General features: G+C 70.5%; 94 protein-coding genes, 5 tRNA genes, 1 other RNA gene and 1 pseudogene (1 of these 101 cut by a window edge). 69 read left to right on the top strand and 32 right to left on the bottom strand.

The annotated features are described in order from the left end of the window. Positions 1-46 precede the first annotated feature (46 nt). On the bottom strand, positions 47-214 hold the full coding sequence (locus tag HMPREF2833_RS12565) for a hypothetical protein (protein WP_168165736.1): 168 nt from the start codon (positions 212-214) through the stop codon (positions 47-49). 46 nt (positions 215-260) lie between these two features. Further along, a complete protein-coding gene (locus tag HMPREF2833_RS12045) occupies positions 261-1,433 on the bottom strand; it encodes a glucose-1-phosphate adenylyltransferase family protein (protein ID WP_047979086.1) in 1,173 nt (390 codons plus the stop codon). A gap of 82 nt (positions 1,434-1,515) precedes the next feature. Here HMPREF2833_RS12045 and prfB point away from each other — a divergent pair, with 82 nt between their 5' ends. Further along, entirely contained in the window at positions 1,516-2,634 is a 1,119-nt protein-coding gene (gene prfB / locus HMPREF2833_RS12040) for a peptide chain release factor 2 (protein ID WP_059281811.1), read from the top strand. Positions 2,635-2,709: 75 nt separating this feature from the next. Beyond that, entirely contained in the window at positions 2,710-3,198 is a 489-nt protein-coding gene (gene smpB, locus HMPREF2833_RS12035; protein WP_019309392.1) for an SsrA-binding protein SmpB, read from the top strand. Between the two features lie 12 nt (positions 3,199-3,210). Here smpB and HMPREF2833_RS12030 read toward each other — a convergent pair whose 3' ends face one another. Then, on the bottom strand, positions 3,211-4,983 hold the full coding sequence (locus HMPREF2833_RS12030) for an ABC-F family ATP-binding cassette domain-containing protein (RefSeq protein WP_180956156.1): 1,773 nt from the start codon (positions 4,981-4,983) through the stop codon (positions 3,211-3,213). A gap of 303 nt (positions 4,984-5,286) precedes the next feature. Here HMPREF2833_RS12030 and ssrA point away from each other — a divergent pair. Both ssrA and HMPREF2833_RS12020 read left to right on the top strand, forming a co-directional pair. Further along, positions 5,287-5,655: a transfer-messenger RNA gene (gene ssrA, locus HMPREF2833_RS12025) on the top strand. Positions 5,656-5,819: 164 nt separating this feature from the next. Then, positions 5,820-6,656, top strand: coding sequence for a DUF4190 domain-containing protein (locus tag HMPREF2833_RS12020; protein ID WP_070638474.1), 837 nt, complete (start codon positions 5,820-5,822; stop codon positions 6,654-6,656). 178 nt (positions 6,657-6,834) lie between these two features. Here the strand turns inward: HMPREF2833_RS12020 and hisN are convergent, their stop codons facing one another. Genes hisN through HMPREF2833_RS12000 form a run of 4 tightly spaced genes read right to left on the bottom strand, consistent with a single transcriptional unit; the run spans position 6,835 to position 10,658 of the window. After that, on the bottom strand, positions 6,835-7,644 hold the full coding sequence (hisN, locus tag HMPREF2833_RS12015; protein WP_070638470.1) for a histidinol-phosphatase: 810 nt from the start codon (positions 7,642-7,644) through the stop codon (positions 6,835-6,837). Between the two features lie 4 nt (positions 7,645-7,648). Continuing rightward, a complete protein-coding gene (rsgA, locus tag HMPREF2833_RS12010) occupies positions 7,649-8,764 on the bottom strand; it encodes a ribosome small subunit-dependent GTPase A (RefSeq protein WP_070638468.1) in 1,116 nt (371 codons plus the stop codon). Between the two features lie 3 nt (positions 8,765-8,767). Then, positions 8,768-10,108, bottom strand: a complete 1,341-nt coding sequence (gene aroA / locus HMPREF2833_RS12005; RefSeq protein ID WP_039101966.1) for a 3-phosphoshikimate 1-carboxyvinyltransferase — start codon at positions 10,106-10,108, stop codon at positions 8,768-8,770. A 13-nt stretch (positions 10,109-10,121) separates the two neighbouring features. Continuing rightward, the gene (locus HMPREF2833_RS12000; protein WP_070638465.1) at positions 10,122-10,658 is read right to left on the bottom strand and encodes a DoxX family protein; all 537 of its coding nucleotides are present in this window, start codon (positions 10,656-10,658) and stop codon (positions 10,122-10,124) included. A 208-nt stretch (positions 10,659-10,866) separates the two neighbouring features. On the opposite strand from HMPREF2833_RS12000, the gene HMPREF2833_RS11995 reads away from it, so the two are divergent. Then, positions 10,867-11,547, top strand: a complete 681-nt coding sequence (locus tag HMPREF2833_RS11995) for a sigma-70 family RNA polymerase sigma factor (protein ID WP_019309386.1) — start codon at positions 10,867-10,869, stop codon at positions 11,545-11,547. 3 nt (positions 11,548-11,550) lie between these two features. Continuing rightward, positions 11,551-11,817 (top strand): mycothiol system anti-sigma-R factor, encoded by a 267-nt coding sequence (gene rsrA, locus HMPREF2833_RS11990; RefSeq protein WP_019309385.1) that lies wholly within the window; start codon positions 11,551-11,553, stop codon positions 11,815-11,817. 69 nt (positions 11,818-11,886) lie between these two features. Here the strand turns inward: rsrA and HMPREF2833_RS12885 are convergent, their stop codons facing one another. From HMPREF2833_RS12885 to HMPREF2833_RS11980, 3 genes are all read right to left on the bottom strand, one after another. Beyond that, positions 11,887-11,961 carry a 50S ribosomal protein bL37 gene (locus HMPREF2833_RS12885; RefSeq protein ID WP_098054049.1) on the bottom strand — a complete coding sequence of 25 codons (75 nt, stop codon included), beginning with the start codon at positions 11,959-11,961 and terminating at the stop codon, positions 11,887-11,889. A gap of 157 nt (positions 11,962-12,118) precedes the next feature. Further along, on the bottom strand, positions 12,119-12,718 hold the full coding sequence (locus HMPREF2833_RS11985) for a GDSL-type esterase/lipase family protein (protein WP_019309384.1): 600 nt from the start codon (positions 12,716-12,718) through the stop codon (positions 12,119-12,121). 134 nt (positions 12,719-12,852) lie between these two features. Then, positions 12,853-16,710, bottom strand: a complete 3,858-nt coding sequence (locus tag HMPREF2833_RS11980) for a multifunctional oxoglutarate decarboxylase/oxoglutarate dehydrogenase thiamine pyrophosphate-binding subunit/dihydrolipoyllysine-residue succinyltransferase subunit (RefSeq protein ID WP_070638461.1) — start codon at positions 16,708-16,710, stop codon at positions 12,853-12,855. Between the two features lie 345 nt (positions 16,711-17,055). Here HMPREF2833_RS11980 and HMPREF2833_RS11975 point away from each other — a divergent pair, with 345 nt between their 5' ends. From HMPREF2833_RS11975 to HMPREF2833_RS11960, 4 genes are all read left to right on the top strand, one after another. Further along, positions 17,056-18,513, top strand: coding sequence for a GuaB1 family IMP dehydrogenase-related protein (locus tag HMPREF2833_RS11975; protein ID WP_019309382.1), 1,458 nt, complete (start codon positions 17,056-17,058; stop codon positions 18,511-18,513). A gap of 122 nt (positions 18,514-18,635) precedes the next feature. After that, positions 18,636-19,616, top strand: coding sequence for a metal ABC transporter solute-binding protein, Zn/Mn family (locus tag HMPREF2833_RS11970; RefSeq protein WP_070638458.1), 981 nt, complete (start codon positions 18,636-18,638; stop codon positions 19,614-19,616). 3 nt (positions 19,617-19,619) lie between these two features. Then, on the top strand, positions 19,620-20,558 hold the full coding sequence (locus HMPREF2833_RS11965; protein WP_083311040.1) for a metal ABC transporter ATP-binding protein: 939 nt from the start codon (positions 19,620-19,622) through the stop codon (positions 20,556-20,558). Positions 20,559-20,569: 11 nt separating this feature from the next. Next, positions 20,570-21,574, top strand: coding sequence for a metal ABC transporter permease (locus HMPREF2833_RS11960; protein ID WP_246829151.1), 1,005 nt, complete (start codon positions 20,570-20,572; stop codon positions 21,572-21,574). On the opposite strand, the gene HMPREF2833_RS11955 is transcribed toward HMPREF2833_RS11960, so the two are convergent. Both HMPREF2833_RS11955 and HMPREF2833_RS11950 read right to left on the bottom strand, forming a co-directional pair. Then, on the bottom strand, positions 21,559-22,524 hold the full coding sequence (locus tag HMPREF2833_RS11955; protein WP_039101962.1) for a diacylglycerol/lipid kinase family protein: 966 nt from the start codon (positions 22,522-22,524) through the stop codon (positions 21,559-21,561). The genes HMPREF2833_RS11960 and HMPREF2833_RS11955 overlap by 16 nt on opposite strands. Before the next feature lie 137 nt (positions 22,525-22,661). Continuing rightward, a pseudogene (locus HMPREF2833_RS11950) lies at positions 22,662-23,072 on the bottom strand (Fur family transcriptional regulator); the annotation flags it as partial. A gap of 209 nt (positions 23,073-23,281) precedes the next feature. Here HMPREF2833_RS11950 and HMPREF2833_RS11945 point away from each other — a divergent pair. Both HMPREF2833_RS11945 and HMPREF2833_RS11940 read left to right on the top strand, forming a co-directional pair. After that, positions 23,282-23,944, top strand: coding sequence for an MBL fold metallo-hydrolase (locus HMPREF2833_RS11945; RefSeq protein ID WP_019309376.1), 663 nt, complete (start codon positions 23,282-23,284; stop codon positions 23,942-23,944). Between the two features lie 46 nt (positions 23,945-23,990). Further along, positions 23,991-24,422, top strand: coding sequence for an HIT family protein (locus tag HMPREF2833_RS11940; RefSeq protein ID WP_019309375.1), 432 nt, complete (start codon positions 23,991-23,993; stop codon positions 24,420-24,422). A gap of 188 nt (positions 24,423-24,610) precedes the next feature. On the opposite strand, the gene hrpA is transcribed toward HMPREF2833_RS11940, so the two are convergent. Continuing rightward, positions 24,611-28,741 (bottom strand): ATP-dependent RNA helicase HrpA, encoded by a 4,131-nt coding sequence (gene hrpA / locus HMPREF2833_RS11935; protein WP_235005043.1) that lies wholly within the window; start codon positions 28,739-28,741, stop codon positions 24,611-24,613. Between the two features lie 162 nt (positions 28,742-28,903). On the opposite strand from hrpA, the gene HMPREF2833_RS11930 reads away from it, so the two are divergent. From HMPREF2833_RS11930 to HMPREF2833_RS11915, 4 genes are read left to right on the top strand one after another with little or no spacing between them, the layout of a single operon-like run. Continuing rightward, complete coding sequence (locus tag HMPREF2833_RS11930) at positions 28,904-29,896, top strand: ABC transporter substrate-binding protein (protein WP_047978484.1); 993 nt, start codon at positions 28,904-28,906, stop codon at positions 29,894-29,896. A 5-nt stretch (positions 29,897-29,901) separates the two neighbouring features. After that, positions 29,902-30,870, top strand: a complete 969-nt coding sequence (locus HMPREF2833_RS11925) for an ABC transporter permease (RefSeq protein WP_019309372.1) — start codon at positions 29,902-29,904, stop codon at positions 30,868-30,870. Positions 30,871-30,874: 4 nt separating this feature from the next. Beyond that, complete coding sequence (locus HMPREF2833_RS11920) at positions 30,875-31,783, top strand: ABC transporter ATP-binding protein (RefSeq protein WP_019309371.1); 909 nt, start codon at positions 30,875-30,877, stop codon at positions 31,781-31,783. A 5-nt stretch (positions 31,784-31,788) separates the two neighbouring features. After that, complete coding sequence (locus HMPREF2833_RS11915) at positions 31,789-32,160, top strand: hypothetical protein (protein ID WP_083311058.1); 372 nt, start codon at positions 31,789-31,791, stop codon at positions 32,158-32,160. Between the two features lie 93 nt (positions 32,161-32,253). Here HMPREF2833_RS11915 and HMPREF2833_RS11910 read toward each other — a convergent pair. Next, a tRNA-Arg gene (locus tag HMPREF2833_RS11910) sits at positions 32,254-32,326 on the bottom strand. Positions 32,327-32,447: 121 nt separating this feature from the next. Between HMPREF2833_RS11910 and argS the strand changes: the two genes are divergently transcribed. The 9 genes from argS (at position 32,448) to HMPREF2833_RS11865 (ending at position 44,922) form a co-directional block, all read left to right on the top strand. Next, positions 32,448-34,118 (top strand): arginine--tRNA ligase, encoded by a 1,671-nt coding sequence (argS, locus tag HMPREF2833_RS11905; protein WP_047978494.1) that lies wholly within the window; start codon positions 32,448-32,450, stop codon positions 34,116-34,118. 4 nt (positions 34,119-34,122) lie between these two features. Continuing rightward, positions 34,123-35,556 (top strand): diaminopimelate decarboxylase, encoded by a 1,434-nt coding sequence (gene lysA, locus HMPREF2833_RS11900; protein WP_070638438.1) that lies wholly within the window; start codon positions 34,123-34,125, stop codon positions 35,554-35,556. Between the two features lie 242 nt (positions 35,557-35,798). After that, positions 35,799-37,115, top strand: coding sequence for a homoserine dehydrogenase (locus tag HMPREF2833_RS11895; RefSeq protein ID WP_070638435.1), 1,317 nt, complete (start codon positions 35,799-35,801; stop codon positions 37,113-37,115). Between the two features lie 105 nt (positions 37,116-37,220). Next, positions 37,221-38,330 carry a threonine synthase gene (thrC, locus tag HMPREF2833_RS11890; RefSeq protein WP_070638432.1) on the top strand — a complete coding sequence of 370 codons (1,110 nt, stop codon included), beginning with the start codon at positions 37,221-37,223 and terminating at the stop codon, positions 38,328-38,330. Between the two features lie 56 nt (positions 38,331-38,386). Next, positions 38,387-39,349, top strand: coding sequence for a homoserine kinase (gene thrB, locus HMPREF2833_RS11885; RefSeq protein WP_083311057.1), 963 nt, complete (start codon positions 38,387-38,389; stop codon positions 39,347-39,349). 294 nt (positions 39,350-39,643) lie between these two features. Further along, positions 39,644-41,764 (top strand): transcription termination factor Rho, encoded by a 2,121-nt coding sequence (gene rho / locus HMPREF2833_RS11880; RefSeq protein ID WP_059281182.1) that lies wholly within the window; start codon positions 39,644-39,646, stop codon positions 41,762-41,764. 52 nt (positions 41,765-41,816) lie between these two features. Further along, complete coding sequence (prfA, locus tag HMPREF2833_RS11875; RefSeq protein WP_019309363.1) at positions 41,817-42,926, top strand: peptide chain release factor 1; 1,110 nt, start codon at positions 41,817-41,819, stop codon at positions 42,924-42,926. A 5-nt stretch (positions 42,927-42,931) separates the two neighbouring features. Beyond that, the gene (prmC, locus tag HMPREF2833_RS11870; protein WP_070638428.1) at positions 42,932-43,822 is read left to right on the top strand and encodes a peptide chain release factor N(5)-glutamine methyltransferase; all 891 of its coding nucleotides are present in this window, start codon (positions 42,932-42,934) and stop codon (positions 43,820-43,822) included. Next, on the top strand, positions 43,819-44,922 hold the full coding sequence (locus HMPREF2833_RS11865; protein ID WP_070638425.1) for an L-threonylcarbamoyladenylate synthase: 1,104 nt from the start codon (positions 43,819-43,821) through the stop codon (positions 44,920-44,922). The genes prmC and HMPREF2833_RS11865 overlap by 4 nt, the downstream gene beginning before the upstream one ends. 132 nt (positions 44,923-45,054) lie before the next feature. Here the strand turns inward: HMPREF2833_RS11865 and HMPREF2833_RS11860 are convergent, their stop codons facing one another. Continuing rightward, the gene (locus HMPREF2833_RS11860; protein ID WP_070638423.1) at positions 45,055-46,023 is read right to left on the bottom strand and encodes an NAD-dependent epimerase/dehydratase family protein; all 969 of its coding nucleotides are present in this window, start codon (positions 46,021-46,023) and stop codon (positions 45,055-45,057) included. A gap of 225 nt (positions 46,024-46,248) precedes the next feature. On the opposite strand from HMPREF2833_RS11860, the gene HMPREF2833_RS11855 reads away from it, so the two are divergent. The 15 genes from HMPREF2833_RS11855 to murA all read left to right on the top strand — a co-directional run bounded on the left by HMPREF2833_RS11855 (position 46,249) and on the right by murA (position 60,839). Next, positions 46,249-47,181, top strand: coding sequence for a glycosyltransferase family protein (locus HMPREF2833_RS11855; RefSeq protein WP_019309359.1), 933 nt, complete (start codon positions 46,249-46,251; stop codon positions 47,179-47,181). Beyond that, on the top strand, positions 47,168-48,028 hold the full coding sequence (locus tag HMPREF2833_RS11850; RefSeq protein ID WP_019309358.1) for a glycosyltransferase: 861 nt from the start codon (positions 47,168-47,170) through the stop codon (positions 48,026-48,028). The genes HMPREF2833_RS11855 and HMPREF2833_RS11850 overlap by 14 nt, the downstream gene beginning before the upstream one ends. Before the next feature lie 30 nt (positions 48,029-48,058). Next, complete coding sequence (locus tag HMPREF2833_RS11845; protein ID WP_070638422.1) at positions 48,059-50,110, top strand: polysaccharide biosynthesis protein; 2,052 nt, start codon at positions 48,059-48,061, stop codon at positions 50,108-50,110. Next, a complete protein-coding gene (locus HMPREF2833_RS11840; RefSeq protein WP_082019320.1) occupies positions 50,107-51,225 on the top strand; it encodes an MraY family glycosyltransferase in 1,119 nt (372 codons plus the stop codon). Before HMPREF2833_RS11845 ends, HMPREF2833_RS11840 begins: the two co-directional genes overlap by 4 nt. After that, positions 51,222-51,851 (top strand): hypothetical protein, encoded by a 630-nt coding sequence (locus tag HMPREF2833_RS11835; RefSeq protein WP_059281179.1) that lies wholly within the window; start codon positions 51,222-51,224, stop codon positions 51,849-51,851. The genes HMPREF2833_RS11840 and HMPREF2833_RS11835 overlap by 4 nt, the downstream gene beginning before the upstream one ends. Continuing rightward, positions 51,848-52,228 (top strand): AtpZ/AtpI family protein, encoded by a 381-nt coding sequence (locus HMPREF2833_RS11830; RefSeq protein WP_019309354.1) that lies wholly within the window; start codon positions 51,848-51,850, stop codon positions 52,226-52,228. Before HMPREF2833_RS11835 ends, HMPREF2833_RS11830 begins: the two co-directional genes overlap by 4 nt. 30 nt (positions 52,229-52,258) lie before the next feature. After that, entirely contained in the window at positions 52,259-53,050 is a 792-nt protein-coding gene (atpB, locus tag HMPREF2833_RS11825) for a F0F1 ATP synthase subunit A (protein ID WP_083311039.1), read from the top strand. A 114-nt stretch (positions 53,051-53,164) separates the two neighbouring features. Beyond that, on the top strand, positions 53,165-53,368 hold the full coding sequence (gene atpE / locus HMPREF2833_RS11820) for an ATP synthase F0 subunit C (RefSeq protein ID WP_019309352.1): 204 nt from the start codon (positions 53,165-53,167) through the stop codon (positions 53,366-53,368). A 48-nt stretch (positions 53,369-53,416) separates the two neighbouring features. Beyond that, positions 53,417-53,968 (top strand): F0F1 ATP synthase subunit B, encoded by a 552-nt coding sequence (locus HMPREF2833_RS11815; protein ID WP_019309351.1) that lies wholly within the window; start codon positions 53,417-53,419, stop codon positions 53,966-53,968. Further along, positions 53,968-54,780, top strand: a complete 813-nt coding sequence (locus HMPREF2833_RS11810; protein ID WP_047978492.1) for a F0F1 ATP synthase subunit delta — start codon at positions 53,968-53,970, stop codon at positions 54,778-54,780. The genes HMPREF2833_RS11815 and HMPREF2833_RS11810 overlap by 1 nt, the downstream gene beginning before the upstream one ends. A 171-nt stretch (positions 54,781-54,951) precedes the next feature. After that, positions 54,952-56,577 carry a F0F1 ATP synthase subunit alpha gene (gene atpA, locus HMPREF2833_RS11805; RefSeq protein WP_019309349.1) on the top strand — a complete coding sequence of 542 codons (1,626 nt, stop codon included), beginning with the start codon at positions 54,952-54,954 and terminating at the stop codon, positions 56,575-56,577. Between the two features lie 58 nt (positions 56,578-56,635). Continuing rightward, positions 56,636-57,547 (top strand): F0F1 ATP synthase subunit gamma, encoded by a 912-nt coding sequence (locus HMPREF2833_RS11800; RefSeq protein WP_070638421.1) that lies wholly within the window; start codon positions 56,636-56,638, stop codon positions 57,545-57,547. 42 nt (positions 57,548-57,589) lie between these two features. Then, a complete protein-coding gene (gene atpD, locus HMPREF2833_RS11795; RefSeq protein WP_070638420.1) occupies positions 57,590-59,056 on the top strand; it encodes a F0F1 ATP synthase subunit beta in 1,467 nt (488 codons plus the stop codon). Positions 59,057-59,059: 3 nt separating this feature from the next. Continuing rightward, on the top strand, positions 59,060-59,338 hold the full coding sequence (locus tag HMPREF2833_RS11790) for a F0F1 ATP synthase subunit epsilon (RefSeq protein ID WP_019309346.1): 279 nt from the start codon (positions 59,060-59,062) through the stop codon (positions 59,336-59,338). A gap of 217 nt (positions 59,339-59,555) precedes the next feature. Then, a complete protein-coding gene (murA, locus tag HMPREF2833_RS11785) occupies positions 59,556-60,839 on the top strand; it encodes a UDP-N-acetylglucosamine 1-carboxyvinyltransferase (RefSeq protein ID WP_047978498.1) in 1,284 nt (427 codons plus the stop codon). Between the two features lie 292 nt (positions 60,840-61,131). Here the strand turns inward: murA and HMPREF2833_RS11780 are convergent, their stop codons facing one another. The 3 genes from HMPREF2833_RS11780 to HMPREF2833_RS11770 all read right to left on the bottom strand — a co-directional run bounded on the left by HMPREF2833_RS11780 (position 61,132) and on the right by HMPREF2833_RS11770 (position 63,672). Then, positions 61,132-61,335, bottom strand: coding sequence for a cold-shock protein (locus tag HMPREF2833_RS11780; protein ID WP_012398055.1), 204 nt, complete (start codon positions 61,333-61,335; stop codon positions 61,132-61,134). Between the two features lie 299 nt (positions 61,336-61,634). After that, positions 61,635-62,330: an endonuclease NucS gene (nucS, locus tag HMPREF2833_RS11775; RefSeq protein ID WP_019309344.1), complete on the bottom strand. Its 696-nt coding sequence runs from the start codon at positions 62,328-62,330 to the stop codon at positions 61,635-61,637. A gap of 157 nt (positions 62,331-62,487) precedes the next feature. Then, entirely contained in the window at positions 62,488-63,672 is a 1,185-nt protein-coding gene (locus HMPREF2833_RS11770; RefSeq protein ID WP_223246093.1) for an AI-2E family transporter, read from the bottom strand. Between the two features lie 144 nt (positions 63,673-63,816). Here HMPREF2833_RS11770 and HMPREF2833_RS11765 point away from each other — a divergent pair, with 144 nt between their 5' ends. The 5 genes from HMPREF2833_RS11765 to HMPREF2833_RS11745 all read left to right on the top strand — a co-directional run bounded on the left by HMPREF2833_RS11765 (position 63,817) and on the right by HMPREF2833_RS11745 (position 70,744). Further along, the gene (locus tag HMPREF2833_RS11765) at positions 63,817-64,827 is read left to right on the top strand and encodes a tetratricopeptide repeat protein (RefSeq protein ID WP_039101941.1); all 1,011 of its coding nucleotides are present in this window, start codon (positions 63,817-63,819) and stop codon (positions 64,825-64,827) included. Between the two features lie 713 nt (positions 64,828-65,540). Then, the gene (locus HMPREF2833_RS11760) at positions 65,541-66,335 is read left to right on the top strand and encodes an ABC transporter ATP-binding protein (protein WP_223246094.1); all 795 of its coding nucleotides are present in this window, start codon (positions 65,541-65,543) and stop codon (positions 66,333-66,335) included. After that, a complete protein-coding gene (locus HMPREF2833_RS11755) occupies positions 66,332-68,161 on the top strand; it encodes a hypothetical protein (RefSeq protein ID WP_083311038.1) in 1,830 nt (609 codons plus the stop codon). Before HMPREF2833_RS11760 ends, HMPREF2833_RS11755 begins: the two co-directional genes overlap by 4 nt. Positions 68,162-68,193: 32 nt before the next feature. Next, positions 68,194-68,538, top strand: coding sequence for a DUF3039 domain-containing protein (locus HMPREF2833_RS11750; protein ID WP_180956174.1), 345 nt, complete (start codon positions 68,194-68,196; stop codon positions 68,536-68,538). A gap of 424 nt (positions 68,539-68,962) precedes the next feature. Next, positions 68,963-70,744 (top strand): DEAD/DEAH box helicase, encoded by a 1,782-nt coding sequence (locus HMPREF2833_RS11745; protein WP_070638413.1) that lies wholly within the window; start codon positions 68,963-68,965, stop codon positions 70,742-70,744. A gap of 171 nt (positions 70,745-70,915) precedes the next feature. Here the strand turns inward: HMPREF2833_RS11745 and HMPREF2833_RS11740 are convergent, their stop codons facing one another. Both HMPREF2833_RS11740 and HMPREF2833_RS11735 read right to left on the bottom strand, forming a co-directional pair. Then, a complete protein-coding gene (locus tag HMPREF2833_RS11740) occupies positions 70,916-71,533 on the bottom strand; it encodes an isochorismatase family protein (protein WP_070638410.1) in 618 nt (205 codons plus the stop codon). Between the two features lie 14 nt (positions 71,534-71,547). Beyond that, the gene (locus HMPREF2833_RS11735; RefSeq protein ID WP_083311037.1) at positions 71,548-72,888 is read right to left on the bottom strand and encodes a nicotinate phosphoribosyltransferase; all 1,341 of its coding nucleotides are present in this window, start codon (positions 72,886-72,888) and stop codon (positions 71,548-71,550) included. Positions 72,889-73,000: 112 nt separating this feature from the next. Here HMPREF2833_RS11735 and clpS point away from each other — a divergent pair, with 112 nt between their 5' ends. The 8 genes from clpS (at position 73,001) to HMPREF2833_RS11695 (ending at position 78,676) form a co-directional block, all read left to right on the top strand. After that, a complete protein-coding gene (clpS, locus tag HMPREF2833_RS11730; protein ID WP_246829150.1) occupies positions 73,001-73,303 on the top strand; it encodes an ATP-dependent Clp protease adapter ClpS in 303 nt (100 codons plus the stop codon). Next, entirely contained in the window at positions 73,303-73,863 is a 561-nt protein-coding gene (locus HMPREF2833_RS11725) for a DUF2017 domain-containing protein (protein WP_039101936.1), read from the top strand. The genes clpS and HMPREF2833_RS11725 overlap by 1 nt, the downstream gene beginning before the upstream one ends. Positions 73,864-73,931: 68 nt before the next feature. Beyond that, positions 73,932-74,825, top strand: coding sequence for a glutamate racemase (gene murI / locus HMPREF2833_RS11720; protein ID WP_039101935.1), 894 nt, complete (start codon positions 73,932-73,934; stop codon positions 74,823-74,825). Positions 74,826-74,851: 26 nt separating this feature from the next. Beyond that, positions 74,852-75,691 (top strand): MBL fold metallo-hydrolase, encoded by an 840-nt coding sequence (locus HMPREF2833_RS11715; RefSeq protein ID WP_070638407.1) that lies wholly within the window; start codon positions 74,852-74,854, stop codon positions 75,689-75,691. A 10-nt stretch (positions 75,692-75,701) separates the two neighbouring features. Then, a complete protein-coding gene (rph, locus tag HMPREF2833_RS11710; RefSeq protein WP_223110310.1) occupies positions 75,702-76,511 on the top strand; it encodes a ribonuclease PH in 810 nt (269 codons plus the stop codon). Further along, entirely contained in the window at positions 76,501-77,190 is a 690-nt protein-coding gene (rdgB, locus tag HMPREF2833_RS11705; protein WP_070638404.1) for an RdgB/HAM1 family non-canonical purine NTP pyrophosphatase, read from the top strand. The genes rph and rdgB overlap by 11 nt, the downstream gene beginning before the upstream one ends. Positions 77,191-77,192: 2 nt before the next feature. After that, the gene (locus tag HMPREF2833_RS11700) at positions 77,193-78,053 is read left to right on the top strand and encodes a phosphotransferase family protein (RefSeq protein WP_059281169.1); all 861 of its coding nucleotides are present in this window, start codon (positions 77,193-77,195) and stop codon (positions 78,051-78,053) included. A gap of 41 nt (positions 78,054-78,094) precedes the next feature. After that, positions 78,095-78,676 carry an exonuclease domain-containing protein gene (locus HMPREF2833_RS11695; RefSeq protein WP_065118191.1) on the top strand — a complete coding sequence of 194 codons (582 nt, stop codon included), beginning with the start codon at positions 78,095-78,097 and terminating at the stop codon, positions 78,674-78,676. Between the two features lie 109 nt (positions 78,677-78,785). Here the strand turns inward: HMPREF2833_RS11695 and HMPREF2833_RS11690 are convergent, their stop codons facing one another. The 3 genes from HMPREF2833_RS11690 to HMPREF2833_RS11680 form a co-directional block, all read right to left on the bottom strand. Next, a complete protein-coding gene (locus HMPREF2833_RS11690) occupies positions 78,786-79,847 on the bottom strand; it encodes an ADP-ribosylglycohydrolase family protein (RefSeq protein ID WP_070638401.1) in 1,062 nt (353 codons plus the stop codon). A gap of 148 nt (positions 79,848-79,995) precedes the next feature. Continuing rightward, on the bottom strand, positions 79,996-80,775 hold the full coding sequence (locus HMPREF2833_RS11685; RefSeq protein ID WP_070638398.1) for a PKD domain-containing protein: 780 nt from the start codon (positions 80,773-80,775) through the stop codon (positions 79,996-79,998). 320 nt (positions 80,776-81,095) lie between these two features. Beyond that, positions 81,096-81,809 (bottom strand): DUF6318 family protein, encoded by a 714-nt coding sequence (locus HMPREF2833_RS11680; protein WP_070638395.1) that lies wholly within the window; start codon positions 81,807-81,809, stop codon positions 81,096-81,098. A gap of 396 nt (positions 81,810-82,205) precedes the next feature. Here HMPREF2833_RS11680 and HMPREF2833_RS11675 point away from each other — a divergent pair, with 396 nt between their 5' ends. Genes HMPREF2833_RS11675 through HMPREF2833_RS11665 form a run of 3 tightly spaced genes read left to right on the top strand, consistent with a single transcriptional unit; the run spans position 82,206 to position 87,958 of the window. Further along, positions 82,206-83,426 carry an exonuclease SbcCD subunit D gene (locus HMPREF2833_RS11675; RefSeq protein ID WP_070638392.1) on the top strand — a complete coding sequence of 407 codons (1,221 nt, stop codon included), beginning with the start codon at positions 82,206-82,208 and terminating at the stop codon, positions 83,424-83,426. Next, complete coding sequence (locus HMPREF2833_RS11670; protein ID WP_246829141.1) at positions 83,423-86,659, top strand: AAA family ATPase; 3,237 nt, start codon at positions 83,423-83,425, stop codon at positions 86,657-86,659. Before HMPREF2833_RS11675 ends, HMPREF2833_RS11670 begins: the two co-directional genes overlap by 4 nt. Positions 86,660-86,668: 9 nt before the next feature. Further along, complete coding sequence (locus HMPREF2833_RS11665) at positions 86,669-87,958, top strand: MFS transporter (RefSeq protein ID WP_246829140.1); 1,290 nt, start codon at positions 86,669-86,671, stop codon at positions 87,956-87,958. A gap of 204 nt (positions 87,959-88,162) precedes the next feature. On the opposite strand, the gene HMPREF2833_RS11660 is transcribed toward HMPREF2833_RS11665, so the two are convergent. The 8 genes from HMPREF2833_RS11660 to bcp form a co-directional block, all read right to left on the bottom strand. Continuing rightward, the gene (locus tag HMPREF2833_RS11660; RefSeq protein WP_019309322.1) at positions 88,163-88,846 is read right to left on the bottom strand and encodes an MBL fold metallo-hydrolase; all 684 of its coding nucleotides are present in this window, start codon (positions 88,844-88,846) and stop codon (positions 88,163-88,165) included. Beyond that, entirely contained in the window at positions 88,843-89,940 is a 1,098-nt protein-coding gene (locus HMPREF2833_RS11655; RefSeq protein WP_019309321.1) for an S-(hydroxymethyl)mycothiol dehydrogenase, read from the bottom strand. The genes HMPREF2833_RS11660 and HMPREF2833_RS11655 overlap by 4 nt, the downstream gene beginning before the upstream one ends. Positions 89,941-90,193: 253 nt before the next feature. Further along, a complete protein-coding gene (locus tag HMPREF2833_RS11650) occupies positions 90,194-91,273 on the bottom strand; it encodes a YihY/virulence factor BrkB family protein (protein WP_070638386.1) in 1,080 nt (359 codons plus the stop codon). 175 nt (positions 91,274-91,448) lie between these two features. Then, on the bottom strand, positions 91,449-91,838 hold the full coding sequence (locus tag HMPREF2833_RS11645; RefSeq protein WP_019309319.1) for a MarR family winged helix-turn-helix transcriptional regulator: 390 nt from the start codon (positions 91,836-91,838) through the stop codon (positions 91,449-91,451). A gap of 254 nt (positions 91,839-92,092) precedes the next feature. Beyond that, on the bottom strand, positions 92,093-93,577 hold the full coding sequence (locus tag HMPREF2833_RS11640) for a malate:quinone oxidoreductase (protein WP_019309318.1): 1,485 nt from the start codon (positions 93,575-93,577) through the stop codon (positions 92,093-92,095). Between the two features lie 110 nt (positions 93,578-93,687). Continuing rightward, on the bottom strand, positions 93,688-95,301 hold the full coding sequence (locus HMPREF2833_RS11635) for an ABC transporter substrate-binding protein (RefSeq protein ID WP_019309317.1): 1,614 nt from the start codon (positions 95,299-95,301) through the stop codon (positions 93,688-93,690). Between the two features lie 57 nt (positions 95,302-95,358). Then, positions 95,359-95,440 (bottom strand) — tRNA-Leu (locus HMPREF2833_RS11630). Positions 95,441-95,748: 308 nt separating this feature from the next. Then, entirely contained in the window at positions 95,749-96,222 is a 474-nt protein-coding gene (gene bcp, locus HMPREF2833_RS11625) for a thioredoxin-dependent thiol peroxidase (protein WP_019309316.1), read from the bottom strand. A gap of 266 nt (positions 96,223-96,488) precedes the next feature. Between bcp and HMPREF2833_RS11620 the strand changes: the two genes are divergently transcribed. Beyond that, positions 96,489-96,977 carry a MarR family winged helix-turn-helix transcriptional regulator gene (locus tag HMPREF2833_RS11620; protein ID WP_019308928.1) on the top strand — a complete coding sequence of 163 codons (489 nt, stop codon included), beginning with the start codon at positions 96,489-96,491 and terminating at the stop codon, positions 96,975-96,977. Positions 96,978-97,156: 179 nt separating this feature from the next. Here HMPREF2833_RS11620 and HMPREF2833_RS11615 read toward each other — a convergent pair. Then, a tRNA-Lys gene (locus HMPREF2833_RS11615) sits at positions 97,157-97,232 on the bottom strand. 164 nt (positions 97,233-97,396) lie between these two features. Between HMPREF2833_RS11615 and HMPREF2833_RS11610 the strand changes: the two genes are divergently transcribed. The 12 genes from HMPREF2833_RS11610 to HMPREF2833_RS11555 form a co-directional block, all read left to right on the top strand. Continuing rightward, on the top strand, positions 97,397-98,368 hold the full coding sequence (locus HMPREF2833_RS11610) for an NAD(P)-dependent oxidoreductase (protein ID WP_019308929.1): 972 nt from the start codon (positions 97,397-97,399) through the stop codon (positions 98,366-98,368). Between the two features lie 271 nt (positions 98,369-98,639). Further along, positions 98,640-100,517 (top strand): acetolactate synthase large subunit, encoded by a 1,878-nt coding sequence (locus tag HMPREF2833_RS11605; protein WP_047978538.1) that lies wholly within the window; start codon positions 98,640-98,642, stop codon positions 100,515-100,517. 3 nt (positions 100,518-100,520) lie between these two features. Beyond that, positions 100,521-101,030: an acetolactate synthase small subunit gene (ilvN, locus tag HMPREF2833_RS11600; protein WP_019308931.1), complete on the top strand. Its 510-nt coding sequence runs from the start codon at positions 100,521-100,523 to the stop codon at positions 101,028-101,030. Positions 101,031-101,145: 115 nt separating this feature from the next. Further along, positions 101,146-102,171: a ketol-acid reductoisomerase gene (ilvC, locus tag HMPREF2833_RS11595; RefSeq protein WP_070638384.1), complete on the top strand. Its 1,026-nt coding sequence runs from the start codon at positions 101,146-101,148 to the stop codon at positions 102,169-102,171. Positions 102,172-102,382: 211 nt separating this feature from the next. After that, on the top strand, positions 102,383-103,936 hold the full coding sequence (gene metG / locus HMPREF2833_RS11590; RefSeq protein ID WP_070638381.1) for a methionine--tRNA ligase: 1,554 nt from the start codon (positions 102,383-102,385) through the stop codon (positions 103,934-103,936). A gap of 252 nt (positions 103,937-104,188) precedes the next feature. Beyond that, positions 104,189-105,277 (top strand): 3-isopropylmalate dehydrogenase, encoded by a 1,089-nt coding sequence (locus tag HMPREF2833_RS11585; protein WP_039101917.1) that lies wholly within the window; start codon positions 104,189-104,191, stop codon positions 105,275-105,277. 104 nt (positions 105,278-105,381) lie between these two features. Then, complete coding sequence (locus HMPREF2833_RS11580; RefSeq protein ID WP_039101916.1) at positions 105,382-106,479, top strand: branched-chain amino acid aminotransferase; 1,098 nt, start codon at positions 105,382-105,384, stop codon at positions 106,477-106,479. 104 nt (positions 106,480-106,583) lie between these two features. Continuing rightward, the gene (locus tag HMPREF2833_RS11575) at positions 106,584-107,357 is read left to right on the top strand and encodes a fumarylacetoacetate hydrolase family protein (protein WP_070638621.1); all 774 of its coding nucleotides are present in this window, start codon (positions 106,584-106,586) and stop codon (positions 107,355-107,357) included. A gap of 105 nt (positions 107,358-107,462) precedes the next feature. After that, positions 107,463-108,983 carry a glutamate--tRNA ligase gene (gltX, locus tag HMPREF2833_RS11570; protein WP_070638378.1) on the top strand — a complete coding sequence of 507 codons (1,521 nt, stop codon included), beginning with the start codon at positions 107,463-107,465 and terminating at the stop codon, positions 108,981-108,983. A gap of 196 nt (positions 108,984-109,179) precedes the next feature. Next, positions 109,180-109,251: transfer RNA gene (locus tag HMPREF2833_RS11565), tRNA-Gln, on the top strand. A gap of 160 nt (positions 109,252-109,411) precedes the next feature. Beyond that, positions 109,412-109,484 (top strand) — tRNA-Glu (locus HMPREF2833_RS11560). A 138-nt stretch (positions 109,485-109,622) separates the two neighbouring features. Continuing rightward, positions 109,623-111,032 carry the 5' portion of a dynamin family protein gene (locus tag HMPREF2833_RS11555; protein ID WP_070638618.1) on the top strand. The gene runs 345 nt beyond the window's last position, so the window shows 1,410 of its 1,755 coding nt (coding positions 1-1,410); its start codon is at positions 109,623-109,625; the stop codon falls past the right edge of the window.

The raw sequence follows: 111,032 nt of genomic DNA, 5'->3' as shown, positions 1-111,032 counted from the left end.
GTCGTGGATCCACGACGCCGCCCCCGGCCTTCTCACGTGGCGCGGATCAGTGCCCGCGCACCAGCCGCAGTGCACGGAGCGCCCGGTTGGCCCACCGGAACGGTGGGAACAGCAGCAGGAGGCGGAACGCCCTGCGGGCTCCCACGTGGCGCACAGCGCGCCACAGTTCGGCGCGGAGCACGGGGCCCAGGGTCTTGCGGGACGTGCGGGACATGGTGGATCGGTCCTTTCGGAGGGGGTGGGTTCCAGGTGGAGCCAGGTCAGTACTGTTCCCAGTCTCGGGGCAGCACGGCGGAGGTGTCGAACGGCTCCCGTTCGCTCACCACGCCGTGGCGGTCGATCACGGTGACGTGCTGAGGCGATCCCCGCCGGGAGCCGCCCGTGATGCGGGCGTCCGAGTCCGCGACCACGTTGAGCAGCTCCACCCCGGAGCCCACGTGCACGCCGTCGAGCAGCACGCAGTTGCGCACCACCGCGCCGGCCTCGATGGTCACGTTTTCGCCGATCACGGAGTGCTCCACGGTGCCGGCCACGCGCGAACCGGGGGCCACCAGGGAACGGGACACGGCGGCGTCGTCCGCGATGAACGCGGGCAGCAGGGGTGCCTGGCCGCTCCAGATGGGCCACGCGGGGTCGTCCAGCGTGGCGCCGTCCCCGTCCAGCAGCTGCTGCTGCGCGGTCCAGTAGGACTGGATGGTGCCGAGGTCCATCCAGTACCCCAGGTGCCGGTGCTCCACCACGGTGTGGTGCTCCAGGACGTGCGGGATGAGGTCCTCGCCGTAGTCGCCCAGCTCACCCAGGGTGTCCTGGAGGTGGTCCAGGGCGTCCAGGAGAACGTCCGTGGAGAACAGGAACATCTCGCCGGCCACCAGGTTGCTGCGCGGTTGCTCGGGCTTGTACTCGAAGCCGGTGACCTCACCGGACTCGCAGGTCTCCACCACGCTGTACCGGGAGGGGTCCTCGGAGACCTCGGTGGTGACCATGGTGAGGTCCGCGCGCTTGGTGAGGTGGGTGTCGATCACGCTGCGGAAGTCGATGGTGTAGAGGTGGTCCGCGGAGAGCACGAGCACGAGGTCCGGGTCCGCCTCCCGGATCAGCGCCGCCTGGCGGAAGATGGAGTCCGAGTTGCCGGATGCGAAACCCTCGCCCTCCGCGCCCTGGTACGGGGGCAGGATGTGCAGCCCGCCGTGGGAGCGGTCCAGGTCCCAGGGCCGCCCGTTGGCCATGTAGAAGTTGAGGTCGTGGGGGAGGTACTGCTGCACCATCCACACGTCCGGGATGTGGGAGTGGGCCAGGTTGGACAGGGAGATGTCGATCAGCCGGTAGGTGCCACCCACGGGCAGCGCGGGTTTGACCACGGTGTCGGTGAGGGCTCCCAGGCGCGAGCCCTTGCCCCCTGCCAGGACCAATGCGAGGACGGTGGGGCGCTGCATCGTCAGTCTCCTTGGGGATGGGCGGTTCCCCCAATGTTAGCGGCTCACGGGCCCGGGAGGCCATGACGTAAAGTGGTCTGTCATGGCCACCATTGACTACGCTGCAGAAATCCGTGCTCTCCGCGCCACCTACGACTCCGTGGCCGCGGTCAGTGACGCCGAGACGCTGCTGAAGGAGATCACGGAGCTCGAGCAGCAGGCCGCCGCGCCGGACCTGTGGGACAACCCGGACGAGGCCCAGAAGGTCACGTCCCAGCTCTCCCACAAGCAGTCCAAGGTGGACCGGCTGCGCAAGATCGAGAGCCGCATCGACGACCTCGAGGTCATGGTGGAGCTGGCCGAGGACGAGGACGACCAGGAGACCCGGGACGCCGCCGCGGAGGAGCTCACCTCCATCCAGAAGGCGCTGTCCGAGCTGGAGATCCAGACCCTGCTGGCGGGCGAGTACGACGAGCGCGAGGCCGTGGTCACCATCCGGTCCGGTGCCGGTGGCGTGGACGCCGCGGACTTCGCGGAGATCCTCATGCGCATGTACCTGCGCTGGGCGGAGCGCCACGGGTACCCCACCAAGGTGCTGGACACCTCCTACGCGGAGGAGGCCGGGCTGAAGTCCGCCACGTTCGAGGTCAAGGCCCCGTACGCGTTCGGCACGCTGTCCGTGGAGGCCGGCACGCACCGCCTGGTGCGGATCTCGCCGTTCGACAACCAGGGGCGGCGCCAGACCTCGTTCGCCGCGGTGGAGGTCATCCCGCTCATCGAGTCGGACGACACCGTGGAGATCCCGGAGTCCGAGCTGAAGGTGGACGTGTTCCGCTCCTCCGGTCCCGGTGGCCAGTCCGTGAACACCACGGACTCCGCGGTGCGCATGACCCACATCCCCACGGGCATCGTGGTGTCCATGCAGAACGAGAAGTCGCAGATCCAGAACCGCGCCGCCGCGCTGCGCGTCCTGCAGTCCCGGCTGCTCCTGCAGCGCCAGGAGGAGGCGGACGCCAAGAAGAAGGAGATGGCGGGGGACGTCAAGGCGTCCTGGGGTGACCAGATGCGCTCGTACGTGCTCAACCCGTACCAGATGGTCAAGGACCTGCGCACCAACTACGAGGAGGGCAATCCCAGCTCCGTGTTCGACGGCGGGATCGACTCCTTCATCGACGAAGGCATCCGCTGGCGCGCCGGGGCGCGCCGCGACGACGAGAACTGAGTTTGCACCGCACCATCCGGCCCACCCACCGGGGGCGCCGGGAGCGCGGGGCAGCAGTGAGGGAAGAACAGGCCGATGGCCAAGAAGAACGCTGATGACGGCCGCCAGATCGTGGCCAACAACAAGAAGGCACGGCACGACTACGCCATCCTGGACACCTACGAGGCCGGACTGGCGCTCATGGGCACCGAGGTGAAGTCTCTGCGCATGGGGCGGGCGTCCCTGGTGGACGCGTTCTGCCAGTTCGACAGCCGCGGTGAGCTGTGGCTCGAGCACGCCCACATCCCGGAGTACCTGCAGGGCTCGTGGACCAACCACTCGGCCCGGCGCCGTCGCAAGCTGCTGCTGCACCGCGCGGAGCTGGACAAGATCGCGGGCAAGACCCGCGAGGCCGGCTACACCATCATCCCGCTGTCGCTGTACTTCGTGGACGGCAAGCGCGTGAAGGTGGAGATCGCCGTGGCGCGCGGCAAGCGCGAGTACGACAAGCGCCAGACCCTGCGCGAGAAGCAGGACAACCGCGAGGCCCAGCGTGCCATGCGCTACCGCAACATGCGCGGCTGAGCCCCGAGCGCCTCACACGGCCGGTGCCTCCAGACGGAGGTGCCGGCCGTTCCAGTTCCGCCGCAGCCAGCGGTCGTGGGAGGCGACGACGACGGTCCCCGGGTACTCGGACACGGCCGCCTCGAGCTGCGTGGCCAGCACCAGGGACACGTGGTTGGTGGGTTCGTCCAGCAGCAGCACGTGCGGCGGGTCCGCGAGCAGTGCCGCCAGGGCCAGCCGACGCCGCTGGCCCACGCTGAGCTCGCCCACCGGCCGGTTCTCGTCCCGCCCCGCGAGCAGCCCGAACGTGCCCAGCGGCACCGTCTCCGCGAGTTCCTCGCCCACGAGGTCCCGGTAGACCCTCGCCGCGGTGCGGTCCGGGTCCGCGTGGGATACGGAGTCCTCCTGCCCGAGCAGTCCCACACGCACTCCCGGGGCACGGTGCACGGAGCCGCCCGTGGGCTCCGACCGTCCCGCCAGCAGACTCAGCAGGGTGGACTTGCCCGCACCGTTCGCCCCGGTGAGCAGCCACTTCTCGCCCGCCCCCACGGTGAGGGAGACCGGTGCGAGGCGGTGCTCCACGGTGACCCGCGATGCCGTGAGCACGGGGCCGGAGGCACGGATGCGGCGCGCGGCGTCGTGGTCCGCGGCCGTGAGTCCGCGGAAGAACAACTCCCGCGGGGGCTTGCGCACCTGCTCCTGCTCGAGGGCGGCCAGGCGCGTGCGGGCGTCGTTCAGGCGGCGTGAGACCACGGTGGCGTTGCGGTCCGCGTAGAACTTCCTGGCCGCCCGCGCCTCCGTCCGTGGGGCCCTGCCCGAGTGCCCGACGGCCTGCTGCTCCTGGACCGTGGCCCGCAGCTTCCTCAGCTGGTCCTGCTCGTCCCGGTAGGAACGCTCCCAGCGCTCGCGCTCGTCCAGCCGCGCCAGGACGTACTGCGAGTAGGTCCCGCTGAAGCGGGTCACGCCGATTCCCGTGCCCGTCCCGTCGCCCACGAGGTCCACGGTCACGGCGTGGGGACGCGGGGCCGGGTCGAGGTCCACGAGGGAACCGACCGTGGCGTCCAGGAACGCGCGGTCGTGGCTCGCGAGCAGCACCGGGCCGTGCCACGAACGGAGCGTGGCGGACACGAAGTCGAGGGCGGAGTCGTCCAGGTGGTTCGTGGGCTCGTCCAGCAGGAGCACGTCCGGGGCGCGGAGCAGGGTCCACGCGAGGGACAGCCGGGCGCGCTGCCCGCCGGAGAGCTCCCCGGTGCGCCGCTCGCGGGCGACGCCGCCCAGGCCGAGTCCGTCCAGCGTGGCACCGATCGTGGAGTCCACGTCCCACGCGCCGGTGCGTTCCGCGGTCTCCAGGGCCTCGGCGTAGCGGGTTCCCGCGCGCTCGTCGTGCGGGGCGGCGGCCAGGGCGCGGGCGGCGTCGTCGACGGCGCGGGCCGCGTCCCGAGCGGGGCGCACCGCGGCCGCCACGGCCTGGGCCACGGTGTCCTGCGGTGGGATAGGCGGTTCCTGGTGGAGCAGGCCCACGCGGGCGGGCCCACCGCCGGGACCGACGGGGCGCACGGTGCCGGCATCGGGCGCGCGCAGACCCGCCAGGATGCGCAGCAGGGTGCTCTTGCCGGAGCCGTTCTCACCGATCAGCCCGCTGGGGCGACCGGTGGTGACGGTGAAGGTGATGTCCGTGAGGACGCGGTGGGTGCCGAACGAGGCGGAGACCCCGTCCACCTTCAGGTGGGTGCCCGCGGGGCCGGACGTGCTGGACGCTGCGGTTCCGTGCGCGGACGCGGAGGAGGGGATGCGGGATGAGTTCACGAGAGTCCTCGGATGGTCGCGGTCCCCGCCGGGCAACGGCCTCGGGCGCGGGGAATCGGGAAGGACTCATCGGGACATGGCGCCCACCGTAGGGCACGGGACGGGGGAGGGCAAGGGCTGGCCCGCCGGGGGCGGCACCACTGGCCGGCGATCCACTCGCAACCTCTCCACAGCCGGAGCTGGTGCGCCCGGGGCAATCCCGCGCTCTGTTGACGTACGCGCACGTGCGGACGTATTCTTGTGTGTCCACGGCACCGCACGGTTTTCCGCGCAGTGGCGTGGTGCTCATTGAAAAATGAATACGGGGATGATCGGTTTCGACGATGTGAGTTGAGACAGGGGAAGCGGGCCGAGGATGCAGAGTCATCTCGTCAACGCTCTCTGCAAAAAATATAAGTGCCAAATCCAAGCGCACTGACTTCGCTCTCGCTGCGTAAGTAGCCCGAGCAGTCTGTCAGCCCAGGTTCACCTTCGACCTGGAATCTGACATCAGCTAGAAGGTCACTGCTCTGGACGTACGTCACGGACGTCCAGGGGACTTCTACGTGACTGAGTCCGGCGGCCACTCGTGTGCGAGATGGCCGGGACTGAGAAACCTGCAAGCACACTGCGCCCGGAGAAGCCCTGACAATGCTGCATCGGACGGGGGTTCAATTCCCCCCATCTCCACCCGTGATGTCCACGAACATCGAGAACACCTCGGACCCTGCGGTCCGGGGTGTTTTTTCATGCCCGGAGCCCTGCGGGTCGCAGCGGGGCCACCGAGAACCGGGTGCAGCTCGTGTGGGAGACTGGCTCTCGACACCACACACCACGACTGAAAGGCAGGCGCCTCCATGAGCGAGCGTTTCCCCGAGAACTCGGGTTCCTCCTCGGCCTCGAACGGCGAGCAGCCGCAGTACGGCCAGTACTCGGTGGACCGGGGCCAGACCTCAGCGGCCGGGCAGGACCGGTACGGACAGGACTTCTCCGCACAGGCCACGGGCACGGGGCAGGAGGGCTACGGCACGACCGGCTACGGCGGCTCCGCGTCCTCCGGCGCGCAGCACGGCGGCTCGGGCTACGGCGGCTACGGTGACTCCCAGTACGGTGCCGGCGGCCAGTACGGCCAGCAGACCGGAGGGGAGCACGGCTACCCCGGGCAGCAGTACGGCGTGCAAAATCCCGGGAACCAGGGCTACGGCCCCCAGGGCTACGGGGCGCAGCAGGGCTACGACTCCCAGAACTCGAACGGCTACCCCACGCACTACCAGGACGGCTACTCCCAGCAGCCGTACGGCCAGCAGCCCTACAACGGACAGGATCCGTACGGCCAGAACACCGCGCCCTCACCGGGCAAGGGCCTGGCCATCGCGTCGCTGGTCCTGGGCATCCTGGGCATCCTGACCTTCTGGTTCGGAGGTCTGGGTGGCCTGATCGGGCTCGTGGGCCTGGTGCTCGGCATCGTGGGCCTGGTCAAGATCCGCAAGGCCCGCCGGGAGTCCCCGGCGCTCGCGGTCGTGGGCGTGGTGCTCTCGTCCCTCGCGGTGATCGGCGGCATCCTCATGGCCGTGGTCTTCGCCTGGGCGTTCAGCTCCGTCAGCGACTGCATGGAGTACGCGACCCAGGGGGACGAGGCGAGGTACAACCAGTGCCTCACGGACTCGCTGGAGGGCAACACTCCCAGCACCTGATCCAGTCCGGCGGATCCGGGGCACGTTCCGGGGTCTGCCGTTCGGCAGCGGTACGACGACGCCCGGTACCTCCACAGGGGAGGTGCCGGGCGTTTTCGCGCCAGAGGGGTGCCGGCCGAATGCCGAGCCGGGACGGGGGCGGGGCGGCGAGTCGAGCGCCGCGCCGAGGTCCGGGGGCTCAGCCAGCGCTGTCCTGACGCGTGCCGAAAACGTCGAGGGCGGCGTCGTGCAGGGTGCCGTTGCTCGCCAGGGCGTTCGGTCCGAACGGTCCGTCCTGCCCCGCGAGCGAGGTGAAGCGCCCGCCGGCCTCGGTCACGATGGGCACCAGGGCCGCCATGTCGTGGAGGTTCAGCTCGGGTTCGCATGCGAGGTCCACCGCGCCCTCGGCCACGAGGCAGTAGGACCAGAAGTCGCCGTAGGCCCGCGTGCGCCACACCCGGTCCGTGAGGTCCAGGAAACGGTCCCGGACACCCAGCTCCTGCCACCCGGACAGCGACGAGTAGGAGAGGGAGGCGTCGTCGAGCGTGGCCACGGAGGAGACGGAGAGCCGCTGCGCCTGCGAGAGCGAGCGGCCCGTGAAGGCCCCGGAGCCGGCGGCCGCCCACCAGCGGCGGTTCAGCGCGGGCGCGGAGACCACGCCCACGACCACCTCGCCGTCCTCCACCAGGCCGATGAGTGTGGCCCACACGGGGACACCGCGCACGTAGTTCTTGGTGCCGTCGATGGGGTCGATGATCCACTGCCGCCCGCCCGAGCCCGTGGCGCCGAACTCCTCGCCGATCACGGCGTCCCGGTTGCGCACGCGTCCCAGCTGGCCGCGGATCACCTGCTCGGCCTCCCGGTCCGCGTCCGTGACGGGGGTCAGGTCCGGTTTGGTCTCCACGGTGAGGTCCTGGGACTTGAACCGTTTCATGGTCAGGCCGTCTACGGAGTCCGCGAGGATGTGGGCCAGGCGGAGGTCGTCCGTGTGGTTGCTCGGTGCGCGCATGCCCCTACGTTATCGCCTGTCCGAGCTGCTTCTCGCTGTCGCCCTGCTGGGTCTCCCCGCGCGACGCCGCCAGCAGCCTGCGCAACGACTCCAGCCGCTCCGGCGCGGCGGGAGAGGCCTCCGGCCGGTGCACCCAGGCGTCCAGTGCGCAACCGGGGGAGTCCTCCGTGTGCCGACAGCCCCGCGGGCAGTGCGCGGTCGCGGGCACGAGGTCCGTGAACGCGTTGAGCAGGTTCTCCTCGGGCACGTGTGCGAGGCCCAGGGAGCGGATGCCGGGGGTGTCCACCACCCACGTTCCCGGACTCGTTCCCGGGACCGTGAGGGCTCTGGCGGAGGAGGACGTGTGACGTCCGCGCCCCGTGACGTCGTTGACGCCGCCCGTGGCCCGCTCCGCCCCGGTGAGGGCGTTGACCAGCGTGGACTTGCCCACGCCGGAGGGGCCCAGGAACACGCTGACGTGCCCATCCAGCAGGTCCCGCAACCGCGCGAGGGAGTCCTCCGACACGGCCAGGGACTCCTCGTGCAGCCCCGCCTCCGGGCGCTGACCCCGGTCCGTGGCGCGCTGGGTGGTCACGGTGAGGACGTCGAGGTCGTGCAGGTAGTCGAGGAACTCGGTGGGGTCCGCGAGGTCCGACTTGGTCATGCACACCACGGGGGTGATGTCCGCGTCCCACGCGGCGGCGAGCCCACGGTCCACGAATCCCGTGCGGGGCGTGGGGGAGGCGGCCGCGAGCACCAGGACCAGGCGGTCGGCGTTCGCGACGATCACCCGCTCCACGGGATCGGTGTCGTCCGCGCTGCGTCGCAGCACCGTGGCGCGGGGCTCGATCCGCACGATCCGGGCGAGAGTGTCGGGCGCGCCGGAGACGTCCCCGACGACCCCCACCAGGTCGCCGGGCACGATGGGACGGCGGCGCAGCTCCTTGGCGCGCACGCACAGCACCGTGACGGGCTCGGGGCCGTCCTCGTCCACCACGCACGTGTACCGGCCACGGTCCACGGCCACCACGCGGGCGACCACGGCGTCCTCGTGGGACGGGCGCTGCTTGGTGCGGGGACGGGAGCCACGTTTGTTGGCGCGCACCCTCACGTCCGACTCGTCCCACGTCCTGCGCGCCACCGCTCAGGCCCCCGTGCCCAGCAGACCGGCCCACAGCTGCGGGAACTCCGGCAGCGTCTTGGCGGTCGTGGCGATGTTCTCCACCAGCATCCCCGGGACGCGGAGCCCCAGGATGGCGCCGGCGGTGGCCATGCGGTGGTCGTGGTAGGTGTGGAACACGCCACCGTGCAGGGGAGCGGGGGAGATGATCAGACCGTCCTCGGTCTCGCGGACGTCGCCACCCAGCGCGTTGAGCTCGGTGCTCAGCGCGGCGAGCCGGTCGGTCTCGTGCCCGCGCAGGTGGGCGATGCCCCGCAGCCGGGAGGGCCCCGTGGCGAGGGCGCACAGTGCCGCCACGGTGGGGGCCAGTTCACCAGCCTCGGAGAGGTCCAGGTCCACGCCCTGCAGCTGGTCCGGACCGGTCACGGTGAAGACCCCGTTCTGGACGGTCACGCGCGCCCCGAAGCTGGGCAGGATGTGGCGCCAGTGGTCGCCGCCCTGCGTGGTGTGCGCCGGCCAGTCCGGGATGCTCACGGTGCCGCCGGTGGCCACGGCCGCGGCGAGGAAGGGCCCGGCGTTGGAGAGGTCCGGCTCCACGGTCACGTCCAGGCCGGCCACGGTCCCGGGCTCGACGCGCCACTCCCGCTCGCTCACGCGCTCAGCGCTCACGCCGGCGTCCCGCAGCACCTGCAGCGTCATCCCGACGTGCGGCAGGGACGGCACCCCGCCGGGGGCATCGTGGCGCAGCACGAGGGCGGAGTCGAAGCGCACCGCGGCCAGCAGCAGTGCGGAGACGAACTGCGAGGAGCCGCTCGCATCGATCGTGACCGTCCCGCCGGGGACGGCTCCGGTGCCGACGACGCTCAGCGGCAGGGTACCCCGACCACCGTCCTCCACCCGGACACCGAGCTGCCGCAACCCCTCGACCACGGGAGCCATGGGACGCACCCGGGCGGCGTCGTCGCCGTCGAGGACGACCGTGCCCGAGCACAGGGCGGCCACGGGGGGCACGAAGCGCATGACCGTGCCCGCGAGTCCGCAGTCCACGGTCACGGGCCCGTCCAGCACGGCGCCCGGGGACACGGGGTCGATCCGCAGGTCCGGGCCGAACGGGCCCGGACCGGGAAGTTCGGTGACCGCGGCGCCCAGCTGCTCGAGCGCGGCGACCATCAGGGCACTGTCCCGTGAGTGCAACGGCTTGCGCACCACCGAGGCCCCGCTCGCCAGCGCGGCGAGCACGAGGTACCTGTTGGTCAGGGACTTGGACCCTGGCACCGCCACCGTGCCGCTCACGGGTGAGCCGTGGGCGGAGGGGGCGGGCCAGTGGGCGGGGTCCCGGGGGTGCGTCAAGCCGTTGCGCGTCACGTGGTGCGGCGGACTAGAAGGAGACGGCGTTCTGCACGGCCTTCTCGGCCTCCGTCAGCTTCTTCTTGGTGTCCTTGCTGACCTTGACGGCGTTCTTGCGGACGTCGTCCGCGAGGTGGCTCGCGCGCCACGCCAGGGACGGGTTGCCGGAGGTGTCCACGGCGGCGATCATCACGCCGCCCAGCAGGGACACGTTCTTCAGCAGGCCCGAGCGGCGGGCCTCCTTGCCCTCGGTGGTGCTCGCGTCCGCGGAGCGGTACTGGGCGTAGCCGTTGAGGGCGGTGGTGCCCAGCAGCACGGTGGAGGACAGTCGGGGCAGCTTGCTCACGGCCAGCAGGGACGCGGCGGCCACCTGGGCGGCGGCGAGACCCTGCGCCACCACGGCGCGGTTGGCGGTCACGGGGCGCAGCTGCGGTGCGGCGCTCTCCAGGGCCTTCAGCACGGGGTCCAGCTGCCGGGCCGTGGTGGACGAGTTGCGGAACGCGTCCACACCTCCGGCGATGAAGCCGGTGGCGAGCAGCGGGCGGGCGAGACGACGAACAATGCTCATGGTTCTCCTCCTTAGGGTCCCGGCATCTCCGGGAAGGCACGAACGTCATCCTATCGGCCCGCGGCCGGGGCTCCCCCGGGAATACCCGCGCGAGCAGCGTGTGTTGTGCCGGATGAACGGAAGCACCACACGTGTGGTGAGGCAGAAGGCGTGCGGGAAGGCAGGTGACGGTCCAGAGATGACGGCCCCCGCCTTAGACTTGGGCGTGATGAACGATCAGCGAACTCACGAATCCCACGCCGTGGAGCACCCCGAAGAGGTGCCGGCCGGTGAGGAGTCCACCCAGCAGCGGCGCGAACGCTTCGAGCGCGACGCCATGCAGTACGTGGACCAGCTCTACGCGGCCGCGCTGCGGATGGCCCGCAACCCCTCCGACGCCGAGGACCTCGTGCAGGAGGCCTACACCAAGGCGTTCTCCGCGTTCCACCAGTACAAGCCCGGGACCAACCTCAAGGCCTGGCTGTACCGGATCCTCACCAACACGTACATCAACCTCTACCGCAAGCGGCAGCGTGAACCCCGCCAGGCGAACACGGACACCGTGGAGGACTGGCAGCTGCACCGGGCCGAGTCCCACACCTCCACGGGGCTGCGCTCCGCGGAGGTCGAGGCACTGGACCACCTCCCGGACTCGGACGTGAAGCGGGCGCTGCAGGAGCTGCCCGAGGAGTTCCGCCTGGCGGTCTACTTCTCGGACGTGGAGGGATTCGCGTACAAGGAGATCTCCGAGATCATGGACACGCCCATCGGCACCGTGATGTCCCGGCTGCACCGCGGCCGCAAGCTCCTGCGCGAGAAGCTGGGCGACTACGCCCAGGAACGAGGATTCGACACGTCCAAGGCCGGCAGGCCGGCCAAGGGCGGGGCACCGGCGAAGGATCGAGGCTGAGACATGACGCAGAACCCCTGCAGCGGAGGCTGCACCGACGAACGCATCCAGCGCATCTACGAGTACCTGGACGGCGCGCTGACCACCGAGGACCTTGAGGAGATCCACGCCCACCTCACCGGGTGCTCCGAGTGCGAGCGCGAGTACAACCTGGAGTGCGTCATCCGCTCCGTGATGAAGCGCTCGTGCTGCGAGAGCGCCCCCGAGCAGCTCAAGCGCTCGATCCTGGAGCGCATCGACGCGCAGTGCGGCGAGCACCCCGCGGCCTGAGGACTCCGGACATGCAGAACGCCCGCAACCATGATGGTTGCGGGCGTTCCGTGGTTCGTGCGCAGAACTTCAGGAGTTGGGCCGCTTGCCGCGGTTTGCCGAGTTCTTGCGACGATCCTTGCGCTTACGTCCACGCTTGCTCATGATGTACCTCCTGTGGTGATTGGCTGGAACATCGTCCGTCAGTATCTCACATCTGCGGTGGTCCCAGAGCCACCAAGGTTCCCGGACCGTCCCTGCGGGGGAGCAGGGTGCCTGCCGGAACGGGAGGCCGGGACGAGTGCCGTTCTCGGAACCGGCGTCAGCGGGGCTCGGGCAGCTGCAACCAGTTGTACCAGCCGCGGTGCAGCACGAGCCACGCGATGAGGCCGTAGCCCGCCTGGCCGGGGTTGCCGTGGTTGGCGGCCAGGTCCTTGCGCCACTGCTCGTGGTGCTGCAGCGGGTTGAAGGTGTCCACGTACACGTGGTTGCGGCGCGTGGTGACATCCCCGTACGCCGCGGAGAGGTCCGCGATCTTGCGGTTGCGCTGCGGGTCCAGCGTGGGCGGCGGGCCCACCACCAGCACCTTGACGTTGTTCTGGGTGGCCTGGTCCACGATGTTCGCCATGTTCAGCCGGGAACGCGCGGAGGTGATGCCCAGGTCGATGTCGAGGGCGGACGGCGCGATGACCAGACGGTTGTCGCACGCGGGATCGAAGCGGCGGACCGCCTCGTCGAACCAGCGCTCGTTGAGGGTCTCGCTGCCCTCTCCCGGCGCGGCGAGGTTGTAGGCGTCCACGGGGACCACGTCACGGGGGGTGCGGGCCAGGACGCGACCGAACCAGCCCAGGGCGCGGGGGTCGTCCACTCCGGCCAGCAGTTCGTCGCCCACGGCCACAATGCGGATCCTGCGTTGGTCCACTCTTCTCGACATCCTTCGGGTTGTTGCGTGGCCCGGGGGCCGTCAGGTGACGGCCCCCGGGCAGGTCGGGTCCGGCGTGCGGGGCCGGCGGGTGCGCTCACCGTGGGGGACGGTGGGACGCACCCGGTGCGGGATCACTCCCCGCGGTCGAACGCCTGCTGCACCAGGGTCTCCAACTCCGCGGCGTGGCGCTTGGCCGAGCCGTTGGCGGGGGAGGCGGAGGCCGGGCGCGACGCCAGGGTCACCGCTCGGTCCAGCTGCGGCACCAGGTTGACGGCCATGAACGGCCACGCACCCTGGTTGGCGGGCTCGTCCTGGGCCCAGATCACACGGGCCTGCGGGTAGCGCGCCAGCTGCTCCTTGATCTCGTCCGCGGGCAGCGGGTATAGCTGCTCCACGCGCACGATCGCGGTGGAGTGGTCGTCGGACTTCTTCCGCTGCGCCTCGAGGTCGTAGTACAGCCGACCGGACACCAGGATCACGTCCGTGACCTTGGAGTCGTCCAGGTTCGCGACGTCCGGGATCACCGGCTGGAACGTGCCCTGCGTGAAGTCCTCCACGGGGGAGGCCGCGGCCTTCAGGCGCAGCAGCTGCTTGGGCGTGGCAACGATCAGGGGCCGGCGCGGACGCGAGTACGCCTGGCGGCGCAGCATGTGGAAGTGGTTGGCCGGGGTGGAGGGCTGGGCCACGATCATGTTCTTCTCCGCGCACAGCGTCAGGAAACGCTCGATGCGTGCGGAGGAGTGGTCCGGGCCCTGGCCCTCGAAGCCGTGGGGGAGCAGCAGCACCAGGTTGGAGCGCTGACCCCACTTCTGCTCCGCGGAGGAGATGAACTCGTCCACGATGGTCTGTGCGCCGTTGGTGAAGTCACCGAACTGCGCCTCCCACACGGTCAGCGCCTCGGGACGCTCCACGGAGTAGCCGTACTCGAAGCCCAGCACGCCGTACTCGGAGAGCAGGGAGTTGTAGATCGAGAAGTGGGCCTGGTCCGCGGACAGGCTGTTCAGCGGCGTCCACTCCGCACCGTTCTCGGCGTCGAAGAACACCGCCTGGCGCTGGGTGAACGTGCCGCGGCGCACGTCCTGCCCGGACATCCGCACGGGCACACCGTCCATGAGGAGGGAGCCGAAGGCCATGAGCTCGCCCATGCCCCAGTCGATCCCGCCCTCGCGGGTCATGTCCCGGCGCTTCTCCGCGAGCTTCTTGAGCTTGCGGTGCATGGTGAAGCCCTCGGGCATCTCCACGTAGGAGTCGCCGATGCGCTGCGCGGTCTCCGGGGAGATCGCGGTGGTCTTTGGCACGGAGACGCCCGAGTCCGCCTGCTGCGCGGACGGGCGCTCGATGTTGGCGATGGCAGCGGCGTCCCCGGTGACCAGCGGGACCGTGGAGTTCTGGGCCTCGTGGGTCTCCGCGAACACGCGCTCCAGGCGCTCCTGGTAGTCCTTTAGTGCCCGGTCCGCCTCTTCCTGGGTGATGTCCCCGCGGCCCACGAGGTTCTCGGTGTAGACCTTGCGCGTGGAGCGCTTGCCGTCGATCAGGGAGTACATCAGCGGCTGGGTCATCGAGGGGTCGTCGCCCTCGTTGTGGCCGCGGCGGCGGTAGCAGACCAGGTCCACCACGACGTCGCGGTGGAAGCGCTGGCGGTACTCGAACGCGAGCTGCGCCACGCGGACCACGGCCTCGGGGTCGTCCGCGTTCACGTGGAAGATCGGGGCCTGCACCGTGCGGGCCACGTCCGTGGAGTACGTGGAGGTGCGTCCGGCGGAGGGAGCGGTGGTGAAGCCCACCTGGTTGTTGACCACCACGTGGATGGTCCCGCCCACGTTGTAGCCCTCCAGCCCGGACATCTGCATGACCTCGTACACGATGCCCTGACCGGCCATGGCGGCGTCGCCGTGGACCTGGATGGGCAGCACGGGGAACTCGCCGTTGCCCTCGGGGCCTGCGCCGAGCACGTCCGTCTTGGCGCGGGCGATGCCCTCGATGACGGGGTCCGCGGCCTCCAAGTGGGAGGGGTTTGCGGCCAGGTACACCTGGGTCTCGTTGCCGTTGTCGGAGGTGAACACGCCCTCGGTGCCCAGGTGGTACTTCACGTCGCCGGAGCCCTCGGAGGCGCGCGGGTCCTGGCTGCCCTCGAACTCGCGGAACACCTGGGCGTAGGACTTGCCCGCAATGTTGGTGAGCACGTTGAGACGGCCACGGTGGGCCATGGCGATGCCCACGCCGGCCAGCGAGGCGTCCGCGGCCTCGGACATGATCGCGTCCAGCAGCGGGATCAGGGACTCGCCGCCCTCCAGGGAGAAGCGCTTCTGTCCCACGTACTTGGTCTGCAGGAAGGTCTCGAAGGCCTCCGCCGCGTTCAGCCGCTCCAGGATGTGGAACTGCTCCTCGCGGGACGGCTTCTGGTAGTCGCGCTCCAGCTTGGACTGGAACCACTCGCGCTGCTCCGGATCCTGGATGTGCATGTACTCCACGCCCACGGTGCGGCAGTACGCGTCCCGCAGCCGTCCGAGGATCACGCGCAGGGTGAGCAGGCTCTGGCCACCGAAGCCGCCGGTGGGCCACTCCCGCTCGAGGTCCCACAGGGTCAGCCCGTAGGTGCGGATGTCCAGGTCCGGGTGCTTGCGCATCACGTACTCGAGCGGGTTGGTGTCCGCCATGAGGTGTCCGCGCACGCGGTAGGAGTGGATCAGCTGCTGGATCCGGGCGACCTTGTTGATCTGGATCTCGGGGTTGACCTGGTTGTCCACGGCCCAGCGCACGGGCTCGTAGGGGATCCGCAGCGCCTCGAAGATGTGGTCGTAGAAGTCGTCCCCGCCCAGCAGGTAGTGCTCCACGAGCTTCAGGAACTCGCCGGAGCCCGCACCCTGGATCACGCGGTGGTCGTAGGTGGACGTCAGGGTGATGACCTTGGAGACCGCGTTGTGAGCGATCGTGCGGGGAGAGGCGCCCTTGTACTCGGCGGGGTAGTCCAGGGCACCGACGCCGATGATGCAGGCCTGGCCCTTGGACAGCCGCGGCACGGAGTGCACGGTGCCGATCCCGCCCGGGTTGGTCAGGGAGACCGTGGTGCCGGAGTAGTCCTCCATGGTCAGGGCGCCGTTGCGGCCGCGCTTGACGATGTCCTCGTAGGAGGTCCAGAACTCCTGGAAGGACATGGTCTCGGCGGCCTTGATGCTGGGCACCACCAGGTTGCGCGAGCCGTCCTTGTTGGGGATGTCGATCGCGATGCCGAAGTTCACGTGGGCGGGGTGGATGGCCGCGGGCTTGCCGTCCGACTCGTCGTAGATGACGTTCATGGACGGGAAGTTGGCCAGCGCCCGGATGGCGGCGTAGCCCACCAGGTGGGTGAAGGAGACCTTGCCACCCCGGTTGCGGGAGAGGTGGGAGTTGATGACCAGGCGGTTGTCGATCAGCAGCTTGGCCGGCACGGCGCGCACCGTGGTGGCCGTGGGGACGCTCAACGAGGCATCCATGTTGGCGGCCACGGCCTTGGCGGGACCGCGCAGCTTGACCACGGTGTCCTCCGCGGGCTTCTCCTTGGCCGGGCCGTCCTCCTTGCGGTCCTCAGGCTGCGCCCGGATGGGTCGCTTGGAGGCTGCTCCCTCGCTGCTGTCCGCTTCGGTGTCCACGCCCTCGGGCCGTCCTTTCGCCTTGGCGCCGGTCGCGGCGGGTGCCGGGGACTGCGCACGTTCTGTGGTCTGGGGAGTCTGCTTCCGGGCGGCCGGCTCCGAGGTGCGGGCCGGGGAGGCCTCGGGCTTCTTCGCGGCGGGAGCCGACGCGGCGGTGGTCGCGGAGGCCTTGCCGGCGGGAGCGGAGTTCGTGCCACCGGGGGCGGAGGCCTTGTCCTCGTCCGCCATCTGCTCGAAGATGGGCCACCACTTCTTGTCCACGGAGTTCTTGTCCGCCTGGTACTTCTCGAAGAGCTCGTCCACAAGCCATTCGTTGCCGGCAAATTCTTCGGGGATAAGGTGGTGCGGCTGGTCTGGCACGAGTGATACGCCTCTTCCATCTGTGCTGGGTGTCCCGGGTGGCGAGCTGGTCCTCGCGGCCCCTGTGCGGCTCCCACGGAGTTTACCGGCCGTGGGCGCCCTCGACGGGCTTCGCGCATGCAAAGCCGGATCCGGTTTTTCAGTCTAGTGAGGCGGCAGGACGCGTGCCACCCGTCGCACGGGCCCCTCGCCGTGCTCCGCGCACCGTGTTCCGGAGCCGACGCCGCCCGCGTGCGGGGCCACGACGACGCCGGCTGCGGGGAACGTCACCCAGGCGGACGCGGCCCAGGGCGACCGGGCGGCGTCGGGCCCGGAGCGTGACGGTGGACAGTAGACTGTGCGTCTGTGCGCTTCCTCACGAATCCCACCACGGACCTGACCTACAACGACGTCTTCCTGGTGCCCTCCATGTCCAGGGTCACGTCCCGCTTCGACGCGGACCTGTCCCCGCAGGACGGCACGGGCTCCACGATCCCGGTCGTGGCCGCGAACATGACGGCGGTGACCGGACGCCGGATGACTGAGACCATGGCCCGTCGGGGCGGGCTCGGCATCCTGCCGCAGGACATCCCGCTGGACGTGATCGCGGAGGTCACGTCCTGGGTCAAGGACCGTTCCCCGCGCTGGGACACCCCTGTGGTGCTGCGGCGCACGGACACGGTCCACGACGCGCTCGGGATCATCCACAAGCGCCCGCACGGACTGGTGGTCGTGGTGGACGAGCAGCGCCGGTACCTGGGCCTCGTGCTGGAATCCGACTGCCGGGACGTGGACCGCTTCACCCAGCTGGGCGATCTGGCCCGCAGCGACGGCCCGCAGTTCCAGGAGACCGAGTTCCCAGAGGACGCCGATCCCGCGGCGCTGCGTGCGCTCTACGAGAGCCTCGCCGACGCGCGGGTGAGCGCGGCTCCGGTGCTGCGGGGCACGGAGGTCGCCGGGATCATCACACGCCAGGGTCTCGTGCGCTCCACCATCTACACCTCCTCCGTGGACGCCCGGGGGCGGTTGCGCGTGGGTGCCGCCGTGGGCATCAACGGTGACGTGGGCGCCAAGGCCGCCCGGTTGCTCGAGGCCGGGGTGGACGTCCTCGTGGTGGACACCGCCCACGGCCACCAGCTCAAGGCCATGGAGGCCGTGGCCGCCGTGCGCGCCCTGGATCCCCAGGTGCCGGTGGTGGCCGGCAACGTGGTCACCGCCGACGGCGTGCGCGACCTCGTCTCGGCCGGCGCGGACATCGTCAAGGTCGGCGTGGGCCCGGGGGCCATGTGCACCACCCGCATGATGACGGCGGTGGGGCGTCCCCAGTTCTCAGCGGTTGTGGAGTGCGCGGAAGCCGCGCAGGACCTCGGTGCGCACATTTGGGCGGACGGCGGGGTCAAGCACCCGCGCGACGTCGCCCTCGCCCTGGCCGCGGGGGCGAGCCAGGTCATGGTGGGCTCGTGGTTCGCGGGCACCCACGAGGGGCCGGGGGAGATCACCGTGGACGCGGACGGCCGTGCCTACAAGGAGTCCTTCGGGATGGCCTCGGCCCGTGCCGTGAAGCACCGCACCCTGGGAGAGGACCGGTTCTCCCGGGCCCGCAAGGCGCTGTTCGAGGAGGGGATCTCCAACTCCACCATGTACCTGGACCCCCAGCGACCCGGGGTGGAGGACCTGCTGGACCACATCACCTCCGGGGTGCGCAGCTCCATGACCTACGCCGGGGCCACCACGCTGCGGCAGTTCGCGTCCCGCGCCGTGGTGGGCATCCAGTCCCAGTCGGGCTACGACGAGGGCAGGCCACGCTCCGAGTCCTGGTCCTGATCCGCCCGTTCTCATCACGCCGCTACATGAGAATGGTTCATGATATGCTCGCGCTCTGATTTGATGACATCCGTTCTCATCGGCACCCCGGGTGGTGCGGGGGGACGCCGAGCAGGGAGACGATGCGCGTGAGTGACCGCACCAACCGCCACGGAGCCAGGGCCGCAGCAGTCCTGGGGCTGCTGGGAGCGCTGGCCCTCACGGGCTGCTCGGGCGGATCGGCGCAGGAGGGCGGATCCGGATCGGAGGACTCCGGGAAGATCCGGGTGACCACCTCCACCAACGTCTACTCGGACCTCGCGGCCCAGGTGGGTGGCGACAAGGTGGAGGCCACGCCGGTGATCCACTCCTCAGCCCAGGACCCCCACTCCTACGAGGCCACGCCGCAGGACCGGCTGGCCGTGGAGAAAGCCGACCTCCTGGTGCGCAACGGTGGCGGGTACGACCAGTTCATGACCGACCTGGCACCGGAGGGCGCGCGCGTGGTGGACGCCGTGGACGTCTCGGGTCTGCAGTCCGAGCAGGACCGTGAAGCCGCCCAGGAGCACGATCACGACCACGGCTCGGGGGAGCACCACCACCACGGGGGATTCAACGAGCACGTGTGGTACGACCTGGAGACCATGACCGAAGTGGTCACGCAGATCGCCGGCCAGCTCGGGGAGGTGGATCCCGCCAACGCGGGCTACTACACGGACAACGCCGCACGGGTCGGGCAGGAGCTGACCGCCCTGGACGCGCGTCTCGGGGGCCTCGGTGCGGGCGGTGGCTATGTGGCCACGGAACCGGTGCCCGGCTACCTGCTGGAGGACGCGGGTCTGCACGACGACACCCCCGCGGAGTTCGCCGAGGCGATCGACGCCGAGACGGACGCGCCGCCGGCCGCCCTCAACGACACGCTGAAGCTGGTGGCGGACGAGCACATCGCGCTGCTCGCGTTCAACCAGCAGACCTCCACGGGGCAGACCGAGCGGCTGCGCACGACCGCCCAGGAAGCGGGCACACCCGTGGTGGAGTTCACCGAGACCGTGCCGGACGGCAGGACGTACCAGCAGTGGATGGGCGAGAACGTGGACCGCGTGGCCGAAGCCGTGAAGAAGTAGCCCGTGGCATCCGAGAGAACACGTGACGGCGCGGCGGGGCCCACCACATCGGCAGGGCCCACCACGGCGGCGGGGCACAGCGTTCCCGGCTCCGCGGGATCCACGGCGGGTGCTCCTGGCAACCATCCGGAGAAATGGCACGACCCGGTGATCCGGCTGCGCGGCGCCGAGCTCTCCTTCGGGGAGCGCACCCTGTGGTCCGGTCTGGACCTGGACGTGCACTCCGGGGAGTACCTGGCCGTGCTGGGCTCAAACGGCACCGGCAAGACGAGCCTGCTCAAGGTGCTGCTGGGGCTGCTGCCGCTCACCGCCGGGACGGTGAGCGTCAACGGCGTGCGTCCGCGGGCGGCGGCCTCCCGCGTGGGCTACGTCCCTCAGCAGCGCGGCTTCCCGGAGCGCACCCCGCTGCGGGCGCGCGACCTCGTGGCCCAGGGCGTGGACGGACACCGGTGGGGGATGCGTCTGCGCTCGCGGCGGGTGCACCGCAGGGTGGACGAGCTGCTCGAGCGGGTGGGCGCCACGGACTATGCGCAAGCCCCCGTGGGGCTGCTCTCCGGGGGCGAGCAGCAGCGGCTGCGGATCGCCCAGGCGCTCGCGGCGGAGCCCACGGTCATGCTGTGCGACGAGGCGCTGCTCTCCCTGGACCTGCGCCACCAGCACGTGGTCAGCGAGCTGGTGCACGAGCAGCGTGAGCGCACCGGCTGCGCCGTGGTGTTCGTGACCCACGACGTGAACCCGATCATCGAGCACGTGGACCGGATCCTGTACCTGGCCAACGGCTCCTTCCGGATCGGCACCCCGGACGAGGTGCTGCGCTCGGACGTGCTCACCGAGCTCTACGGCAGCCCCATCGAGGTGCTGCGCGCCAACGGCCGGATCCTGGTGGCCGGCAGCCCGGACAGTGCCCACCACACCGACTCCCCGGAGGAGATCGTCCCGTGATCACGGAAGCCATCGACTGGAACTCCTTCCTGAGCTCCGTGTTCGTCTTCGAGGACTACGCCGAGCTGCTCTCTCTGCTGCGCAACTCGGTGTGGGCCGGGGCGGTGCTGGGGCTCGTGGGCGGGCTCGTGGGCACGTTCGTGATGATGCGGGACCTCGCGTTCGCCGTGCACGGCATCGCGGAGCTGTCCTTCGCCGGGGCCGCCGCCGCGCTGCTGATCGGAGCGGACGTGATCACGGGTTCGCTCGTGGGCTCGATCCTCGCCGCCCTGATCATGGGGTTCGCGGGGCTGCGCGCGCGGGAGGGCAACTCCTTCGTGGGGGTCCTGATGCCCTTCGGGCTGGGGCTGGGCATCCTGTTCCTGTCCCTCTACGAGGGCCGCTCGTCCAACAAGTTCTCGCTGCTGACCGGTCAGATCGTGTCGGTCTCCTCGGTGCAGCTGACCTCCATGGTGCTGCTCTCGGCGCTGGTGGTGATCACGCTCGTGGGTGTCTGGCGGCCCCTCACGTTCGCGAGCACGGACCCCCTGGTGGCCCAGGCCAAGGGCCTGCCGGTGCGGGGGCTCTCCATCGCGTTCATGGTGCTGCTGGGGATCACCGTGGCGCTGTCCGTGCAGATCGTGGGTTCGCTGCTGGTGCTCGCCCTGCTCATTACCCCGGCGGCCGCGGCCATGAACCTCACCGTGAGTCCCGTGCGCACGGTGGTGCTCTCGGTGCTCTTCGCGGAACTGGCCATGGTGGGCGGGATCCTGCTCGCGCTGGGCGGGAACATCCCCATCAGCCCGTACGTCACCACCATCTCGTTCGCCCTGTGGCTGGTCTCCCGCCTGGTGCGCGCCGTGCGCGAACGCTCGTCCTCCCACCGCCGGACGACGACGCCGCGCGGCCCGGTGGGCGCGGGGGCGCCGGTTTCCACGGCCACACCGGTCGCCGCGGACACGGCAGGCGCACTCGGGCAGGGCTCACCCGGAGCGGGCGCCGGCGCAGGGACGGGCCCGGCTCAGAACAGGATCTGAACGGCCGCGGGGAGTACCCGCAGGGTCACGGGCAGGGGGCCGAGCCGCTCGCCGTCGCCGAAAGCCATGTCCCCGCCCGGGGAATGCCCGGTGGCGTGCGCGCTCACGGCCACGCTCGCCGAGACCGCCGGTTCCACCGCCACCTCGGGCAGGGTCACGTGGCTGCCGAGCCACAACCGGGGCAGGGACACCACGAACTTCAGGGGCCCCACGTCCGAGACCATGAACAGCTCCGCGGTGCCGTCCCCGGCGTCTGCGGCGGGCACGATCGTGAGGCCCCCGCCGATCGAGGACGTGTTCGCGAGCGTGAGCAGCGTGAGGTCCCGGGCGGCGTTGTGCTCGCTGCCGTCCGGGGAGGTCCAGCTCAAGTGGTAGGGGCGGGCCCGCATGCTCACGAGGTCCACGGCAAGGGCGACGACGTACTTGGCAGATGCCCGCACGCGCGACCAGCGGTTGGCACGCGCGTTGACGCGGGCATCCAGGCCCAGGCACACGGCCGTGGCGCACACGTGACGGGTTCCGTCCGCACACTCCACCCGGAGCAGGTCCGTGCGGCGCGGCGCGGATTCCAGACCACGGAGCACGCGACCCGCGGCACGCTCCACGTCCTGGGAGGGCACACCGTGGTGGCGTGCGAGGTCGTTGCCGGAGCCCGCCGGCACCAGTCCGAAGGGCAGGTCCACGCCCTGCCGGTTCAGCGTGTCCAGGCACTGCAGCACCAGGTGGACCATCCCGTCCCCACCCACGGCCACGACGGCGGCAACAGCCTGGCTCTCCCGGCGCAGGGTGTCCGTGAGCAGCTCGGAGAGCCCTCTGGGCGTGGCCGATGCCAGAGGACGGGCTCGGTATCCGCCCGCCCGGAGGATGCCTGCGGCGCGCTCGCAGGCATCGCGGGACGCGCGGGAGGAGCCGTTGTGGACCAGCAGGATGTCGCGTGGGCCCGTGGTCACCGCGTGGGCCCCGAGGATCCTCGACCGGGGCGGGAGGTGCTCGGGGAGCTCGACGGGCGCTGCGCGGCCTCCGGGGAACCGCCACCGGGCAGCGTTGCGCCGCGGTCCTCGCTGCCGGGGGTGTCCTCGGCCTCGAGCCGGGCGGTGCACTGCTCGCAGATTCCGGAGATCTCCACGGTGTGGTCCACGTCCGTGTAGCCGTGGCGCCGCGCCGTGTTCTCGGCCCAGGCCTCGATGTCCGGCGCCTCCAGCTCCACCGTGGCCCCGCACGAGCGGCACACCAGGTGGTGGTGGTGGTGCTGGGCCTCGCAGCGGCGGTAGATGGCCTCACCCTCCGCGGTGCGCAGCACGTCCACCTGGCCGAGCTCCGCCATGGACTGCAGGATCCGGTAGGTGGTGGCCAGGGACACGGACTCGCCCTGGTCCTGGAGCCGCCGGTGCAGATCCTGCGTGGAGATGAAGTCCTCCAGCCGGTGCAGTTCGGCGGTCACTGCCCGGCGCTGCTTGGTGTTGCGAACCTCCGCGGGTTCGGTGGTCTTGGTGCTCAACCCTGGCGTCCTTTCCGCGAGCGGTCGTCCGGGTCATCTTAACGCGCGGCACGGACATGCGCGGCGAGGCGGACCTCGGGCGGGTGGTCCCCGGTCCTCGACCACGGGCCCGGCTCGGGGAGCGGCCACCTGCACGGGTCAGGTGCGCCGGGGCCACCGTGGGCCGCGGAGACCCCCACGGAGCCGCGGCGGGCCGCTAGGCTGGCACCATGCTGCTGACCAAGTTCTCCCACTCGTGCGTGCGGCTCGAGAAGGACGGCGCGGTGCTGGTGATCGACCCCGGAACGTTCTCGGAGGTCGAGGAGGCGCTCGACGGCGCGGACACCGTGCTCGTCACGCACGTGCACCCGGACCACTGCGACGTCCCCCGTGTCTCGGCCGTGCTGGAGTCGGCACCCGAACTCTCGCTCCACGCCCCGGCCGCCGTGGTCGAGGAGCTCTCCCAGCACGTCACGGACACCTCGCGCCTGCACGCCGTCACCGCGGACACGGCGTTCGAGGCCGGCCCGTTCTCGGTGACCACCCACGGCGGCCAGCACGCGCTGATCCACCCCCTGATCCCCACCGTGGCCAACGTGGGGTACGTGGTCGACGACGCCGTGTTCCACCCCGGCGACTCGTTCACGGTTCCACGCGGGGTCACGGTTCCCACCGTCCTGGTGCCCCTGCACGCGCCGTGGTCGAAGATGTCCGAGGTCATCGACTTCATGATCGCCACCCGGGCCACCACCGCGTTCCAGATCCACGACGCCCTCCTCTCGGAGAACGGCTTCGGCGTGGTCGAGACGCAGGTCGCCCACTTCGCCGGACTCTACGGAACCAGCTACCGCCACCTGTCCCCGCGCGAGAGCGTGGAGATCACCACCAGCTGACCCGGCCGGCGGACCGTCGGCCACCCACCGAGGAGAGGACTCCACCGTGAGCTCAGTGTTCACCAAGATCATCGAGGGCGAGCTGCCCGGTCGTTTCGTCTGGGCCGACGAGCAGTGCGTCGCGTTCCTGTCCATCCAGCCGCTCGCCCAGGGCCACGTGCTCGTGGTCCCGCGCCGGGAGGTGGACGCGTGGATCGACCTCCCCGAGGAGCTGGCCACCCATCTCATGACGGTGTCCCGTGCCATCGGCCGGGCCGTGGACGCCGCCTTCTCCCCGAAGCGCGTGGGCCTCATGATCCAGGGCTTCGAGGTGCCTCACACGCACCTGCACGTGTGGCCCACCAACTCGATCGAGGAGTTCGACTTCGCGAACGTGGACCAGGACCCGGACGCCGCCGTCATGGACGAGTCCGCCCGGCGGATCCGCGAGGCACTCGTCTCCCAGGGGCACCAGGACACGGTGCCGTCGCAGGGCTGAGCGCACTCACGCTCCCGGTCTCGGAAGCGTGGTCCTCACCCAAGGAGGGGGTGCCCTCCTCGCTCGGTGCGGGGCGTGCCGCACTCGCGCACTGAGGGGCGCGCCTCCTGGGCCCCCGCCACGGCTGTCACTCGTGTTCCTGGGCCATGCCCCCGTGAACTGGGTGATGGTCCGTCGCGCGCTGGGTCTCAGCCCAGCTCGCGCAGCTTCTTGCGCAGCCGCTTCTCCGACACCGTGTGCGCGGTGCCCAGTTCCTGCGCGAAGAACGAGACCCGCAGCTCCTCCAGGTCCCACCGGATTGCCCTGAGCGCCGCGGGCGTGGGCACCGTGGGCGGCACTGCGTCCAGGGCCGCACGGTACTCGGCCTCGAGGTCGTGGACGGTCTGCATGGCCACGGCGTCGCGCTGCAGGTGCCCGGAGAGCTTGTCCAGCCGGGCGTTGACCCCGGCCAGGTAGCGGGGCAGGTGCTGCAGGGCCTGCCACCCGGTGCGTCCCACGAAGCCGGGGTGGATGAGCCCGTCCACCTGCTCCGCCATGTCCGTGAACGCGGGCACCGCGCCCAGTGAGCCGGGCTTCTTCAGCCGCTTGCGCACCGTGGTGGCCTCGCTCAGCGCGGTGGTCACGAGCGCCGTGACCGCGAAGACCGTGTCGATGAGCTCCGCCCGCACGTGCTCGGCCAGCCGGTCGAACTCGGCCCGTGTGAACGGGGGGTCGTGGGGCACGAGCCGGTCGATCGCCGCGCCCGTGCAGTCGTGGATCAGGGCCTCCACGGAACCGTGGGGGTTCTGGGTGAACACCAGCCGCTCGCGCTGGCTGAGGTGCTCCACCACGTAGCGGTGCACGGACGGCAGCACACGCTGCAGCAGCGCGATCACGCCGTCGCGCTGGGCCGCGCGCTGCTCCTCGGGGTCGCTCAGGATCCGCAGGTCCACGCGCGGGGGCTCCGTGCCCCCCGGCTTTTCCGGCGCCACGGCCACGAGCGTGGGGTAGCCGGTGACCGTCTGCCCCGCCACGGTGGTCTCCACGCTGCGGGGCGGATCCGGCTCGGGCCACGCGCGCAGGTCCGTGCGTTCCAGGGACGCGCTCGACGCCGCCCGCTCGCCCGGATGCGCACCGCCCCGGCCCTTGCGGTCGCCGCCACCGGAGCGACGGCCGCGCCGCGAACCGGACGCGGCGGCGTCGTCGTCCCCGCCGGAGGCCGAGCCTGCGGAGGCACCCGCGGCGTCGTAGAGCTGGGCCGCGGCCTGCCCCAGCGACTGGGCGAGCGCCTCGCGCACGCGCGGACGCAATCGCTGCTTGAGCTCGGTGAGGTCGTCCCCGCGGCCGAGCACCGCGTTGCGGGCGTCCCGGACCTCGAAGCGCATCCGCAGGTGCGGGGGCAGCGTCTCCGGGTGGAAGTCGGAGGCCTGCACGGGGTGTCCGCGCATCCGGCGCAGCACCGTGGCGAGGGCCTCGAGCAGCGAGCCCGAGAGCGGGTCGAACTCCTCGTCCAGCCGGCGCACGGCCGCGGCCGCGGTGTCCGGGGCCGGCACAAAGTTGCGGCGCACTGCCTTGGGCAGGGACTTGATCAGCGCGGTGACCAGTTCCACGCGCAGGCCGGGGATGTGCCACTCGAACTGCTCGGGCGCCAACCGGTCCAGGAACAGCACGGGGATCCGCACCGTGACACCGTCCGCGGTGTCCGTGCCCGGCGCGAACTCGTAGTCCAGGTCCAGGCTGAGGTCCCCCTCGGGGGAGTGCACGTGCCACGAGCGCGGGAACGAGTCCGTGTCCAGAGCCGGAGCCTCCGGGGCGATGAGGTCCTGGGGGGTGAGGTCCAGCAGGTGCTCGTCCTCGTGGCGGGTCTTCTTCCACCACGCGTCGAAGTGTCGCTGCGAGACCACGTGCGCGGGGACCCGGGCGTCGTAGAAGTCGAACAGCACCTGGTCGTCCACGCGCAGGTCCTTGCGGCGCATGCGGTTCTCGAGCTCCTCGACCTCCGCGAGCGCCTTGCGGTTGCGCTTGACGAAGGTGTGCCGCGTCTGCCAGTCGCCCTCCACCAGGGCGTGGCGGATGAACAGCTCCCGGGACAGCTCGGGGTCGATCGAGGAGAACAGCACGGGGCGCTCGCTGACCAGCGGCAGCCCGTAGAGGGTGACCTTCTCGGAGGCCATCACGGCGCCGCGCGAGCGGGACCAGTGGGGCTCGGAGTAGGAGCGCTTCACCAGGGACGGTGCAATCTCCTCGGCCCACTCGGGCTGGATCGCGGCGTTCGTGCGGGCCCACAGCCGGGAGGTCTCCACGAGCTCCGCGGAGACGATCCAGTCCGGGGACTTCTTGAACAGTGCCGAGCCCGGGAAGATCGCGAACCGCGTGCCGCGGGCGCCCCGGTACTCACGGGTGCGCTCGTCCCGCACGCCGATGTTGCTGAGCAGCCCGGAGAGCAGGGACTTGTGGACGTCGTCCTGGTGGGCGGCCACGTCGATCTCCCGCGAGCCGCCCACGTCGATGCCGGACTGGCGGGCGATCTGGCGCAGCTGCGCGTAGAGGTCCTGCCACTCGCGGATCCGCAGGAAGTTCAGGTACTCGCGCTTGCACAGCTTGCGGAACTGCGAGGAGGACAGCTCGGCCTGCTGCTCCTGCAGGTACTGCCACAGCAGCCCGTAGGAGAGGAAGTCACTGGTCCTGTCCTTGAACCGGGCGTGGAACTCGTCAGCGGCCTGGCGCTTCTCCAGGGGGCGCTCCCGCGGGTCCTGGACGGTCAGGGCCGCGGTGAGCACGAGCACCTCGCGCGCGCAGCCGCGGCGGTCCGCCTCCACGATCATCCGGCCCAGACGCGGGTCCACGGGCAGGGCCGCGAGGATCTCACCGGTGCGGGTCAGCGGGCCACGGTGTCCGCCCCGCCGGCCACGGTTCCGGCGGCCGCCACGGGACCTGCGTGCGGGGCGCGACGCCGCGTCGTCGCCGTCCGCCGCACCACCCGGTCCGCGCAGGGCGCCGAGCTCGCGCAGCAGCACCACGCCGTCCTTGACCGCGCGCGGGTCCGGCTTCTGCACGAACGGGAAGTCCAGGATGTCGCCGGGCTCCCGGACCACGCCCACGGAGATCATCTGCAGGATCACCGCGGCCAGGTTGGTGCGCAGGATCTCGGGATCCGTGAACTCGGGGCGGGACTCGAAGTCCTCCTCCGAGTACAGCCGGATGCACACGCCGTCCGAGGTGCGCCCGGAGCGGCCCGAGCGCTGCTTGGCCGAGGCCTGGGAGATCCGTTCGATGGGCAGGCGCTGGACCTTGGTGCGCGCCGAGTACCGCGAGATGCGAGCCGTGCCGGGATCGACCACGTACTTGATGCCGGGGACCGTGAGGGAGGTTTCCGCCACGTTGGTGGCCAGCACGATGCGGCGGTGGGAGGACGGCGAGAACACGCGGTTCTGCTCCGCCATGGACAGCCGCCCGAACAGGGGCAGGATCTGGGTCCCGGCCAGGGAACGGTGGGAGTCGATGACCTTCTGCAGCGCGTCCTGCGCGTCGCGGATCTCGCGCTCGCCCGCGAAGAACACGAGGATGTCCCCGCGCGGCTCGCGGGAGAGCTCCACCACGGCGTCGCACACCGCGTCGATCGGGTCCCGGTCCTCGTCCGCGAGGCCGTCCCCGGTGTCCTCCTCGTCCGGACCGCCGTCCCCGCTGCGCTCCTGCGTGAGCGGGCGGTAGCGGATCTCCACGGGGTAGGTGCGCCCGGAGACCTCGATGATCGGCGCGGGGGAGGGATCCGCATCCGGGTGCTCGGGGTGCGGCTGCGCGAAGTGCTCGGCGAAGCGCTGCGGGTCGATGGTCGCGGAGGTGATGATCACCTTCAGGTCCGGCCGCTGTGGCAGCAGCCGGCGGAGGTAGCCCAGCAGGAAGTCGATGTTGAGCGAGCGCTCGTGGGCCTCGTCGATGATGATCGCGTTGTACCGCGAGAGCGTGGGGTCGTGGCTGATCTCGGCCAGCATGATGCCGTCCGTCATGAGCTTGATCCTGGAGTCCCTGCCCACCTCGGACGTGAAGCGCACCTGGTAGCCCACGGTGGCGCCCACGCGCTCGCCGAGCTCGTGGGCGATCCGCTCGGCGACCGAGCGGGCGGCGATCCTGCGCGGCTGGGTGTGCCCGATCAGTCCGCGCTCACCCAGGCCCAGCTCGAGGCACATCTTGGGCAGCTGGGTGGTCTTGCCGGAGCCGGTCTCACCCGCGACCACCACCACCTGGTTCTCCCGGATGGCGGACATGATGTCCTCCCGGCGCGCGGAGACGGGGAGGTTGTCCGGGTACACGATGCGGGGCGTGGTGATGGGCTCAGTCATGACAACCGTGCAGTCTACGGGCCGCCCCCGACACGCGCAGGGCCGCGCGTTCCCGCCCAGGTGACACGCGAAATTGTCCCTATATGTGAGCTGCGTCTCATTTTCGACCGATCGGCAGGTAGCATCCACTCATCATTGATCCGTGATGGAAGGAACCACCCCATGAAGCGTCTACTCCCGGTCGCCGCGGCGGCCACGACGGCCGCCCTGCTGCTCACCGGCTGCGGCTCCGGCGGCGAGCAGTCGGGCGACGGCAAGGAGACCAAGAAGGTCACCGTGGGCATCTCCCAGTTCGTGGAGCACCCCTCGCTCGACGCCGCGCGGGAGGGCTTCGTGGAGGCTCTCAAGGACGGCGGCTACACCGAGGGCGAGAACCTCACCCTGGACGTGCAGAACGCCTCGGGGGACCAGGCCACCGCCACGAACATCGCCTCCAACTTCGCGTCCTCAGGGGACGACCTCATCCTCGGCATCGCCACGCCGTCCGCACAGTCGCTGGCCCAGGCCGTCACGGACAAGCCCGTGCTCTTCACCGCCGTGACGGACCCGGTGGACGCCGGCCTCGTGGACTTCGCGGAGGCCCCGGGCGGCAACGTCACGGGCACCACCGACATGAACCCCGTGGCGGACCAGATCAAGCTGGTCAAGCAGCTCGAGCCGGGCGCCAAGTCCGTGGGCATCATCTACAGCTCGGGTGAGACCAACTCGCAGATCCAGGTGGACGAGGCCAAGAAGGCCGCCGAGGCCGAGGGTCTCAAGGTCGTGGAGAAGACCGTCACCACCACGGCTGAGGTGGCCCAGGCCGCGGAGTCCTTCGACACCGACGCCATCTACGTGCCCACCGACAACAAGGTCGTGGCCGGGCTGGAGGCCGTGATCTCCGCGGCCGAGGCCAAGAAGATCCCGCTCATCGCGGGCGAGGGAGACTCCGTGGAGCGCGGTGCGCTGGCCACCCAGGGGCTGAGCTACAAGGACCTCGGCAAGCAGACCGGTGAGATGGCGGTGAAGATCCTCAAGGACGGCGCCAAGCCCGGTGAGATGGCCGTGGAGTCCCAGAAGGAGACCAAGCTCATCGTCAATGCCAAGGCCGCCAAGGCCATGGGCGTGGAGATCCCGCAGAGCCTGCGGGACAAGGCCGACCAGGTCATCGAGTAGAACCGGTGATTGCTGGAATCGAACTCGGGCTGATCTACGCGGTCATGGCCCTGGGGGTCTACCTCACGTTCCGCGTGCTGGACTTCCCGGACCTCACCGTGGACCAGTCGTTCACCACCGGAGCCGCCACCTCGGCCATGGTGATCCTCAACGGCGGCAGCCCGTGGATCGCCACCGTGGTGGGTTTCGTGGCGGGCGGCCTCGCGGGGCTCATCACCGCCCTGCTGCACACCAAGGCCAAGATCAACGGGCTGCTCGCGGGCATTCTGACCATGACCGCGCTGTACTCCATCAACCTGCGGCTCATGGGAGGGAAGGCGAACCTCGCGCTGCTGCGTGAGGACACCGTCTTCACCCCGCTGCGCGAGGCCGGGCTGCAGGGCACGGTCACCGGCGTCCTGCTGCTGCTCGTGGGAGTGCTGGTGGTCAAGGTGGTGCTGGACTGGTTCCTCTACACGGATGCCGGTCTGGCCATGCAGGCCACGGGTGACAACCCGGACATGATCCGCTCGTTCGGGGTCAACACGGACGCGCAGAAGATCCTCGGGCTGTGCCTCTCCAACGCCCTGGTGGGCCTCGCGGGCGCACTGATCGCGCAGTACCAGGGCTTCGCGGACATCGGCATGGGCATCGGCATGATCGTGGTGGGCCTGGCCTCCGTGATCCTCGGCCAGGGCATCTTCGGCCACCGCACCGTGGTGGTCGCCACCTTCGCGGTGGTCCTGGGATCCGTGCTGTACCGCCTGGTCATCACGGTGGCGCTGCAGGCCGGGCTGAACCCCTCGGACATGAAGCTGATCTCTGCGGTGCTCGTGGTGGTGGCGCTCGTGCTGCCCCAGATGGCCGTGTTCAAGCGCTGGAAGCGGCGCCGCACGCTCAAGGCCGCCCAGGAGGTGCAGGCGGACGTGGGGAGCAGCACCGAGCACCCCGTGACCGCCAGCATCGCCACAACCTCAGCCGGAAAGGGAGCGTGACCGCATGCTGACAGTCGACGACGTCCGCAAGACGTTCTTCGCGGGGACGGTCAACGAGCGCGTGGCCCTGAACGGGGTGAGTCTCACGGTGAACGAGGGCGACTTCGTCACGGTCATCGGCTCGAACGGCGCGGGAAAGTCTACGCTGCTCAACACGGTCTCCGGGACGATCATCCCGGACAGCGGGGAGATCCGGGTGGGGGAGCGGGTGGTCACCCGGCTGCCCGAGCACCGCAAGGCCAAGTGGATCTCCCGTGTGTTCCAGGACCCCATGAAGGGCTCTTCGCCCACCCTGACCATCGAGCAGAACATGGCGATCGCCCAGCGGCGGGGCCGTTCCCGCGGGCTGTCCCGCGGGGTCACCCGCGCCCGGCGGGAGGAGTTCAGGAAGGAGCTGGCCACCCTCGAGCTGGGTCTGGAGAACCGGCTGGGCGCCAAGGTGGGTCTGCTGTCCGGTGGTCAGCGCCAGGCGCTGTCGCTGCTGATGGCCACGTTCTCCGCCCCGGAGATCCTGCTGCTGGACGAGCACACGGCCGCACTGGATCCCCAGCGGGCGCAGCACGTCACGGAGATCACCGAGCGGATCGTGAACGAGCGCCACCTCACCACGCTCATGGTCACGCACAACATGGAGCAGGCCCTGCGCCTGGGCAACCGGCTGATCATGATGCACGAGGGCCGGATCCTCTTCGAGCTGGACGCCCAGCAGAAGGCGGAGGCCACCGTGGCGGACCTGCTGGCCGAGTTCCGCAAGCTGCAGGCGGCCACGGGCGAGCCGGCACTGGATGACGCTACGCTTCTGGAAACAGCTCGCAGCGCCGCACCGTCGGCCGCCCCCTCCCGGGGCGTCCCCGCCGGTGGCGCTCCCACGGGTGGCTCCTCCGCCGCGGAGGTGGCACCGGAAGGTCAGTGATCACCATGAGTCAGCCCCGCCGCAGACAGCGCCTGACGTCCGTCATCACTGCGGTGGGGCTGATTCTGCTCTTCGTGTGCTGCTTCTCCCTGCCGGAGGGTCTCGCGGCGCTCAGCCAGGCGGCCGCGGACCACGGGGGCCAGCCGCTCACCGAGCGCGGCTGGGTGATGACCATCGTGGGATTCGGCACCCTGTTCGTGGGAGGGATCCTCACGATCGTGGGGGTCGTCCTGCGGCGCACCGCGCCGCCCGAGCCGGTGGCGGAGGACGCGCTGCTCGAGGAGCAGTACGGCTCCGAGTCCGTCATGAACGAGTACGACCCGCTCGAGCTGAACCCGAACTACAGGATCCGCGAGCAGCGGCGCGGTCGGCGCTGAGAGGTGCTGCGGGCCCGGACAGGACGACAGGCCCGGACATGACAACGGCCCCGGGGTCACCGGGGCCGTCGTCAACGGGTGGAGCTTTCAGGGTGCCCGCGACAGGATTCGAACCTACGACCTTCTGCTCCGGAGGCAGACGCTCTATCCACTGAGCTACGCGGGCGTGCCGTGCCGTTCACCAACTGCTCGGCTCGCGACGACAACTCGACGATACTACCAGGTTGCGCGGGTGCACCAATCAGCGGGAGTCGGTGCGGCAGAACCCGCCCGGCTACACTGGCACGGTGACTCCTGAAGAACTTTCCTCCGCTGTGTCCGCATGTCTGCAGGACGCCGTGACCGCCGGTGAGCTCACCGTGGCGGACGGCGTCGACCTCCCGCAGGCGCGGGTGGAGCGACCCAAGAACCGCGAGCACGGGGACTGGGCCACCACGGTGGCCATGCAGGTGGCCAAGAAGGTCGGGCGCCCCCCGCGGGACGTCGCCCAGATCCTCTCGCAGCACCTGTGCGGGGTACCCGGTGTGAAGGCCGTGGACATCGCCGGGCCGGGCTTCCTCAACATCACGCTCGACGCCGCCGCCGCGGGTGAGCTGGCGCAGTCGGTCGTGGAGCAGGGCCGCGCGTTCGGCACCGGGCAGACGCTGGCCGGAACCACCATCAACCTGGAGTTCGTCTCCGCCAACCCCACGGGCCCCATCCACCTGGGCGGCACCCGCTGGGCCGCCGTGGGGGACTCGCTGGCGCGCGTGCTGCAGGCCCAGGGCGCGGACGTGGTGCGCGAGTACTACTTCAACGACCACGGCAACCAGATCGACCGCTTCGCCCGGTCCCTGCTGGCCCGTGCCCGGGGCGAGGCCGCCCCGGAGGACGGCTACGGCGGGCAGTACATCTCGGACATCGCCCAGGAGGTCCTGGCGCTGCACCCGGACGCGCTGGAGGCGGAGGATCCGCAGGAGGTCTTCCGCGCGGCGGGCGTGGAGCTGATGTTCTCCCAGATCAAGTCCTCGCTGCACGAGTTCGGCGTGGACTTCGACGTCTTCTTCCACGAGGACTCCCTGTTCCAGGGCGGTCAGGTGGAGACCCTGCTGGAGCAGCTGCGCTCCTCGGACTCGCTGTACTTCGAGGACGGCGCGTGGTGGCTGCGCTCCACGGAGCACGGGGACGACAAGGACCGCGTGGTCATCAAGTCGGACGGCAACGCCGCCTACATCGCCGGTGACATCGCGTACTTCAAGAACAAGCGGGACCGCGGCGCGGACCTGTGCATCTACATGCTGGGTGCGGACCACCACGGCTACGTGGCCCGGCTCAAGGCCGCGGCCGCCGCCCTCGGGGACTCCCCGGAGGCCGTGGAGGTGCTGATCGGCCAGATGGTCAACCTTGTCAAGGACGGCACCGCCGTGCGGATGTCCAAGCGTGCGGGCACGGTGGTGACCATGGAGGACCTCGTGGAGGTCGTGGGCGTGGACGCCGCCCGCTACTCCCTCACGCGCTACTCGGTGGACTCCAACATCGACATCGACCTGGACGTGCTCACCAAGCGGTCCAACGAGAACCCCGTGTTCTACGTGCAGTACGCGCACGCCCGCACGTGCGCGGTCGCGCGCAACGCGGAGGCCGCCGGCGTCCGTCGTCTGGACGAGGCGGGGGCCCCGCAGTTCGACGCCGCCCTGCTGGAGCACCCCCGCGAGGCGGACCTGCTCGCGGCCCTGGGGCAGTACCCGTCGGTCGTCGCGCAGGCCGCCGAGTTCCGTGAACCGCACCGCGTGGCCCGGCACCTCGAGGCGCTGGCCGGTGCGTACCATCGCTGGTACGACGCGTGCCGCGTGACCCCGCAGGGCGACGGCGAGGTGGAACTCGTGCACCACACCCGGCTGTGGCTCAACGACGCCGTGCGCCAGGTCCTGGCCAACGGGCTGGACCTGCTGGGCGTCTCCGCTCCCGAGCGGATGTGATCCGGTGCCCGAGCAGAGCGTGAGCGGCCACCCGCTCGCCCCCGCGTGGCTGCCCCTCCCACCGGACGCGGCCACTCTGGATCCCGTGGTCTTCACGTCCCAGTACGCCCGGGACGCTTCCGGGTGCGTCACGGTGGACGGGGTCCCGGTCACGGAGCTCGCGCGGCGGCACGGGTCCCCGGCGTACGTGGTCTCGGAGCGCACGTTCCGGTCCCGTGCCCGTGGCTTCCGGGAGGCGTTCGAACGCGCCCTGTCACCGCTCGGGGTGGACGTGGCCGTGTACTACGCGTCCAAGGCCCTGCTCACCTCGGCGGTGGCCCGCTGGGCACTGGCCGAGGGACTCAGCATCGACACCGCCTCCGGTGGGGAGCTGGCCGTTGCACTCGCAGCCGGGGTTCCCGGTGAGCGCATCGCCCTGCACGGCAACAACAAGTCCGCCGCGGAGATCACCACCGCGCTGCGCGCCGGTGTGGGGCGCATCGTGGTGGACTCCCTCGCGGAGATCGAGCTGGTGGCCGCGCTCGCGCGGGAGCTCGGCACCCGGGCCCCCGTGATGGTCCGCGTGACCCCGGGGGTGCACGCCTCCACGCACGAGTTCATCGCCACGGCGCACGAGGACCAGAAGTTCGGTCTCTCGCTCGCCGCCGGCGCAGAGGGCGAGGACTCCCCGGCCCTGCAGGCGGTGGTCTCGTGCCTCGACGCCGCCGACGCCCTGGACCTGCGCGGTCTGCACTGCCACATCGGCTCCCAGATCTTCGCGGCCGAGGGATTCGCCCAGGCGGCCCAGCGCGTCCTGGCGCTGCGGGAGGCCGTGGCCTCCCGCTGGGACGTGGTGCTGCCCGAGGTGGACCTCGGCGGAGGACACGGGGTCGCCTACACCGCCGCGGACTCCCCGCGCGGTGTCGAGGAGATCGCGGCGGACCTCGCCGCCCTGCTCCCGGCCGTCCTGGAGTCCTCCGCGCTGCCGGCACCGCACCTGTCCTTCGAGCCCGGTCGATACATCGCGGGGCCCGCGGGCTGCACGGTGTACACCGTGGGCACCGTCAAGACCGTGACGGTCGAGCAGGGTGTGCAGCGCCGCTACGTCTCCGTGGACGGCGGGATGAGCGACAATGCCCGTCCCGTGCTCTACGGGGCGGACTACACCGCGGTGCTCGCCAACAGGGTCTCCCACGAGGCCCCCGTGCTGTCCCGCGTGGTGGGCAAGCACTGCGAGTCCGGTGACGTGGTGGTCAAGGACGTCTACCTCCCCGGGGACGTCCAGCGGGGCGACCTCCTGGTGGTGCCCGTGACCGGCGCCTACTGCTGGTCCTTGTCGAGCAACTACAACTGGCTCCCGCGCCCGGGCATCGTGGCCGTGGGCGAGGGCGGCACCTCCCGGGAGATCGTGCGCCGCGAGTCCGTGGCGGATCTGCTGGCCCGGGACTGCGAAATCTGACCGCTCGGCGAGATCGACGACGACGGCGTGCGCACCAACCGCGGGCAGCCGTCACGAACCTGCGCGGCGTCGTCGTCCTTGCCATGATGGGGCGGGCATCCCGCGAACACCCGCCCTGCCCAGCTGGACCACCGCCCGGCCGGAGCACGGCGCGGGCAGCCCGCCCGGGGCCGCAGCGCACCACGGCGGCGGCCCACCCCATGTCACCGACACCCGTGAGACCACGGAGGAGCACAGGAGCCATGACCACCACTGCGACGACCACCCACGAGACTCCCGTCCTGAAGGTCGGCCTGCTCGGCGCGGGCACCGTGGGCTCCCAGGTGGCCCACGTCCTGCTCACGCGTGGGGACGAGCTGGCCCTGCGCAGCGGGGTGCGCCTGGAACTGAGCGGGATCGCGGTGCGGGACACGGCCGCCCCGCGGGACGTCGAGCTGCCCGCCGAGCTGCTGACCACGGACGCGGATGCCGTGATCGACGCCGCGGACGTCGTCGTGGAGCTCACGGGCGGGATCGAGCCCACCCGCACGCGCGTGCTGCGCGCTCTGGACGCGGGCAAGTCCGTGATCACGGGCAACAAGGCGCTGCTCGCGGAGTCCGGACGGCAGCTGCAGGACGCCGCGGGTGCCTCGGGCGCCCAGCTGTCCTACGAGGCCGCGGTGGCCGGGGCCATCCCGATCGTGCGCCCCATGCGGGACTCGCTCGCGGGCGACCGCGTGGACCGGTTCCTGGGCATCATGAACGGCACCACCAACTTCGTCCTGGACCAGATGGACACCACGGGTGCCGCGTTCGACGACGCCCTGGCCGAGGCCCAGCGCCTGGGCTACGCGGAGGCGGACCCCACCGCGGACGTGGAGGGCCACGACGCCGCCGCCAAGACCGCCGTGCTGGCGTCCCTGGCGTTCCACTCCAGCTACACGATCGACGACGTCCACTGCGAGGGCATCCGGGGTGTCACGGCGGAGGACGTCGCGGCCGCACGGGAAGCCGGGTACGTGATCAAGCTGCTGTCGGTGGGGGAGCGCTGCGGGGAGGGCGTGAACCTGCGCGTGAGTCCCGTGATGATCCCGCGCCAGCACGTGCTCGGCGGGGTGCGCGGGGCCTACAACGCGGTGTTCGTGGAGGCGGCCTCGGCCGGGTCCCTGATGTTCTACGGACAGGGTGCCGGCGGTGAGCCCACGGCGTCCGCGGTGCTGGGGGACCTGGTCTCCGCGGCACGCGCGATCGCCCTGGGGGCCCAGGGGATCCCGCTCGCGGACCACGCGGGACTGCCCGCGGTGAGCATGGCCGACGTCCGCACCCGGCTGGCCGTGACCCTGGCCGTGTCCGACCGGCTGGGTGTGCTCGCGCGGCTCGCCCAGGTCTTCGCGGACCACGGGGTCTCCATCTCCACCATGCAGCAGAGCGAGGACCCCCGGGTGACCGGAACCTCGATGCTGCGCCTGGTCACGCACGAGGGCCGCCACGAGGACCTCATGGCCACGGTCGAGACGCTGCGCGGCCTCGACGCGGTCCGGGACGTGGTGTCCGTGACCCCGGTGGAGACGGGAGAATAGAGCGCGAACCGGGCGGCGGCGTCGTCGCCCGGCAACCGGTGACCGCCCGGAGGCGGTCGGAGCACGAGCTGAACTGCAAGCACTTGACCCGAGGAGCAACACGGCATGGCACACGTCTGGCGGGGCGTCATCAACGAGTACAGGGACCGGCTGCCGGTGACGGAGCAGACCGAGGTCGTGACCATGGGGGAGGGCGGCACCCCGCTGATCCGTGCGCGGGCGCTGTCCGAGCTCACGGGCTCCACCGTGTGGCTCAAGTTCGAGGGCATGAACCCCACGGGCTCCTTCAAGGACCGCGGCATGACCATGGCCATCACCAAGGCCAAGGAGGCCGGGGCGCAGGCCGTGGTGTGCGCGTCCACCGGCAACACGTCCGCGTCCGCGGCCGCCTACGCCAAGCAGGCCGGGATGCGCAGCGCGGTGCTGGTGCCCGAGGGCAAGATCTCCATGGGCAAGATGTCCCAGGCCGTGGCCCACGGAGCGGACATCATCCAGGTGGACGGCAACTTCGACAACTGCCTGGAGGTCGCCCGCAAGCTCTCCGAGTCCTACCCGGTGTTCCTGGTGAACTCCGTGAACCCGTACCGCATCGAGGGCCAGAAGACCGCGGCGTTCGAGGTGGTGGACACCCTGGGCGACGCCCCGGACATCCACGTGCTGCCCGTGGGCAACGCCGGGAACATCACCGCGTACTGGAAGGGCTACCGCGAGTACGCGCAGGACACCCCGGCCACGTCCGGTGAGGTGCTGCCCGCCGTGGCCACGCGCACCCCGGCCATGTGGGGCTTCCAGGCGGAGGGCGCAGCGCCCCTCGTGCTGGGCCACCCCGTGACGGAGCCGGAGACCATTGCCACGGCCATCCGGATCGGCAACCCGGCCTCGTGGGACACGGCGGTCGCGGCCCGGGACGAGTCCGGCGGACTCATCGACGCCGTCACGGACGAGCAGATCCTGGAGGCGCACCGCTGGCTGTCCTCGCGCGAGGGCGTGTTCGTGGAGCCGGGCTCCGCCGCGAGCGTCGCGGGACTGTTCAAGAAGGCGCGCGCGGGGGAGGTGCCCTCCGGTGCGACGATCGTCGCGACCGTCACGGGCCACGGGCTCAAGGACCCGCAGTGGGCCGTCAAGGGTGCCGAGGCGGAGGATCCGCAGGCGGCGGAGCCCACGCGGGTTCCCTTCGACGTGGTGTCCGTCGCGGCGGCCCTCGGTCTCGCGTGAGCGCCCGGGAATCGGCGCGCCCGGCGGCCCACGGGGCAGGGCGCGTGGACGGCGGCGTGGCACCGGTGGGCGCCACCGTGCGCGTCACGGTGCCGGCGTCCACGGGCAACGTGGGTCCCGGCTTCGACTCCCTGGGCCTCGCACTGGAGCACCGTGACACCGTGAGCCTCACCCGCATCCGCGAGGGCCTGGAGTTCGAGCTGCACGGCGAGGGTTCCCAGGACGTCCCGCGCACGGGCGAGCACCTGGTGCTGCGTGCCGCGCAGGCCGCGTTCGACGCCGCCGGGGCCGGCGTCCTGCCCCCGGTGCGGCTCACGGCCCACAACGTGATCCCGCACGGGCGCGGGATGGGATCGTCCGCCTCCGCGGTGGTGGCGGGTGTGCTCGCGGGCAACGCCCTGCTGCCGGCATCCGCGCGGCTCTCCGACGACGCCCTGCTGCAGGTGTGCTCGCGGCTCGAGGGACACCCGGACAACGTGGCCCCCACCCTCCTGGGCGGTCTGACGATCTCCTGGGAGACGGAAGGGCATTTCCACAGTGTTCCGGTGGCCGTGCACCCGGACGTGGTGCCGGTGGTGGCTGTTCCGGACTTCGAGGTGGCCACTGCGGTGGCACGCGGGCTGCTTCCCGAGACCGTGGCCCACCGCAGCGCGGCGGTCACCGCGGGCCGGGCCGCGCTGCTCGTGGCGGCCCTCGGGCAGCACCCCGAGCTGCTGCTGGACGCCACGCACGACCTGCTCCACCAGCCCTACCGCGCGCAGGCCATGGCGCCCAGCTGGGAGCTCGTGACCGGGCTGCGCGAGCGCGGTCACGCCGCTCTGATCTCCGGTGCGGGCCCCACGGTGCTGACGCTCGCGAACGGTGGGCAGCGGGCGCGAGCGGCGCAGGAGGCGATCGGGGAGATCACCGCGGACCCGGCGTCGTCGACCCGCCGCCACGGGGGCGAGCCCGTGTCGTGGCGGGTGCTTGCCCTGCGGGTGCCCGGCGAGGGTGCTAAAGTGGAGGCATCCACGCAATAGGCCCCGGGTGAGCGTCCGCCTGTCGGATGACGCAGCCCCGCAGTTGAGCCCCGTGCGCAGTGACCCACCGCAGGTGTTCGAAGGCGTCGCCTCTCTGCGATCCTCTCCCGTGAAGCCCCGCCACCTCTGTGATGTGGCAGTTCGCTCGAGCGGGGGATTCGGGGGACTTCATTGCTGATCACGCGTGCTCACCGCGCGTGCCTCTCGTGGCCCGCCGCGCGCGGCCCACACCCACAACGCCGGGCTGCCGGCGATCTGAATGCCGCAGCCCCCACCGAGTCAGAAGGAACCTTCGTGACAGAATCCACCGCCCCCGAACAGGGAACGGAATCCTCCACCGCGCAGAGCACCGGACTGTCCGGTCTCAAGCTCGCCCAGCTGCAGGCGCTCGCCGCGCAGCTCGGCATCACGGGCGCGCGCCGCATGCGCAAGTCCCTCCTCGTGGAGGCCATCGAGGCCCACCAGCGCGGCGGCGCCGTCGCCGAGCGCGACAAGGCCGTCGAGGAGAAGATCCAGCAGACCGCCCGCAAGGCCTCCCAGCGCCACACCGGCTCCGACGACGCCGCTGAGCCCGCCGAGGGCTCGCAGCAGAAGTCCACCGAGTCCGCCGAGGACGAGTCCGGGGACCAGGGCGGCAAGCGCCAGTCCGGTTCGCGGCGCTCCCGCCGCGCCACGGCCTCCGGGGACCGCCACGGCGCCCGCTCCGGCCAGGACAAGAACGATGCGGAGCAGTCGGCCGAGCAGAGCTCCGCCCAGGACGGCTCCGAGCAGCAGTCCGACGAGTCCAAGGACGGCCGCGGCAACCGCAACCAGCGCGGCCGCGGCAACCGCAACGAGAAGTCCTCGCCGCAGGACCGCGACGCCTCCTCGCAGGACGAGAAGTCCCGCGAGGGCAAGCAGGACCAGAAGTCCGGCCAGGACAACCGCTCCGAGGGCGGCCGTCAGCGCCAGCAGGGCGATGCCAAGGACAACGGCCAGGACCAGGGGAACCGCCGCGGCGGCAAGGACAACGGGTCCAAGGACAACGGGTCCGGGGACGGCGGCAACGGCCAGGACGGCCAGAACCGCAACGACCGCAACCGCAACCGCAACGACCGCGGCAACAACGGCGGGGACGGCGAGGGCGGCTCGCGCCGCAACCGGCGCAACCGCAACCGCAACGACCGCAATGACCGCGGCGAGCGCGGGGACCGCAACGACCGCAACGAGCGTCGCAACCGCCGCAACCGGAACAACGGCCCGGACGTGGACGACGTGGAGATCACCGAGGACGACGTCCTGCTGCCCGTGGCGGGCATCCTGGACGTGCTGGACAACTACGCCTTCGTGCGCACCTCCGGCTACCTCCCGGGTCCCTCGGACGTCTACGTGAGCCTCTCGCAGGTCAAGAAGAACAACCTGCGCAAGGGCGACGCCGTGGTGGGCGCCATCCGTGCCCCGCGCGAGGGGGAGCAGCACAACAGCTCCCGCCAGAAGTTCTCCGCGCTCGTGCAGCTGACCTCGGTCAACGGTCGCACGCCCGAGGAGAACAAGGAGCGGGTGGAGTTCAACAAGCTCGTCCCGCTCTACCCGCAGGAGCGGCTGCGCCTGGAGACCGACCCCAAGAAGATCGGTCCCCGCGTGGTGGACCTCGTGGCACCGATCGGCAAGGGCCAGCGCGGCCTGATCGTCTCCCCGCCCAAGGCGGGCAAGACCCTCATGCTGCAGTCGATCGCCAACGCGATCACCACCAACAACCCCGAGGTGCACCTCATGATGGTGCTCGTGGACGAGCGCCCCGAGGAGGTCACCGACATGCAGCGCACGGTGAAGGGCGAGGTCATCGCCTCGACCTTCGACCGTCCCGCGGACGACCACACCACGGTCGCGGAGCTCGCGATCGAGCGCGCCAAGCGCCTCGTGGAGATGGGCATGGACGTGGTGGTCCTGCTGGACTCCATGACGCGTCTGGGCCGTGCGTACAACCTGTCGGCCCCCGCCTCCGGGCGCATCCTGTCCGGTGGTGTCGACTCCGCGGCGCTGTACCCGCCCAAGAAGTTCTTCGGCGCCGCCCGCAACATCGAGAATGGCGGCTCGCTCACCATCCTGGCCACCGCGCTCGTGGAGACCGGGTCCAAGATGGACGAGGTCATCTTCGAGGAGTTCAAGGGCACGGGCAACATGGAGCTGCGGCTCTCCCGCCAGCTCGCGGACCGTCGCATCTTCCCGGCCGTGGACGTCAACTCCTCCGGCACCCGCCGCGAGGAGAACCTGCTGTCCTCCGAGGAGATCAAGATCATGTGGCGCCTGCGCCGCGTGCTCTCCGGTCTGGAGCAGCAGCAGGCGCTCGAGCTGCTCACCAGCAAGCTGCGGGACACCCAGTCCAACGCCGAGTTCCTGATGCAGGTCCAGAAGACCACGCTGGCCGGCCACTAGGAACCGCACCCGCGGTCCGCTCGTTCCACCCGTCGATCAAGGAGTGCCCCACATGTCCGACCCCGTTCAGCCGCTGCTGGATGAGCACGCTCAGCTGCAGCGCGAACTGGCGGATCCCGCCGTGCACGCGGACGCGGGCCGGGCCCGGAAGCTCGGGCGGCGCTACTCCGAGCTCAACGGGATCGTGGAGGCGCACCGTCGGGTGGAACGGCTGTCCGAGGACCTCGAGGCCGCGCGCGAGCTCGGGAGCATGGATCCCGAGCTCGCGGCGGAGGTCAAGCCCCTCGAGGACGAGCTCGTGGAGGCCCGTGAGGCGCTGCGCCGCAAGCTCGTCCCGCGCGACCCGGACGACGGCCGCAACGTGATCCTCGAGGTCAAGGCGGGGGAGGGCGGGGACGAGTCCGCGCTCTTCGCCGGGGACCTGCTGCGCATGTACGTGCGCTTCGCGGAGCAGTCCGGTCTCAAGACCGAGATCCTCTCCTCGACCCCCACCGAGCTGGGCGGCTACAAGGACGTCCAGCTCGCCGTCAAGGGCAGCTCCTCGGACCCGTCCGAGGGGGCATGGGCCCGCTTCAAGTACGAGGGCGGGGTCCACCGTGTGCAGCGAGTTCCCGTGACCGAGTCCCAGGGTCGGGTGCACACGTCCGCCGCGGGTGTCCTCGTGTTCCCCGAGGTGGACGAGCCGGACGAGATCGACATCAGCCAGAACGACCTCAAGATCGACGTCTACCGCTCCTCCGGTCCCGGCGGTCAGTCCGTGAACACCACGGACTCGGCCGTGCGCATCACCCACGTCCCCACGGGGATCGTGGTCTCCATGCAGAACGAGAAGTCCCAGCTGCAGAACCGCGAGGCGGCCATGCGCGTGCTGCGCGCCCGGCTGCTCGCGCACCAGCAGGAGCAGATCGACGCGGAGAACGCCGCGGCCCGCAAGTCCCAGGTCCGCACCGTGGACCGCTCGGAGCGGATCCGCACCTACAACTTCCCGGAGAACCGGATCGCGGACCACCGCACCGGCTACAAGGCCTACAACCTGGACCACGTCCTGGACGGCGCGCTGGAACCGGTGATCGCCTCGGCGGTCGAGCTCGACGAGAGGGCCCGCCTGGAGCAGCTGGGCCAGGACTCGGCGGAGCAGGGGTCCGCGGGTCGGAAGAGCTGAGTCCGGTGAGCAGCACTCTGGCGCAGGCCGTCGCGTGGGGTCGGGCGGAGCTCGCCGCCGCGGGTGTCGCGTCCCCGGACGCCGACGCCGCTCTGCTCGCCGCCCACGCGCTGGGGCTCTCACGCGGTGAGACCGAGGCCCGCGCGATCCTGGGGGCACCCGAACCCGCGGGCTACCGCGACCTCGTCCGGCGCAGGGCCGCCCGGGAGCCGCTGCAGCACATCACGGGCACCGCGCCCTTCCGCGACCTGGAGCTCGCCGTGGGCCCCGGGGTCTTCGTGCCCCGTCCCGAGACGGAGCTGCTCGTGCAGCTCGCGCTCGACGACGCGCGGCTCTGGCGCGAGGCGGGCGAGACCCACCCTGCCGTGATCGACCTGGGCACCGGCACCGGGGCGATCGCCCTGGCCGTGGCGAGCGAGGACCCCGCGTGCCGGGTCACCGCCGTGGAGCGGGAACCCGGTGCCCTGGAGTGGGCCCGCCGCAACCTGTCCGGTTCGCGCGTGCGACTGCTGGAATGCGACTACCGGGACGTCACCCCGGACACTGCCGGGCACTTCTGCGTGGTCGTGAGCAACCCGCCCTACGTTCCGGACGGCGAGATTCCCCGGGACCCGGAGGTGCGCGACTACGACCCGCCCACCGCGCTCTACGGTGGTGACCGAGCCGGGATGCGCCACCCGATCGCCGCGATGGAGACGGCTCTGCGGGTGCTGCGACCCGGGGGATCCTTCATCATGGAGCACGCGGAGGCCCAGGTGGAGCCCGTGGCGCTGGCTCTGACCGAGCGCGGGTTTCAGGACGTCCGCGTCCACCACGACCTGACCGACCGGCCCCGGGCCACCACGGCCCGAGTGCCGGACGCACACCCGGACGATGAGCTGAGGAGCTGCTCGTGAGCGAGATCTTGCCCTGCGGGACCGAGGAGGAGCGGGAGACCGCCGTGGCGCGGGCCGCGGAGGTGGTGGCCGACGGCGAGTGCGTCGTGCTTCCCACGGACACGGTGTACGGCATCGGCTGCGACGCCTTCTCCGCGCCGGGCGTGCAGGGCCTGCTGGGCGCCAAGGGCCGCACCCGCGAGATGCCGCCGCCGGTGCTGATCGCCCGCCCCGAGGTCATGGAGGCGCTCGCGGACCAGGTCAGCGAGGACGCCCGCGCCCTCGCCGAGGCCTTCTGGCCCGGGGCCCTGACCCTGGTGTGCTGGGCCCAGCCGTCCCTCGGCTGGGACCTCGGCGAGACGCACGGCACGGTGGCGCTGCGCGTGCCGGACGACGTCGCCGCGCGGGCCGTGCTCGAGCGGGTGGGTCCCATGGCGGTCTCCTCGGCGAACCGCACCGGAATGCCCGCCGCCCGCACGGCGCAGGCGGCCCAGGACATGCTCCAGGACCGGGTGCCGCTCTACCTCGACGACGGTCCCCGGCCGGTCGAGGAGCCCGCGGAGGACGCACGGGACACCGCCTCCACCATCGTCGACTGCACGGGGGAGGCGCCGGTGGTGCTGCGCCACGGCGCCATCCCCCTGCAACGGCTGCGCGAGGTCGTCCCCGCGGTCCACGGCGGCGGGTTCGACGACGCCGCGGCCCAGGCCACCTCGCAGCGCCCCTCCGCGTCGGCCGGGGACGGCCGTGCCCACGAGGACGGCGCAACGGGCGGTGCTGACACGGCAGCGGCGGCGTCGTCCGCGCGGGACTGTGAAGAACGTGCCGAGCAGAACGGCGTGGAGCCCACTGGCGCGGTGGCCGCCGGCCTGGCGGGCAGCGCCGTGCGGACCGGTCGGCCCGCTACCGTGAACGGAGACGCCGAGGAGGGTGACGAGACGTCCGACGAGGAGCTCATCACCGCCATGGTGTGGGACGGCCCGTCACAGGATGCACGCCCGGTGGACCAGGTGCGGGACCGCAACCACCGGCACGAGCCCCGCTGGGGTGGCACGAGTGCGCTGAGCATGGCGGACGCCGAACGGCTCGTGGCCGACGGCACCCAGGACCCGCAGGCCTGACCCTGCCCCGGCACCCCCGCAAGCGCGCGGCGCAGGCGCAGTTCGCCCGGAGGCCGTCCCTGGCGCCGACGGTTTCGGCGCGGCGGTGCGGGCCGGGCGGCGTCGTCGCGGGGGAGTGCGCGGGAGCGCGTCTCAGCGGCCGAGGGCCAGGTGGGCCTGGCGCAGCACTTCCTGCACGTGCGGCTCCGGCAGCACACCGTTCTCGTGCGCCCAGCCCGGAACCTGCTGCTGGCCGAACCACGTGACCTCGAGCCGCCGGATGGCGCCGGCGTAGCGGTGCCCCGATGCCTGCGAGAGGAAACGCGCGGAAGCGATCGCGGCGCGGCACAGCCAGGGCGGGATGGACAGCGGCTCCCGGCGTCCAGCGTCGCGCAGGACGGAGCCGGTGGTGGCGCCCTCCCAGGGCTGCAGGATCACGGGCGGCAGGGCCCGGGGGAACTCGCCCACGGACACGGTGAACTGCGCGAGCGCGGTCACCGAGGTGACGGGCGTGGGTGCGGAGCCGTCCCCGGCCACCGAGCTCAGCGGCGAGGAGGCGAAGCGCGCGAGCCTGCGCGTGGTCCGCCGCTCGCTGCCCATCACGGACGTGGCGCGGATCACGATGAGCTGGGGTGCGCCCTTCTCGGAGCGCCACTCGGAGTGCAGCCGGTACAACGCGGATTCTCCGAGCGCCTTGGAGAACGAGTACGGGGAGAACGGCGCGGTGCGGATGGACTCGTCCAGCACGGGGGCGTCCGCCTGCACGGACGCGGAACTCATGTGGATGACCCGCCGGACTCCGGTGCGGTGCGCCGCGAGCGCCACCAGCACCGGCAGCAGGGCGTTGGCACCCGTCAGGGACTGCTGGTGGGTCTGGTCCGGTGCGGCCAGGCCGGCCGCGTTGACCACGGTGTCCGCGCCGGCGAAGGAGTCGGCCAGGTAGTCGATCACGGACTCGAGCCGCTGGGCGTGCTCCACGAGGTGGTGGACGGTGGTGGCCGGGGAGGCCAGGCGGGGTGAGGCCACGGGTGTCACCGGGATGCTCCGGGCCTGCAGGGCCGTGGTGATCGCGGAGCCGATGAAACCCGTCGCTCCGAGAACGCGCCAGCTGTGAACCGTCACTGTGTGTCTCCTCCCATGGTGGTTCGACCATCGTACGGTAGCGCCCGGCCGGGCAGGGCGGATGCCGTGACCGAGCCGCGGGCGTCCAGCGGACACCGAGGCGTCGTCCGGGTGGGCGTTGATAGACTCCGGGAGTTCATCCGCGCCCGGGTGCCGCTGCCGCGGCGCTCTCCGGCACGGGGTGAGCGAACACCGCCAGAATCACGAGTCGTCTCGGGGGCGTCAATGACGGAGAACAGTGCCAGGGCCACCGACCACGAGGGGGCGCGCGTGGGTGTGGCGTGCGTAACGCAGGACCGGCCCGGCGACGTCGACACCCTGATCGACGCGCTGCGCGTCCAGACCGAGCCCGTGGCGAGCCTGTGCCTCGTGGACGCGGGGCGCGCCGCCCTGGACGAGGACCGGCTGCGCCAGCGGATCGGGGGAGCGTTCGCGTTGCACTACCGCCGCTCGGAGGCCAACCTGGGTGGCGCGGGCGGCTTCGCGCTCGCGATCCTCACGGCGCTCGCGGCCGGCTCGGAGCAGGTCTGGCTCATGGACGACGACGCCCACCCCGAGGACCCCGAGTGCCTCGCCGTGCTGCGCACCGCCGCGCGGGAGCGCGACCTCGCGGTGGTCTCACCCCTGATCGTGGCACCGCAGGACCACTCGCTGCTCTCCTTCCCGTACCGGCTGGAGGGCGGCATCACGCACCGGCGGGCGGACCTCGAACCCCTGGGCTTCCTCGACTCCTACGCCAACTTCTTCAACGGCGCCCTGGTGGACGAGTCCGTGTTCTTCCGCGTGGGGCTGCCGGACCTCAAGCTGTTCCTGCGCGGGGACGAGGTGGACTTCCTGGTGCGGCTTCGCCGCAGCGGTCTGCCGTTCGGCACCGTGACCACCACGGCGGTCTCCCACCCCCCGGGGTGGGACGAGGAGCACGTGGTGGTTCCCGGCAAGCTGCAGGTGCTGATCCCGCCGGGGGAGTTCAAGCAGCGCCACTTCTTCCGCAACCGCGGGTACGTCTCGTGGCACTACAAGCGCGTGGTGCAGCTGGGGGCGGACGCGATCGGCTACCCGGCCCACTACATCAAGACCAGGGATCTCAAGGGCCTGCGCACGTGGGCGCGGCTCTACACCGACGGCATGCGCGGGCGGGGTTTCGGTGGCCCTCGCTGAGCCGCTGGACGCTGCGGGGATCCCCGTCCCGTTCTCGGTCCTGCTCCCCGTCTACCACGGGGACACGCCCGAGCGGCTGCGGCGCGCGGTGGAGTCCAACACCGTGGACCAGACCCGGCCGCCGGCCGAGGTGGTCCTCGTCCAGGACGGCCCCGTGTCGCCCCCGCTGGAGACCGAGCTGCGCCGTCTCGAGGCGGACTCGCAGATTCCGGTCCGTGTGCTGCGGCTCGCCCAGAACGGCGGTCTGGCTCGCGCCCTGCACACCGCCCTGCCGCAGTGCGCGCACGACGTCGTGGCGCGGGCGGACGCGGACGACGTCGCCTACCCCCGGCGCTTCGAGCAGCAGCTTCCCCTGATCGAGGACGGCGCGGACGTCGTGGGCGCGTCCATGCACGAGATCGGGGACGACGAGCAGAACCCCGTGGCACTGCGCGCGGCACCCGTGGGCGCGGAACGCATCGCGGCCGTGAGCCGTCGCCGCAACCCGCTGTCCCACCCCACGGTGGTGCTGCGCCGCAGCGCCGTGGAGGCCGTGGGAGGCTACGAGGACGTGCCCATGGCGGAGGACTACTGGCTGTGGGCGCGCATGCTCCACGCGGGGGCGGACGTGCGCAACGTGGGTGAGCCGCTGGTCGGGTACCGCGTCTCCTCCGGGTCCTACGAACGCCGCGGCGGGTACCGGGTCCTGAAGGCGGAGCTCGCGCTGCAGGCCAGGTTGCGGGCCCTGGGGCACGTGGGGTTCCTACAATGGGCCGTGAACGTCATGGTGCGCGGCGGCTACCGGTTCGTGCCCCTGCGGGTGCGCGAGACGGCCTACCGGCTCATGGTGGGCCACCGCAACGGCTGACCCGCGCGCACCCGAAAGGACAACGGCCCCATGGTCAACCCCCTCAGTCCCACCCCCCGAGCCGAGAAACCGGTCGCATGGCTGTGGATCCAGATGATCCTGGACTCGGCCGCGTGGATCCTGGCGCTGTGGGTGGCCGTGCTGCTGCGCTTCGAGCTCAACGTGGAGCTCGTGTCGGTGGGCGGGCTGGTGATCACGTGCGCCGTGGCCGTGGTGCTGCAGCTGCTCGTGGGGTTCTCCTTCGCGCTCTACAAGGGCCGCTACTCCTTCGGCAGCTTCGACGAGGCCAAGCTGCTGGTGGTCGTGACCGTGATCGTGACCGCGCTGCTGGAGGGCCTGCTGCTGGTCTTCGGCGTCTCGCTGAGCATCCCGCGCTCCGTGGGGTTCATCGCCTTCCCGTTCGCGTGCCTGCTCATGGCCGCGTTCCGCTACCTCAAGCGCATGTACCAGGAGTCCACGGCCAAGCCCGGTGACCAGGCCCAGAACGTGGTCGTCTTCGGCGCCGGCGCGCTGGGCACGTTCCTGGTGCACCGCATGATGCAGGACCCGGCCTCCGGCTTCCTGCCCGTTGCCCTGCTGGACGACGACCCCGCCAAGAAGCACCTGCGGATCTCCTCCGTGCCCGTCATGGGCACGCTGCACGACGCCGCCTCCGTCCTCGAGCACACGCGCTCGGGTGTGCTGATCGTGGCGGTGGCGGACGTGGACCCCCGCACCATGCGCCGCGTCTCCGACGCCGTGGAGGGAACGGGCACCCGCGTGATGACCGTCCCGCCGCTGAGCGAGATGCTCACGGGCGCGAACCAGGGCGTGGACCTGAGGGACATCTCCATGGAGGACCTCATCGGACGCCGCCCCGTGGACATCCACGTGGACTCGATCGCGGGCTACATCACCGGCAAGCGGGTGCTGGTGACCGGTGCGGGCGGATCCATCGGCTCCGAGCTGTGCCGTCAGCTCGTGGGCTTCGAGCCCGCGGAGCTGATCATGGTGGACCGGGACGAGTCCGGGCTGCAGGCCACGCAGATCTCCATCACCGGGCGCGGGCTGCTGGATGGCAACGACACCGTGCTGTGCGACATCCGTGACGAGGAGTCGGTGAACAGGGTGTTCGAGCAGCGCCGGCCCCAGGTGGTGTTCCACGCGGCGGCGCTGAAGCACGTCTCGCTGCTGGAGCAGTACCCGGACGAGGCGTGGAAGACCAACGTGATGGGTTCGCTGCACGTGCTCAGCGCCGCCGCCGCGGTGGACGTGGAGGTGTTCGTGAACATCTCCACGGACAAGGCCGCGAACCCCACCACCGCGCTCGGGCACTCCAAGCGCGTGGCGGAGAAGCTCACCGCGTGGACGGGAGACCGCACGGGCAAGCGCTACGCCTCCGTGCGCTTCGGCAACGTCTTCGGCTCGCGCGGGTCCATGCTCCCGCTGTTCGCCGAGCAGATCCGCCAGGGCGGGCCCATCACGGTCACGCACCCGGACGCGACCCGCTACTTCATGACCATTCCCGAGGCGTGCCAGCTGGTCATCCAGGCCGGCGCGATCGCCCGCGGGGGAGAGGTGCTCATCCTGGACATGGGCCAGCCCGTGCGGATCATGGACATCGCGCAGCGCCTGCGGTCCATGTCCGGGCGCGAGGACATCCGGATCGAGATCACCGGGCTGCGCCACGGGGAGAAGCTGCACGAGGACCTGATCGGCACGGGGGAGACGGACGAACGTCCCTTCCACCCCAAGATCTCGCACGCGAGGGCCGAGCGTCTGGACCCCGCCAACCTGGACCGCCACGTGTGGAAGGTCCGCGGCGGCATGCTGTTCACCGGGTCCATCCCGCAGGTTCCTGCCAGCACCCAGCCCCGCATCACGGACTTCTCCGTGCCGCGCGCAGCCGAGAGCGCGGCGTCGTCGGGACGCGGCGGCCGGAGCGCCGCCCCCGACCGCGACGGCCCGGCACCCCGCGACGGCAGTCCCCACCGGGGCAATGCGGTCCCGCGGGACGGCAGCTCTGCGCGAGGCGGCCACGTCGCACCCGTCGAGGGGTCGCGGGCCGCCCGCGACGGGGACGACCGGGGGAGCGGATCGTGAGCGCCGCGATGAGCCCCGCCGCGGTCCTGGCCACACCGCTGCCCGGACTGGTGACCGGTCCCGCAACCCTCAGCGAGGGCGAGGCCCTTGAGCTGCTGCTGACGCTGGCGCCCTGGACCCTGGGGGTGGCGTTCGTGCTGTCCGTCCTGCTCCCGTTCGCCGTGCGGCCCCTGCTCACGCGGTGGGGAGTGATCGACGTCCCCACCGAACGCTCGTCCCACACCCGACCGGTCCTGCGCGGCATGGGCCTCGCCGTGGCGCTCGCCCTGGTGGTCACGTACGCGGGGGCGCTGGTCTTCGGCCTTATCCCCGTGGACCGCTCCATCGCCCTGGTGGTGCTGGCCATGATGGTTGCCAGTGCCGCGCTCGGCTGGGCGGAGGACTACCGGGGAGTGCCGATCACCGTGCGCCTGGGCGTTCAGGCCCTGATCGGAGCGCTGGGCACGGCCGCGCTGATCGTGGCCCTCGGGGTTCCCGCGTGGTGGTGGCCCGTGGGGGTCGTGGCCACCGTGGCGTACATCAACATCGCGAACTTCATGGACGGGATCAACGGCATCTCCGGCATGCACGGCACAGCGGTGGGCCTGCTCTACGCGTGGGCCGGCGGCGTGAACGGCATGCCGTGGATGGTCTGCGCCGGTCTGGCCGTGGCCGGGGCCTTCCTCGGCTTCCTGCCCTGGAACCTGGGGCGCGGCACGGTGTTCCTGGGGGACGTCGGATCGTACGTCCTGGGGGGAGCGGTCGTGGCCACCGCGATCGGCGCGTTCCTCTCCGGCGTGTACGTGGAGTACCTGCTGCCCCCGCTGCTGATCTACCTCGCGGACACCGCGGTGACCCTCGTGCTGAGGATCCGCCGCGGCGAGGTCTGGTACAAGCCGCACCGCCAGCACGCGTACCAGCGGCTCACGGACGCGGGGCTCTCCCACGTCCAGGCGTCCCTGCTGGTCACGGGTGCCACGGTGCTCGTGAGCGTCATCTCCCTCTACGGCCTGCGCGCAAACGGCACGGGCTCCGCCGTCGCCGGTGTGGCGGTGGTCGCCGTGGTCGTCGCGTACCTGCTGGCGCCCACGCTGCTCGGACGCCTCCGCACCGCTCGGCGGGGCGTGGACACGTGACCGGGCCCGACCACACCCCCGCTCCCGCAGGTGACAGCTCCTACGGCCACGGTGCGAGAACCTGGTCCGCGGTCGCCCTCGTGGCGGCGGCGCTCGCGGTGGCGGCGGCCTTCGTGCTGGAGCTTCCGGACGGCGTCCGCTCGGCCGCGTTCGGGGCCGGTCTGGTCACGGCGAGCTCCGCGACCACCGTGCTGGTGGCCGCGCACATGTTCCGCGTCGCGCCCGCGGCCACCGCGCCTGCCCTCGCGGGCCTGTACCTGCTCAAGGTGCTCGTGGCCGGTGGACTGCTCCTGACGCTCGCGCCCCCCGCCTGGCTGGTCCCCAGCGTGTTCCTGGGCGCCGCGCTGGTCGGCCTCGTGCTCGCGCTCGTGCGCTTCGCCCGGCTCACGGGGCGCGTGTCCGGGCAGCAGACGCGCGCGCTCCTGGCCTCACGATCCGCCCGGGGAGCGGACTCCGCAGCCGCGCACGACGACGCCGCTGCCGCACCGTCCCCGCGCGACGCACCCGGTCCCCGGTCCGGTGCGGCCACCACGCTCCTCGGCCGGGAAGCACCCGGCCGCCACCACGACGCGCTCCACGGGTCCGGTCAACCGCCCGTGGGCACCCCTGAAAGGCACACCCCATGAACTCCTCGCCGGGCCCCCAGGACCCCCGGAAACCCCGCTCCGCGCGGGGCGCCTCGCAGCGACACGTCGACTCCGCGCGACAGGACTCCCTCTACACTGCGGGAGAGCTCGTGGAGCGCGGCGGCCTGAGCGGAGGACTCGCCGTGCTGCTGTATGTCGTGGTCGGTGCGGCGTTTTGGAGTTTGATAGGCTGGCTCCTGGATCACCTGCTGGGAACACGGTGGATTGTGATCGCGGGAGCCGTCTTCGGCGCGTCCGCCGGGGTGTACCTCGGCTACCTCCACATGAGGGACGCGCTGAATCGGAGCCACGCCCCGCAGAAGACCACGTCGGAGACAACGAAGTCATCTGATCCGGGCCACCGGCCCGGAGTGTGACCGGTCTGGATACCGCAGAAAGGACCCGTATTGAACCCCGCCCTGAGGATTCCGGCCGAATTCGTGGCCCCTTCCACGGAAGACATGCATCTTCCCCCGTTGTTCGAAGTGGGGTCCCTCGCCTTCGGTAAGCAGTCGCTGCTGATCCTCTTCTCCGTGGTGCTGATCGGTGCGGGCTTCATGTACATGATCCGCCGTCGCGCCATGGTTCCCTCCAAGGGCCAGTACCTGGGCGAGATGGGCTACGGCTTCGTCCGCAACCACCTGGGCCGGGACATCATCGGCGAGAAGGACTTCCGCCCTTTCATCCCGCTGCTGTTCTCCTTCTTCTTCTTCATCCTGGTGAACAACCTGTTCGGGTCCATCCCCCTCGTGCAGCTGCCCACCTTCTCCCACCCGGGCTCGGCATACGTCATGGCCGCCATCGCCTACGTCGTGTGGGTCTTCGTGGGCATCCGCCGGCACGGCTTCGGGCAGTTCATGGTCAAGATGACCATGCCCCCGAACGTCCCGAAGATCCTCTACGTGATCCTCGTCCCCCTCGAGTTCCTCTCGAACCTCATCATCCGTCCCGTGACTCACGCGCTGCGTGTGTTCGCCACCATGTTCGCGGGCCACATGGCCATGATGGTGGCCGCGGGCCTCACCGCGTACCTGGCCACCGAGGTGGGCGGCATCGTGGGGATCGGCGGATCGGTCTTCGGCATCGTCCTCGGACTGTTCATCTACTTCCTGGAGCTGCTCATCCAGGTCCTCCAGGCCTACATCTTCACCCTGCTGTTCGCCGTGTACGTACAGGGCGCACTGCAGGAGGGGCACTAGCCCCACGAAGGAGCGCGACCCCCGGGCCGCTCACCCCTGACCATCGCCTGCTTACGATTCCCGTAACGGCACCACGGCCCGCACCTGCGGGCACCCAGAAAGGAAATATCCACAATGGAAGGTTCGCTTAGCGTCATTGGCTACGGTCTCGCTGCCATCGGCGGTGGCATCGGCGTGGGTCTCATCTTCGCTGCCTACATGCAGTCCGTGGCCCGCCAGCCCGAGTCCCAGCGCGTCCTGCAGCCCATGCTCTTCATGGGCTTCGCCGTGGTCGAGGCCCTGGCCATCCTGGGCCTGGTCCTCGCCTTCATCATGTAGGGCAATGCCCATCGGACAAGCCCTAACTAGAGAACAGGAATCGCGCTCATGAACGCAATGGTGATGGCAGCGGAAGAGGCTCAGAACCCTCTCATCCCGGACACCTGGGAAATGCTGATTACCTTCATCGGGTTCGTGATTCTGCTCTTCATCGCGATCAAGTACATCGTCCCGGCGTTCGAGAAGGTCTACAAGGACCGCTCGGAGGCCATCGAGGGTGGACTTGCCAAGGCCAAGGCCGCTCAGGCCGAGGCGAAGGCTGCTCGCGACGAGTACAACCAGCAGCTCGAGAGCGCTCGCCTCGAGGCCCAGAAGATCCGTGAGGAAGCTCGCTCCGAGGGTGAGAAGATCCTCGCGGACTTCAAGGACCGCGCCAACATGGAGTCCGCCCGGATCACCGAGAACGCTCACAAGGCCATCGAGGCCGAGCGTGCGGCGGCCGTGGTCTCCCTGCGCGACGAGGTCGGCACTTTGGCAACACAGCTTGCGTCCAAGATCGTCGGGGAGTCCTTGAACGACGACGACCGCGCCAACCGCGTGGTCGACCGCTTCCTGGCGGACCTGGACGCCGAGCAGAGCCGCACGGGAGCTGCACGGTAATGGCAGAAGCATCGAACGAACCGAATCGTCCGCTCACCGTGGACGTGGACCGCTGGGCACCGTCCGCGAGTCCGGAGATCGCACACCAGCTGTTCGAGATCCTGGACATCGTGGACCAGAACGGCGCTCTGCGCCGGGCCCTGACGGATCCCTCCCGCCCCGCTGAGGACCGTGCTCGTCTCGTGCACTCCCTCCTCGACGGCCGGGCCCACGAGGTGGCGGTGGACATCGCCGCGGAGCTCGCCTCCCAGCGCAGCACCACCGAGCGTCAGCTGGGTGATGCCCTCGAGCGCACCGCAGTGCTCGTGGCGGCAGCCGCCACCGAGAACCGCGGCGGCGGGGACGCCCTCGAGTCGCTCGTGGACGAACTCATCCGGTTCAAGTCCATGCTGGACCGGTCCGCCGAGGTGCAGAGCGCCTTCTCGGACTCCCGGGCGTCCGCGGAGGCCAAGGTCACCCTCGCCCGTCGGCTGAGCACGCCGGGTTCCGAGGAGGCCGCGTTGCTGATCGAACGCGCAGCCAGCGAGCCCCGGGGGGCCCTCCCCGGTCGCCTGCTGGAACAGTTCGCCCAGTGGGTGGCAGACCGTCAGCAGCGGTGGATCGCCCGTGTGGAGTCGGCCCGGCCGTTGCGCCAGGACCAGCTGGACGCCCTGCGCGACCGGCTGAACCGGCTGTACGGACGGGACCTCAAGCTGACCACCGAGACCAACCCGGCTCTGGTGGGTGGCCTGCGCGTGCAGGTCGGTGAGGAGATCATCGACGGTTCGCTCACGCACCGGCTGAACCAGCTGGAGCAGCGGATCGGAGCCTGATCCTCTCGTGGAGCGAGGATCGCGGGGAGCCGGTGCGAGCCGGAGTCCCGTCGCGTTGCCTCCACGGGCCGCACACGCGGTCGCACGGCGATGGGGCAACGCATCGCGACAAGAACAAGCTTGGTCATCGTCGAGTCGATGATCACACGACGTAGAGAGCAGGGACAGCAGATGGCCGATGTGACCATCAATGCCGATGAAGTCCGTAGCGCGCTGAACGATTTCGCGGCGTCCTACGATCCCGGCAACGTGGAACGAGTAGAAGTAGGACGCGTGTCGTCCGCAGCGGACGGCATTGCCCGTGTGGAGGGTCTGCCCTCCGTCATGGCCAACGAGTTGCTCAAGTTCGAGAACGGGGTGCTGGGCCTGGCCCTGAACCTCGACACCCGCGACATCGGCGTCGTGGTGCTGGGCGACTTCCAGGGCATCGAGGAGGGCCAGGAGGTCCACCGCACCGGTGAGGTGCTCTCGGTGCCCGTGGGAGAGGGCTACCTCGGCCGCGTGGTGGACCCGCTGGGCGAGCCCCTCGACGACCTCGGCCCCATTGCCACGGACGGCCGCCGCGAGCTGGAGCTGCAGGCTCCGGGCGTGACTATGCGAAAGTCCGTGCACGAGCCGCTGCAGACCGGCATCAAGGCGATCGACGCCATGATTCCGATCGGGCGTGGCCAGCGTCAGCTGATCATCGGCGACCGTCAGACCGGCAAGACCGCCATCGCGGTGGACGCCATCCTGAACCAGCGCTCCAACTGGGAGTCCGGTGACGTCGACAAGCAGGTGCGCTGCATCTACGTGGCGGTCGGTCAGAAGGCCTCCACCATTGCGGCCGTGCGTCAGACGCTCGAGGACAACGGCGCCCTGGACTACACCACGATCGTGGCCGCCCCGGCCTCCGAGTCGGCCGGTCTGAAGTACCTCGCCCCCTACGCCGGCTCGGCCATCGGCCAGCACTGGATGTACGGCGGCAAGCACGTCCTGATCGTGTTCGACGACCTCTCCAAGCAGGCCGAGGCCTACCGGGCCGTGTCCCTTCTGCTGCGCCGCCCGCCGGGACGCGAGGCGTACCCCGGCGACGTCTTCTACCTGCACTCCCGTCTGCTCGAGCGTTGCGCCAAGCTCTCCGACGAGCTGGGCGCGGGCTCCATGACCGGGCTGCCGATCATCGAGACCAAGGCCAACGACGTCTCGGCGTTCATCCCGACCAACGTCATCTCCATCACCGACGGTCAGATCTTCCTGCAGTCGGACCTCTTCAACGCCAACCAGCGCCCCGCCGTGGACGTGGGCATCTCGGTGTCCCGCGTGGGTGGTGCCGCGCAGGTCAAGGCCATGAAGAAGGTCTCCGGCACGCTGAAGCTGAGTCTGGCCTCGTACCGCTCCATGCAGGCGTTCGCCATGTTCGCCTCCGACCTGGATGCGGCCTCGCGCCAGCAGCTGACCCGCGGTGAGCGTCTGATGGAGCTGCTCAAGCAGCCCCAGTACACGCCGTACCCCGTGGCGGACCAGGTCGTCTCCATCTGGGCGGGCACCACCGGCCAGCTCGACGACGTGGACGTGGCCAACGTGGGCGACTTCGAGCGCGCCCTGCTGGACCAGGTGCGCCGGACCACCAACGTCATGGACTCGATCAACTCCACGGGCAAGCTCGAGGACGACGCGATCGAGGCGCTGAAGACGGCCGTGGCCGAGGTCAAGCGGGACTTCCACGGTTCCAAGCACGGGATCGAGGCCGGTGTCGAGGAGCACGAGTCCCTGGGCTCGAGCTCCGTGAACCAGGAAACGATCGTCAAGAAGTAACCGTTGAGGTGGTGCGCCGTCCGTCGGCGCACCACCGCGGTGCCGAAAGGAAAAGCCCATGGGAGCGCAGATTCGGGTCTACCGACAGAAGATCGCGTCCACCTCGTCCATGAAGAAGATCTTCAAGGCGATGGAGATGATCGCGACCTCGCGCATCAGCAAGTCCCGTCAGAGTCTCGAAGGTGCGTACCCGTACGCCAACGCGCTGACCCGCGCGGCCTCCCAGATCGCCACGCAGCACAACATCTCCCACCCGTTGACCACGGTCCCGGACCAGGTGCGGCGCTCCGCCGTCATGGTCTTCACCTCGGACCGCGGCCTCGCAGGGTCCTACTCCTCCAACGTGCTCAAGCGCACGGAGGAGCAGCTGGAGCTGCTGCGCTCGCAGGGCAAGGAAGCCCACATCTACCTGGTGGGGCGCAAGGCCAAGGCGTACTTCGACTTCCGGCACCGTGACTACGACGATTTCTGGACCGGCAACACGGACAGCGCGAGCACGGAGCGCGCCGAGGAGCTCACGGAGCGCCTCATGCACGACATCAGTGCCGCGTACGAGGAGAACGGCGTGGACGAGGTCCTCCTCGTCTACACGCAGTTCAACTCCATGGTGAGCCAGGAACCCCGTGTCCTGCGGCTGCTGCCCCTGGAGATCTCGGACGCCAACGACCTCGGGGACGACGTCTCGGAGCGGTTCGACGATCTGCGCGAGCACGCCAACCAGTTCGAGTTCGAGCCGAACCCGGAGGAAGTCTTCAACGAGATCCTGCCGAGGTACGTCCGGGCCCGGGTCTACTCCGCGCTGTGCCACGCGGCGTCGAGCGAGCTGGCGTCCCGTCAGCGCGCCATGAAGGCCGCCGGTGACAACGCCACCGAGCTCATCAAGAAGTACACACGCCTGATGAACAACGCCCGTCAGGCGGAGATCACCACCGAGTTGACAGAGATCGTCAGTGGCGCCGAGGCCCTCTAGGCCCGCGCTCTCCCCATTGCCAGCCGAAACGAAGTGAGAGAAATGACTGCCACTATCAACGACCAGGCGGCCCAGCCGGTTTCGCGCGGCGGCGTCGGCCGCATCGCCCGAGTCATCGGACCCGTGGTCGACGTCGAGTTCCCCGAGAACCAGGTTCCGGACCTCTACAACGCCCTGACCGCGGACTACGACTTCAACGGCAAGCCCCGCCGGATCACGTTCGAGACCGCTCAGCACCTGGGCACCAACGTGGTGCGTGCCATCTCCCTGCAGCAGACCGACGGTCTGGTGCGCGGCACGCCCGTGCAGGACACCGGCTCGCCCATCTCCGTGCCCGTGGGCGACGTGGTCAAGGGCCACATCTTCAACGTCCTGGGTGACGCCCTGGACATGCCCACCGACGAGCTGGACATCCAGGAGCGCTGGCCCATCCACCGCAAGGCGCCGTCCTTCGCGGAGCTCGAGGGCAGCACCGAGATGATGGAGACGGGCATCAAGTCCATCGACCTCCTGACCCCCTACATCAAGGGCGGCAAGATCGGTCTGTTCGGCGGCGCCGGCGTGGGCAAGACCGTGCTCATCCAGGAGATGATCACCCGTGTGGCCCGCAACTTCGGTGGCACCTCGGTGTTCGCCGGTGTGGGCGAGCGCACCCGTGAGGGCAACGACCTGTGGGTCGAGATGGAGGAGGCGGGTGTTCTCAAGGACACCGCTCTCGTGTTCGGCCAGATGGACGAGCCGCCCGGAACGCGTCTGCGCGTGGCACTGACCGGTCTGACCATGGCGGAGTACTTCCGCGACGTGCAGAACCAGGACGTGCTGCTGTTCATCGACAACATCTTCCGCTTCACGCAGGCCGGTTCGGAGGTCTCGACCCTGCTGGGTCGCATCCCCTCCGCCGTGGGCTACCAGCCGACCCTCGCGGACGAGATGGGCGTGCTGCAGGAGCGCATCACCTCCACCCGGGGCCACTCCATCACGTCCATGCAGGCGATCTACGTGCCCGCCGACGACTACACGGACCCGGCTCCCGCGACCACGTTCGCCCACCTGGACGCGACCACCGAGCTCTCCCGTGACATCGCGTCCCGTGGTCTGTACCCGGCGATCGACCCGCTGTCCTCGACCTCCCGCATCCTGGATCCGCAGTACGTGGGCCAGACCCACTACGACGTGGCCACCCGCGTGAAGTCGATCCTGCAGGAGAACAAGGAGCTGCAGGACATCATCGCGATTCTCGGTGTGGAGGAGCTCTCCGAGGAGCAGAAGGTCGTGGTGTCCCGCGCACGCCGCATCGAGCAGTTCCTGTCCCAGAACACCTACACCGCGAAGCAGTTCACCGGTGTGGAGGGCTCCACGGTTCCCCTCGCGAAGACCATCGAGGCCTTCGGCAAGATCTGCGACGGCGAGCTGGACAACGTTCCGGAGCAGGCCTTCTACAACGTGGGCGGCCTGGACGACGTCATGCGTCAGTGGGACGAGATCAAGGCCGAGACGGGCGAGAAGTAAGCCATGGCCGAACTCATCGTGGAAATCGTCGCCCTGGATCGCAAGATCTGGGCAGGTGCCGCGCGGCTCGTCCGCGTGCGCACCACCGAGGGTGACATCGGCGTCATGCCGGGCCACCAGTCCATGGCGGGGTTGCTCAAGCCGGGGGAGTTCGCCATCGACCGGGTGGAGGGTGACCGGCTGACCGGCCGCATCGACTCCGGTCTGGTGTCCGTGGACCAGAACCGGGTCACCATCGTGGCTGACACGGTCTCCCTGGACTCGGAGAAGCAGTCCGCCTGATTCATCAGCGCACCGGTCAGCGTCGACCCTCGTGCCCCGTGCGGGGTACGGGGGTCGACGTCGTTCGGGCACCACCTGCGCACAGGTTCCGCGGCCCATGCCGTCGTGGTTCCCCGCCGTGCAGGCCCCAGCCCCGCCCGCGGGGGTGGGGCGCTTGACCCACCGTTGCCGCACAACGAGTGCACCGCGAGTGAGGGTCGTGGACGAGGAGGAAAACGTGGAAGAAACCATCGAGGTTCACGGGCCCACCGTGGTCAACGGCGAGCTGCCGGTCTTCGGGGCAAAGAACAGCGTGCTCAAGCTCATGGCGGCGGCACTGCTGGCCCCGGGGCGTTCCACCATCACCAACGTTCCCGAGATCCAGGACGTCACGGTGATGGCGGAGCTGCTGCGCCGTCTGGGCTGCGAGGTCGACTACTCGCCCGCCGAGCACGAGGTGGTCATCGAGGTCCCGGAGGAGCTGGGCCACCAGGCGGACTACGACCTCGTGCGGGCCATGCGCGCCTCCATCTCGGTGCTCGGTCCGCTGATGGCGAGGTGCCGCCGTGCAGAGGTCGCGCTGCCCGGGGGCGATGCCATCGGAACCCGGGGTCTCGACATGCACCGCGCGGGTCTGGAGGCGATGGGCGCGGAGCTCGGCATCGAGCGTGGTTTCCTGCGCGCGTCCGCCCCGGAAGGACTTGCCGGAGCTTCTTTCCGGCTCGGGTACCCCTCGGTGGGCGCCACGGAGAATCTCATGACGGCCGCGACCACCGCCCGGGGTACCACGGTGCTGGAGAACGTGGCGCGGGAACCCGAGATCGTGGACATCGGTCGCATGCTGCAGGCCATGGGTGCACAGATCGAGGGACTGGGCACCACCACACTGACGATCACGGGTGTGCCACGGCTGAGCCCGGTCACGCACCGCACCGTGCCTGACCGGATCGTGGCCGGCACGTGGGCCTTCGCCGCGGCCGTGACGGGCGGACGCGTGCAGATCAGGGGAGCGGAGCCGTCCCACCTGGGGGTGGTCCTCGACAAGCTGCGTGCCGCGGGGTGCGACGTGGACGTTGCGGAGGGCCGGTTCACGGTCCAGGGCCCCAGCCGGCCGCGTGCCATCAACGTCTCCACCCTCCCGTACCCCGGCTTCCCCACAGACCTCCAACCGTTCGTGGTGGCGCTGAACGCCGTGGCGGAGGGGTCGGGAATCATCACGGAGAACGTCTTCGAGGCCCGCTGGGGCTTCACCGCCGAGCTCGAGCGGCTCGGCGCGCGGGTGCACCTGGACGGGCACCATGCGCGGGTGGACGGCGTGGCGGCCTCGCAGCTCTCCGGGGCACCCGTGGAGGCCATGGACATCCGCGCGGGAGCTGCTCTCGTGATCGCCGGCATGGCGGCGGGGGGAGTCACCGAGGTGTCGGGCATCGAGCACATCGACCGCGGCTACGAGCACTTCGTGGAGCATCTGGCCCGCGCCGGAGCGGACGTGCAGCGGCGCATCCACCCTTCTCGGGGCTGAGTGGTGTCGACCGCGCTCCCACGGGGTGACGCTGCACGGGCACGACGCCGCTCGGGTCACGGTGATTCCTGACGGCCCCGTGCATCCGCCCAGTGAGCTCACCCCCTTGTGCGCTCAGCTCGCTGGGAACCTGGGAAGGCCTCTGCGGGGACCCGAGCGCGGCGCCCGTCGCGGGCAGGCTGAGGGTGGCTCCACAGGCACGGCGGGATCGGCAACGGACGTCCTCCCCGTGACATGAGAAAATCCCCGGTGCCGTGTGGCACCGGGGATTTTCCGTGTTCGAGGGGGACTGTCAGATGACGGTCACGCCGGTGGCCTGGGGGCCCTTCTGGCCCTGACCGATCTCGAACTCGACGCGCTGGTTCTCTTCGAGGGTGCGGAAGCCGCCCGACTGGATTTCGCTGTAGTGCACGAAGACGTCGCCATCAGCGTCGTCCGGCGTGATGAAGCCGAAGCCCTTTTCTGCGTTGAACCACTTAACGGTGCCCTGAGCCATAATGGGGCATCTCCTTCTGGAGTAATAGTGCGTGCACATGGATGTGCACCTGAACTGGTACCGCGAGAAGGCTGTGGATGCGGCTCACGTAAGTGTTGTGCCACAGCGCCAGTCAGAACTTCACGCTCGCTACCATTCCTGCGAGCATGTCAAACATGATGCGAGAACGCTACAAGGATCACACACTGTTGCGCGGTGGTCAACAGTCATCAGACGGCTTAGCACGTGTGGCCGCGCCGACCCGCCCGGCCGTTCGGTCGACGTCGCGCAACAAGGCCCCGGCCCCCAGTGCCGTCGGGTCAGAAGAGCCGGGACTGGGTGTCCACGTTGCCGCGCATCTCGTCGTAGTCGAGACTCAGGCACTCGATGCCGCGGTCGAGCGCGAGAGTGCGCGCCTGGGGCTTGATCTGCTGCGCCGCGAAGACCCCGCGCACGGGGCGCAGCAGCGGATCTCTGTTGAGGAGTTCCAGGTAGCGGGTGAGCTGCTCGACGCCGTCGATGTCGCCCCGACGCTTGAGCTCCACGGCCACGGTGGCCCCGTTCGCGTCCCGGGCGAGGATGTCCACCGGCCCGATGGCGGTGGGGTACTCGCGCCGGACCAGCGAGACGCCCTCGCCGAGGAGTGTGATCTGCTCGGCCAGCAGCCGTTGCAGGTCTGCTTCCACGCCGTCCTTGACCAGGCCCGGATCCGCCCCGAGGTCGTGGTGCAGCTGGCTGTGCACCGTCATGACGTGGATGACCAGCCGGTCGTCGGACTTGCCCGCCTGGACCTCCCACACCTCGCTCACGCCCTCCGCCGCGAGGTCCTCGGAGGGCTCCCGGACGCGGAGGGTGGCCGGCGGGCTCATCCAGTTCAGCGGCTTGTAGGAACCGCCGTCCGAGTGGATGAGAACGGAGCCGTCGGCCTTGAGCATGATGAGCCGCCGGGCCAGGGGCAGATGGGCATTGAGCCGCCCCTCGTAGCGGACGGAGCAGTCGGCAATCACTAGGCGCACCCGGACAGCTTAACGGTCAGCGCACTCGTGGCGGACCCACCGGTCGCGCGGACCGTGCGTGGCCGTGGGTGGCGCTGGGCCCCGCCCCCTGGGGGCGGGGGCGGGGCGGCCACGCAGGATGCACGGAGGCGGCGCGGCGTCGTCGTGGGGGAAGGCTTCAGCGGGCGTCCTGGCGCGGCACGAAGACCTCGCGCACCAGGAGCAGACCGGCGGCGGCCGTGGGGATGGCGATGAGCGCGCCCAGCACGCCCCACAGGGCGCCGCCGGCGGCCACGGCCACGATGGCCACTGCGCCGGGCACCGCGACCGCGCGGGACATGATCCGCGGTGAGACCAGGTAGGCCTCCACCTGCAGGTAGCCGAAGTAGCACAGGGCGTAGGGCACCACCGTGTTCCAGCCGCCGAGCGTGGCCACCAGGCTCACGACCACCCCGGCGATCACCCCGCCGACCAGCGGGATGAAGGCGAGCAGGCCCACGAGCAGGACCAGGAGGGACGCGTAGGGGACCCCCGTGATGGTCATCAGGACGAACGCCACGGTGGCGTTGATGAGCGCCACACAGGCCTGACCCATCACGTAGTTGCCCACGCCGTTGACCATCCGGTCCCCGAGGTGGGTGACCCGGGCGCGCTTGCTGGCGGGCGCCAGACGGTAGCACCACGCCTTGATCGTGGGCCACGAGAAGAGGAAGTACAGCGTGAGGGCCATGACGATCAGGGTCCCCGTGATGCCGTTGAGCACCACCCCTCCCGCGCTCACCACGGACCCGAACATCCCGCCCAGGAAGTTCCCGTCCGAGGCCAGGCGCTCCTGCAGGCCAGCGGCACCGTTCTGCACGGAGGCCTCGATGTCGAACCGCTCGTTCAGGGCGTGGTAGAGGTCCGAGTGCGTGAAGCTGTCCACGAACTCGGGCACGCGCGCCGCCAGCTGCTGGGCCTGGTCCACCATCCGCGGCACCGCCAGCAGGATGAAGGCGGTCACCACGAGCGCCAGCGCGATGATGGCGGCGCTTGCCGCCAGGGAGCGGGGCATTCCCTTGGACTCCAGCCAGCGCACGAGCGGGTCCATGCCGAGACTGATGAACGCCGCCGTGACGATCCAGCCCACCAGTCCGCCCACGTTGGTCAGCACGTAGTACCCCAGCAGGGCGAACCCGACCCCCACCGTGAGCAGGAAGCCGTTCTGCACGGGATGGAAGCGGTCCGCCACGGGGCGGTCCCACGGCGCGCGCCGTTCCCGTTCCTCCGCGGGAACGGGTGCGGGTTCGGGCGGCACCTCGAACCTGTGGCGCGAGGGGCGCAAGCGGCTGGGCGGCTCGTGGGGACCGGAGGATGTGCTCACGCGGGAAGCGTACAACGCGTGCTGGGTGGGCTCGCTCCGTGCCGCCGTGCCCATAATGGGACCAGCAGGGCACGCGTGCGCTCACGCGAGCCGGATGGACCACGACCCCCGCCCCCGCAGTGGGCGGGACACCAGGAGGTACTCATGAGCGAATTCCCCGGTTCCCCGCGTCCCCAGGGTGCGCCGAGCTCGGCGGGACCGGTCGGCGGCCCGCAGCCCGGTGGAGCCGCGTCCGCAGCCTCCGGGGCGCAGAGCGCCGTGCCGGCCTCCGTGCGCGGCGCGGTGGACCTGGGCGCCCAGGGTGCCGGGCGAGGAGAACGCGGGGCAGCGGCGTCGTCCACGGGGGCGGGCACCAGCTACCGGGTGGTGCTGACCACCGGCAACTTCCAGCAGTACGCGGAGGCCTCCACCTCCTATCCCGTGGTGGTGGTGCTGCACGCCCCGCAGAGCCCGGAGTCGGAGTCGTTCGTGGACGTGGTGAGCACGGTCGTGGACGAGTTCCAGGGTCGTCTGCTCCTGGGCACGGTGGACGCGTCTGCGGAGCCGCAGATCGCGCAGGCCTTCCAGGCGCAGACGGTTCCCACGGTGGTGGCCCTGCTGGGCGGCCGGGTGGTCCCGCTCGTGAACTCCACCGTTCCCGAGCAGCAGGTGCGTGAGCTTCTCACGGAGCTCGTGAGCCTGGCCCAGCAGAACGGCGTGACCGGCACGGCCGAGCCCACCGCCACGGAGGAGCCCGCGCCCCTGCCCCCGCTGCACGCCGAGGCTGTGGAGAAGCTCGAGGCCGGAGACCTGGACGGCGCTCAGGCGTGCTACGAGAAGGCGCTCGCCGAGAACCCGGGGGACCACGAGGCCAAGCTGGCCCTCGCGCAGGTCCACCTGCTGCAGCGCGTCAGCGCCATGGACGCGGCGGCCGTGCGCGAGGCCGCGGCCTCGGACCCCTCGAACGTGCAGGCCGCCCTGGACGTCGCGGACCTCGACCTCTCAGGAGGGCACGTGGAGGACGCGTTCCGACGACTGCTCACCATCGTGCGCACCACGGCGGGTGACGACAAGGATGCCGCGCGCGCCCGGCTGGTGGAACTCTTCGACGTGGTGGGTGCGGACGATCCCCGTGTGGTGGCCGCGCGGGCCCAGCTGATGCGCGCCCTGTTCTAGGGGCCCGCCCGCCGTCTGCCCGGGCGGCCGTTCCAGGCTCGCTGGTCTGCCCGGCCCAGTCACCCGGGGCGGGCCCTGGCTGGTCATCCGGGCGGGCCAGCGATGCTCACTCGGGCGGGCCCGCGATGGCCACCCGCGGGGGGTCCGCGCCGCCCGTCCGGGCGGGCCTGCGAGGTGGCCGGGCGCGCCGTCGTCGGTTCGTCCTGGGTGGGAGCGGCAGGCCGTTCTGCGGTGCGCGCCCCCCGCGGGCCGGGACACGCCCGGGGTCGGCCCGCCTCCCCTCCGTGCCGAGGGCGCCCGTCGCGTGCCTGGACGTCTTCTGGGACGTGCCTGGTGCCGCGCAACATGCCGCGCGCGCACCGGGCGTTGAGTACGTTGGGCCCATGAGCATCCCACCGAACGGACCCACGCCGCCGCGCCGCGAGCCCGCTGCGGACGCCACACTCCCGGCTGAGCCCGGAACCCCACGAGATCTTTCGGTGTCCGCGCCGTGGGCCCCGCACGACGACTCGGGGCCGGGTGTGCGAACCAGCGTGGCCCCGGGACAGGGGACGGCATCTCCCGAGGGCTCCCGGACCCGCACGCCCGAGCACGGCTCGGCCCTGGCACACGAACCGGTGTCGTCCCAGACGGCGGCACCGCATGAAGCCCCGGCGCCGACTCAGAGCCCGACCTGGCCGCAGGGCCAGGAGTCCGACGCCCCACGACCGGCGGTGCGGCAACCAGCCGCCGTCGCGCTCGTGGTGCGTCAGCTCACCAAGGTCTACGACCACGGGTCGCGGCCCGCTGCGGACAGGGTGGGCCTCACGGTGCCGCGCGGCTCGTTCTACGGTCTGGTGGGCCGCAACGGTGCGGGCAAGACCACCACGCTGTCCATGGCCACCGGCCTGCTGCGCCCCACCTCCGGGCAGGTGCTCGTGGGAGGCGGCCGCCGGGACGAGCTCGCGGACGTGTGGCGCGACCCCCTGACGGCCAAGCGCCGCATGGGCGTGCTCCCGGACGGCGCCCACCTCTTCGACCGGCTCACGGGCCGTCAGCTCGTGGCCTACTCGGGTCTGCTGCGTGGCATGGACCGGCAGCTGGTCAAGGAGCGCACCGAGGACCTCATCACCGCCATGGACCTGCAGGACGCCGCGGGGCGCCAGGTGCAGGACTACTCGGCGGGCATGACCAAGAAGATCGCGCTCGCCGCCGCCATGATCCACGCGCCCAGCCTGCTCGTGCTGGACGAGCCGTTCGAGTCCGTGGACCCGGTCTCCGCCGCCAACATCCGCTCGCTGTTGCACCAGTACACGCAGTCCGGCGGCACCGTGGTGGTCTCCAGTCACGTGATGGACCTGGTGCAGCGCATGTGCGACCACGTGGCCGTAATGGACCAGGGGCGCGTGCTGGCCCAGGGCACCATGGAGCAGGTCTGCGACGGCATGTCCCTGGAAGACCGCTTCGTGTCCTTCGTGGGCGGTCGCACCGAGGCGGGGGAGGGACTGCAGTGGCTTCGTCCGGAGTGAAACACACCCCCAGCGGCGGGCTGCCGGAGCCGGCGGCGGAGGGCCACGAGGGCGCGGCCGCCGTGCCGGGCGGCGTCGACCCCGGGACCCGTGCCTCCGCCAGGACCCATGGCACGGCCGCGCCCGGCGGGGCGATCGACCGTCCTGTCGCGCCCGACGGGCAGGAACCCGTGCCCGACGCCGCCGTCCCCGAGTCCGTGCGCCCGGCGTCGTCCGGGCAGGAGCGTGGAACCCACCGCATGGGTGTGCTGGAGGAGGCCCGGCGGCTGGCGGGACTGAAGTGGCGCATCCTCGTCAACACCTTCACCCGCTCCACGTGGGTGCTGGTGGGCACCATCCTGGGCGGGCTGTACGCCCTGTCCGTTCTGGCGATGCTGCTGAGCGCGATGTTCTTCCTGGGCTCCGAACCCCTCGAGGTGGTGACCGCGGCATCCACCCTGGTGGGCGCCACGGTGCTGCTGGGCTGGTGGCTCGTCCCTGTGCTCACCTCCAAAGCAGACGCCACGCTGGACCCCGCCCGGCTGGGCCTGTTCCCGCTGAGCACCACGGGTGTGCTGGCTGGTCAGACGGTCGGAGCCGTCATCGGGATTCCCGGCGTCCTCACGGTGATCGCGCTGGTCGGATGGCTGCTCTGCTGGCGCTCCTCCGCCCCCGCCGTGGCCGCCGCCGCGCTGTGCGCTGTGCTGGCCGCGCTGCTGGCGTTCACGGGGTCCCGTTGCGCCGCCGCGCTGGCTGCCCGGATCGCCAAGAGCCGGCGCTCCACGGAGATCCTCTCCATTCTCAGTCTGCTCCTCATCGTCCTGCTGGCCCCGATCTTCACCTCCGTGGCCACCGGGGTGGAACGCGTGTGGGACCGGCTGCCCGGGTGGGCCGCCGTGCTGTCCTGGACGCCCCTGGGTGCGGTCTGGGCCATTCCCGGTGACGTGGCGGCGGGTCGTTGGGGCGCCGCCCTGCTCCGGCTGCTCATCGTGCTGGCCACCCTCGCGGTGCTCGTGGGGCTCGCCCGGTTCGCACTGGACCGGGCACTGGCCGACGCCGCCGGGGGAGCCGCCCGTGCCACGGGCAGGTCCGTGGCGGGCATCGGCGCGCTCGACCGCTTCCCCGCCACGCCGTGGGGAGCGGTGGCCGCGCGCTGCCTGATCTACTGGCTCAGGGACCCGCGGTACTCGGCGTCACTGCTGATGATCCCGGCCATCAGTGCGGCACTGTGGTTCCTGGGTGGCGACGGGGGCTTCGCCATGTGGCTGCTGCCCATGATGATCGCCCTGCTCATGTCCTACGCCATCTCGGCGGACATCTCCTACGACAACAGCGCGTTCAGCCTGCACCTGCTGGCCTCCGTGCCCGGGCGGGCTGACCGGCTGGGCCGGGTGGTGGCCATGCTGATCGCGGCCACGCCGCTCGTGGGTCTGGGCGTGGTGCTGTGGATGCTGCGGGTGCACGAGTGGCAGGCCCTGCCCGCGCTGCTCGGCACGTGTGCCGCTCTCCTGCTCGGCGGCGCCGGAGTGGTCTCCGTGGTCTCGGCGCGCTACACGTATCCCACACCGCCGCCGGGCGCCTCGCCCATGAAGACTCCACAGGGTTTCACCATCCTCAACCTGGTGGTCCAGTTCGTCGTCATGGGACTCATGCTCCTGCTGGCACTGCCGCCCCTCGTGCTGCTGTTCGTCCACCTCGGCTCAGGGGCTGCGGTGTGGAGCTGGCTGGCGCTCGCGGTGGGGCTCGTGGAGGGCCTCGTGCTGCTGTGGCTGGGCGTACGACTGGGCGGGAAGTGGCTGGACGCCCGCGGTCCCGAGCTGCTGCAGGAGGTGTCCGGTTACCGGTGACCCGGACACCCGCCCACGGCGCACGGGGTAGAGTGGAGGACATGGACACCACCGAAGCCCAGCACGTCGGGGGCCCCTTCTCGCGGTCCTCCAGGGTTCTGAACAGCACTGAGTCCGGCACCGAGACCGTGGGGGGAACCGCCACGATCGAGCGGGAGGAGACCCGCCAGTTCGCGGAGCCCGGTGACCACGAGCGGTTCGCCCACTACGTCCGCAAGGAGAAGATCATGGAGTCGGCACTGTCCGGCGAACCCGTGATCGCCCTGTGCGGCAAGGTGTGGACCCCCGGGCGCGATCCCCAGCGCTTCCCGGTGTGCCCGGAGTGCAAGGAGATCTACCAGGGCCTGCGCCCCGGCAAGGACAAGCCCGAGAACTGACAGCACCACCGCAGCACCCCGTCCCGCACCGAGGGACACCGGCGGCGCCCGCACAGCGGGCGCCGTTGCCGTGCCGACCGGTGGGGGCCTGGACGACGCCGCGCGGCGGCACGGCCCTGCCCCCGGCGTGTCTGCGTCACCGGAGACTGTCGCGGTGCGTCGGCGCCCGGCCGCAGCGCGTGCTGGCACAGGGTGCCGGCACCACATGAGAGGCCGCGGTTCTCGAGCCGCGGCGTCGCGGATGGACCACGGGCCGGCGGACGCGCGAACGGATCGGGCAGGCGAGCGGAACGGGCAGGGCGCACGCCGGGCCCGCGGACGGGACCGGGCGGCGTCGTCCGGGGAAACGGCGTCTGGAGAAACGGTGGAAACTCGCGCCACAGCGCGCGGAGAGGACGAGCACCACGTGTCAGACAGCGATCAGATGTCCCTTTTCGGGGCGGCAGCGGACCTGCCTCCGGCGTACCCGGACCGGGCGGCGTGGGGCACCGCACCCAAGCTCCGTGCGTGGCAGGCGGAGGCCATCCAGCGCTACGAGCAGGCTCAGCCGCGGGACTTCATGGCCGTGGCGACCCCCGGTGCCGGCAAGACCACGTTCGCACTCACCGTGGCCAAGAAGCTGCACGACGCCGGCGTGGTCCAGCGCGTGACCGTGGTGACCCCCACCGAGCACCTCAAGCGCCAGTGGGCCGATGCCGCCGCACGCGTGGGGCTCGCGATCGACCCCAACTTCAAGAACGCGGACGGTCAGCACGGCCGCGGCTACATGGGCGCGGCCGTGACCTACGCGCAGGTGGCGAACAAACCGCTGCTGCACCGGGCCCGGACCGAGGCCGGACGCACGCTCGTGATCATGGACGAGATCCACCACGCGGGCGATGCGCTGTCCTGGGGCGACGGGCTGCGCGAGGCCTTCGAGCCGGCCACCCGCCGGCTCGCGCTCACCGGTACGCCCTTCCGCTCGGACACCTCACCCATCCCGTTCGTGCGCTACGAGGAGGACGGGGACGGCATCCGCCGCTCCACGGCGGACTACACGTACGGCTACGGCAACGCCCTGCAGGACCACGTGGTGCGCCCCGTGATCTTCATGGCCTACTCCGGGCAGATGCGCTGGCGCACCTCCGCGGGCGAGGAGATGGCCGCCCAGCTGGGGGAGGGGTTCACCAAGGACATCACGTCCCACGCGTGGCGCACGGCCCTGGACCCGCAGGGCCAGTGGATCCCGTCCGTGCTGCGCGCCGCGGACCAGCGCCTGACCCAGGTGCGCCGCACCGTGCCGGACGCCGGAGCGCTCGTGATCGCGACCGACCACCAGGACGCCAAGGCCTACGCCGAGCAGCTGCACGCCCTTACGGGGGAGCGGCCCACCGTGGTGCTCTCCGACGACAAGGCCGCGTCCAACAAGATCGACCAGTTCTCGGAGTCGGACAAGCGCTGGATGGTGGCCGTGCGCATGGTCTCCGAGGGGGTGGACGTGCCCCGCCTCGCGGTGGGCGTCTACGCGACCTCCACGTCCACGCCGCTGTTCTTCGCCCAGGCCGTGGGCCGCTTCGTGCGCGCCCGCAAGCGCGGGGAGACCGCCTCGGTGTTCCTGCCGTCGGTGCCCGTGCTCATGGCGCTCGCCAACTCCATGGAGGAGGAGCGGGACCACGCCCTCGACAAGCCCAAGAGCGTGCCCGACGTCGTGGACTTCGACCAGCCCATGGAAACCGGGTGGGACGACGACCTGCTGGAGGAGGCCAACAGGGAGGACCGGGCGTCGTCCGCGCTCGCTCAGGGCAACTTCCAAGCCCTGGACTCGGACGCGTCCTTCCACGGTGTGCTCTTCGACGGCGGAGCGTTCGGCGGCGGCGCCGCCGTGGGCTCGGAGGAGGAGGCCGAGTACCTCGGCATCCCCGGCCTGCTGGATCCCGAGCAGGTCTCGGAGCTGCTGCGGGAGCGCCAGTCGCGCTCGGCGCAGCGGCAGGGCGGCGGCACGGCCCCCCAGCAGCCCGCGGTCCCGGACCACCGGCGGCTCAAGGACCTGCGGGCACAGCTGTCCAAGAATGTCTCGGCGTGGTCCGCGCGCACGGGCACCCCGCACGGTGTGATCCACAACGAGCTGCGCTCCAAGTGCGGCGGTCCGCCCGTGGCCCAGGCGTCGGAGGAGCAGCTGAACGCGCGCCTCGCGATGCTGCAGCGCTGGTTCATCGGCCGCAAGTAGTCACTGCGCACGACGCCGCACGGCCGGGTCCTCGACGCCCCGCGCGCCATCCGGCGGGCGCTTGGCCCCTGGCTGGCTCGCGCGGACGCGCCCGGGAGCGCCTCCCGATCCGAGCCGGTTCCCTTCCCACGCCGAGCTGCGGCCCACTGGGCCACGGCTGGCAGGGACACGTCATGTCAGGTCGGTGACGACCTCCACGCCCACGTCCTCCAGCTCCGCGACGGCGCGCTGGCCGCCTTCCGCTGAGACAGGCGCCGTGAGCGGCAGCAGCAGCCGGGTCTCGTAGCCGGCATCCATGGCATCTCGCGCGGTGGCCAGCACGCAGTGGTCCAGGGCGAGCCCCACCACGTCCACGGCCTCGACGTCCCGCTCCCGGAGCCAGTCGTCCAGGCTCACACGGTCCTCGTCCGCGGTTTCCTCCGGCTCACCCATGGGAACGTCCACGTCCGGGGCGGACAGCCCCTCGAAACCCGAGTAGGCGGCGTCGTACGCGCCCTTGCGGAAGAACTCGGTGACGTGCTCGGTGTCGAAATCGGGGTGGGTCTCCGCGCCGGGGGTGTCTGCCACGCAGTGCACGGGCCAGCTCGTGGCGAAGTCCGGGGTGTCGCTGAAGTGCTCTCCCGGGTCCACGTGCCAGTCCTGGGTGGCGGCCACGGCCACGTAGTCCGCGTGGTGGTCCTCGAGGTGCTCGGAGATCCCGGCGGCGACGGCGGACCCGCCGGCCACGGCCAGGCTGCCGCCCTCGCAGAAGTCGTTCTGGACGTCGACGATCAGCAGTGCAGTGCGCACGGTGTCCTCCCTGCTCAGTGAGCGGTTCCTGGTTCGATGACGGTGGGGATCACGGGCTCGCCCTCGGAGAGCCTGCGTGCCGCCCGCGGCAGCTCCGCCACGGACTCGGCGTGGCGCCGTCGGGCCCGCTGCACACCCTCGGGGCCGGTGAAGCCGTCGTGCAGCTCCCCGCCGGTGACGTAGTCCACGAGGAGGGGACGGTCGTCGCCGTCGTCGTGGGGCTCGTGGGAGATGCCCACGAGCTCTTGGGTGGCCACGCCCTCGGCGCTGCGGCGCCGCAGAGCGTACTTCTCGCCGCCCACGGAGGCCTTGCCCGAGGAGGCCTTGGCCACCGGTTCCATGGTGCCCGAGGTGCCCTCCCGCGAGACGAGCTTGTAGACCATGGACGAGGTGGGCGCACCCGATCCCGTGACCAGGCGGGTGCCCACGCCGTACGAGTCCACGGGCGCGGCGCGCAGGGCGGCGATCGCGTACTCGTCCAGGTCGCTCGTCACCGTGATGCGGGTGTTGGGGTTGCCGAGCTTGTCGAGCAGCGCACGCACCGACGCCGCCTGGGTCACCAGGTCGCCCGAGTCCAGACGCACTCCGCCGAGGTCCGGACCGGCGATGTCCACGGCGAGGCGGACGGCCCGCTCGACGTCGTACGTGTCCACCAGCAGGGTGGTGGACACGCCCAGGGCGTCCAGCTGGGCCCGGAAGGCCTGCTCCTCGGAGTCGTGCAGCAGGGTGAAGGAGTGGGCGGCGGTGCCCACGGTCCGCACACCGTAGCGGTAGCCCGCCTCCAGGTTGGACGTGGACTCGAAACCGGCCACCACGGCGGCGCGGGCGGCGGCCACGGCAGCCTGCTCGTGGGCGCGGCGTGAACCCATCTCGATGCACGGCCGGTCCCCGGCAGCGCCCACCATGCGGGACGCGGCCGAGGCCACGGCGGAGTCGTAGTTGAGCACGGACAGTATGTAGGTCTCCAGGACGCACGCCTCCGCGAAGGAGGACTCCACGCTCAGCAGCGGGGAGTGGGGGAAGTAGGTCTCGCCCTCCGCGTAGCCGCGGATCTGGCCCGTGAAACGGAAGTTCTCCAGGTAGGCCACGGTGGCGGCGTCCACCACGCCGGTGTCCCGCAGGAAGCGCAGCTGCTCATCCGTGAAACGGAACTGCTCCAGGCCCTCCAGGACGCGCCCCACCCCGGCGAAGACCCCGTAGCGCCGACCGTGCGGCAGGCGGCGGGTGAAGACCTCGAACACGCTGCGGCGTGAAGCCGTGCCCGCTCGGAGGGCTGCCTGCAGCATGGTCAGCTCGTAGTGGTCCGTCAGCAGGGACGTGGCCTGCGGGTGCCAGGAATAGCTGTGCTCGTTCACCCTGCCAGCCTAGTGGGGCGCTCGCCGTGCGCACATCACCACGCCCCCGGCTACCATGGAAACGATGCTCACTTACCAGTTCCGGGGCCGTGTCCCCGCCCCCGCCGTGCTCATGAGTGCCGCGCCCGCGGAGTCCCCGCAGCTCACGCAGGAGGAGCAGGCGCTCACCGCCGTGAACGTCCCGTGGAACGTGGTGGTCTGGGACGATCCCGTGAACCTCATGAGCTACGTGGTGTACGTCTTCCGCTCGCACTTCGGGTTCACGGACGCCAAGGCCCGCACGCTCATGCTCGAGGTCCACCACCAGGGCCGGTCGATCGTGTTCACCGGCTCCCTGGAAGAGGCCGAGGCCCACGTGGGCGCACTGCACGGCTACGGCCTGTGGGCCACCTACGAGAAGGCGGGGGAGAACTGATGGCGCGCGGGTTCAAACGCACGCGCAAGGGCATCGTGGGCCGCTTCGAGGCCCCCGAGGTGCGTCTGCTGCAGAAGCTGTTCTCGGACGTGGCAGAGACGCTCGCGCCCGAGCCGCGCGACACGGACGACCCCCTGGAGGCGCTCGTGGGCTGGGACGAGGACGTGGCCGAGCCCACGGACCCCGCGCTGCGCAGACTGCTGCCCGCGGCGTCGTCGGACCCCGAGCAGGCCGCGGAGTTCCGCAGGCTCACGGACCGCTCGCTGCGCGAACGCCGGATCGCGGCACTGCGGGCGTCCTCGCTCGCCCTGGAGTCCGATCCCGTGGTGCTGACCACGGAACAGGCGCAGGACGTTGCACGCGCACTCAACGACGTCCGCCTGGTGCTCGCGTCCCGGCTGGGGATCGACTCCCCGCAGGACGCCGAGCGGGTGGCGGAGCTCACGGACTTCGGGACGGCGCAGACCGTGGAGCAGTACATGGGCGTGGTGTACAACTTCGTCTCGTGGCTGCAGGAGACGCTCATGGACGCGCTGCTGAAGACCCTCCCGTCCTCGTGACGCGGGATCGGAAGCACGCTTCGTCTCATGTTCGAGGTGCTCACCCGGACGCACTACAGTTTTCCGTTATGCAGGCTGAGCACCGTTCTCCCACCGGTCCGAACCCCAACTCGCCCATCGGGGTGTTCGACTCCGGAGTGGGCGGTCTCACGGTGGCCCGGTCCATCATCGACCAGCTGCCCAACGAGGAGATCCTCTACGTGGGGGACACCGCCCACGGCCCGTACGGTCCGCTGCCCATCGCCCAGGTGCGTTCGAACGCGCTGCGGATCATGGACGACCTCGTGGACTCAGGGGTCAAGCTGCTCGTGATCGCGTGCAACACCGCGTCCGCCGCGGTGCTGCGCGACGCGCGCGAACGCTACACGCGGGGGTACGACATCCCGGTCACCGAGGTCATCCAGCCCGCCGTGCGCCGCGCCGTGGCCACCACCCGCACCGGGCGCGTGGGCGTGATCGGCACCGAGGCCACCATCGGGTCCCGCGCGTACGACGACACGTTCGCGGCGGCACCCCAGCTGGACATCACCTCGGTGGCGTGCCCCGAGTTCGTGGAGTACGTGGAGCGCGGGGTCACCTCCGGTCCGGAGCTGCTGCGCACCGCCCAGGAGTACCTGCAGCCGCTCAAGGACGCCCAGGTGGACACCCTCGTGCTCGGCTGCACGCACTACCCGCTGCTCACCGCGGTGATCTCCTACGTCATGGGGGAGAGCGTCAACCTGGTGTCCTCGGCTGAGGAGACCGCGCGGGACGTGTACCGCAGCCTGCTCGACAACGGCCTCGAGCGTGATCCCGCGCTGGCACCCCACCACGAGTTCCTGGCCACGGGCGACCCCGTGAGCTTCGAGGGACTGGCCCAGCGGTTCCTGGGCCCGGAGGTGCTCCGCGTCCGCCACACCTCGTCCGTAGCCGAGCAGTACCCCACCGGCTCCCTCTCCACGATCCACCCGGCTCAGCGCTGAGTCGGCAGCAGAAAGGTCGCAACTCCATGATCCTCACCGTGGTCGGCAACTCGGGCAGCTTCCCGGGCCCGGACTCCCCGGCGTCCTGCTACCTGGTGTCGGGGGAGGACGCGGACGGACGGACCTGGCGGATCGTGCTGGACATGGGCAACGGCGCCCTGGGCACGCTGCAGCGCTACATCGACCTGCACGAGATCGACGCGATCATGCTCTCCCACCTTCACCCGGACCACTGCGTGGACGTGGGCGGTCTGCACGTGGCGGTCAAGTGGGATCCCCGTGGCTGGAACGCAGGGACCATCCCCCTCTACGGGCCCTCCGCGACGCACACCTACCTGAACCAGCTGCACATGCTGCCCCCGGAGCACTCCATGGCCACGGAGTTCGACTTCCACGTGTGGCAGCCCCGGCAGCCCGTGACGGTGGGCCCGTTCACGGTGACCCCGTTCCCCGTCAACCACCCGTGCCCCGAGCCGTTCGCCCTGCGGGTCGAGCACCGGGGTCCGGAGGGTGTGGAGGTGCTCACCTACTCCGGGGACACCGATTCCTGCGAAGAGCTCGTGGTGGCGGCCAGGGACGCTGACGTGTTCCTGTGCGAGGCCGCCTACGAAGAGGGACGCGAGGACCACCTGCGGGGGATCCACCTCACGGGCCGGCGCGCGGGCCGGACGGCCGCGGAGGCGGGAGCGCGGCGTCTGCTGCTCACGCACCTGCCCGTGTGGAACGACCCGCGCACGGCAGAGGCGGAGGCGTGCGAGGCCTTCGACGGGCCGGTCTCCGTGGCGCGGCCGGCCAGGAGCTACCGCGTGTCCGGCCCGACCGACCGGTCGTTCGATGCGTTGGCACGCGCCGGGGCCGACGACTAGGCTGATCCGCATGACTGCGCCTACCGATCCGGCACGATCCACCGCGAACTCCACGGGCCAGGGCGAGCGCTCGACCACGGACGTGGTCCGCGCCGACGGGCGCACGGTGGCGGAGCTGAGGCCCATCACGATCACCCGGGGCTGGTCCGAGCAGGCGGAGGGCTCCGCGCTGATCGAGTTCGGAGGCACCCGTGTGCTGTGCACCGCCTCGCTCACGGAGGGCGTGCCCCGCTGGCTCAAGGGAGAGGGGCGCGGCTGGGTGACCGCAGAATACGCGATGCTCCCGCGCGCCACCTCCACCCGGTCCGCGCGAGAGTCCGTCAAGGGCAAGATCGGCGGGCGGACCCACGAGATCTCCCGGCTGATCGGGCGCTCGCTGCGCTCCATCATCGACCTCGAGGCACTCGGCGAGAACACCGTGGTGCTCGACTGCGACGTCCTGCAGGCCGACGGCGGAACCCGCACCGCCTCCATCACGGGTGCCTACGTGGCGCTCGCGGAGGCCATCAACTGGGCCCACGACAACGGCGTGCTCAAGCGCCGCGTGAACCCCCTCACCGACTCGGTGGCGGCGGTGTCCGTGGGCATCATCGACGGCGTCCCCATGCTGGACCTGCCCTACGTGGAGGACGTCCGCGCGGAGACCGACATGAACGTGGTCGTCACCGGCTCCGGCGACTTCGTGGAGGTGCAGGGCACCGCCGAGGGTGTCCCGTTCCGCCGCGACGAGCTGGATGCGCTGCTGGACCTGGCGGTTGCCGGGTGCGCCCAGCTCGCCGAGATCCAGCGCGAGACCCTGGAGAGCACCCGTGGTCGGTGAGGTCCCCGGCGCCCGCGTGGTGCTGGCCACCCACAACCAGGGCAAGGTGCGCGAACTGCGCGCCATGCTCGCCGCCGCGGGTCTCAGTGACCCGGAGCTTGTGGTGGACGCCGGCACGGCCGGGCTGGGCGACGTCCTGGAGACCGGCGTGACGTTCCAGCAGAACGCGCTGCTGAAGGCGCGTGCCGCGGCCGCGGAGTCCGGCCTCGTGGCGCTCGCCGACGACTCCGGACTGGCCGTGGACGTCATGGGAGGATCCCCAGGGATCTTCTCCGCGCGCTGGGCCGGGCAGCACGGCGACGACGCCGCGAACCTCCGTCTCCTTCTCGCCCAGCTCGGGGACATCGCCCCCGAGCACCGCGGCGCTCGTTTCGTGTGCGCGGCCGCTCTCGTGGACCCCCGTGACGGCACCGAGCACGTGGTCACGGGAGAGCTGCCGGGAAGGATCCTCCTGGGTCCGGTGGGCGAGAACGGATTCGGCTACGATCCGGTCTTCGCGCCCGAGGGGGAGGGCGGCGCGAGCTGCGCCCAACTCGGTGCAGAGCACAAGAACCGCATCAGTCACCGCGGCCGGGCCATGGCGGCGATGCTGCCCCACCTGCTGCGCGTCCTGGGCCACGAGGAGCGCGCAGCCGCACCCGTTCCGGGTGCCTCGCCCGAATCGGAGCCCGAGGCCTGACCATGACCTTCGCCTGCGGACACCTCCCCTTCGCCAACGCCGTGGAAGCGGTTCTGGCGGAGGCCGGTGTCTCCGTGGAGCGCTCCGACTGGGAGCTGCACGCGGGCGGCTCGGCGCACATCGTGGTCAACGCGGGCCACATGATGAGTGTGCGCATCGCCAAGAACCCCACCTCCGGTGAGAACGTCCGGCGTCGGACGCGGGCGCTGTCCAAGCTGCCGGAGTTCGACTTCACTGTGCCCCGACCACTGACGCCGGTGATCCAGGACGGCCGCTACACGGCCGTCGGAATGACGTGGATCCCCGGGGCACCCCGGGCTCCGGGACCCGTGGACCCCCGTCAGCTGCGCAGAGTGCTGGAACAGATCGGCCGCGCGGACGCCCGGGCCGCCGAGCCGTGGCTCGACCGCCCCGGGCAGCACTGGGGCGGGCACCGGCGTCGCCACGTCCTGCTGGAGCAGGTGCTTCCCCGGCTGCTGCCACGCAGCAGGGACCGGGCGCTGCACGCCATCGAGGACCTCGTGGCGCTCGAGAACGTGACGCCCCAGCTCGTCCACGGGGACCTCATGGGCTCCAACATGCTGTGGCAGGGGGAGCACCTGGTGGGCGTCATCGACTGGGACCACGCGTGCCTGAGCGACCCCGCGTACGACATTGCCTCCCTGGGACTGTGGTTCGGCTGGCCCAGCGTGCGCGACGCCACGGACGAGGTCGGCTACGAACGGGCGCGCCTGCACGCCCGGATCTTCCCGCTGCAGGCCGTGGCCTACGCGCTGCACCACGAGCTCGACGCCGCCCAGGTCCGCCAGGCGGTCGAGAAGGCGGACGCCTGGTACGAGTCGCGCGCCGTGGCGGCCGTCTGAGCCACCCTCATCGTGTCGGAGTGGGGCCGTACGCTCACAGCGTGTCCGTCAGCTTCACCGCCATCGACTTCGAAACCGCCAACCGCAGCCTCGCCTCGGCCTGTGCCCTGGGAGTGGTGCGCGTCCGGGACGGTCGGGTGGTCGACACCCGGTACTCCCTCATCCGGCCTCCCGCGGGCCACGACGGTTTCGAACGGGGCAACGTGCGCATCCACGGGATTCAGCCCGCGGACGTGGCGGACGCCCCCACGTTCGACCAGCTCTGGGACTGGATGTGCGACAACATCTCCCCGGAGGACCCGGACTCCGTCCTGGTGGCCCACAACGCGGTGTTCGACACCGGTGTCATCAAGGCCGCCAACAGCGCGTGCGGGGGTGCATCCCGGGTCTGGGACTACGCCTGCACCCTGAGGCTGGCGCGGGCGGCGTACACGCTGCGCTCGTACTCCCTCCCGAACGCCTCGCGCGCGGCCGGGGCGGAGGTGCGTGATCACCACAACGCCCTGAGCGACTCCCTTGCCTGCGCCGGTATCGTGCTGGACCTCGCCCGACGCAGCGGGGCGGAGAGCATGGCGGAACTGGTGTCTCACTACGGCGTGCGGATGCAGCGCGCGGACCTGTAGCCGGTTCGGGCGCGCCCTTCCACGTCGCCTGACCACTGCGACCCGCCGGGCACCCCTGGTGCGATCCACTCGGAGGCCTCAGCCCCGGCCTGCCACGATCACCACGGGGTCAGGCGCACCAGCGGGAGATCCACTCGTCGGCCAGCGCCAGGAGATCGGCCCGGGTGGCATCACGAGCGGACGTCCCTGGTGCTTCGGGGGCGGCCGGATCCGTGCCGCTGAGCCCCCACATGGCAGCGGCCACCGTGGTGGCCACGGCACGGGCCGCGGTGTGGACCGGGGTGTCCCCGGGCAGCGCCGCAGAGGCGCGTCGAGCGGCGTCGTCCCCCGGAGTGGCTGAGGCCGGGGACTGCGAGGAGGCGGCGTCCGCCAGTGCGGCAAGTCCTAGAGCCAGGGCCGTCGACGCCGCGTGCTCGCCTCGTACGGCGAGATCCGGTGCCGCGGCCAGCAGCTCGCGCCGTGAGTCCGGTTCCGTGCACTGCGCCAGCAGCTCGAGGGTGCGGGGTGCGGGGCGGGTGACGACGGCGCACACCCGAGCGGTCTCGGCCAGCACGTCTTTCACGGTGGCACCGGTCTCTGCCGCGCGGGCGGCGGCGTGGACCGCGAGGGCCATGCCCACGGCGGCGGTCTGCGCCTCCGGGCTGCCGTGGGTGATGGCGGCCGAATCCACGGCGAGAGCCACGAGGGTCTTCCACCCGATGGTGGGGACCATGCCGTAAGGAGCCGTGCGCGCGAGAACCTCGGGGCTGTCCGCGGCGGGAAGCACAGGTCGCACGACCTCTCCGAGCGAGCCGGTGGCCAGCGCGTCGAAGGAGTCGCCGGAGTGCTCTCCCGGGGCGGCGAGGACTGGATGGTGGCGGTCCAGGTCGTCGGATGGCGGGTGCGGGGCGTGGTCGGGCAGCTGCGCGCCGTTGGTCACGGCCCACCGGAGGTAGGACAGCCAGGCGCACGCGGTGGGGTCTGCACTCTGGCCGTCGTTGGCCCAGCCCGCCACCTCGTCCAGCGCGGCCACCGTGCGTGCGGCGAGCTGCGTGGCCTGGTCGGGCCGGTCCGTGCCCGCGGCGATCCACGGCGCGAGAACCACTCCGCGGACCAGGTCCGGGTACCGGTGCGACGTCGCGTCCAGTCCTTGGTCTCGTGCCAGCAGCTCGGGTGTGTTCTCGATGGTCATGGGACCAGTCTAGGAAGACTCGCCGGTGTGATGACCATGAGGGCATGGCGAGCACACGAACACCGCAGACACACGGCCCCGGCGGGCAGGAGGACGAGGTGGTCTCTCACCCTGGCGAGGTGCCGCGGGCTTGGAGGCGTCCCAAAGGTCAGCGGGAGGCCCCGGGACAGCCCACCCCGGCGGGATTCACCCGGCAGTCGTCCGCAACGTTGTGCACGGTGGCACGCCAGACGCTCAGCTGCACGGGGGCGGAGGCCACTTGGTTGTATCCCGCCACGGGCTGCCACCCCGTCCCCGCGATGTTGTACTCACCGTAGAACCAGGTGGTGAGGGTGACCGAGTAGTCACCGGTTGAGGTGTACACGTGCGAGGTGTCCGTGGGAGTGTCCCACGCACCCTCCGGCAGGGGAGCACCGGTGAGGGGAGTGGGGCCCAGGGACGCCCCGTCCCCGTAGTTCCAGGTGTACTGGGCGGGGTAGGCGCGCACCGACACGGGGTAGCCACCCAGGGTGGTCTCGAACGTCTGAGGCTGCGCCACGGCGTAGACATTCGTGTTCATGTTCTTCAAGGTGTCCGGGGCGGGCTGCACGTGGTTCTCCGCCGGAGCCACCGCGAGGCGCTGGAAGTCCTGAAGGGTGAACGTGGGCAGTGGCACGTAGCCGTCGTCTCCCGCGCCGTCGGCCTGGGCATCAGAAACGCACATCTGAGTGCCTCGAGGTGAACGCGCGCCGTCCGATGCCCCGCCCACGACGATGTCCATGGACACCCCGGTCTGGCCGGAATCGTCCGTGCACTCCTGCTGGGCCCGGCAGCTGCGCAGGGCGGCGCCCTTGTCGCCGGTGCAGGGATCCTGGAGGCCGTAGACCGTCTTGTTCTTGGCGGTGTCCATCATGCGGGCGTTGAAGAAGATGGAGTCGTCGTCGGACATCAACCGGTCGCGGAGAGCCTTTTGAAAGGACGGATCGGTGTCGGGGTTCCATGCTGCAGCAGACCCGGACCCCTCACCTCGGGCGATATTGCCTCGTGATTGTCCACGTCCGCCCATCCCAGAAGGGCCCCCGAACTGCTCCGAAACCTTTAGGTCGATTGTCTGGCCAGAGGCATTCGCGGAAGATTCGAGTTCACCCCCTGAATTTGCCGCGCCAAAGCCCGTGGGTTTATCCGCTTCATCCGCAGCGGAGGCTGGCGAGACAGTCATGCATGACAAAAGAAGTAGGCCGGTTGCAAGGATTGCACTAGGTGGCCGCATCAGAGGGAGCCCCTCGGCGAGGCGGTAAGGTATTTCCACGACCCGCTCTCATAGTAAATGTACGAATCGAATTTATCGTCAAGCTCGAACGGATGCTGGCGTTCCGAGACAGTGTTCTCTTCCAGGACAATCATTCCCGAGCTGGTTATGGATACTGGTAAGTTATACCCACCATCCAGCCGTTTTTCGAACGCCCCAGGAGATATCGTTTCGGTCTCGAACCCCCCGGCCGCCCAACCACCCTTGGAATAGATGCGATCAAAGTGATCAAACTGTTCCGTACACTTCGCACAATCAGGGGATGTTACTTCTCGTATTTGTGAGGTGTCTCCGGTCTGAATGGAATACCACTGCGCGTCCGCCCGGTAGTTGAGGAAGGCCTGCGCGCCCGCCTCAGTCTCCTCCTTTGCCTCGGGGGGCATGACCGGCTTCGGTACGTTGCGTGCGGGGTGCTCCAGCGTGGCGGGCTCGTAGTCGTCTGGCACCTTCTGCCCAGTGGCCAGGACGGTGGGCTCCTCGGGCCGCCAGTCCTCGGGCAGGGCCGCGTTGCTCGATTTCGTGGGGGTGGCTGTGCTTGTCGGCTTCGCGGAACCGGTGTCGGTTCTTTCCGGTGAGGGTGACGCGGAGGAGGACGTCTCAGCGGCCTGGGTGTCGGCGGTGTTGTCCTGCGGGCTGGCCCCGCAACCCCCCAGGACGAGGATGCCGAGGCCCACCAGGGCCAGAGTCCGCGCTCGCGTTCGTGCCGTACCCGTGTGCAGCATCTTTCACGCACTCTCCCTGTTGTCGTTGTCGAATCGGTGTGATGCACCTGACAATCACCAGAGCATAGGGTGAAGACTGCCGCCGCGGGAGTGGTCGGCGAGCAAATGTGGACAACTCCAATGATGCAGATGCACGACTGCACGTCAGGGGGGGTGTGACGCCCCGCCCGTGCCTGAATGGGTCTCGACGTGGCCGCAGACGTCCGGGCGCGGTTCATGAGAAATCACGGAGAACGCAGGGTCCGACCCGGTGCACGTGGGCGCGATGCCGTCGACCCGGAGCGGGACACGGGCGCGCCATGCGTGAGAGCCCTTATGAGTGTCTGAGACCCCCGTTACGTTTGATGCATGCTGATACTGCACACCTCCGACTGGCACCTTGGCCGGACGTTTCACGGGGTCGACATTCTCGACGTCCAGCGGCGGGCGATGTCCGAGATCGTGCAGTGGGTGAAAGAGCGGGGGGTGGCCGTGGTTCTGGTCTCAGGGGACGTCTACGACCGGGCTCAACCACGCACGGAGGTGGTCGAGCTGCTCAACGCCACCCTCGGAGGGATTCGTGCGGCGGGGGCGCAGGTGGTGCTCACGAGCGGCAACCACGATTCTCCGGCGCGGCTCGGATTCGGGGCAGAAATCATGGCTCACGGCGGTGTGCACCTCCTGACATCCGTGGCTGGAGCAGAGCGGCCCGTGGTGTTCCGCCAGAGGAACGGCTCGGTGACAGCGGAACGAGCGCCGTCCGTCGCCCTGAAAGACGCGGGAGATCACGGGGATACTCACGAGGACGCCGTGGCGGTGTACGGCATCCCGTACCTGGAACCCCGGGCCGTGGCGCCGTTGCTCGATTGCCCTCCAACGCACCAGGCAGTCCTCGGTGCGGTGGCCCAGGGCATTGCCGTGGACAAACGGACCAGGGCTGGCATCCCCAGCGTGGTGATGGCGCACGCCTTCGTCACGGGCGCCGAACCCACGGACTCGGAACGAGTGGTGGACTCCGGGGGGTTGGGCACCGTGTCCGCCGAGGTCTTCGCCGAACACGACTACACCGCACTGGGACACGTCCACCGGAGGCAGCGGGTCACGGACACCGTGCGCTACAGCGGTTCTCCGGTGGCCTACTCCTTCTCGGAGGCGTCCCACACCAAGGGTGCGTGGCTGGTGGACATCGGCGCCCCGGGGGTGAGGAAGGTCGAGGAACTCGAGCACGAAGCCGGACTTCGCCTCGCGCGACTGCGTGGACCTCTGGACACGCTGCTTTCCGCCCCGGAAAACGCCGCCGCGCAGGATGCGTGGTGCCAGGTGGTTCTCACGGATCCCGAACGGCCGGCGGTCGCGATGGAGCGCGTCCGCACGCGCTTCCCCCGCACGGTGGAACTGCGCTGGGAGCCCGAGGGAGGACGCAGCCTGTCGCCGCGCAGGTACAGCGCCCAGGTGGCGGAGGCGGCCAGCCCTGAGGAACTGTGCGCCAGGTTCTACGACCACGTCCGGCACCGCGGACTGTCACCAGAAGAGGCCCAGGATGTGCACGATGTCGTGGCATCGGTGGCGGGCGCAGGGGCGCAGAGATGAAGCTGCACCGGATGGAGATCACCGCCTTCGGGCCTTTTGCGGGTCATGAATCCGTGGACTTCGAGGCGCTCAACGCCGCCGGCGTGTTCCTTCTCAACGGGGAGACGGGCTCCGGAAAGACGAGTGTCCTGGATGCCATCTGCTTCGCGTTGTACGGCACCGGCCCCACTACCGCGGCCAAGGGTGGCCGCAAGGCCGGGCACAGCGACCACGCGGATCCGCACACTGCGCCTCGCGTGGAGCTGGAGTTCACGGCCAGCGGCCGTCGCTGGCACGTGAGCAGGACTCCCGCGTGGCGGGAGCCGTCCACCCGGGCGGCGTCGGGGTGGAGCGAACGGCACGCCACGGTGCTGCTGCGCGAGCTCGTGGACGGAGAATGGTCGGAACGGGGGTACCGCCCGGATGACGTGGGGCAGATGATCCACCACGCGATCGGACTGGACCGAGAGCAGTTCACCCAGGTGATGATGCTGCCCCAGGGCAAGTTCGCCCGTTTCCTGCAGGCGGGCTCCAAGGACCGGGAGGAGCTGCTGGAGACCCTGTTCGGAACGGATGTCTACGCGCGGATCCAGGACGAGCTCAAGGTGCGCGCTGACAGTGCACGGGCGGATCTGCGCGAGGCGGAAGCGGAGGCTGAGCGCACCCACGACCAGCTCGAGCGGTTCCGTGATCGGGTGGCGCTCGTGGTTGAGCACCTGCCCTCGGACGCCCAGGAAAACGTCCCCGGACATGCGGACGGGGCGTTGGCGGAGGGGCTCTTTGGTGGAAACAGGCGGGCAACCACCGGGATGGCCGACGCTCCGCGGGACGGCGGGCGAACTCCCGCACCCGGGACGTTCCCGGCCGACGGCGCTCCGACCGCCGAGGACGACACGGCCGAGGTGCGCTGGGGTCACCTCCAGGCATCCTGCCGTCTGGTGGAGGACACCCTGACCACTGCGCGGTCCCAAGCAGCCGAGGACCACGCGGCGGCCCAGCAGCAACTGGCCCAGCTGCAGCGCACCCAAGAGCAGGCGGGGCGGTATGCCCGGCTGGAACACCAGCGGATGGAACTTGCGCAGGACGCCGATCGGGCCGAGACCACAGTGGCCCGGCTGCGGGACCACCAGGCCGCGTCGGGTCTGCGGGAGATGATCACCGGCGCGCAAGAGGCTGTGGCCACGGTCAGCGCCGCGGCGGCGCGCGTCACGGGGCTTCGGGAGGGCCTTGCGGTCAGCAGCGCGTCGGGAACGACAGCCCGCCGGGTCCTGGGGGATGCGGCCACGCTGCTGGACGAGCAGCTCGACCGCGGGGAGTTCTCCTCCGAGCTGCGAGATGCCGTTGTGGCCGCCCGAGAGACCGCGCGCGCTCTGGTCGAGCGTGCAGAGGCCGTGCAGCGCGAGCACCAGGACATGCTGGCGCAGCAGGAACGGCTCACTGCCCTCGAAACCGAAGAGCACCGTGTGCGCGAGGGTCTGGGCGCGGCACGGACCGAGCTGGCGAAGTCCGAACAGGCTCACAGCGCGCTCCTGGCGGGGGTCAAGGACGAGGCACTTGTTCGAGACCGGGCCCGCGCCTGCCGGGACGCGGTGGCGGCGAGCCGTGAGTACGCGCAGGCACGCTCCGTGGAGGAGCGGTGCCGGAGCGCCTACGAACGGGACGAGAAGTCCCGGCGCGTCGCGGCGCTGCGCGTGGAGGAGCTGGAGGGGCAGCGCTATGCCCGGGCGGCGGCGTCGTTGGCCGAGGAGCTCAGCACCGGGCACCCCTGCCCCGTCTGCGGGTCCACCGAGCATCCGGAACCGGCGAGCGCCACCTCCGGGGAGGACGTCAGCGCCGAGGTCCTGGACAGAGCTCGAGCTGCCAGGGAAGGCGCTCAGGCGGCGGCGGACCGTTCACACGCCGCGTGGCAGGACGCGCGGGACACCGCATCGCAGGCGCTGGCGCGCGGGGCGGATCCGGATCTCGAGGCGGTCGTGCAGAGGGCAGGCGCTGCCGAGGCCGCAGAAGCTGAGCTGGACGCGCGGCTGTCGGAGCTGGAACGCACCGCCACCACTCTGGCCTCGACCCGAGACCGGGTCGCGCAGTGCGAGGCGGCGCTTGCCCGGAAGGTGGCGGACGTGACAGCTGCCAGGACTCGGGTGGAGGCCATGGCGGAGCACGACGAGCAGGAACGGGCTCACCTGGCTGCCAGCCTGCGGGGTTTTCCCTCGGCAGCCTCCTTCCTGGAGAGCGCGGAGTCTCTGTCGGACACCGTTGAGGTATGGGACACCGAGCACCGCGTGCTGGAACGCGCGCGTCACGAGGCCCAGTCCGCCGAACGCGCGGTGGAGAAGGCCCTGGAGGCCTCGCCGTTCGCGTCGGAGGACGCGGTGCTGCGAGCCATCCTGGAGGATCGCGATGCCGCTGAGCTCACAGCATGGCACGAGAAGTGGACGCGTGACGTTGCGCGGGTCGAGGCCGAACTCGCGACCCAGGACATGCAACGGGCCGCGCGGCTCTCCGAGGAGGACCGTGCGCAGCTCACGGACCACGCGATGGAACGGGCTGCGGCCCGGTGCCGAGACCTGGAGGAGCTGCGTGACCGGCTCACCCAGCAACTCGGGGGCTTGCACGCGCTGCGCCGCGATCTCGACGCCGCTGCGGCTGACGTGCCGGCGCAGGAGGCCGCGCACCGGATGGCACGGGAGAGAGCGGAACGTCTGGGCGGACTGGCGGACGTCGCCACCGCCACCTCCTCCGAGAACACGCTGCGCATGACACTGACCTCGTTCGTGCTCGCGGCGAAGCTCGAGCACGTGGCGGCGGTCGCGTCCGAACACCTCTCCCGCATGTCCTCCGGTCGATTCACCCTGGTTCACACGGACCAGACCCGCGGTGGTGGCAAGTCGGGGCTCGGACTGGAGATCGACGACTCCTGGACCGGGGCGCGCCGAGGAACCGAGACACTCTCCGGTGGTGAATCCTTCTTCACCTCTCTGGCGCTGGCTCTGGCCCTGGCCGATGTGGTGCGAGCAGAAGCCGGCGGTCAGGAGATCGACACGCTCTTCGTGGACGAGGGCTTCGGGTCCCTCGACGAGCAGACCCTCGAACAGGTCCTCGAGACTCTGGACGGGCTGCGCCGCGACGGCCGCGTGATCGGTGTGGTCTCCCACGTGAGCGAGATGAAGCAGCGCATCGACACCCAGCTGGTCGTGACCAAGACCCCCCAGGGTTCGCACCTGGCGGTCACAGCCGGCCCCCTGCCCGCCCAGTAGGCTGGCGGCGTGACCTCTCTGACCTCGCGCGCCGCCCTCCAGCGCCCCTCCGGTGCCCCGACTCCGCGGGAGCGCTGGGGGCGCAGCGACCGTCAGCTCAGCGCCATCACTCTGCTGCTGCGCCTGCCCCAGGTCATGGCCCCTCTGGGCGTCCTGACCTGGCTTGCCGTCACCTCGTCCTCCGCGTGGGCCGCTGCGCTAGGTTCCGCAGCACTCTGCGCGGGCATGGCGGTGTGCGCCATGGGCATGGCGGTCTTCGCCACGGTGCGCTGGCGGCTGTGGATCCTGGCGGCCGTCGCGGTGATCCAGTGCGCGGTCATGTGGCAGCTGTCCCGGGTGGACATCACCACGGTGACGCCCTCGAGGGACGGGGCGCTGGAGTTCCTGCCCTTCTTCATTGCAGGCCTCTCCCTGGCACCCATGGGTCTCGCGGCGCGGCTCCGCTGGGCCTCGGTGTGCGAGGGGGAGGACCGTCCGCAGGCGTTTGGAGCCGCCATGCGGCGCGAATCGGTGAACGAGGCGCTCGCCACCGTCCTCGGTGCCGCCCTCACCGGGCTGCTCGCCGTGGTGACGGGCCCCTCATCCGTGCTGCAGGTCTCGGCGGTGCTGTCCGTGGTGTTCATGGCACTGTTCGTCCTGCACCCCTCTGCCCGGCACCCCCAGGCCAACATGCCGGTGAACCTCTGGTTCCGGGGATCGTGGTCGTGGCACCGGGAACAGGCCGCCGTCTTTCGGCTCCGGCACAGTGTGCTGTTCGGCATCGCGGCGTTGAACGCGCTGCTGGGCGCAGCCCAGGGGTGCCTGGCGGTCTACTCCGTGTCCCTGGACACGGTGGAGTCCATGGGTGTGATGTACGCGCTGCTGGGTTTCGGGGCCGCCGTGGGCTCAAGCCTCGCGGTGCGGTTCCGCCACAGGATCACGGCGTCCAACACGTGGGTGCTCGTGGCCACGGGTGCCCTGTTGACCACCATGCTGCTGTCCGGGCCCTCCGGGACCGTCGGCTACGCCATGGTGCTCATGACCGTGGGGTTCTTCTCCGGCCCGTGCCTGCTGGCGATCCACAGCTGCGCGGGGCAGGTGGACATGGCCCACGGCTACATGGGGCTCGTTGCACTCATGAACGTGGCCACGGGAGCGGCCACCGCGATCGGACTGATCGTGTGCACCTACCTGGGGGTGTACTTCGACTACATGACCGCGGCCATGATCCCCGTGGCCGCGGCCATGCTGCTGCTGGGCAGCGCTCTCGTCTTCAGCCACGGGTTGCGCCGCGCGCCCGGGACGGACCCCACGATCTGAGAGGATCTTTGGCCCACCGGTCCGTGGGGGAGAGGGTGGGGACAGAGGCCCTTGCGGAAGCGGCCCCGGAGACAGCAACTCGAGGGCCATGGGCCAGGAGGCAGCGGCTCCCGCAAAGCCGGGCCGGCCGACCTCGGGTCCGTCCGGGCACGCGGAGGGCCGTCGCCCAGCAGGACGACGGCCCTCCGCATGGAGTGCGGCGGGTCAGTGACCGCGCGCGATCCACTCGGGGAGGTGTGGCTTCTCGTCCCCGATGGTCGTGGAGTCACCGTGACCGGGGAGCACGAGTGTGCCCTCGGGCAGACTCAGCAGGCGCTCGTCGATCGACTCGATGATCGTGGGGAAGTCCGAGTAGGAGCGCCCCGTGGCCCCTGGCCCTCCCTGGAACAGGGTGTCGCCGGTGAAGAGCACCCCGTGGTCCCCGAGGTCCGGAGCATGGAAGACGACAGAACCGGGAGAGTGCCCGGGCGTGGCCAGCACGGTGAGTGCCACCGATCCCGCGAGGAGCTGCTGACCATCGGTGAGCGGCTCCGGAGCCGGGCCGTCGGGGTGCACCGCATGCCACAGCATGAGGTCCTCGTGGCTCATGAGCACGGGGGTCTCCCCGCCCAGGCGGTCCACGAACTGCCGCACGGCCTTGATGTGGTCGTCGTGCCCGTGGGTCAGCAGCACGTGGGTCACGGTGCGGTTCCCCACCGCCTCGAGCACGGCACCGGGGTCGTGGGCGGGGTCGACCACGGCGCACTCCGCCGCAGTGCCCACGATCCACACATTGTTCTCCACCTCCCACGAGCCGCCGTCGAGGTTGAAGGTCCCCTCGGTGACGCACTTCTCCACGGTCACGCCACCGCGGGGGTCGGTGAGCACGGTCTCGGGCTGCCGCGTCATCGGTCGAGCTCCACGACGGAGCGCAGGACCTTGCCGGAGGACATGGTCTCGAAGGCCTGGTCGACGTCGTCGAGCGCAATGCGCTCCGACACGAAGGCGTCGAGGTCCAGGCGCCCCAGGACGTACTGGTCCACGAGCATCGGGAAGTCCCTGGAGGGCAGCGTGTCCCCGTACCACGCGGACTTGATGGAGCCGCCGTGGGAGAACACCTCGTCCAGGGGCAGATCGACCGTGGTGCCCGGGTTCGGAACGCCCACGAGCACCACGCGCCCCGCGAGGTCCCGTGCCTGGAACGCCTGCATGAACGTGTCCGCGACCCCCACGGCGTCGATCACGAGGTCCGCACCGAACCCACCCGTGAGCTCGCGGATGCCCTCGACCGCGTCGGTGGTGCGCGAGTTGATCGTGTGGGTGGCGCCGAGGCGCTGCGCGGTCCGCAGCTTGTCGTCGTCCACGTCCACCGCGATGATCGTGGTGGCTCCCGCGAGCGCCGCCCCGGCGATCGCGGCCGTGCCCACGCCGCCGCAGCCGATCACGGCCACGGACTCGCCCCGCTGCACGGCGCCCGTGTTGATGGCGGCGCCGATTCCGGCGGTCACGCCGCAGCCCAGCAGCCCCACGGCCGCGTACTGCTCGTCCTCGAGGGGCGTGCCGATCGGCGTGCACTGACCGGCGGCCACCAGCGTCTTCTCCGCGAAGGCCCCGATGCCCAGGGCCGGTTCGAGGGTGGTGCCGTCCTCCAGGGTCATCTTCTGCGTGGCGTTGTGGGTGTCGAAGCAGTACCAGGGTTCACCCCTGCGGCACGCGCGGCACTCTCCGCAGACCGCGCGCCAGTTGAGGATCACGTGGTCGCCCACGGAGACCTCGGTGACGCCCTCGCCCACCGCGCTGACCACGCCGGTGGCCTCGTGCCCCAGCAGGTAGGGGAAGTCGTCTCCCACCCCGCCCACCTTGTAGTGCAGGTCCGTCTGGCACACGCCGCACGTGAGCACGTCCACCAGGGCCTCTCCCGGCCCCGGATCCGGAACCAGGATGGTCTCCACCGTGGCGGGCTCGTTCGCCGCCCGCACCACTACTCCCTTGACCTTGTGCATGCAGTTGCCTCCGTCGTGCTGCTCGGTTGCCTGTCGCTCCCAGTATGCGCGGTCCGCTCCGCGCCGCGCAGCCGCTCCGCGGGGATTCGCCGCGCGGTGAACACCACGGTGCTGTGCCGCGCAGGAACAGCTGACCACGACGACGCCGCCTACCCCCCCCCGGCCACGGATCCCGAGTGCGCGACGGGGCCCGCACGATCGTGTCGTGCGGGCCCCGGGGTGCCGATCGCCTGGGCGGTCGGGAGGGTGCGGGTCAGTCCTTCTCGGAGTAGTCCACGTGCTCGGTGTGCAGCCGGATCTTGCGACCCTCGGCCTCGAGCTTCTGCTCCTTGGTGCGCAGCTTCTTCACCTGGGTGGTGTCCCGCGGGGGGAGCTGGATGGTGCGCTCGGCACGGATGCCGCCCTGCAGCTGACGACCGCGTTCGAGCTCGGCGTCCACCTCGGCGCCGAAGAGCAGCGCGTTGTTCATGATCCAGAGCCCCAGCAGCAGGATGATCACGGAGCCGATCACTCCGTAGGTGGCGTTGTAGGACGCGAAGTTGGAGACGTAGAACGCGAAGCCGAGGCCCGCGACGATCATGAAGACCAGGGCGATCGCCGCACCCGGGCTCATCCACTTGAACTTGGGCTGCTGCACGTTCGGGGTGGCGTAGAAGAGAATGGCGATCAGCAGGACCAGCAGGAACAGGGCCACGGGGATCTTGACCCAGGACCACACGGTCACGGCGGTGGAACCCAGCCCCACGGCGTCGCCGAGTGTCTGGGCGAGGTCACCCGAGAGCAGGACCATGACCATGATGGCGGCCACGATCAGCACCACGATGAGGGTGATCAGCAGCAAGACGGGCTTGAGCTTCCAGAACGGGCGCCCCTCGGAGACCTCGTAGATGCGGTTCATCGAGCGGGAGAAGGCCCCGGTGTACCCGGACGCGGTCCACAGGGCACCGGCCACACCGACGACGAGGGCGAGACCTGCGCCGGACTGGGTGGTCAGCTGGGAGATGGGCTCAGACAGCAGCTCCACGAGGGACGAGGGGGCGTACTGGTTCAGGAAGTCCAGGATCGCCTTGGTCGTGGCCTCACCCTGGCCGAAGACGCCGAGGAGAGAAACCAGCGCGAGCAGCGCCGGGAAGATGGACAGCACGGCGAAGTAGGTGAGGGTGGCCGCGAGATCGGTGCAGCCGTCCTTGGTGAACTCGGACAGGGCGCGCTTGAGGACATACCCCCAGGACTGGCCCTTGAGCTTGCCGGGGGAGTCGGGCTTGGAGTCGTGGTCCGGGTGGGGAGCGGAGTCCTCCCGGGCCGCGGTCGACTTCAGGTTCTGGTCGGTCATGGGGGTCCTCTCGAGGGGGAAAGAGACGGGGCTGCGAGGTGCAGGTGCTGCGAGTCAGTGTACTAACTGTGCGCGGCCTTCCTGCGTGTGTCACCGAATGGGAGCGCGACCGCGCCCGTGGACTGGCACGGTCGCGGTCGCGCGGGTTCTCCGCCGGGCGCCGGCCCGGTCCCTCCTAGCGGGACAGGGACAGCGCGTACTGGTGGATGCGTTCGCTGAGGCGTGTGAGCACGCGGATCTCCTGGGCGTCCAGCGCCGTGCTGACCACAGCCGCGACCTTCTGGTCGTTGTCCGCCGAAATCTGCTCGTAGAGCTGCGCCCCCGCCTCCGTGAGTCCCACTCGCACTCCTCGCAGATCCTGCGAGTCCTGTCGGCGGGTCACGAGCCCCTTGTTCTCGAGACGCTCGAGCATGCGGGACAGACTGGACTGGGTCAGCAGCACGTGGCTGTTGAGGTCCCGCAGCCTCAGTCCGCTGCGATCCGACCCGTACAGCGTGGCCAGCACCTCGAACTCGCGGCGTGACAGCCCGCGGAGGTCAACGTCCCGCTGCAGTTGTCTGGTCACTGACACATGGCAGCGACTCAAAGCATCCCACGCCTCGATACTCCCCCTTGACGTCATTCTTTCCCCCTTTGTAGCAACGTTCACCCCCTATGAACGTTATCTACATGTTACGAGGGCGGGCTTTCCCATATCTCCCGGGACGTGTCCACACTTCTGGCCGGGGGCCTCGTGCCTGTCCACGCAAAGGGGCACACGACGGCGCGGGGGCCGTTGCGCACGCAGCGCAACGGCCCCCGCGGGAGACTGTGGTGGTCTCAGTCGATGCCGAGAACGGACGCGGTGTGGCCCATGATCTCGTCAGCCAGCCGCGGGTTGTCGTTGAGCTTGACGCCGTAGGCGGGAATCAGCTCCTTGATCCGGGGCTCCCACTCGGACAGCTTGGCCGGGAAGCAGCGGGAGAGCAGGTTGAGCATGATCGGCACGGCCGTGGATGCTCCGGGGGAGGCGCCCAGCAGGGCCCCGATGGAACCGTCCGCGCTGGTGACCAGCTCGGTGCCGAACTGCAGCACGCCGCCCTTCTTGGGGTCGGACTTCATGACCTGGACGCGCTGCCCGGCCTCGATGAGCTCCCACTGGGACCCGTCCGCCGTGGGGTAGTACTCGTGCAGGGCGTCGATCCGCTGGGACCGGGTCTTGGTCAGCTCGCCCATGAGGTACTTTACGAGGTCGAGGTTGGCCATCCCGGCGCGGGTCATGGGGTAGAGGTTGTGCGCGCGCACGCTCTTGGGCAGGTCCAGCAGGGACCCCTTCTTGAGGAAGTTCGGCTTGAACCCTCCGTAGGGGCCGAACATGATGGCACGGCGTCCGTTGACGTACCGGGTGTCCAGGTGGGGGACGGACATCGGAGGCGCGCCCACGGAGGCCTGGCCGTAGACCTTGGCGTTGTGCTGCGCGGTGACGGTGGGGTCGGTGTTGCGCAGGAACAGGCCGGACACGGGGAAGCCGCCGAAGCCCTTGGCCTCCTTGATGCCCGACTTCTGCAGCAGCGGCAGCGCACCGCCGCCCGCGCCCAGGAACACGAACCCGGCGCGGATCACGCGGTTGTTGTCGCTGTTGAGACGGTCCTCCACGGACACCAGCCACGAACCGTCGCTCTGCCGCTTGAGGGTGGTCACCTGCTGGCCGTACTGCACGGAGACGTTGCGCCCCCGGAGGTGGTCGAGAAGCTGGTTGGTGAGCGCGCCGAAGTCCACGTCCGTGCCCTCGGGAGCGAAGGTGGCGGCCACCCGCCCCGCGCCGCGTCCGTGCATGGTCAGCGGAGCCCAGTCCGCGATCACGCTGCGGTCCTCGGTGAACTCCATGCGCTCGAACAGCTTGTTCGGCTTGAAGGCGTCGTAGCGCGCGCGCAGGTAGTTCGCATGCTCCTCACCGAAGACCATGGAGATGTGGGGCACCGAGTTGATGAAGGAGCCGGGGTCCTGCAGCGTGCCGTTCTCCACCAGCGAGCTCCAGAGCTGGCGGGTCACCTGGAACTGCTCGTTGATGTTCAGCGCCTTGTCCGCGCTGACGGTTCCGTCGGCAGCCTGCGGGGCGTAGTTGAGCTCGCACAGGGCGGAGTGCCCGGTGCCGGCGTTGTTCCAGGCGTTGGAGCTCTCCAGCCCAGCCGCGTCCAGACGCTCGAGGACCACCATCTTCCAGTCGGGCTGGAGGTCGTTGAGCAGGGTGGCGAGCGTGGCGCTCATGATGCCGGCGCCCACGAGGACGACATCGGCGGTTTCGGTGGGCTGAGGTGAAGTCACTGTTTCTCCCGTGCGTGCATGTGCGGCGCGGCACTGCGCCTGGACGTTCACGGTCCAGGGTATCCCCAGCCAGGGTCAACTCCCAACGCGCGAGCTGGCAGCGAAGCGGCTCAGGCGAGCTCCAGATCGTTGAAGCGCTCGAAGCCCGTGGAGGTCAGCGGGTAGTTCACCACCCGGGAGCTCACGGCCACCGCGGAGACGGGGTGGGACAGCGGCACGGCCGGCATCTCCTCGGACACGCGGTCGTTGAGGGTCTTGTACGCGCTGGTGCGGGAATCGCCCTGGGGCATGCCCGCGGCGCGGTTGACCGCGGTCATCAGCCCGGCGTCGTCGAACCCCAGGCGCGCCTGCGGTGCGCTGAGCAGCGGGGCCATGAAACTGTCCGGGTCCCGGAAGCTGCCGCTCCACCCGAGGAGGCTGAACGCGTGGTCCCCATCCGGGGTGGACACCGCATCGAGGTAGCCCTCGTCCCAGTCCATGGGCACCGGCTGCAGGCGGAAGCCCACGCGGGTGAGTTGCGCCGAGATCTGGGCGTACACCCGTTCCGGTTCCTGAAGGTACATCCTGGACGTGTGGCGGGGGTAGAGGAAACGCAGCCGTTCGCCACGGTAGGAACTCTTCTTGAGCAGGTCCTTGGCGTGCTGGGGGTCGTAGCCGGGGATCTGCAGGTTGTCCCCGTTGACGTTGAAACGTGCGGGCACGAACTGGTCCGCCACGTTGGTCCCGTTGGGGTACAGGGACTTGGCCAGTGACCCGCGGTCGATGGCGGCGGCGACGGCTCGGCGCACGTCCAGGTCCTGGAACGCACGGACCCGCTGGTTGAGTCCCAGGTAGGACACGGCGTAGGGGTCCCGGTAGAGCACCTGGATGCCCTCCCGCGCCAGCGGTGCGAAGTCGTCCAGCCCCACGAGGTCGTAGGCGTCCACCTCACCCGTGAGCAGGGCGGCGCAGCGGGCCTCGGGGTCGGGGACGACCCGCAGCTCGAGAGTTCCCACGCTTCCGAGCTCACCCCAGTAGTCCTCGTGGGCGAGCAGCTTCACGGACTCGGGTGTTGCGGAGTCCAGTCTGAAGGGGCCGGTGCCCACGAGGTGCTGGTCCTCGGTGCCCGCGCGGATGCTCTCGGGGGAGGACATGGCGAAGGCGGGCTGGGTGAGCGCGGAGAGCAGCGGCGTGTAGGGGCGGGTCAGTCGGAGCACCACGGTGCGCTCGTCCGCCACGTCCACTCCCGCGTAGCACGTGCTGACCCTCGGGTCCGGTGAACCGTGGCGGAACGTGGTGGCGAACGCGCACTGGCGTGCCCAGGCCTCTGGGGATTCCGCCTGGGCCTGCCACTTGTCGAAGTTGGCCTTGACCGCTGCCGCGTCGAACTCCGTGCCGTCGTGGAACGTCACGTCCTCGCGCAGGGTGAAGGTGACGGAGCGCCGGTCGTCCGCGACCACCCAGGACTCCGCGAGTGCCGGGGAGGGCTCACCCGTGGAGCGGTCCGCGGCCACGAGACCCTCCAGGACCTGGGTGGAGACCCGTGACGTCTCCTGGGACGTGCGCCGGGAGGGATCCAGCCCCGTGGGTGCCGCGGCGTGTGCCAGCACGAAGGACGCCTGCGGTGGGGGTGCGCTCGCCCCCGAACGGGTGCTCCTGTCCCCGCATCCCGAGATCGAGAGGCCGAGACCGAGGCCGGCGGCAGCGAAGAGCGTGCGTCGCCCGAAAGCCTTCTCAGCCGTCACCCGCGCACCTTCCTGCCGTTCTGGTCGTCTTCTGGGTGGCGGTCCCCAGCCGTGCTGTGCGCAAGACGGGAATCGAACCCGCACGCCGTGAGGCACAGGAACCTAAATCCTGCGTGTCTGCCAGTTCCACCACTCGCGCCGTCCTCGGGCGTGCCGGTGGTCACCCACACGACCTCCCGAGATCGTCCCCCATCCTAACCAGTCGTCGCCCGGGTTTCGCCGGGAGAGCGGGGGTGCGCGCCGCGCCGTGACCACGGGCCGACGCCGCTCGGCCGGGCGGTGCCACGTTCCCCGGACGGAGCAGCGCGGAGCTCTCACGCCGGGTGGCGCGCTCGGCGCGGGGCGCCCGTGCGGGCGGAGGTGGGCTGGCGGCGTCGTCCGCGCACCGTGGCGCCGCGGACCCGCGGCGCGCCCGTGTCCCAGGACGCGCCCTGGACGGCGCTGAGGTCAGGAGTCGATGCCCAGATCCCTGCGGAGCTTGGCCACGTGCCCCGTGGCGCGCACGTTGTACTGGGCCAGGGCCACCGTGCCCTGCTCGTCCAGGACCACCGTGGAGCGGATGAGCCCTTCGGAGACCTTGCCGTAGTTCTTCTTCTCGCCCCAGGCGCCGTAGGCCTCCGCCACGCTGTGGTCCTCGTCCGAGAGCAGGGGGAAGCCGAGGTCGTGGTCGGCGGTGAACTCCGCCAGGGCTGCGGGGGCGTCGGGGGAGATCCCGACCACGCGGTAGCCCGCGCCGGAGAGGGAGGCCAGGTTGTCCCGGAAGTCGCAGGCCTGGGTGGTGCATCCGGGGGTCGCCGCGCGCGGGTAGAAGTAGAGGATCACGTTCTCCCCGCGCAGCTCGCGCAGGGACACCGGCCGGCCCTGGGCGTCGGACAGGGTGAAGTCGGGGGCGGTGTCCCCTGGGTTCAGGCGCGCGCTCATGCTGCAGTCCTCCGTGTGTGGTGACAGATGTTCCCTAAATTGTGCAACCTCGCGTACAGTGCAGGGGTGCAGATCGAGCATGCCATGCTCGGGCGCGCTGCGGGGATCCCGGCGACCGGGGGGGGGTTGCCGTTGCGGGTCGATCGAATCGACGTCGTGCGCCTGCGGAAACGCCCCGTCGGGGGAGCGGCTTCCTGCGGCATCTTGACTGCCCTCGCGCTTTACTGTAAAGAGTCCGAAACGCACCGAGTGGATACAATCGTCTTATGTCGTACAGGAACCAGTGGCCCACGAACCGTCTGCTGTCCACCGCGGCACGGCTCGTGGAGCACGCCTGGAACGAGGAACTCGCGTCCCTCGGGGTCACCCACGCCGGCGTGATGGCTCTGGACGTCCTGCACTCGAAGGGCAGCATGACCCAGGCGCAGCTGGCGCAGGAAGTGCGCGTCCAGGCGCAGACCATGGGCAAGACCCTGCACCGGCTCGAGGCCCACGGGCACATTTCCCGCGCCAAGAACGAACGCGACCACCGCTCCCACGTGGTGAGCATCTCTCCGGTGGGGGAGGGTGTGCTGGAACGTGCCGCACACATCGAGCAGGGCCTGCTGGGTGGCGGCCAGGACTCCGACGAGGAGTTCCGGTGCCGGCTCGTGGAGATCATCTCATCCCTCGGCGGTGCGCGCTGGCGCCGGGAGGTTGAGGAGGACCGCGCCGCGTGCGACGCGAAGAACTGCGGGGGTCTGCAGACCCACTGACCGTGGCGCGCCGTCGCTGATCCGCCCTGCGCGGCCGTCGGCGACACGTCACCCGCAGGGCCTGGCGGCCTTCGACTGCGGGGGGCGAGGATCCCGCCCTGCTCGGAACCCGCACGGCGTACCCTGCGCACTGCGAACATGACGAAAGCCGTACCGCTGATGCGGTCCGGCTTTCGACGTGGTGCGCCCCCAGGGACTTGAACCCTGAACCCATTGATTAAGAGTCAATTGCTCTGCCAATTGAGCTAGAGGCGCGGGTGCTGCTGGTTCGGGTTTTGGCGTTTCGCCGTTGCCTTCTCCCTCGCAACGAGAGATAACTTTAGCAGTCCGACCGGGGGAGTCAAATCGGGGGTCGGGGCGGTTCCTCGCCGGTTGTCCCGCGGCTCCCGCACCCGTGCTCCCGCCGTAGAATCACGGACATGAGTGACCCCGCCGATCGTGTCCCGCTCGACTCCCTGACGGTCCTGTCCCTGCCGGACCCGTGGCTGCTCGAGGAGGTCGCCGCCGAGGCGCCGGACTTCCGGTGCGTGCTGTGGGACCTGGTGGGCGAGCCGCAGGGGTGTGCACGCCACGAGGTGGACATCGCGGTGGCTCCCTACGACAGCAACAGGTGGCGCAAGGACCCTTCGGTGCTGCGGGACGTCTCGCTCCTGCAGCTGCAGTCCACGGGGTACGACGGCGTTCCCGAGCTCCTGGGGGAAGGCACCGCTCTCGCGGCGGCCGGCTGGGTGCACGCCGCGGGGACCGCGGAGATCGCCCTGGGGCTGATCATTGCGGCGCAGCGGGAGCTGGACCGCGGTGTGCGGCAGCAGGCCGAGGGCGTGTACCGGACATACCACTCCCGTGCGGTCGCGGACTCACGGGTGACCGTGGTGGGGGTGGGGGAGATCGGCGGCGCGGTGGCCTCCAGGCTCCGGCCCTTCGAGGTGCAGCTCACGCGTGTGGCCTCCTCCGCGCGGGACGATGCCGCCGGCCACGTCCACGGCACCGACGAGCTGGGGGAGATCCTTCCCCGCACGGACATCCTGGTGCTCGCGCTGCCGCTCACGGCTTCCACGGTCGGTCTGGTGGATCGGGAGATGCTCTCCCGGCTGCCCGACGACGCCCTGGTGGTCAACGTGGGGCGGGGGCCGGTGGTCGACACCGCCGCCCTCACGTCCGAGGTGTGCGCGGGACGGCTGAGGTGTGCACTCGACGTGGTGGATCCCGAACCGCTGCCCGGCGAGCACCCCCTCATGGGCGCTGCGGGGTCGATCGTGCTGCCCCACGTGGGCGGCTCCAACGCGTCCTATCGGCCCCGGATGCGGCGCCTGGTCCTGGAGCAGCTGGAGCGTCTGCGTCAGGGGCGCTCGCCGCAGTTCCTGGTCCAGCCCGGTCGTCTCATGATGTGAGATGACTTGTCCGCCGATTGACACTCGGGTTCGCTGCGTCACACCATGGGGACATGAATTCGGCACAGCGCATCATCCAGGTCCTCGTCCTGGTCGTCCTCATTGGACGACCGGCCTGAGGAGCTGCGACGCGCACACCGCCAAGGCCCTCAGCCCACGGAACCCGTGGACAGGGCCTTTATTCATGTACGAGGACACCACCCCCGCCCTCTCCCGCCGAACACCACCCCGTCCGGCACCGTCACCACCACGCACGTAAGGACACAGCCCCATGAGCAAGGACCAGCCGATCTCACCGGCGGTGATGGCCCAGCGGAGCACCCCGTCCGGGCCCACTGCCCAGACCGCGGACTCGGACCGGGTCCACCTGACGGGCCACGCCGCGGACGTCGTCGCCCCTGAGCAGATGACGGGCTCCCAGGCGATCATCCGCTCGCTCGAGATGCTCGGCGTCACGGACGTGTTCGGGCTGCCCGGCGGCGCGATCCTTCCCACGTACGACCCGCTGCTGGACACCGAGAAGATCAACCACGTGCTGGTACGCCACGAGCAGGGTGCTGGCCACGCCGCCGAGGGCTATGCGCTCGCCTCGGGCCGGGTGGGCGTGTGCATCGCCACCTCGGGTCCCGGTGCCACCAACCTGGTCACGGCCCTGGCGGACGCCAACATGGACTCCATCCCCATGCTGGCCATCACGGGCCAGGTGGCGAGCTCCTCGATCGGCACCGACGCCTTCCAGGAGGCGGACATCGTGGGCATGACCATGCCGGTGACCAAGCACTCCTACCTGGTGACCGACCCCGAGGACATCCCGCGGGTGCTTGCGGAGGCCTACCACCTGGCGTCAACGGGCCGGCCGGGCCCGGTGCTCGTGGACGTGGCCAAGGACGCCCAGCAGGGGCAGCTGACCTTCAGCTGGCCCCCGCACGTGGAGCTGGCCGGCTACCGCCCGGTGACGCGGGGGCACTCCAAGCAGATCAGGGAGGCCGCGCGGCTGATCGCCGCCGCCGAGCGTCCCGTGCTCTACACGGGCGGCGGCGCCATGCGCGCCAACGCCCCGGCAGAGCTCGCGGAGCTGGCGGAGCTCACGGGTGCCCCCGTGGTCACCACGCTGACCGCCCGCGGGATCTTCCCGGACTCCCACCGGCAGAACCTGGGGATGCCCGGGATGCACGGCACGGTGCCCGCGGTGTACGCCATGCAGCAGGCGGACCTGCTCATCACGCTGGGTGCACGCTTCGACGACCGCGTGACCGGCCAGCTGGACACCTTCGCGCCGAACGCCAAGGTGATCCACGCGGACATCGACCCCGCGGAGATCTCCAAGAACCGGATCGCGGACGTGCCGATCGTCGGGGACCTGGCGTCCGTGATCCCCGACCTCACCCAGGCGGTGCGCCAGGAGTTCGAGGAGACCGGGGCGCCGGACCTCAGCACCTGGTGGCAGGCCCTGGACTCCCTCACGGAGACCTACCCCCTGGGCTACACCCGCACGGAGGACGGCCACGGCAGCCCGCAGCACGTGATCGAGCGGATCTCCGCTCTGACGGGCCCCGAGGCCGTATACGCCTCGGGCGTGGGCCAGCACCAGATGTGGTCCGCACAGTTCGTGGACTACGAGCGGCCCCGGCAGTGGCTGAACTCGGCCGGCCTGGGCACCATGGGCTTCGCGGTCCCCGCGGCCATGGGCGCCAAGGTGGGCCAGCCGGACCGCGTGGTGTGGGCCATCGACGGGGACGGCTGCTTCCAGATGACCAACCAGGAGCTGGCCACGTGCGTGATCAACGACATCCCCATCAAGGTGGCGGTGATCAACAACTCCTCGCTGGGCATGGTGCGCCAGTGGCAGACCCTGTTCTACGACGGGCGGTACTCCAACACGGAGCTGAACACGGGCCACGACTCGCGCCGCATCCCGGATTTCGTGAAACTCGCCGAGGCCTACGGCTGCGCGGCCCTGCGGTGCGAGCGGGACGAGGACGTGGACGCCACCATCCAGAAGGCGCTGGAGATCAACGACCGCCCGGTGGTCATCGACTTCGTGGTCTCCGCGGACGCCATGGTGTGGCCCATGGTCCCCGCCGGGGTCTCCAACGACCAGATCCAGATCGCCCGCAACATGACGCCCGAGTGGAACACGGAGGACTGACCCATGAGCCGACACACCCTCTCCGTCCTGGTGGAGGACAAGCCGGGCGTGCTGACCCGGGTGGCGGGACTCTTCGCCCGCCGCGCCTTCAACATCCACTCCCTGGCCGTGGGCCCCACGGAGCTGTCCGGGATCTCCCGGATCACCGTGGTGGTGGACGCGGACGGTGAGCTGCTCGAGCAGGTCACCAAGCAGCTGAACAAGCTGGTCAACGTGATCAAGATCGTGGAGCTCACCCCGGAGTCCTCCGTGCAGCGCGACCACATCATGGTCAAGGTCCGGGCGGACGCCGCCACCCGGCTGCAGGTCACCCAGGCCGCGGACCTTTTCCGTGCGACCATCGTGGACGTCTCCACGGAGTCCGTGGTGATCGAGTCCACGGGCTCCCGCGACAAGATCCACGCGCTGCTCGACGTCCTGGAGCCCTTCGGGATCCGGGAGATCGTCCGCGCCGGCACCGTGGCCCTGGGCCGCGGCCCCAAGTCCATGTCCGACCGCGCACTGCGCCACTGATCCACCGGGCCCTGCCCGCTCGCACCGTCGACCGGGCACCCCGGACCGGCCCGCCGCCCCGCGGCGTCGGCCCCACGAGAACCCCACCCGCTACCCAAGGAGACAGAGCAAGCTCATGGCAAAGATCTACTACAACGACGACGCCGACCTCTCGATCATCCAGAACCGCTCCGTGGCCATCATCGGCTACGGCTCGCAGGGCCACGCCCACGCGCTGAACCTGCGCGACTCCGGCGTGGACGTCCGCATCGGCCTCAACGAGGGCTCGACGTCCCGCGCCAAGGCCGAGGCCGAGGGGTTGCAGGTGATGAGCATCGCCGACGCCGCCAAAGAGGCGGACGTCATCATGATCCTGACCCCGGACCAGGTCCAGGCGCAGGTCTACGAGGAGTCCATCAAGGACAACCTCCAGGAGGGCGACGCGATCTTCTTCGCGCACGGCTTCAACATCCGCTTCGGCTACATCGAGGCGCCCCAGGGCGTGGACGTGGCCATGGTCGCCCCCAAGGGTCCCGGCCACACGGTGCGCCGTGAGTTCGAGGCCGGGCGCGGCGTGCCGGACCTGGTGGCCGTGGAGGTCGACGCCTCCGGCAACGCCCTGCAGCTCGCCCTGTCCTACGCCAAGGGGATCGGCGGCACCCGGGCCGGCGTCATCGAGACCACCTTCACCGAGGAGACCGAGTCGGACCTCTTCGGCGAGCAGGCCGTGCTGTGCGGCGGCGTCTCCCACCTCGTCCAGTACGGCTTCGAGACCCTCACCGAGGCCGGCTACCAGCCCGAGATCGCGTACTTCGAGGTGCTGCACGAGCTCAAGCTGATCGTGGACCTCATGGTCGAGGGCGGGATCGCCAAGCAGCGCTGGTCCTGCTCCGACACCGCCGAGTACGGCGACTACGTCTCCGGTCCCCGCGTGATCCAGCCCGAGGTCAAGGAGCGCATGCAGGAGGTCCTCGCGGACATCCAGAACGGCGCCTTCGCGGACCGCTTCATGAAGGACCAGGCCTCCGGCGCCAAGGAGTTCAAGGAGCTGCGCGCCAAGGAGGAGCAGCACCCGGTGGAGACCACGGGTCGCAAGCTGCGCTCGCTGTTCGCGTGGGAGCAGACGGACGCGGACTACACCGAGGGCACCGCCGCGCGCTGATCCGCGTTCGCGCGGTCCCGTCGCCCGCGACGGCGGGTACACGTCAAGCCCACGACGACGCCGCGGTGCGCCTCCCACGGGACGCGCACCGCGGCGTCGTCGTACCAGGTGGTGCCGTGCGCGGGAGCGGCGGGCCCGGTGGCGGGTCCGGGGCCGGTGCGCGGCGGAGCACCGGGCGGGGAACGTGGGCGCGGGTCGATAGAGTGGAGGGGTGACTCAGCAGAACCCCTTCTACGCGACCACGGCCATCTCCTACCCGAACGGAGCGCCGCACATCGGCCACGCCTACGAGGCGATCGCCGCGGACACGCTGGTGCGCTTCAAGCGCCTGGACGGGTTCGGCACCCGGTTCCAGACCGGCACGGACGAGCACGGGCAGAAGATGCAGCAGACCGCGGAGAAGCTCGGCACCACGCCGCGCGAGCTCGCGGACGCGAACTCGGCACGGTTCCGGGAGATGGACGACGAGCTGGGAATCTCCTACGACCGTTTCATCCGCACCACGGACGAGGACCACGCCGCGGCCTCGCAGGAGTTGTGGAAGCGCATGGAGGCCAACGGCGACATCTACCTGGACACCTACGCCGGGTGGTACTCCGTGCGGGACGAGGCCTACTACGCCGAGGACGAGACCGAGGTGCGCGCGGACGGGCAGCGCTACTCGATCGGCACCGGCACGGAGCTGACGTGGACCGAGGAGGAGAGCTACTTCTTCCGGCTCTCGCGCTACCAGGACCGCCTGCTGGAGCTGTACCGCACGGACTTCGTGCAGCCCGAGACCCGCTCGCACGAGATCGCGTCCTTCGTGGGCGGGGGACTGCAGGACCTCTCGATCTCCCGCACCACCTTCGACTGGGGCGTGCCCGTGCCGGGCAACCCGGACCACGTGATGTACGTGTGGGTGGACGCGCTGACCAACTACCTCACCGGGCTGGGTTTCCCGGACACGGACGCGCCGCTGTTCCGCGAGTTCTGGCCCGCGTCCGTGCACCTGATCGGCAAGGACATCGCGCGCTTCCACGCGGTGTACTGGCCGGCGTTCCTGATGTCCGCGGGGATCGAGCTGCCGTGGAAGGTCTTCGCCCACGGCTTCCTGTTCAACCAGGGCCAGAAGATGTCCAAGTCCGTGGGCAACGTGATCGACCCCCACGCGATGGTGGAGGAGTACGGGCTGGACCAGCTGCGGTTCTTCCTGCTGCGCGAGGTGCCTTTCGGCCAGGACGGGAACTACTCGCACGACGCCATTGCCGGGCGGATCAACTCGGACCTGGCCAACGACCTCGGCAACCTGGCCCAGCGCAGCCTCTCGATGGTCGCGAAGAACCTCGGTGGGGAGGTTCCCGAGCCCGGTGAGTTCACGGCCGAGGACCTCGCGATGCTCCAGCAGGCCGAGGACGTGGTGGCCGACTACCGGGCGGCCTTCGACGCGCTCGCCTTCCACCGCGGGCTGGAGTCCGTGTGGCGCGTGATCGCCTCCGCAAACCGCTACTTCACGGCGCAGGAGCCGTGGGTGCTGCGCAAGACCGACCCCGAGCGCATGGCCACCGTGCTGTACGTGACCGCCGAGGTGCTGCGCATCGTGGCCATCCTGGTGCAGCCGGTGATGCCCGGCTCCATGGCCCGCCTGCTGGAGCAGCTCGGCCAGCCCGAGGGTGAGGCACGGATGTTCTCCGCCCTGGGCACGCGCCTGGCCCCCGGCACGGCGCTGCCCAAGCCGAGCGGTGTGTTCCCGCGCTACGAGGAGCCCGCCGCGCTCGCGGACTGACCCCTCCGAGCGGGCGCGCCGCGTCCGTGGACTGCATCCTGCTCACGGACCACGCCGCGTCCACGGGTGATGCGTTTCCCGCAGCTCGACGCCGCCCGTCGGTGCCGCACCCCGCGGCGTCGGCGGGCGGCGTCGTTCCCGCGGGTGGCCGCGCCCGCCACGACAACGCGGAAGGGCGGGCCTCAGTCTCACGATGTGGAACGGGCATTCATGATGTGGATACGGCCGCCCGCACGCCCCTACTGTGGGCCCATGAGCGAAACCACTGCCGCCGAGACCGCCCGCCGCCACTCGATCGCCGTCCTCCCCGGCGACGGGATCGGTCCGGAGGTGGTGGCCGAGGCCGTCAAGGTCCTCGACGCCGTGACGGAGCCCGCCGGGATCACCCTGGAGAGGACGGAGTACCCGCTCGGGGCCGAGCACTGGCTGGCCACGGGCGAGGTGCTCCACGACGACACCATGGAGCGGCTGCGCGCTCATGACGCGATCCTCTTCGGTGCCGTGGGTGCCGCTCCCAACGACAAGCGGGTGCCCTCCGGGATCCTGGAACGCGACCTGCTGCTCAAGCTGCGCTTCGGCTTCGACCACTACATCAACCTGCGCCCGGCCACCCTGTACCCGGGCACCACGAGTCCGCTCGCCGAGCCCGGCGACATCGACTTCGTGGTGGTGCGCGAGGGCACCGAGGGGCTCTACGCGGGCAACGGCGGAACCCTGCGCACGGGCACGGAGCACGAGATCGCCACCGAGGTCTCCGTCAACACGGCCCACGGGGTCCGCCGCCTGGTGCGCTACGCGTTCGAGCTGGCGCGCAGCCGGGAACGCAAGAAGCTCACGCTGGTCCACAAGCACAACGTGCTGGTCAACGCGGGCCGGCTCTACCAGCGCACCGTGGACCAGGTCGCAGAGCAGTACCCGGACGTCACGGTGGACTACATGCACGTGGACGCGGCCACGATCTTCATGACCACGGATCCGGCGCGTTTCGACGTGATCGTCACCGACAACCTCTTCGGGGACATCCTCACGGACCAGGCCGGGGCCGTCACCGGCGGGATCGGCCTGGCGCCGAGCGGCAACATCAACGCGGACCGCACCGCCCCCTCCATGTTCGAACCCGTGCACGGCTCCGCCCCGGACATCGCCGGGACCGGCACCGCCCAGCCCACCGCCGCGATCCTTGCGGGGGCCATGATGCTCGAGCACCTCGGTCACCCGGAGCTCGCCGCGCGCATCGACCGCGCCGTCCGCGAGGACCTGCGCCTGCGCGGCACCACCCGGCGGAGCACGGCGCAGGCGGGGGACGACGTCGTGGCGCAGCTGGGCGCGGACGGCGCGTAGCTGCCACGGCGGGTGCGCACGACCCTGCATACTGTGAGAGACACACATCACGTCCGGTCCGCACCACCACGGAGCGTGACCCGAACGGTCGAAGGAGAACATTCGTGACCACAGAATTCGCCAGGCAGCTCAACCCGCACCCCGCCACGGACGAGGTGCGCGAGGCGGTCCTGCAAAACCCGGGGTTCGGGAAGTTCTTCACGGACCACATGGTCTGCATCGACTGGCAGGGGGACGTCCAGCAGGGCACCGGCCGGTGGGACAACGCGCGGCTGCAACCCTACGGCCCGATCAGCCTGGACCCCTCCACGTCCGTGCTGCACTACGGGCAGGAAATCTTCGAGGGTCTCAAGGCCTACCGGCACGGGGACGGGTCCGTGTGGAGCTTCCGTCCGGAGGCGAACGCCGCCCGCCTGAACCGTTCCGCCCAGCGCCTGGCGCTGCCCACGCTGCCCGAGGAGACCTTCGTGGACGCTGTGCGGGAGCTCGTTACCCAGGACCAGGCGTGGGTTCCCTCCGGTGACGGCGAGTCCCTGTACCTGCGGCCGTTCATGATCGCCACCGAGCCCTTCCTGGGGGTGCGCCCCTCCAAGGAGGCGCTGTTCTCCGTGATCGCCTCCCCGGCGGGCAACTACTTCGGCACCGTGGAGCCCGTGGACATCTGGCTCTCCGGGACGTACGCCCGGGCCGGCAAGGGTGGAACGGGCGCCGCCAAGTGCGGTGGCAACTACGCGGCGTCACTGATCGCCCAGATGGAGGGTGACGCTCACGGCTGCAGCCAGGTGCTGTTCCTGGACGAGGAGCGCGGGGGTGCCGTGGAGGAGCTCGGCGGCATGAACGTGTTCTTCGTCTTCGACGACGGCCGCGTGGTCACCCCGGAGCTCACGGGGACCATCCTGGAGGGCATCACCCGGGACTCCGTCATCCAGATCGCGAAGGACCGCGGTCTGCAGGTGGAGGAGCGCGCCTTCACGCTGGACGAGTGGCGCGAGGGCAAGCGCTCCGGGCACCTCACCGAGGTGTTCGCGTGCGGCACCGCGGCCGTGATCGCGCCGGTGCGCCGGCTCGTGAGCCACGACGAGGTCATTGGCTCGGAGGACGAGAAGCCCGGTGAGGTGACCATGGCCATCCGCCAGCAGCTGCTGGATGTGCAGACCGGCAAGGCGGAGGACACCCACGGCTGGCTGACCCGCCTGGTCTGAGCCGGACGGTCTTCCCAGACCCGCGGGCCCCACCAGGCCCGCGGGTCGGCAGCCGCCCCCTGTCCGTGGTGAACGGACCGGGGGCGGCTGTGTAGCCTGTGGGCATGCGCATCGCACGGTTCACACACGACAACGAGATCCACTACGGCACCGTCCACGGGGAGCCGGGCCAGGAAACCCTGCGCTACCTCACCGGGGACCCGCTCTACGTGGGGGTCCAGGAGCTGGACCGCACCGTGGCGGTCTCCGAGGCGCGGCTGCTCTCGCCCGTGATCCCGCGCTCCAAGATCGTGTGCGTGGGTCGCAACTACGCGGACCACGCCGCCGAGATGGGCAACGACGTCCCCAGTCGGCCCCTGCTGTTCTTCAAGCCCAACACGGCGATCTCTGGCCCGGGTGACCCGGTCACCCTGCCGGCCTGGACGGAGGAGGTCTCCTACGAGGCCGAGCTCGCCGTGGTCATTGGGCGCATGTGCAAGGACGTCCCGGTGGAGCGCGTGCCGGAGGTCGTGTTCGGCTACACCGCCGCGAACGACCTCACCGCCCGCGACGCCCAGCGCACGGACGGGCAGTGGGCCCGGGCCAAGGGCTTCGACGGTGCGTGCCCCCTGGGCCCGTGGATCGAGACCGAGCTCGACACCGCCGCACTGTCCGTGCGCTCGTCCGTGAACGGCGAGCTCAAGCAGGACGGCAGCACCGAGGACATGGTCTTCGACGTCCCCACCCTGGTCTCCTACGTCTCCGAGGCGTTCACGCTGCTGCCCGGTGACGTGATCCTCACTGGAACGCCCGCGGGCGTGGGCACGGTGGACGAGGGCGATCAGCTCTCGGTGCAGATCGAGGGAATCGGGGAGCTCACCACGGTGCTGCGCCGCTAGCACCCGGGATCGACATTCAGCTGTGGACGACGCCGCCGCGGCACCGCGGCGTCTTCGGTGGCGTCCGTGAGGCGGCGCCACCCGGCGTCGTAGAATGGCGCCATCATGACTGACGACGCCTCCACCCTGCACCCCACCGTTCCCGCCGACGCACCCGTGCGCGTACGCTTCTGCCCGTCGCCCACGGGCACCCCGCACGTGGGCCTGATCCGCACCGCTCTGTTCAACTGGGCCTGGGCACGCCACACGGGCGGCACCCTGGTGTTCCGCATCGAGGACACGGACGCCGCCCGTGACTCCGAGGAGAGCTTCCAGCAGATCCTCGACGCCCTGGACTGGCTGGGGATCACCTGGGACGAGGGCGTGAACGTGGGAGGCCCGCACGAGCCCTACCGGCAGTCCCAGCGCGGTGAGATCTACCAGGACGTTCTGGCCAAGCTGGTGGAAAGCGGGTACGTCTACGAGGACTTCTCCACCCCCGACGAGGTCGAGCAGCGCCACCGCGCCAAGGGCGAGGACCCCAAGCTCGGCTACGACAACTACGACCGCGACCTCACGGACGAGCAGAAGGCCGCCTTCCGGGCGGAGGGACGCCAGCCGGTGCTGCGGCTGCGCATGCCGGACGAGGACATCTCCTTCACGGACCTGGTGCGCGGCGAGATCACGTTCAAGGCCGGCTCCGTCCCGGACTTCGTGGTGGCCCGCGCCAACGGCACGCCGCTGTACACCCTGGTGAACCCCGTGGACGACGCCCTCATGGGCATCACCCAGGTGCTGCGCGGGGAGGACCTGCTGTCCTCCACCCCGCGACAGATCGCGCTGTACCGCGCGCTCGTGGCCGTCGGGGTGGCCGAGTTCATCCCCGAGTTCGGACACCTGCCCTACGTCATGGGCGAGGGCAACAAGAAGCTGTCCAAGCGGGATCCGGAGTCCAACCTGTTCCACCACCGGGACAACGGCTTCATCCCCGAGGGCCTGCTGAACTACCTGGCGCTGCTGGGCTGGTCCCTGTCCGCGGACGAGGACATCTTCACGGTCGAGCAGCTCGTGGCGAACTTCGACATCCACGACGTCCTGGCCAACCCGGCCCGCTTCGACGTGAAGAAGGCCACCGCGATCAACGGCACCCACGTGCGCATGCTGGACCCGCAGGACTTCCGCGACCGCCTCGTTCCGTACCTGCAGGCCGCCGGACTGGTGGGGGAGACCCTGACTCCCCGCGAGAACGAGATCCTGGACCAGGCCGCGCCGCTCGTGCAGGAGCGCATGAACCTGCTCGGCGAGACCGAAGGTCTGCTGGGCTTCCTGTTCCGCTCGGACGGCGAGATCGTGGTGGCCGAGGATGCCGCCAAGCAGCTCAAGGAGAGCGCACCGCAGGTCCTCGACGCCGCACTGGCGGCGCTGGAGCCGCTGGAGGACTTCACCGCCGCGGCCATCGAGACCGCACTGCGCGAGGCCATCGTGGACGGGCTGGGCATCAAACCGCGGCTCGCGTTCGGCCCCGTGCGCACCGCCGTGTCCGGCCAGCGGATCTCCCCGCCGCTCTTCGAGTCCCTGGAGATCCTGGGCAGGCAGTCCACGCTCGCGCGCCTGACTGCGCTGCGCGCCCGTCTCGCCCAGGACTGAACGGGCCCGTTGCAGGGCCGCCGGCGCGCGACGCCGTCCGGTCCCCACGCGCTCGACGCCGGACACCGGACCGGGCGGGGACGCACCCTCGGCAGGGGGAGCGGTTCCGCCCGGACCGGTTTGGCAGGGGAGCGCCGAGTGGGTATAGTTATTGCTCGTTGCGCGGCACTGAGCAGCTGAGCCGGGTGACAACCATTGGGATATGGTGTAATTGGCAACACAGCGGTTTCTGGTACCGTCGTTCTAGGTTCGAGTCCTGGTATCCCAGCGCTGATCGCACCCCTCACCTTCTGTGTGGGAACGAGTATGCACGGCAGGTCCTCCGGCCACTCCGGTGGAATTGGACCACGACAGCGTTGATGCTACTGTTTGGTGCGTCAACGAAGGAATGAGCGGAGCACGCGTTCCAGATCATTCTGAAAGTACACGGCCCCATCGTATAGCGGCCTAGTACGCCGCCCTCTCACGGCGGTAACGCGGGTTCGAATCCCGCTGGGGTCACGCAGTGATAGCCCCGGTTTCCTTGGGAAGCCGGGGCTTTCTGCATGCCAGGTCCGGATGGCTCCCTGTGCCGCGCCCGCGCTGCCGGCCGGCCGTGGGGAGTGAGTGGGGGACCGTGACGACTGGCACAATGACCGTGTGAACACTGAGACCACGCCCGCCGTGCCACTCATCGAGGCACTGGAGGAAGCACGCGACCTGCTCCGCGCCACCACTCTGCCGCTGGCCACCGCGAGCGCCCCGCAGCAGCGCGAGAACGCGGCCCGCGCCGTGGCCCAGCTGGACGACTACGTCCTGCCCCGGGTCCGTTCCCTGGACGCACCGCTGCTCGCGGTGGTGGGCGGCTCCACGGGTGCGGGCAAGTCCACGCTTGTCAACGCCCTGGTGGGCCACCCCGTGACGCGCTCGGGCGCCATCCGCCCGACCACGCGGCGGCCCCTGCTGATCCACCACCCGCGGGACGCCGGGGCGTTCACCACCCAGCGGGTGCTGCCGCACCTGGCGCGGGTGCGCGGAACGATGACCGACCCCTCGGAGGCACCGGGGGCGGCCTTCGGCGGCTCCGGCCCCGTGGAGGACACCGGCTCGCTCGTGCTGCTCGGGGACGAGAGCATCCCCGAGGGTCTGGCCATCCTGGACGCACCGGACGTGGACTCGATCTCCGACGAGAACCGGGCGCTCGCGGCCCAGCTGCTCTCCGCCGCGGACCTCTGGCTGTTCGTGACCACGGCCAACCGCTACGCGGACGCCGTCCCCTGGCAGCTGCTGCGCAACGCCGCCGGCCGGGACATCACGGTGGCCGTGGTCCTGGACCGGGTGCAGGCGGCGTCGGCGGCGGAGATCGAGGAGGACCTGCGGCGGATGCTGGATGCCGAGGGGCTGAACGGGGCCCCGATCTTCGTGGTGGAGGAGTCCCCGCTCAACGAGACGGGAATGCTGCCGCCCGCCGCGGTCGCGCCACTGCGGGACTGGCTCGAGGCGCTCGGTGCGGACGCCCACGCGCGCTCGGACATCGCCGCGCGGACGCTCGGCGGCGCCGTGCGCGAACTCGCCGAGACCACGGAGCGCACCGCGGAGGCCGCCGCGGCCCAGGAGCACACCGAGGAGCACCTGCGCCGCGAGGTGACCACCGCCTTCGACGAGGCGCTGCGGGCGGTCGTGGACTCCACGCGCGACGGCACCCTGCTGCGCGGGGAGGTGCTCGCGCGCTGGCAGGACTTCGTGGGCACCGGAGAGTTCTTCCGCGGCCTGGAGGCAGGAATCGGACGGGTGCGGGACCGGATGTCCGCGTTCTTCACGGGCCGACCGGCGCCCGAGGTGCGCGTGGAGGAGGCCATCGAGACGGGCCTGCAGGCGGTGGTCGTGGAGAACACGGCACGCGCCGCCGAGCTCTCGGAGCGGCGCTGGCGGGACGAGCCGGCCGGGCAGGTGCTGCTCGCGGGGCGCGACCTGGCGGCGCTGCCGCCCGAGTTCCCGCAGGAGGTCGCCCAGAGCATCCGGGACTGGCAGTCGGACGTGATGCTCATGATCCAGCAGGAGGGCGCGGGC

This window comes from Kocuria sp. HMSC066H03, assembly GCF_001812045.1.
In the GTDB taxonomy this organism is placed as follows: domain Bacteria; phylum Actinomycetota; class Actinomycetes; order Actinomycetales; family Micrococcaceae; genus Kocuria; species Kocuria rhizophila.
The sequence above is the reverse complement of the archived record's forward strand: the minus strand, read 5'-3'. Positions and strand labels throughout refer to the sequence as shown.

What these genes read in the sequence shown, in the direction of transcription:
- HMPREF2833_RS12565 (WP_168165736.1), bottom strand. Translation starts at nt 214, where the DNA reads ATGTCCCGCACGTCCCGCAAGACCCTGGGCCCCGTGCTCCGCGCCGAA.
- HMPREF2833_RS12045 (WP_047979086.1), bottom strand. Translation starts at nt 1,433, where the DNA reads ATGCAGCGCCCCACCGTCCTCGCATTGGTCCTGGCAGGGGGCAAGGGC.
- prfB (WP_059281811.1), top strand. Translation starts at nt 1,516, where the DNA reads ATGGCCACCATTGACTACGCTGCAGAAATCCGTGCTCTCCGCGCCACC.
- smpB (WP_019309392.1), top strand. Translation starts at nt 2,710, where the DNA reads ATGGCCAAGAAGAACGCTGATGACGGCCGCCAGATCGTGGCCAACAAC.
- HMPREF2833_RS12020 (WP_070638474.1), top strand. Translation starts at nt 5,820, where the DNA reads ATGAGCGAGCGTTTCCCCGAGAACTCGGGTTCCTCCTCGGCCTCGAAC.
- hisN (WP_070638470.1), bottom strand. Translation starts at nt 7,644, where the DNA reads ATGCGCGCACCGAGCAACCACACGGACGACCTCCGCCTGGCCCACATC.
- HMPREF2833_RS12000 (WP_070638465.1), bottom strand. Translation starts at nt 10,658, where the DNA reads ATGAGCATTGTTCGTCGTCTCGCCCGCCCGCTGCTCGCCACCGGCTTC.
- HMPREF2833_RS11995 (WP_019309386.1), top strand. Translation starts at nt 10,867, where the DNA reads ATGAACGATCAGCGAACTCACGAATCCCACGCCGTGGAGCACCCCGAA.
- rsrA (WP_019309385.1), top strand. Translation starts at nt 11,551, where the DNA reads ATGACGCAGAACCCCTGCAGCGGAGGCTGCACCGACGAACGCATCCAG.
- HMPREF2833_RS11970 (WP_070638458.1), top strand. Translation starts at nt 18,636, where the DNA reads ATGCGCGTGAGTGACCGCACCAACCGCCACGGAGCCAGGGCCGCAGCA.
- HMPREF2833_RS11945 (WP_019309376.1), top strand. Translation starts at nt 23,282, where the DNA reads ATGCTGCTGACCAAGTTCTCCCACTCGTGCGTGCGGCTCGAGAAGGAC.
- hrpA (WP_235005043.1), bottom strand. Translation starts at nt 28,741, where the DNA reads ATGACTGAGCCCATCACCACGCCCCGCATCGTGTACCCGGACAACCTC.
- HMPREF2833_RS11930 (WP_047978484.1), top strand. Translation starts at nt 28,904, where the DNA reads ATGAAGCGTCTACTCCCGGTCGCCGCGGCGGCCACGACGGCCGCCCTG.
- HMPREF2833_RS11920 (WP_019309371.1), top strand. Translation starts at nt 30,875, where the DNA reads ATGCTGACAGTCGACGACGTCCGCAAGACGTTCTTCGCGGGGACGGTC.
- HMPREF2833_RS11915 (WP_083311058.1), top strand. Translation starts at nt 31,789, where the DNA reads ATGAGTCAGCCCCGCCGCAGACAGCGCCTGACGTCCGTCATCACTGCG.
- HMPREF2833_RS11895 (WP_070638435.1), top strand. Translation starts at nt 35,799, where the DNA reads ATGACCACCACTGCGACGACCACCCACGAGACTCCCGTCCTGAAGGTC.
- thrC (WP_070638432.1), top strand. Translation starts at nt 37,221, where the DNA reads ATGGCACACGTCTGGCGGGGCGTCATCAACGAGTACAGGGACCGGCTG.
- prfA (WP_019309363.1), top strand. Translation starts at nt 41,817, where the DNA reads ATGTCCGACCCCGTTCAGCCGCTGCTGGATGAGCACGCTCAGCTGCAG.
- HMPREF2833_RS11855 (WP_019309359.1), top strand. Translation starts at nt 46,249, where the DNA reads ATGACGGAGAACAGTGCCAGGGCCACCGACCACGAGGGGGCGCGCGTG.
- HMPREF2833_RS11845 (WP_070638422.1), top strand. Translation starts at nt 48,059, where the DNA reads ATGGTCAACCCCCTCAGTCCCACCCCCCGAGCCGAGAAACCGGTCGCA.
- HMPREF2833_RS11830 (WP_019309354.1), top strand. Translation starts at nt 51,848, where the DNA reads ATGAACTCCTCGCCGGGCCCCCAGGACCCCCGGAAACCCCGCTCCGCG.
- atpE (WP_019309352.1), top strand. Translation starts at nt 53,165, where the DNA reads ATGGAAGGTTCGCTTAGCGTCATTGGCTACGGTCTCGCTGCCATCGGC.
- HMPREF2833_RS11815 (WP_019309351.1), top strand. Translation starts at nt 53,417, where the DNA reads ATGAACGCAATGGTGATGGCAGCGGAAGAGGCTCAGAACCCTCTCATC.
- HMPREF2833_RS11810 (WP_047978492.1), top strand. Translation starts at nt 53,968, where the DNA reads ATGGCAGAAGCATCGAACGAACCGAATCGTCCGCTCACCGTGGACGTG.
- atpA (WP_019309349.1), top strand. Translation starts at nt 54,952, where the DNA reads ATGGCCGATGTGACCATCAATGCCGATGAAGTCCGTAGCGCGCTGAAC.
- HMPREF2833_RS11800 (WP_070638421.1), top strand. Translation starts at nt 56,636, where the DNA reads ATGGGAGCGCAGATTCGGGTCTACCGACAGAAGATCGCGTCCACCTCG.
- atpD (WP_070638420.1), top strand. Translation starts at nt 57,590, where the DNA reads ATGACTGCCACTATCAACGACCAGGCGGCCCAGCCGGTTTCGCGCGGC.
- HMPREF2833_RS11790 (WP_019309346.1), top strand. Translation starts at nt 59,060, where the DNA reads ATGGCCGAACTCATCGTGGAAATCGTCGCCCTGGATCGCAAGATCTGG.
- HMPREF2833_RS11780 (WP_012398055.1), bottom strand. Translation starts at nt 61,335, where the DNA reads ATGGCTCAGGGCACCGTTAAGTGGTTCAACGCAGAAAAGGGCTTCGGC.
- HMPREF2833_RS11765 (WP_039101941.1), top strand. Translation starts at nt 63,817, where the DNA reads ATGAGCGAATTCCCCGGTTCCCCGCGTCCCCAGGGTGCGCCGAGCTCG.
- HMPREF2833_RS11745 (WP_070638413.1), top strand. Translation starts at nt 68,963, where the DNA reads ATGTCCCTTTTCGGGGCGGCAGCGGACCTGCCTCCGGCGTACCCGGAC.
- clpS (WP_246829150.1), top strand. Translation starts at nt 73,001, where the DNA reads ATGAGTGCCGCGCCCGCGGAGTCCCCGCAGCTCACGCAGGAGGAGCAG.
- HMPREF2833_RS11725 (WP_039101936.1), top strand. Translation starts at nt 73,303, where the DNA reads ATGGCGCGCGGGTTCAAACGCACGCGCAAGGGCATCGTGGGCCGCTTC.
- murI (WP_039101935.1), top strand. Translation starts at nt 73,932, where the DNA reads ATGCAGGCTGAGCACCGTTCTCCCACCGGTCCGAACCCCAACTCGCCC.
- HMPREF2833_RS11715 (WP_070638407.1), top strand. Translation starts at nt 74,852, where the DNA reads ATGATCCTCACCGTGGTCGGCAACTCGGGCAGCTTCCCGGGCCCGGAC.
- rph (WP_223110310.1), top strand. Translation starts at nt 75,702, where the DNA reads ATGACTGCGCCTACCGATCCGGCACGATCCACCGCGAACTCCACGGGC.
- HMPREF2833_RS11700 (WP_059281169.1), top strand. Translation starts at nt 77,193, where the DNA reads ATGACCTTCGCCTGCGGACACCTCCCCTTCGCCAACGCCGTGGAAGCG.
- HMPREF2833_RS11690 (WP_070638401.1), bottom strand. Translation starts at nt 79,847, where the DNA reads ATGACCATCGAGAACACACCCGAGCTGCTGGCACGAGACCAAGGACTG.
- HMPREF2833_RS11685 (WP_070638398.1), bottom strand. Translation starts at nt 80,775, where the DNA reads ATGTCCGACGACGACTCCATCTTCTTCAACGCCCGCATGATGGACACC.
- HMPREF2833_RS11675 (WP_070638392.1), top strand. Translation starts at nt 82,206, where the DNA reads ATGCTGATACTGCACACCTCCGACTGGCACCTTGGCCGGACGTTTCAC.
- HMPREF2833_RS11670 (WP_246829141.1), top strand. Translation starts at nt 83,423, where the DNA reads ATGAAGCTGCACCGGATGGAGATCACCGCCTTCGGGCCTTTTGCGGGT.
- HMPREF2833_RS11660 (WP_019309322.1), bottom strand. Translation starts at nt 88,846, where the DNA reads ATGACGCGGCAGCCCGAGACCGTGCTCACCGACCCCCGCGGTGGCGTG.
- HMPREF2833_RS11655 (WP_019309321.1), bottom strand. Translation starts at nt 89,940, where the DNA reads ATGCACAAGGTCAAGGGAGTAGTGGTGCGGGCGGCGAACGAGCCCGCC.
- HMPREF2833_RS11650 (WP_070638386.1), bottom strand. Translation starts at nt 91,273, where the DNA reads ATGACCGACCAGAACCTGAAGTCGACCGCGGCCCGGGAGGACTCCGCT.
- bcp (WP_019309316.1), bottom strand. Translation starts at nt 96,222, where the DNA reads ATGAGCGCGCGCCTGAACCCAGGGGACACCGCCCCCGACTTCACCCTG.
- HMPREF2833_RS11620 (WP_019308928.1), top strand. Translation starts at nt 96,489, where the DNA reads ATGTCGTACAGGAACCAGTGGCCCACGAACCGTCTGCTGTCCACCGCG.
- HMPREF2833_RS11610 (WP_019308929.1), top strand. Translation starts at nt 97,397, where the DNA reads ATGAGTGACCCCGCCGATCGTGTCCCGCTCGACTCCCTGACGGTCCTG.
- HMPREF2833_RS11605 (WP_047978538.1), top strand. Translation starts at nt 98,640, where the DNA reads ATGAGCAAGGACCAGCCGATCTCACCGGCGGTGATGGCCCAGCGGAGC.
- ilvN (WP_019308931.1), top strand. Translation starts at nt 100,521, where the DNA reads ATGAGCCGACACACCCTCTCCGTCCTGGTGGAGGACAAGCCGGGCGTG.
- ilvC (WP_070638384.1), top strand. Translation starts at nt 101,146, where the DNA reads ATGGCAAAGATCTACTACAACGACGACGCCGACCTCTCGATCATCCAG.
- HMPREF2833_RS11585 (WP_039101917.1), top strand. Translation starts at nt 104,189, where the DNA reads ATGAGCGAAACCACTGCCGCCGAGACCGCCCGCCGCCACTCGATCGCC.
- HMPREF2833_RS11575 (WP_070638621.1), top strand. Translation starts at nt 106,584, where the DNA reads ATGCGCATCGCACGGTTCACACACGACAACGAGATCCACTACGGCACC.
- gltX (WP_070638378.1), top strand. Translation starts at nt 107,463, where the DNA reads ATGACTGACGACGCCTCCACCCTGCACCCCACCGTTCCCGCCGACGCA.